The sequence below is a fragment of the Citrobacter sp. B72 genome, assembly GCF_016894305.1.
GTDB lineage: Bacteria > Pseudomonadota > Gammaproteobacteria > Enterobacterales > Enterobacteriaceae > Citrobacter > Citrobacter portucalensis.
Window position 1 is genome coordinate 4,141,030 of record NZ_CP069801.1, and the last position, 115,343, is coordinate 4,256,372.

Annotated in this window: 110 protein-coding genes, 3 tRNA genes and 2 pseudogenes (2 of these 115 only partly in view); 66 read left to right on the top strand and 49 right to left on the bottom strand. The window is 52.7% G+C overall.

Features of this window, described 5'->3' with window-relative positions:
- From JQN59_RS19775 to holD, 8 genes are all read right to left on the bottom strand, one after another.
- Nucleotides 1–721 carry the 5' portion of a metal-dependent hydrolase gene (locus JQN59_RS19775; RefSeq protein ID WP_048214992.1) on the bottom strand. 56 nt of this gene lie to the left of the window's left edge, so only the first 721 of its 777 coding nucleotides appear in the window; its start codon is at nt 719–721; its stop codon lies off the left edge, out of view.
- The gene (locus JQN59_RS19780; RefSeq protein WP_048214993.1) at nt 718–1,791 is read right to left on the bottom strand and encodes a patatin-like phospholipase family protein; all 1,074 of its coding nucleotides are present in this window, start codon (nt 1,789–1,791) and stop codon (nt 718–720) included. The genes JQN59_RS19775 and JQN59_RS19780 overlap by 4 nt, the downstream gene beginning before the upstream one ends.
- Nucleotides 1,792–1,911: 120 nt before the next feature.
- Nucleotides 1,912–2,073, bottom strand: coding sequence for a DUF1328 domain-containing protein (locus JQN59_RS19785; RefSeq protein ID WP_003019081.1), 162 nt, complete (start codon nt 2,071–2,073; stop codon nt 1,912–1,914).
- 127 nt (nt 2,074–2,200) lie between these two features.
- Entirely contained in the window at nt 2,201–2,818 is a 618-nt protein-coding gene (gene osmY, locus JQN59_RS19790; RefSeq protein WP_048214994.1) for a molecular chaperone OsmY, read from the bottom strand.
- Between the two features lie 308 nt (nt 2,819–3,126).
- Nucleotides 3,127–4,716 carry a peptide chain release factor 3 gene (gene prfC, locus JQN59_RS19795; protein ID WP_003829982.1) on the bottom strand — a complete coding sequence of 530 codons (1,590 nt, stop codon included), beginning with the start codon at nt 4,714–4,716 and terminating at the stop codon, nt 3,127–3,129.
- Between the two features lie 92 nt (nt 4,717–4,808).
- Nucleotides 4,809–5,489, bottom strand: a complete 681-nt coding sequence (gene yjjG, locus JQN59_RS19800; RefSeq protein ID WP_204528219.1) for a pyrimidine 5'-nucleotidase — start codon at nt 5,487–5,489, stop codon at nt 4,809–4,811.
- A 14-nt stretch (nt 5,490–5,503) separates the two neighbouring features.
- Entirely contained in the window at nt 5,504–5,950 is a 447-nt protein-coding gene (gene rimI, locus JQN59_RS19805; RefSeq protein ID WP_003829985.1) for a ribosomal protein S18-alanine N-acetyltransferase, read from the bottom strand.
- Nucleotides 5,919–6,332, bottom strand: a complete 414-nt coding sequence (gene holD / locus JQN59_RS19810) for a DNA polymerase III subunit psi (protein ID WP_003829988.1) — start codon at nt 6,330–6,332, stop codon at nt 5,919–5,921. The genes rimI and holD overlap by 32 nt, the downstream gene beginning before the upstream one ends.
- 103 nt (nt 6,333–6,435) lie before the next feature.
- On the opposite strand from holD, the gene rsmC reads away from it, so the two are divergent.
- The 4 genes from rsmC (at nt 6,436) to JQN59_RS19830 (ending at nt 8,008) form a co-directional block, all read left to right on the top strand.
- Nucleotides 6,436–7,467: a 16S rRNA (guanine(1207)-N(2))-methyltransferase RsmC gene (gene rsmC / locus JQN59_RS19815; RefSeq protein ID WP_149607593.1), complete on the top strand. Its 1,032-nt coding sequence runs from the start codon at nt 6,436–6,438 to the stop codon at nt 7,465–7,467.
- A 222-nt stretch (nt 7,468–7,689) separates the two neighbouring features.
- Nucleotides 7,690–7,776, top strand: a tRNA-Leu gene (locus JQN59_RS19820).
- Nucleotides 7,777–7,804: 28 nt separating this feature from the next.
- Nucleotides 7,805–7,890 (top strand) — tRNA-Leu (locus JQN59_RS19825).
- A gap of 32 nt (nt 7,891–7,922) precedes the next feature.
- Nucleotides 7,923–8,008: transfer RNA gene (locus tag JQN59_RS19830), tRNA-Leu, on the top strand.
- Between the two features lie 39 nt (nt 8,009–8,047).
- Here JQN59_RS19830 and JQN59_RS19835 read toward each other — a convergent pair.
- Nucleotides 8,048–8,284 (bottom strand): DUF1435 domain-containing protein, encoded by a 237-nt coding sequence (locus JQN59_RS19835; protein WP_003019100.1) that lies wholly within the window; start codon nt 8,282–8,284, stop codon nt 8,048–8,050.
- 255 nt (nt 8,285–8,539) lie between these two features.
- Here JQN59_RS19835 and JQN59_RS19840 point away from each other — a divergent pair, with 255 nt between their 5' ends.
- Both JQN59_RS19840 and fhuF read left to right on the top strand, forming a co-directional pair.
- Nucleotides 8,540–9,616, top strand: coding sequence for a diguanylate cyclase (locus JQN59_RS19840; RefSeq protein ID WP_048214997.1), 1,077 nt, complete (start codon nt 8,540–8,542; stop codon nt 9,614–9,616).
- A gap of 108 nt (nt 9,617–9,724) precedes the next feature.
- Entirely contained in the window at nt 9,725–10,513 is a 789-nt protein-coding gene (gene fhuF / locus JQN59_RS19845; RefSeq protein ID WP_032942310.1) for a siderophore-iron reductase FhuF, read from the top strand.
- Nucleotides 10,514–10,542: 29 nt separating this feature from the next.
- On the opposite strand, the gene JQN59_RS19850 is transcribed toward fhuF, so the two are convergent.
- A complete protein-coding gene (locus JQN59_RS19850) occupies nt 10,543–11,886 on the bottom strand; it encodes a PTS sugar transporter subunit IIC (RefSeq protein WP_149607592.1) in 1,344 nt (447 codons plus the stop codon).
- Nucleotides 11,887–12,251: 365 nt separating this feature from the next.
- Between JQN59_RS19850 and JQN59_RS19855 the strand changes: the two genes are divergently transcribed.
- On the top strand, nt 12,252–12,710 hold the full coding sequence (locus JQN59_RS19855) for a YbaK/EbsC family protein (protein WP_003830001.1): 459 nt from the start codon (nt 12,252–12,254) through the stop codon (nt 12,708–12,710).
- Nucleotides 12,711–12,767: 57 nt separating this feature from the next.
- On the opposite strand, the gene bglJ is transcribed toward JQN59_RS19855, so the two are convergent.
- Together bglJ and JQN59_RS19865 are read right to left on the bottom strand one after the other, a co-directional pair.
- A complete protein-coding gene (gene bglJ, locus JQN59_RS19860; protein ID WP_103014420.1) occupies nt 12,768–13,445 on the bottom strand; it encodes a DNA-binding transcriptional activator BglJ in 678 nt (225 codons plus the stop codon).
- Nucleotides 13,406–14,131: a helix-turn-helix transcriptional regulator gene (locus JQN59_RS19865; protein ID WP_103014421.1), complete on the bottom strand. Its 726-nt coding sequence runs from the start codon at nt 14,129–14,131 to the stop codon at nt 13,406–13,408. The genes bglJ and JQN59_RS19865 overlap by 40 nt, the downstream gene beginning before the upstream one ends.
- Nucleotides 14,132–14,589: 458 nt before the next feature.
- Here JQN59_RS19865 and JQN59_RS19870 point away from each other — a divergent pair, with 458 nt between their 5' ends.
- The 6 genes from JQN59_RS19870 (at nt 14,590) to opgB (ending at nt 20,319) form a co-directional block, all read left to right on the top strand.
- Complete coding sequence (locus tag JQN59_RS19870; RefSeq protein ID WP_003830006.1) at nt 14,590–15,366, top strand: threonine/serine ThrE exporter family protein; 777 nt, start codon at nt 14,590–14,592, stop codon at nt 15,364–15,366.
- Nucleotides 15,357–15,830, top strand: a complete 474-nt coding sequence (locus tag JQN59_RS19875) for a threonine/serine exporter (RefSeq protein ID WP_048215002.1) — start codon at nt 15,357–15,359, stop codon at nt 15,828–15,830. Before JQN59_RS19870 ends, JQN59_RS19875 begins: the two co-directional genes overlap by 10 nt.
- Nucleotides 15,831–15,955: 125 nt before the next feature.
- The gene (dnaT, locus tag JQN59_RS19880) at nt 15,956–16,495 is read left to right on the top strand and encodes a primosomal protein DnaT (RefSeq protein ID WP_008786116.1); all 540 of its coding nucleotides are present in this window, start codon (nt 15,956–15,958) and stop codon (nt 16,493–16,495) included.
- Nucleotides 16,496–16,497: 2 nt separating this feature from the next.
- The gene (gene dnaC, locus JQN59_RS19885; protein WP_003019133.1) at nt 16,498–17,235 is read left to right on the top strand and encodes a DNA replication protein DnaC; all 738 of its coding nucleotides are present in this window, start codon (nt 16,498–16,500) and stop codon (nt 17,233–17,235) included.
- Between the two features lie 70 nt (nt 17,236–17,305).
- The gene (locus JQN59_RS19890; RefSeq protein WP_008786115.1) at nt 17,306–17,797 is read left to right on the top strand and encodes a DUF2501 domain-containing protein; all 492 of its coding nucleotides are present in this window, start codon (nt 17,306–17,308) and stop codon (nt 17,795–17,797) included.
- Between the two features lie 230 nt (nt 17,798–18,027).
- Nucleotides 18,028–20,319: a phosphatidylglycerol--membrane-oligosaccharide glycerophosphotransferase gene (opgB, locus tag JQN59_RS19895; protein ID WP_008786114.1), complete on the top strand. Its 2,292-nt coding sequence runs from the start codon at nt 18,028–18,030 to the stop codon at nt 20,317–20,319.
- A gap of 105 nt (nt 20,320–20,424) precedes the next feature.
- Here the strand turns inward: opgB and JQN59_RS19900 are convergent, their stop codons facing one another.
- On the bottom strand, nt 20,425–21,870 hold the full coding sequence (locus tag JQN59_RS19900) for a tagaturonate reductase (RefSeq protein ID WP_149607591.1): 1,446 nt from the start codon (nt 21,868–21,870) through the stop codon (nt 20,425–20,427).
- A gap of 13 nt (nt 21,871–21,883) precedes the next feature.
- Nucleotides 21,884–22,906, bottom strand: coding sequence for a zinc-binding alcohol dehydrogenase family protein (locus tag JQN59_RS19905; RefSeq protein ID WP_048215005.1), 1,023 nt, complete (start codon nt 22,904–22,906; stop codon nt 21,884–21,886).
- 137 nt (nt 22,907–23,043) lie between these two features.
- Here JQN59_RS19905 and JQN59_RS19910 point away from each other — a divergent pair, with 137 nt between their 5' ends.
- The 3 genes from JQN59_RS19910 to JQN59_RS19920 all read left to right on the top strand — a co-directional run bounded on the left by JQN59_RS19910 (nt 23,044) and on the right by JQN59_RS19920 (nt 26,101).
- Nucleotides 23,044–23,958: a GntR family transcriptional regulator gene (locus tag JQN59_RS19910; RefSeq protein ID WP_149607590.1), complete on the top strand. Its 915-nt coding sequence runs from the start codon at nt 23,044–23,046 to the stop codon at nt 23,956–23,958.
- 213 nt (nt 23,959–24,171) lie between these two features.
- A complete protein-coding gene (locus JQN59_RS19915; RefSeq protein ID WP_204528147.1) occupies nt 24,172–25,533 on the top strand; it encodes an MFS transporter in 1,362 nt (453 codons plus the stop codon).
- Between the two features lie 52 nt (nt 25,534–25,585).
- On the top strand, nt 25,586–26,101 hold the full coding sequence (locus JQN59_RS19920) for a GNAT family N-acetyltransferase (protein ID WP_048227143.1): 516 nt from the start codon (nt 25,586–25,588) through the stop codon (nt 26,099–26,101).
- A gap of 105 nt (nt 26,102–26,206) precedes the next feature.
- Here the strand turns inward: JQN59_RS19920 and tsr are convergent, their stop codons facing one another.
- Nucleotides 26,207–27,868, bottom strand: coding sequence for a methyl-accepting chemotaxis protein (gene tsr / locus JQN59_RS19925; RefSeq protein ID WP_048227144.1), 1,662 nt, complete (start codon nt 27,866–27,868; stop codon nt 26,207–26,209).
- Nucleotides 27,869–28,232: 364 nt separating this feature from the next.
- Between tsr and btsT the strand changes: the two genes are divergently transcribed.
- From btsT to symE (JQN59_RS19965), 8 genes are all read left to right on the top strand, one after another.
- Nucleotides 28,233–30,383, top strand: a complete 2,151-nt coding sequence (gene btsT, locus JQN59_RS19930) for a pyruvate/proton symporter BtsT (RefSeq protein WP_003830033.1) — start codon at nt 28,233–28,235, stop codon at nt 30,381–30,383.
- 202 nt (nt 30,384–30,585) lie between these two features.
- Complete coding sequence (locus tag JQN59_RS19935) at nt 30,586–30,780, top strand: YbdD/YjiX family protein (RefSeq protein WP_003830038.1); 195 nt, start codon at nt 30,586–30,588, stop codon at nt 30,778–30,780.
- Nucleotides 30,781–30,792: 12 nt separating this feature from the next.
- Nucleotides 30,793–31,749 (top strand): GTPase, encoded by a 957-nt coding sequence (yjiA, locus tag JQN59_RS19940; protein WP_149607589.1) that lies wholly within the window; start codon nt 30,793–30,795, stop codon nt 31,747–31,749.
- Nucleotides 31,750–31,932: 183 nt separating this feature from the next.
- Nucleotides 31,933–33,099 carry a restriction endonuclease gene (locus JQN59_RS19945; protein WP_149607588.1) on the top strand — a complete coding sequence of 389 codons (1,167 nt, stop codon included), beginning with the start codon at nt 31,933–31,935 and terminating at the stop codon, nt 33,097–33,099.
- 63 nt (nt 33,100–33,162) lie between these two features.
- Complete coding sequence (locus tag JQN59_RS19950) at nt 33,163–34,782, top strand: type I restriction-modification system subunit M (RefSeq protein ID WP_149607587.1); 1,620 nt, start codon at nt 33,163–33,165, stop codon at nt 34,780–34,782.
- Nucleotides 34,772–36,190, top strand: coding sequence for a restriction endonuclease subunit S (locus JQN59_RS19955; RefSeq protein WP_149607586.1), 1,419 nt, complete (start codon nt 34,772–34,774; stop codon nt 36,188–36,190). Before JQN59_RS19950 ends, JQN59_RS19955 begins: the two co-directional genes overlap by 11 nt.
- Before the next feature lie 94 nt (nt 36,191–36,284).
- The gene (locus JQN59_RS19960; protein ID WP_149607585.1) at nt 36,285–39,551 is read left to right on the top strand and encodes a type I restriction endonuclease subunit R; all 3,267 of its coding nucleotides are present in this window, start codon (nt 36,285–36,287) and stop codon (nt 39,549–39,551) included.
- Between the two features lie 222 nt (nt 39,552–39,773).
- The gene (symE, locus tag JQN59_RS19965) at nt 39,774–40,118 is read left to right on the top strand and encodes an endoribonuclease SymE (protein ID WP_125363504.1); all 345 of its coding nucleotides are present in this window, start codon (nt 39,774–39,776) and stop codon (nt 40,116–40,118) included.
- A gap of 94 nt (nt 40,119–40,212) precedes the next feature.
- Here the strand turns inward: symE (JQN59_RS19965) and tssD are convergent, their stop codons facing one another.
- The 7 genes from tssD to JQN59_RS20000 form a co-directional block, all read right to left on the bottom strand.
- Nucleotides 40,213–40,704 (bottom strand): type VI secretion system tube protein TssD, encoded by a 492-nt coding sequence (gene tssD, locus JQN59_RS19970; RefSeq protein ID WP_125363505.1) that lies wholly within the window; start codon nt 40,702–40,704, stop codon nt 40,213–40,215.
- Nucleotides 40,705–41,211 carry a hypothetical protein gene (locus JQN59_RS19975; RefSeq protein WP_149607584.1) on the bottom strand — a complete coding sequence of 169 codons (507 nt, stop codon included), beginning with the start codon at nt 41,209–41,211 and terminating at the stop codon, nt 40,705–40,707. It lies immediately after the preceding gene.
- The gene (locus JQN59_RS19980) at nt 41,211–41,573 is read right to left on the bottom strand and encodes a tlde1 domain-containing protein (protein WP_087857426.1); all 363 of its coding nucleotides are present in this window, start codon (nt 41,571–41,573) and stop codon (nt 41,211–41,213) included. Before JQN59_RS19980 ends, JQN59_RS19975 begins: the two co-directional genes overlap by 1 nt.
- 275 nt (nt 41,574–41,848) lie before the next feature.
- On the bottom strand, nt 41,849–42,913 hold the full coding sequence (locus tag JQN59_RS19985; protein WP_003830044.1) for a DUF2955 domain-containing protein: 1,065 nt from the start codon (nt 42,911–42,913) through the stop codon (nt 41,849–41,851).
- Entirely contained in the window at nt 42,903–43,970 is a 1,068-nt protein-coding gene (locus tag JQN59_RS19990; protein ID WP_149607583.1) for an HlyD family secretion protein, read from the bottom strand. Before JQN59_RS19990 ends, JQN59_RS19985 begins: the two co-directional genes overlap by 11 nt.
- Before the next feature lie 6 nt (nt 43,971–43,976).
- Nucleotides 43,977–44,441 carry a MarR family winged helix-turn-helix transcriptional regulator gene (locus JQN59_RS19995; protein ID WP_048215013.1) on the bottom strand — a complete coding sequence of 155 codons (465 nt, stop codon included), beginning with the start codon at nt 44,439–44,441 and terminating at the stop codon, nt 43,977–43,979.
- Between the two features lie 147 nt (nt 44,442–44,588).
- Nucleotides 44,589–44,753, bottom strand: a complete 165-nt coding sequence (locus JQN59_RS20000) for a DUF1127 domain-containing protein (RefSeq protein WP_003019180.1) — start codon at nt 44,751–44,753, stop codon at nt 44,589–44,591.
- A gap of 177 nt (nt 44,754–44,930) precedes the next feature.
- Between JQN59_RS20000 and JQN59_RS20005 the strand changes: the two genes are divergently transcribed.
- On the top strand, nt 44,931–46,343 hold the full coding sequence (locus tag JQN59_RS20005; protein ID WP_149607582.1) for an aminotransferase-like domain-containing protein: 1,413 nt from the start codon (nt 44,931–44,933) through the stop codon (nt 46,341–46,343).
- Nucleotides 46,344–46,394: 51 nt separating this feature from the next.
- On the opposite strand, the gene JQN59_RS20010 is transcribed toward JQN59_RS20005, so the two are convergent.
- Nucleotides 46,395–47,345: an Rpn family recombination-promoting nuclease/putative transposase gene (locus tag JQN59_RS20010; RefSeq protein ID WP_048215015.1), complete on the bottom strand. Its 951-nt coding sequence runs from the start codon at nt 47,343–47,345 to the stop codon at nt 46,395–46,397.
- 230 nt (nt 47,346–47,575) lie between these two features.
- Here JQN59_RS20010 and JQN59_RS20015 point away from each other — a divergent pair, with 230 nt between their 5' ends.
- The 3 genes from JQN59_RS20015 (at nt 47,576) to mdtM (ending at nt 50,657) form a co-directional block, all read left to right on the top strand.
- The gene (locus JQN59_RS20015) at nt 47,576–48,391 is read left to right on the top strand and encodes a helix-turn-helix transcriptional regulator (RefSeq protein ID WP_149607581.1); all 816 of its coding nucleotides are present in this window, start codon (nt 47,576–47,578) and stop codon (nt 48,389–48,391) included.
- A gap of 48 nt (nt 48,392–48,439) precedes the next feature.
- A complete protein-coding gene (locus JQN59_RS20020; RefSeq protein WP_125363519.1) occupies nt 48,440–49,090 on the top strand; it encodes a LysE family translocator in 651 nt (216 codons plus the stop codon).
- Nucleotides 49,091–49,415: 325 nt separating this feature from the next.
- A complete protein-coding gene (mdtM, locus tag JQN59_RS20025; protein WP_149607580.1) occupies nt 49,416–50,657 on the top strand; it encodes a multidrug efflux MFS transporter MdtM in 1,242 nt (413 codons plus the stop codon).
- Nucleotides 50,658–50,741: 84 nt separating this feature from the next.
- Here the strand turns inward: mdtM and JQN59_RS20030 are convergent, their stop codons facing one another.
- The 3 genes from JQN59_RS20030 to JQN59_RS20040 all read right to left on the bottom strand — a co-directional run bounded on the left by JQN59_RS20030 (nt 50,742) and on the right by JQN59_RS20040 (nt 53,994).
- Nucleotides 50,742–51,302: a YagU family protein gene (locus JQN59_RS20030; RefSeq protein ID WP_079934429.1), complete on the bottom strand. Its 561-nt coding sequence runs from the start codon at nt 51,300–51,302 to the stop codon at nt 50,742–50,744.
- 238 nt (nt 51,303–51,540) lie between these two features.
- Nucleotides 51,541–52,731 carry a cystathionine beta-lyase gene (metC, locus tag JQN59_RS20035; protein WP_103014436.1) on the bottom strand — a complete coding sequence of 397 codons (1,191 nt, stop codon included), beginning with the start codon at nt 52,729–52,731 and terminating at the stop codon, nt 51,541–51,543.
- Between the two features lie 30 nt (nt 52,732–52,761).
- Entirely contained in the window at nt 52,762–53,994 is a 1,233-nt protein-coding gene (locus tag JQN59_RS20040) for a dicarboxylate/amino acid:cation symporter (RefSeq protein WP_048215020.1), read from the bottom strand.
- A gap of 219 nt (nt 53,995–54,213) precedes the next feature.
- On the opposite strand from JQN59_RS20040, the gene JQN59_RS20045 reads away from it, so the two are divergent.
- The 8 genes from JQN59_RS20045 (at nt 54,214) to JQN59_RS20080 (ending at nt 61,121) form a co-directional block, all read left to right on the top strand.
- Nucleotides 54,214–55,140 (top strand): LysR family transcriptional regulator, encoded by a 927-nt coding sequence (locus JQN59_RS20045; protein ID WP_003845596.1) that lies wholly within the window; start codon nt 54,214–54,216, stop codon nt 55,138–55,140.
- Nucleotides 55,141–55,215: 75 nt separating this feature from the next.
- The gene (locus JQN59_RS20050; RefSeq protein ID WP_003830070.1) at nt 55,216–56,496 is read left to right on the top strand and encodes a DUF445 domain-containing protein; all 1,281 of its coding nucleotides are present in this window, start codon (nt 55,216–55,218) and stop codon (nt 56,494–56,496) included.
- Nucleotides 56,497–56,509: 13 nt separating this feature from the next.
- Nucleotides 56,510–56,974 (top strand): GNAT family N-acetyltransferase, encoded by a 465-nt coding sequence (locus JQN59_RS20055; protein WP_032942291.1) that lies wholly within the window; start codon nt 56,510–56,512, stop codon nt 56,972–56,974.
- A gap of 95 nt (nt 56,975–57,069) precedes the next feature.
- The gene (locus JQN59_RS20060) at nt 57,070–58,221 is read left to right on the top strand and encodes a double-cubane-cluster-containing anaerobic reductase (protein ID WP_057067056.1); all 1,152 of its coding nucleotides are present in this window, start codon (nt 57,070–57,072) and stop codon (nt 58,219–58,221) included.
- 9 nt (nt 58,222–58,230) lie between these two features.
- Nucleotides 58,231–58,998, top strand: a complete 768-nt coding sequence (yjiL, locus tag JQN59_RS20065) for a putative 2-hydroxyacyl-CoA dehydratase activator YjiL (protein ID WP_008786095.1) — start codon at nt 58,231–58,233, stop codon at nt 58,996–58,998.
- Nucleotides 58,995–59,246 carry a DUF3343 domain-containing protein gene (locus JQN59_RS20070; RefSeq protein ID WP_048236199.1) on the top strand — a complete coding sequence of 84 codons (252 nt, stop codon included), beginning with the start codon at nt 58,995–58,997 and terminating at the stop codon, nt 59,244–59,246. The genes yjiL and JQN59_RS20070 overlap by 4 nt, the downstream gene beginning before the upstream one ends.
- Nucleotides 59,247–59,340: 94 nt before the next feature.
- Nucleotides 59,341–60,528: an MFS transporter gene (locus tag JQN59_RS20075; RefSeq protein WP_048215022.1), complete on the top strand. Its 1,188-nt coding sequence runs from the start codon at nt 59,341–59,343 to the stop codon at nt 60,526–60,528.
- 191 nt (nt 60,529–60,719) lie between these two features.
- The gene (locus JQN59_RS20080) at nt 60,720–61,121 is read left to right on the top strand and encodes a hypothetical protein (RefSeq protein WP_149607579.1); all 402 of its coding nucleotides are present in this window, start codon (nt 60,720–60,722) and stop codon (nt 61,119–61,121) included.
- Nucleotides 61,122–61,183: 62 nt separating this feature from the next.
- Here the strand turns inward: JQN59_RS20080 and JQN59_RS20085 are convergent, their stop codons facing one another.
- The 5 genes from JQN59_RS20085 to uxuA form a co-directional block, all read right to left on the bottom strand.
- Nucleotides 61,184–62,227, bottom strand: coding sequence for a porin (locus tag JQN59_RS20085; RefSeq protein WP_149607578.1), 1,044 nt, complete (start codon nt 62,225–62,227; stop codon nt 61,184–61,186).
- A gap of 193 nt (nt 62,228–62,420) precedes the next feature.
- A complete protein-coding gene (locus JQN59_RS20090) occupies nt 62,421–62,639 on the bottom strand; it encodes a hypothetical protein (RefSeq protein ID WP_374759128.1) in 219 nt (72 codons plus the stop codon).
- A 625-nt stretch (nt 62,640–63,264) separates the two neighbouring features.
- A complete protein-coding gene (gene uxuR / locus JQN59_RS20095; protein WP_008786090.1) occupies nt 63,265–64,038 on the bottom strand; it encodes a Uxu operon transcriptional regulator in 774 nt (257 codons plus the stop codon).
- 175 nt (nt 64,039–64,213) lie between these two features.
- Nucleotides 64,214–65,689: a fructuronate reductase gene (locus tag JQN59_RS20100; protein ID WP_149607577.1), complete on the bottom strand. Its 1,476-nt coding sequence runs from the start codon at nt 65,687–65,689 to the stop codon at nt 64,214–64,216.
- 80 nt (nt 65,690–65,769) lie between these two features.
- Nucleotides 65,770–66,954 (bottom strand): mannonate dehydratase, encoded by a 1,185-nt coding sequence (gene uxuA, locus JQN59_RS20105; protein ID WP_032942283.1) that lies wholly within the window; start codon nt 66,952–66,954, stop codon nt 65,770–65,772.
- A gap of 261 nt (nt 66,955–67,215) precedes the next feature.
- Here uxuA and gntP point away from each other — a divergent pair, with 261 nt between their 5' ends.
- Nucleotides 67,216–68,559 (top strand): gluconate permease GntP, encoded by a 1,344-nt coding sequence (gene gntP / locus JQN59_RS20110; RefSeq protein WP_003033260.1) that lies wholly within the window; start codon nt 67,216–67,218, stop codon nt 68,557–68,559.
- Nucleotides 68,560–68,608: 49 nt separating this feature from the next.
- Here gntP and JQN59_RS20115 read toward each other — a convergent pair whose 3' ends face one another.
- The 3 genes from JQN59_RS20115 to JQN59_RS20125 are packed head-to-tail and all read right to left on the bottom strand — an operon-like array spanning nt 68,609 to nt 71,454.
- The gene (locus JQN59_RS20115; protein WP_000370411.1) at nt 68,609–69,304 is read right to left on the bottom strand and encodes a LutC/YkgG family protein; all 696 of its coding nucleotides are present in this window, start codon (nt 69,302–69,304) and stop codon (nt 68,609–68,611) included.
- The gene (locus JQN59_RS20120) at nt 69,297–70,724 is read right to left on the bottom strand and encodes a LutB/LldF family L-lactate oxidation iron-sulfur protein (protein ID WP_000023896.1); all 1,428 of its coding nucleotides are present in this window, start codon (nt 70,722–70,724) and stop codon (nt 69,297–69,299) included. Before JQN59_RS20120 ends, JQN59_RS20115 begins: the two co-directional genes overlap by 8 nt.
- Before the next feature lie 10 nt (nt 70,725–70,734).
- Nucleotides 70,735–71,454 carry a (Fe-S)-binding protein gene (locus JQN59_RS20125; RefSeq protein ID WP_001102107.1) on the bottom strand — a complete coding sequence of 240 codons (720 nt, stop codon included), beginning with the start codon at nt 71,452–71,454 and terminating at the stop codon, nt 70,735–70,737.
- A gap of 581 nt (nt 71,455–72,035) precedes the next feature.
- Between JQN59_RS20125 and JQN59_RS20130 the strand changes: the two genes are divergently transcribed.
- Nucleotides 72,036–73,589: an L-lactate permease gene (locus JQN59_RS20130; protein WP_008786084.1), complete on the top strand. Its 1,554-nt coding sequence runs from the start codon at nt 72,036–72,038 to the stop codon at nt 73,587–73,589.
- 500 nt (nt 73,590–74,089) lie between these two features.
- Here the strand turns inward: JQN59_RS20130 and pdxY are convergent, their stop codons facing one another.
- The 3 genes from pdxY to JQN59_RS20145 all read right to left on the bottom strand — a co-directional run bounded on the left by pdxY (nt 74,090) and on the right by JQN59_RS20145 (nt 77,784).
- Complete coding sequence (pdxY, locus tag JQN59_RS20135; protein ID WP_048215029.1) at nt 74,090–74,947, bottom strand: pyridoxal kinase PdxY; 858 nt, start codon at nt 74,945–74,947, stop codon at nt 74,090–74,092.
- 11 nt (nt 74,948–74,958) lie between these two features.
- Nucleotides 74,959–76,224 (bottom strand): aromatic amino acid transporter, encoded by a 1,266-nt coding sequence (locus tag JQN59_RS20140; protein WP_003830097.1) that lies wholly within the window; start codon nt 76,222–76,224, stop codon nt 74,959–74,961.
- Between the two features lie 189 nt (nt 76,225–76,413).
- On the bottom strand, nt 76,414–77,784 hold the full coding sequence (locus tag JQN59_RS20145; RefSeq protein ID WP_048215031.1) for a tyrosine phenol-lyase: 1,371 nt from the start codon (nt 77,782–77,784) through the stop codon (nt 76,414–76,416).
- Between the two features lie 779 nt (nt 77,785–78,563).
- On the opposite strand from JQN59_RS20145, the gene symE (JQN59_RS20150) reads away from it, so the two are divergent.
- Nucleotides 78,564–78,926 carry an endoribonuclease SymE gene (gene symE / locus JQN59_RS20150; RefSeq protein ID WP_149607576.1) on the top strand — a complete coding sequence of 121 codons (363 nt, stop codon included), beginning with the start codon at nt 78,564–78,566 and terminating at the stop codon, nt 78,924–78,926.
- A 128-nt stretch (nt 78,927–79,054) separates the two neighbouring features.
- Here symE (JQN59_RS20150) and JQN59_RS20155 read toward each other — a convergent pair whose 3' ends face one another.
- The 7 genes from JQN59_RS20155 to JQN59_RS20185 all read right to left on the bottom strand — a co-directional run bounded on the left by JQN59_RS20155 (nt 79,055) and on the right by JQN59_RS20185 (nt 85,923).
- Complete coding sequence (locus tag JQN59_RS20155; protein ID WP_149607575.1) at nt 79,055–79,381, bottom strand: DUF1493 family protein; 327 nt, start codon at nt 79,379–79,381, stop codon at nt 79,055–79,057.
- Between the two features lie 135 nt (nt 79,382–79,516).
- Nucleotides 79,517–80,527, bottom strand: a complete 1,011-nt coding sequence (locus JQN59_RS20160) for an Ldh family oxidoreductase (RefSeq protein WP_149607574.1) — start codon at nt 80,525–80,527, stop codon at nt 79,517–79,519.
- A gap of 11 nt (nt 80,528–80,538) precedes the next feature.
- Nucleotides 80,539–82,140, bottom strand: coding sequence for an APC family permease (locus JQN59_RS20165; RefSeq protein WP_149607573.1), 1,602 nt, complete (start codon nt 82,138–82,140; stop codon nt 80,539–80,541).
- Between the two features lie 11 nt (nt 82,141–82,151).
- The gene (locus JQN59_RS20170; RefSeq protein ID WP_149607572.1) at nt 82,152–83,759 is read right to left on the bottom strand and encodes an aldehyde dehydrogenase (NADP(+)); all 1,608 of its coding nucleotides are present in this window, start codon (nt 83,757–83,759) and stop codon (nt 82,152–82,154) included.
- Between the two features lie 14 nt (nt 83,760–83,773).
- The gene (locus JQN59_RS20175) at nt 83,774–84,694 is read right to left on the bottom strand and encodes a dihydrodipicolinate synthase family protein (protein WP_003830108.1); all 921 of its coding nucleotides are present in this window, start codon (nt 84,692–84,694) and stop codon (nt 83,774–83,776) included.
- Nucleotides 84,695–84,832: 138 nt separating this feature from the next.
- Complete coding sequence (locus JQN59_RS20180) at nt 84,833–85,648, bottom strand: AraC family transcriptional regulator (protein ID WP_008786078.1); 816 nt, start codon at nt 85,646–85,648, stop codon at nt 84,833–84,835.
- A gap of 92 nt (nt 85,649–85,740) precedes the next feature.
- Nucleotides 85,741–85,923 carry a hypothetical protein gene (locus JQN59_RS20185; protein WP_048215035.1) on the bottom strand — a complete coding sequence of 61 codons (183 nt, stop codon included), beginning with the start codon at nt 85,921–85,923 and terminating at the stop codon, nt 85,741–85,743.
- 33 nt (nt 85,924–85,956) lie between these two features.
- Here JQN59_RS20185 and JQN59_RS20190 point away from each other — a divergent pair, with 33 nt between their 5' ends.
- From JQN59_RS20190 to JQN59_RS20230, 10 genes and pseudogenes are all read left to right on the top strand, one after another.
- Nucleotides 85,957–86,898, top strand: a complete 942-nt coding sequence (locus tag JQN59_RS20190; RefSeq protein WP_003830113.1) for a 4-hydroxyproline epimerase — start codon at nt 85,957–85,959, stop codon at nt 86,896–86,898.
- The gene (locus tag JQN59_RS20195) at nt 86,895–87,998 is read left to right on the top strand and encodes an NAD(P)/FAD-dependent oxidoreductase (protein WP_149607571.1); all 1,104 of its coding nucleotides are present in this window, start codon (nt 86,895–86,897) and stop codon (nt 87,996–87,998) included. Before JQN59_RS20190 ends, JQN59_RS20195 begins: the two co-directional genes overlap by 4 nt.
- Nucleotides 87,995–88,249: a (2Fe-2S)-binding protein gene (locus JQN59_RS20200; protein ID WP_048215038.1), complete on the top strand. Its 255-nt coding sequence runs from the start codon at nt 87,995–87,997 to the stop codon at nt 88,247–88,249. Before JQN59_RS20195 ends, JQN59_RS20200 begins: the two co-directional genes overlap by 4 nt.
- On the top strand, nt 88,236–89,492 hold the full coding sequence (locus tag JQN59_RS20205; protein WP_149607570.1) for an NAD(P)/FAD-dependent oxidoreductase: 1,257 nt from the start codon (nt 88,236–88,238) through the stop codon (nt 89,490–89,492). Before JQN59_RS20200 ends, JQN59_RS20205 begins: the two co-directional genes overlap by 14 nt.
- Nucleotides 89,493–89,987: 495 nt before the next feature.
- Complete coding sequence (locus JQN59_RS20210; protein ID WP_149607569.1) at nt 89,988–90,860, top strand: phosphorothioated DNA-binding restriction endonuclease; 873 nt, start codon at nt 89,988–89,990, stop codon at nt 90,858–90,860.
- 337 nt (nt 90,861–91,197) lie between these two features.
- Complete coding sequence (locus tag JQN59_RS20215) at nt 91,198–91,452, top strand: helix-turn-helix domain-containing protein (protein ID WP_394810789.1); 255 nt, start codon at nt 91,198–91,200, stop codon at nt 91,450–91,452.
- Nucleotides 91,453–91,455: 3 nt separating this feature from the next.
- A complete protein-coding gene (locus JQN59_RS20220; protein ID WP_149607568.1) occupies nt 91,456–92,757 on the top strand; it encodes a type II toxin-antitoxin system HipA family toxin in 1,302 nt (433 codons plus the stop codon).
- A gap of 84 nt (nt 92,758–92,841) precedes the next feature.
- Nucleotides 92,842–92,943: pseudogene (locus tag JQN59_RS27190) on the top strand (tyrosine-type recombinase/integrase); the annotation flags it as partial.
- Nucleotides 92,944–93,013: 70 nt separating this feature from the next.
- Complete coding sequence (locus tag JQN59_RS20225; protein ID WP_149607567.1) at nt 93,014–93,508, top strand: antitoxin PaaA2 family protein; 495 nt, start codon at nt 93,014–93,016, stop codon at nt 93,506–93,508.
- Nucleotides 93,509–93,514: 6 nt separating this feature from the next.
- Nucleotides 93,515–93,790, top strand: a complete 276-nt coding sequence (locus JQN59_RS20230; protein ID WP_149607566.1) for a type II toxin-antitoxin system RelE/ParE family toxin — start codon at nt 93,515–93,517, stop codon at nt 93,788–93,790.
- Between the two features lie 72 nt (nt 93,791–93,862).
- On the opposite strand, the gene JQN59_RS20235 is transcribed toward JQN59_RS20230, so the two are convergent.
- A complete protein-coding gene (locus JQN59_RS20235) occupies nt 93,863–94,285 on the bottom strand; it encodes a FosA7 family fosfomycin resistance glutathione transferase (RefSeq protein WP_149607565.1) in 423 nt (140 codons plus the stop codon).
- Nucleotides 94,286–94,359: 74 nt separating this feature from the next.
- Here JQN59_RS20235 and JQN59_RS20240 point away from each other — a divergent pair.
- A pseudogene (locus JQN59_RS20240) lies at nt 94,360–95,657 on the top strand (Fic family protein).
- Nucleotides 95,658–95,780: 123 nt separating this feature from the next.
- Entirely contained in the window at nt 95,781–96,980 is a 1,200-nt protein-coding gene (locus tag JQN59_RS20245; RefSeq protein ID WP_149607564.1) for a type II restriction endonuclease, read from the top strand.
- Between the two features lie 50 nt (nt 96,981–97,030).
- Here the strand turns inward: JQN59_RS20245 and JQN59_RS20250 are convergent, their stop codons facing one another.
- From JQN59_RS20250 to JQN59_RS20265, 4 genes are all read right to left on the bottom strand, one after another.
- Nucleotides 97,031–98,455 (bottom strand): DNA cytosine methyltransferase, encoded by a 1,425-nt coding sequence (locus JQN59_RS20250; protein ID WP_149607563.1) that lies wholly within the window; start codon nt 98,453–98,455, stop codon nt 97,031–97,033.
- 293 nt (nt 98,456–98,748) lie between these two features.
- Entirely contained in the window at nt 98,749–102,264 is a 3,516-nt protein-coding gene (locus JQN59_RS20255) for an AAA domain-containing protein (protein ID WP_149607562.1), read from the bottom strand.
- Nucleotides 102,265–102,575: 311 nt separating this feature from the next.
- Nucleotides 102,576–102,953 (bottom strand): hypothetical protein, encoded by a 378-nt coding sequence (locus JQN59_RS20260; protein ID WP_149607561.1) that lies wholly within the window; start codon nt 102,951–102,953, stop codon nt 102,576–102,578.
- Nucleotides 102,954–103,021: 68 nt separating this feature from the next.
- Nucleotides 103,022–103,801 carry an HNH endonuclease gene (locus JQN59_RS20265; protein ID WP_149607560.1) on the bottom strand — a complete coding sequence of 260 codons (780 nt, stop codon included), beginning with the start codon at nt 103,799–103,801 and terminating at the stop codon, nt 103,022–103,024.
- A 160-nt stretch (nt 103,802–103,961) separates the two neighbouring features.
- On the opposite strand from JQN59_RS20265, the gene JQN59_RS20270 reads away from it, so the two are divergent.
- From JQN59_RS20270 to traD, 15 genes are all read left to right on the top strand, one after another.
- On the top strand, nt 103,962–104,852 hold the full coding sequence (locus JQN59_RS20270) for a hypothetical protein (RefSeq protein WP_149607559.1): 891 nt from the start codon (nt 103,962–103,964) through the stop codon (nt 104,850–104,852).
- A 138-nt stretch (nt 104,853–104,990) separates the two neighbouring features.
- Nucleotides 104,991–105,185: a helix-turn-helix transcriptional regulator gene (locus tag JQN59_RS20275; RefSeq protein WP_001561320.1), complete on the top strand. Its 195-nt coding sequence runs from the start codon at nt 104,991–104,993 to the stop codon at nt 105,183–105,185.
- 16 nt (nt 105,186–105,201) lie between these two features.
- Complete coding sequence (locus tag JQN59_RS20280) at nt 105,202–106,485, top strand: ParB family protein (RefSeq protein WP_149607558.1); 1,284 nt, start codon at nt 105,202–105,204, stop codon at nt 106,483–106,485.
- Nucleotides 106,469–107,026: a DUF2857 domain-containing protein gene (locus JQN59_RS20285; RefSeq protein ID WP_149607557.1), complete on the top strand. Its 558-nt coding sequence runs from the start codon at nt 106,469–106,471 to the stop codon at nt 107,024–107,026. The genes JQN59_RS20280 and JQN59_RS20285 overlap by 17 nt, the downstream gene beginning before the upstream one ends.
- Entirely contained in the window at nt 107,016–107,888 is an 873-nt protein-coding gene (locus JQN59_RS20290) for an STY4528 family pathogenicity island replication protein (protein WP_149607556.1), read from the top strand. The genes JQN59_RS20285 and JQN59_RS20290 overlap by 11 nt, the downstream gene beginning before the upstream one ends.
- Before the next feature lie 30 nt (nt 107,889–107,918).
- The gene (locus JQN59_RS20295) at nt 107,919–108,659 is read left to right on the top strand and encodes a PFL_4669 family integrating conjugative element protein (protein WP_239484199.1); all 741 of its coding nucleotides are present in this window, start codon (nt 107,919–107,921) and stop codon (nt 108,657–108,659) included.
- A complete protein-coding gene (locus JQN59_RS20300) occupies nt 108,649–109,074 on the top strand; it encodes a DUF3158 family protein (RefSeq protein ID WP_149607555.1) in 426 nt (141 codons plus the stop codon). Before JQN59_RS20295 ends, JQN59_RS20300 begins: the two co-directional genes overlap by 11 nt.
- Nucleotides 109,075–109,265: 191 nt before the next feature.
- A complete protein-coding gene (locus JQN59_RS20305; RefSeq protein ID WP_149607554.1) occupies nt 109,266–111,071 on the top strand; it encodes a DNA topoisomerase III in 1,806 nt (601 codons plus the stop codon).
- Nucleotides 111,072–111,178: 107 nt separating this feature from the next.
- Nucleotides 111,179–111,361 (top strand): hypothetical protein, encoded by a 183-nt coding sequence (locus JQN59_RS20310; RefSeq protein ID WP_001561310.1) that lies wholly within the window; start codon nt 111,179–111,181, stop codon nt 111,359–111,361.
- Nucleotides 111,362–111,645: 284 nt separating this feature from the next.
- Nucleotides 111,646–112,089 (top strand): STY4534 family ICE replication protein, encoded by a 444-nt coding sequence (locus JQN59_RS20315; protein ID WP_149607553.1) that lies wholly within the window; start codon nt 111,646–111,648, stop codon nt 112,087–112,089.
- A gap of 70 nt (nt 112,090–112,159) precedes the next feature.
- Nucleotides 112,160–112,546, top strand: coding sequence for a hypothetical protein (locus JQN59_RS20320; RefSeq protein ID WP_149607552.1), 387 nt, complete (start codon nt 112,160–112,162; stop codon nt 112,544–112,546).
- Nucleotides 112,547–112,645: 99 nt separating this feature from the next.
- Nucleotides 112,646–113,317: a PFGI-1 class ICE element type IV pilus protein PilL2 gene (gene pilL2 / locus JQN59_RS20325; protein ID WP_239484200.1), complete on the top strand. Its 672-nt coding sequence runs from the start codon at nt 112,646–112,648 to the stop codon at nt 113,315–113,317.
- A gap of 3 nt (nt 113,318–113,320) precedes the next feature.
- Entirely contained in the window at nt 113,321–113,995 is a 675-nt protein-coding gene (locus tag JQN59_RS20330; protein ID WP_149607550.1) for a TIGR03759 family integrating conjugative element protein, read from the top strand.
- Nucleotides 113,974–114,492 (top strand): transglycosylase SLT domain-containing protein, encoded by a 519-nt coding sequence (locus JQN59_RS20335; protein WP_149607549.1) that lies wholly within the window; start codon nt 113,974–113,976, stop codon nt 114,490–114,492. Before JQN59_RS20330 ends, JQN59_RS20335 begins: the two co-directional genes overlap by 22 nt.
- Nucleotides 114,489–115,343, top strand: the start of a protein-coding gene (gene traD / locus JQN59_RS20340; protein WP_149607548.1) for a type IV conjugative transfer system coupling protein TraD. It continues 1,164 nt past the right edge of the window; 855 of the gene's 2,019 nt are visible here — the first part of the coding sequence; its start codon is at nt 114,489–114,491; its stop codon lies beyond the right edge, outside the window. Before JQN59_RS20335 ends, traD begins: the two co-directional genes overlap by 4 nt.

Consider the following 115,343-nt stretch of genomic DNA (forward strand, 5'->3'; position numbering starts at 1 on the left):
CAGGTTCCGGGCGCAGTTCGCATAAGACGTCAAAGACTCTGACTACCTGCTCCGGGCGATTGGGCTGCCCCTGAAAGCCGTTGAGCGGCATATCCGGCGCGTCGGTTTCCAGCAACAGCGATTCCAGCGGCAGTTGCGCTATTACCTCGCGGGTTTTACTGGCGCGCGGATAGGTAATGGTGCCTCCCACGCCAATTTTGTATCCCAGTTGCACAAAGCGCTCTGCCTGCTGCACGCTCCCGGAAAAACCATGCACCACGCCAGTTCGTGGCAAAGTATGACGTTTCAGGTGCATCGCCAGCTTGTCATGGGTACGCCGCGAATGCAGGATCACCGGCAATTCATACCGCTTCGCCAGCTTTAGCTGCGCTTCCAGCACCCGCTCTTGCTTATCGAATTGCGGATCGTCCCGATACAGATCCAATCCAATCTCGCCTAGCGCCACCAGCTTTTGTGGGCGCTTATCCAGCTCCTGTTGCAACTGGTCCAGGCAGTCATCGCTATGTTGTTCAATAACAATGGGATGCAGACCAAGCGCGGCAAACAATGGAGGATAATTTTCCGCTAACGCCAGTACGCGGGGAAAATTCGCCGCCTGGGTGGCCGGAACGATAATGCTCTGTACACCAACCTCCACCGCGCGCTGAATGCTGGCAGATTCATCTCCGGTAAACGGCGGGAAATCAAAGTGACAATGCGTATCGATAAAACGATAACTCACGCCAAATCCTCATTATCAAACGTCGTGTCGTTCGCCTGAGGCGCATTGGTCACCACTGGCACATGGGCATCGTTGGCCACCGGCGCGGGAGGAACTACCACCGGCCCCGGCACCACAATCTTCGGCGTCTGACGAGGCAGCGGCGCATTTTTCGCCAGCAGTTTGCCGACTGTCGCCAGAAAGTAACGGCCGCACAGGCGTCCGGTTTTGTAATCTTCCCGCAGCGCCGGAATACGGCTGCCCAACGCCATGCTATGGAGTGGTTTTGGCGGATAGATCTCAAAAATACGCAGCTTGCCCGGCGGCTTCTCAATAAAACTCTGGATAGCACGATAGCTGGTCTCATGATGCTGCACCAGATTCAGAAACGGTTGCAGGCTACTTTCACCCAACCAGCGCTCCATACGTTTGAACCACTGCGGGGTGTAGTACATTTGCGAAGGCACAGTGCGAATCACTACCAACGTTTTTGCCCCCTGCTTCGCTGCCTCCTGCACAGGTATGGCATCACTAACTCCTCCATCCAGATAGTTCACGCCGTCCAATACAACCCCTGTGCGGTAGAACCCGGGAATCGCGCTGGAGGCTCGAATGAGGTCGAGCCAGTTTTGCCGGTTCGGCGAAAAATAGCCGGGCGTGTAATCATCGCCCCGACAGGCGCACATATAAAACGCTTTCCCTGCGGCAAACAAACGCTCGGCGTTATCCATCGCCAGCGGCATCTGGGATGCGGTCGAATCCACGAGCCAGTCGAGATCGATTAAGTTTCCCCCGCGCACAAAGCGTACCGGGTCAAAAAACTCACGGCGGGTGGTGTAACGCATAATGACTTTACGGCCATAACCAGGCTGGTTACACAGATAGGCTGAAAGGTTTTGCGCACCGGCGGACGTCCCATAGTAGAGATCAAAGGGATTGAACTGCGCACGCATGAATTCATCGAGTACGCCAGCGGTGAAAATGCCTCTTTGTCCCCCGCCCTCGCACACCAGCGCCACACTGCCTGGTTGAAATGGACGTAACGATAACGGCGCAATATTACCGAGCGTGACGGGTATTCTCTGCCCCACCTCTGCCTTCCTGTTGTTTTGTAATAGAACAACAAAGTAACGCAAATTGCCTGACGCTAAAACCGTAAAAGCCAGTCCACTGGACTGGCTTGGTAGCAAGTTATCTTTACGGTTTACTTACTAGGGTCGTTTACGCCCTGTAAACAGGCTGACCAGAAACAGAATGATCCCCACCACGAAAACAATTTTCGCTGCGCCTGCAGCGGTACCAGCCAGTCCACCAAAACCCAGTGCGGCGGCAATTAACGCGATAACCAGAAATATGATGCCCCATCGAAACATGCGCTTCTCCTTTACCATAGTTAATGTCACCGCTTGTTATGAGCGCTCAGGCTGCTCATCGGCGATATTTTTAGTGTGGTGCACAACACGCCTCCCGACAAACGTCAGGAGGACGAATTAAGTCTAATTACTGAGTTTTGAGATCGTTTTTGACGCTTTTCACGCCATCAATCGCTTTGGCGATGCTCTCAGCACGATCGCTTTGAGCCTGTGAATCGACGGTGCCTGAAAGTTGCACTACGCCCTCGGTGGTCTCAACTTTCACCTTGCGGGAAGGGACGATATCATCGGCCAGCAGCTTGGCTTTTACCTCACTGGTGATTGCCGTATCGCCCGCATAGCCTTTAACAGAGGTTTCTTTACTATCACGCACATGCAGTTTGTCGCTAACGGAGGTCACACCCTCAACGCCTTTCGCCACTTTCACCGCTTCTTCGGCCTGCGCCTGACTTTCAACAAACCCGCTTAGTGTCACCACCTTTTGATCTGTTTTGACGGAAATATCGGTGCTCTTAATGCTTTCGTGGTCCACCAGCGCGGCTTTTACTTTCGCGGTGATGGTGCTGTCATCCATGAAATTACCGACTTTGTTCATAGAGCTATCGACTTTCTGCCCCGCACTTTCGACGCCGGATTGCGCTTTATCCATCGTGGCGTTTTCTGCATAAGCAGAACCCGTTGCAACAGCGGAGGTCAGCATCACGGCCAGCAGCGTTTTAGAAATCTTAAGTCCTGTCATTGTCATCGATGTATTCCTGTATGTTTTGCCAAACGCTATGCTCTGCCGTTAAACGGCTTGAGCCAGCAACTAATCTTGTAAGTGGAATAAATATCAGCAATAGACGCTGCAACAGGCAGCCTAAAAAGCATTAAACGCCGATATTTATGTCATCACATTGTTAAATATAGTTCACGATTTCGTGATCGCAGTCAGAATTGATTAAAAAACAGGCAAACAAAAGAAAAACGCGAGGTTTTAAGAACATTCCGCAAGGGATTTAAAAGACAGGAAAAGTTGCAGGACACGGCGGATACCGTGCCCTGGAAGGTCGATTAGTGTTCGCGTGTTTTACGGAACTGAACGTCCGGGTAACGTTCCTGAGTGAGATTCAGGTTAACCATGGTTGGTGCGATATAGGTGAGGTTATCGCCGCCATCCAGCGCTAGCTGAATTTCGTTCTTACGCTTAAATTCTTCGAATTTCTTCACGTCAGAACATTCTACCCAGCGCGCAGTCGCCACGTTGACAGATTCATAAATCGCTTCAACGTTGTACTCGCTCTTCAGACGTGAAACCACCACGTCAAACTGCAGCACACCGACAGCGCCCACGATCAAATCGTTATTGGCGATCGGACGGAATACCTGCACTGCGCCCTCTTCTGACAGCTGAACCAGCCCTTTCAGCAGCTGTTTCTGCTTCAATGGATCCTTCAGGCGAATACGACGGAACAGCTCCGGTGCGAAGTTCGGAATACCGGTGAACTTCATCATTTCGCCCTGGGTAAAGGTATCGCCGATCTGGATAGTGCCGTGGTTATGCAGACCGAGAATATCGCCCGGATACGCTTCTTCCACATGAGAACGGTCACCGGCCATAAAGGTGAGTGCGTCGGAGATCACCACGTCTTTACCAATGCGCACCTGGCGCATTTTCATGCCTTTCTCATACTTGCCGGATACCACACGCATGAACGCCACGCGGTCACGGTGTTTCGGGTCCATGTTGGCCTGAATTTTAAACACGAAACCGGTGAACTTCTCTTCTGAGGCTTCGACGACGCGGGTGTCGGTTTTACGCGGCATCGGCGCAGGCGCCCACTCCACTAAGCCGTCCAGCATATGGTCAACGCCGAAGTTACCCAGCGCGGTACCGAAGAAGACCGGTGTGATTTCGCCCGCGAGGAACAGCTCATGGTCGAACTCGTTGGACGCACCCTGCACCAGCTCCAGCTCGTCGCGCAGCTGCTGCGCCAGGTCTTCACCCACGGCAGCATCAAGTTCCGGGTTGTTCAGACCTTTAACAACACGCACTTCCTGAATGGTGTGGCCTTTACCGGTCTGATACAGGTAAGTTTCATCTTTATAAAGGTGATAGACACCTTTGAACAACTTACCGCAGCCAATCGGCCAGGTGATTGGCGCACAGCCGATTTTCAGTTCGTTCTCGACTTCATCCAGCAGCTCCATCGGATCGCGGATGTCACGGTCGAGTTTGTTCATAAAGGTCAGGATCGGCGTATCGCGCAGACGGGTAACTTCCATCAGCTTACGGGTACGATCTTCGACGCCTTTTGCAGCATCGATAACCATCAGGCAGCAGTCCACCGCCGTCAGAGTACGATAGGTATCTTCGGAGAAGTCTTCGTGCCCCGGGGTGTCCAGCAGGTTCACCAGGCAGTCATGATACGGAAACTGCATCACAGAGGTGGTAATGGAGATACCACGCTGCTTTTCCATTTCCATCCAGTCAGATTTTGCATGCTGGCTGGAGCCACGGCCTTTTACCGTACCGGCGGTCTGAATGGCCTGTCCGAATAACAGTACCTTTTCAGTAATTGTCGTTTTACCGGCATCCGGGTGAGAAATAATGGCAAAAGTGCGGCGTTTGGCCACCTCTTGCAAATAAGGAGACAACGTCATAGTCAAATCTTCTTAGGTAAGCACGGCAACGGGCCGGGCAAGTTGAATACGAAAAATTGCGGCTATTTTACCCATCAACGGGGGGGAGGCAATCAGTGTTTACACAGGAGCTGCTCCAGTTCGCTTAATGACGCTACGGTCCAGGTCGGCTGAATGCTCGCTGGCTGCTCGCGGTGGTGCGTATTTAGCCAGCAGGTGGATAGCCCGGCGTTAATACCGCCAAGAATATCGGACTCTGCGGTGTCACCCACCATCAGCACGCGAGAACGGTCCGGATTACCCGCCTGCTCCAGCGCATGGTCAAAAATACGGGGGTCGGGTTTTGCCACCCCAACCTGCTCAGAAATCACCAGCAGGTCGAAATAGTCGCGCAGCCCCGTCCGCTCAAGTCGGATTTGCTGCAACGCGGTAAAACCGTTAGTAATGATACCGATTTTCGTTTTATCACGAATCGCATTGAGCAGAGAAACTGCCCCCGGCAACGGTGAGCAGATCTCCGCCATCGCATTGATGAATGCGTCATTAAGCTGGCCCGGTTCAACCTTCAGGCGTTCGGCCCAGCTCTGAAAACGGGCATGCTGCAGTTGTAATGAGGTAATCGCGCCGTTTTGGTAATCCACCCACAGCGGTTTATTCACGGCCTGGTAGTCCTGAAAATCTTCAGCGGTAAAGGTAATGCTATAGTCGAGAAACATCCGCTGTAAGCCGGTAAACGAGTCAAACGTAAACAGCGTTTCGTCGGCATCAAAGAAAATCCAGTCCCACTTCTTCATCATTACACCTTATCTTACATGCTGATTGGCAACGCCATGATGATGGCGTCTTCATGACCATCGGCCGTTGGATAGTAGTTGCGACGGATCGTCGCCTCGTTAAAGCCTAAGCTTTCGTACAGCGCGATAGCGGCCGCATTCGAGGCGCGCACTTCAAGCCACAGGGTCAAAATGCCACGCTTTTCCAGCTCATCGATCAGATGCTCCAGCAGCTCACGTCCCAGGCCCCGGCGCTGAAAGTCAGGATCGACGGCGATATTGAACAACGTCGCTTCATCCAGTACGACCTGCGTAATTGCAAAGGCGGCCATCACGTCGTCAACCCTCAACTGAAAATTGAGGTAGCGATCGCCCTGGTTGCTGGCAAATGTTTTTTCACTCCACGGAAAAGCGTGGGCGCGTTTTTCAATCTGAAATGCTGCGGGTAAATCAGTCGGCTCGAGGGAAGAAATCGTGTTCATATGCGCAGATTTGTTGCCATAACGCGGCGCGTGCCGCTGGGTTTTCCCGTAATTCATTAAACGCAGGACTCTCGACCTGAGCGCCCTCCAGCAGCAGCGGCTCTTCGGTTCCCAGCCGCCAGCTATTACAGCGACTGCCTTGCGGCAGCATGGCGACACGGTCAGGCGTCAGTTGTAAAACCTGATCCGGGCTAACGGTTAATGCGCGTAAAATATCGCTGATCAACGGTTCAGTTAGCGCGGGTAACTGTGCAGCAACCATCACCAAACGGACATGCGCAGGAATGGAAATCGCGATCTCGCCCTGCAGTGCGCCAGGACGACGCAACGACCACTGCGTAATGCCCAGTTGCTGTAACTGCCAGTCTCGTCGGGATGTCATAGCGAAACACTCCTGTCTATCAGGGGCGCAAATATAGCAAATTTGTCGAATCCGTGCCATCAAACAACTATAATCCCCCGCTGTACAATTTAAGGAGCATTCCATGTCTGCTTTTACCCCGGCAAGTGAAGTCTTGCTGCGCCACAGTGATGATTTCGAACAAAGCCGTATTCTGTTTGCCGGTGATTTGCAGGATGACCTGCCTGCCCATTTTGAAAGCGCCGCCAGCCGTGCGCACACCCAGCAGCTTCACCACTGGCAGGTGCTTAACCGCCAGATGGGCGACAACGTCCGCTTCAGCCTCGTCGCGCAGGCCGATGACGTTGCCGATAGCGATACGCTGATCTACTACTGGCCGAAGAATAAGCCGGAAGCCCAGTTCCAGTTGATGAACATTCTGTCGCTGTTACCGGTGGGCACCGATATTTTTGTTGTCGGTGAGAATCGCAGCGGCGTACGTAGCGCAGAGCAGATGCTGGCCGAATTCGCACCGTTAAACAAAGTCGACAGCGCACGTCGCTGTGGCCTGTACCACGGTCGTCTGGAAAAACAGCCGGTCTTTGATGCAGAAAAATACTGGGATGAATACCAGACAGAAAATCTCACCATCAAAACGCTGCCGGGCGTCTTCAGCCGTGACGGTCTGGATGTTGGCAGCCAACTGCTGCTCTCCACGCTGACGCCGCACACCAAAGGCAAAGTGCTGGATGTCGGCTGTGGCGCAGGCGTTCTCTCCGTCGCCTTAGCCAGCCACTCGCCGAAAGTGCGCTTAACCCTGTGCGATGTTAGCGCAGCCGCCGTTGAAGCCAGCCGCGCAACGCTTGCAGCCAACGGCATTGAAGGTGACGTCATCGCCAGTAACGTCTTTTCTGACGTGACGGGTCGTTTTGATATGATCATCTCCAACCCGCCGTTCCACGACGGTATGCAGACCAGCCTTGATGCCGCACAAACGCTGATTCGTGGCGCAGTGCGTCATCTCAACAGCGGTGGTGAACTGCGTATCGTGGCAAACGCCTTCCTGCCTTATCCGAAGGTTCTGGATGAAGTGTTTGGCTTCCACGAAGTTATCGCGCAGACCGGACGCTTCAAGGTCTATCGCACCGTGATGACGCGCCAGGCGAAGAAAGCTTAACTGCTCCAGGCCAGATAAGGCGTTTACGCCGCCATCCGGCGTGACACCGAGCAACGCCGGATAGCGCTATCGCTTATCCGGCCTACATAAAACGCCAAAAACCGAAGAAACGCCTTTTTTTTCGGCAATCACGTTAAGTTCGAAAATTAACTGTTGACGCCCTGCATAAAATCTCTAGAATTCGCCCCCGTGGTAACGATACTTTTTGAGTGTCGATGGTATGCGAAGGTGGCGGAATTGGTAGACGCGCTAGCTTCAGGTGTTAGTGTCCTTTCGGACGTGGGGGTTCAAGTCCCCCCCCTCGCACCATAATCCACGTTGATATTGCTCGCACTGGGCGAAGGTGGCGGAATTGGTAGACGCGCTAGCTTCAGGTGTTAGTGTCCTTAGGATGTGGGGGTTCGAGTCCCCCCCCTCGCACCAACGAGGCGATATCAAAAAAATAAGATGACTGTGCGAAGGTGGCGGAATTGGTAGACGCGCTAGCTTCAGGTGTTAGTGTCCTTAGGATGTGGGGGTTCGAGTCCCCCCCCTCGCACCAATTATCTTATTTCCCTCTCGATTTCCTTCTCTGTTTTGTTCATCCCTGATTCCAGTTCATCATTACCAAAACAATGCCACCAATCAGTGCCGCGCATGAAGGTAACAAAACAAAGTGCCGTAAACGTTTGTGGTACAGCATGAGCGAAGTCAGCAGTAATCCTAATACAATCATCACCTTCCATACGTAGACCGACAGGTCGCTATATGCCATCCCGGCAATCAGCATTCCCGGCAGCAGAACACCCCATCCACTGCCCAGCGTACGTTGCAACATGATTTCACCTATGAAATTGATAATGATAACCAATATCATATGATAAAATTTCTCATTTGTCAGCCGTGAAGCACTATCAATTATATGAGTTTTACTTAACGATTGATGACATGAATAATCCAAGGTGATAAATTGCTCACCGGTTAGCTCTTCAACTAAAAACAATAAAAACCTCTGCGAATGATACCCCGTTCGTTATTTGTTTTATTTACCAACACACCTTCGTACATTGCAGATAACTAACAATATTTACCTATGACAGTACAATCCTGGCGAACTCTGCGCACAAAAAAATACCAACTCTCTTTACGACTGTTTCTGCTGCTCAACGCAGTCTCCGCGCTGTTTACGCTTTTTTTCCCACTGTTTACGGTCAAAGCCTTATCAGTACCTACGTTGCTGATGCTGGTGATGAGTACACTGCTGCTGGTATGGCATGGGAAATACGCGGATAAAAGAATTAATCTCCCTTTTATTTCAATCGTTTTTGGCTTGTTATGGGCGTTACATATATTCTTGAAATATAATGCTCTAGGTCAGAATGATTATTATTTCCTGTTAATAGCGCTGCTCAGCGTACTGTTTATTGGCTCTATCGCTTTTGCCAATAATATCATCGCGTTTACGCTCCACTCACTCCCCTCCGTCGCCGTTTGTTTATGGCTTAACGGCAGCGAACATGGTTTGCGGATTTTCTATTTTATGGCGCTGCCTATGGCCGGTATCGCCATCCAGCATGTGATACAAAAGCGCTACGATGGATTCGCTCAGCAACTGATGTACAAACTGCTGGAGGAAAGGGAAACCCTGAACGGGCTCAGCATGCTCGACCCGCTAACCGGTTTGTATAATCGCCGGGGGCTGCAACACCGGCTCGATACGCTGTTGGCTCTGAGTAATTCGAGGCACTTCGTTCTGCTGCTGGATATCGACCATTTCAAATCCTATAACGATCATTACGGACATATGATGGGCGACCAGGCGTTGATCCGTGTTTCTGCCGCCATCCGAGACTCCGTACGCTCCCGGGATGTGGTGGCGCGTTTTGGCGGTGAAGAATTTATGATTTTGCTGACAGCGGTCGATCCACAGCAGGCCCAGGCTGCCGCCGAACGTATCCGCCAAAAAGTGTACGACCTTAAAATCCCTCACATGTTTAATGAGAGCGTGGCAACCAACGTAACCGTCAGTATCGGCATTGCACCTCTGGTAGAACAGGATATTGATGCTGCTATCGCCAAAGCGGATAAAGCCCTTTACGAGGCCAAGAATCTTGGGCGTAACAATACCCTGGTCAGCGATGAGCTGCGGGTAAACTGCCCTTCTACCTGAGCTTTCTGTGCGCTGCCGCTCGGGATGGCGACAAAGATCTTGCCATCGCTCAATGTCAATTATAGGATTAGCAATCATTATCATTAAGATTAACATCCTTATATCGACATGGCTTATCGTTCCGCACCGATCGTTGAAGATGTCATCTGGCGTAGCCATCTCCCCTCAGAGATGCCCTCGCTGGCTGCTGCCGTACGCGCAACGATAGCCAAAACTCGCGAGCACCTGCTGGACTTCATTCGTCTTGACGAAACGCCTGTGCCAGGTGCAATGACGCTGCATGAATGGACGCAACCGGCGACGCTTAGCTCGCTGCTGGCCGTTTATTCAGACCATATCTATCGCAACCAGCCTACGCTACCCCGCGAAAATAAGCCCCTGATTTCTCTTTGGGCGCAATGGTATATCGGCCTGATGATGCCTCCGTTAATGGTGGCCCTACTGACGCAAAAAGAGGCTATCGACGTCTCTCCTGAACATATGCGCGTAGAGTTTCACGAAACGGGCCGTGCGGCCTGCTTCTGGATCGACGTCCATCAGGATCACCAGGCAACAGCTCTGTCCCCTCAACAACGCATGGAAACGCTGATTCTCTCAGCGCTGACGCCGGTTGTGCAGGCGCTGGAAGCGACGGGCGAGATCAACGCGAAGCTTATCTGGAGCAACACCGGATATTTAATTCACTGGTATTTAACGGAAATGAAGCCGTTGCTAGGTGAGGAACTGCTGACCACGCTGCGCCAGACCTGCTTTTTTGAGAAACAACTCTCCTGCGGTCAGGATAACCCTCTGTGGCGAACCGTTGTTCCGCGCGAGGGGCTGTTAGTACGCAGAACCTGCTGCCAACGCTATCGCCTGCCTGACGTTCAGCAATGCGGAGACTGCACGCTGAAGTAAGCGAGGAGCCGTAGCCCCTCGCCAGATATTTATGCAACCTGCTGGTTTTCCTCTTCCATACGCTGCGCTTCTTCTTTTTCCTGCGCCAATAGCTGCTTTTCGTAGACCTTAAAGAATGGGAAGTAGATAACGGCCGACACCAGCGCCAACAGCACCACCAGAATAGCCGCACGATAATCCCAGCCTAATGCCCATGCCGCGCCAACCGGTGCCGGTGCTGTCCAGGGAACCACTGAAATGACCCGCCCAATTAAATCCAGTTTCATCGCCGCCCAGGCCAGTACCGCATTCACCATTGGGGCCATCAGGAAGGGGATAAAAAACACCGGGTTCATGACAATCGGCGTACCAAAAATCACCGGTTCGTTAATATTAAAAATGCTGGGGACTACGCTCAGACGCCCAATCGAGCGTAGATGAGCCGAACGACTACGCAGATAGCAAATCACCAACCCCATCGTTGCACCTGACCCTCCGACCACAATAAAGAACGTCCAGAACGCTTCCATAAAGATATGCGGTAACGGCGCGCCCTGCGCCAGCGCCGACTGGTTCATCCCAAGATTAGTTAGCCAGAACATTTGCAGCATTCCCGACACAATTGCCGCGCCGTGAATACCCGCAAACCACAATAGATGTCCAATCAATACCGCCAGAAGTATCGCCGGGAGAGAATCTGCAGCCGACACCAGTGGTTTAAAGATGGCCATAATGGCCTGAGGGATCAGCATGTCAAACTGCGACTGTATCACCAGACTCAGCGGGTACAGCGTCAGTACTACCACCAGCACCGGGATCAGCAGATCGAAAGAGTTTTTGATCATCGGCGGCACCTGATCGGGTAAACGGATGCCGATGTTGTGCGCCTTCAGGAAGCGCATCATTTCAACACAGTAAATGGCCACCAGGATGGCGGTGAAAATCCCCGTTCCTCCCAGGCTATCAACCGGCATTGTGCCTTTGGTTTTTGGCGCGGCAATCAGCAAAAAAGCCATGATTGATAGCATCGCACACATAAACGGATCTAACTGATGGGACTTCACATAGTGCTTGCCCAGGTTATAAGCAATAGCCGCACATATGTAGACCGACATAATCCCCATCGTCATATCAAACGGTGTGAGGATTTGGCCTTCAAACTGTTTTGCCAGATCCAGCCACGCGCGAGCAAATCCCCAGGTGGTATCCGGAGAAAAAGGCGGATAGGCAAAAACCAGCAGAAAAGAGCCTACAATCATAAAAGGCATCGCCGAAATAAAACCGTCGCGAATGGCCATTACATGTCGTTGTGAAGAGATGCGCCCGGCAACAGGGCTGACGTAATTTTCAACAAAGCGGAAAATCACGTTAAACACAGCATGGTTAGTAGACATAGCCGTTCTCCCGTTGTGCAAAACCCTGCAACCGTGCTGGAATCAACACCACCACGTAAAGCCCATTACTACTTTTCGCAACCGTGCCGGGAGGAACAACAGCACTACCGCTTTTCGAGTTAAGTTTCATAGATGGCTCTTATTATGTGATACAGAGGAAGTGACAACTTCAGTATTAATCGTCATTTCAGCATTCTGCAACCGGTTACTGTAACCGGTTTCTTTGATTGTGAAGACGATCGAAAAACTGCCAATGTTGCTATGTTGTTACAATAAAATATTTACAGTGTGGTTGCCCCTATGACAAATTACATCCTGAAGTTTTCTGCTGTGCAGGGCTATCTGTAAGCGATAGGGAGAGAAGAATGAGTTTGCAATCAGTACGCCAATTCCTGGCGCAACATGCACCAGATATCGAGATCATCGAATTAAACCAGAGCACAGCAACCGTTGATCTGGCAGCAAAAGCCCATAACGTTGAACCTGGCCAAATAGCGAAAACACTTTCGCTAAAGGTGAAGAACGATATCATCCTGGTCGTGGCAAAAGGCGATGCCCGACTGGATAATAAAAAGCTAAAGAGTACGTTCGGTGCCAAAGCCCGAATGTTAAGTAGTGATGAGGTCGTGAACGCGACGGGGCACCCCGTTGGCGGCGTTTGCCCCTTCGGATTAGAAACACCGATATCAGTGTACTGTGATGTTTCTCTGAAGCACTACGCTGAAGTGCTGCCTGCCGCAGGTGCCATCCACAGCGCAGTTCGCATCACGCCTGAAAGGATGGCTGAACTGACTTCTGCCACCTGGGTTGACGTGTGTCAGTAATGTTTCACGCGCTAAACCTGCGACCAAGCCCGGCAAGAAACACGTCAATGTTGTCCGTCATGAAACCGCCTGCATAAAAGGCGCTGGCTCGCCAGCACGCAGATACAACAGGATGTCAGCGGCATCCAATAACCCGGCATCCGAGCTGACCCCCAGTTTGGACATCACATTAAATTTGTGTGCCCGAATGGTTTTGATGTTCCGTTCAAGCTGAACAGCAATCTGTGGCATCGAATAGCCATTCGACATAAAGCGCAGTATTTCTCGTTCTGTCGGACTGAGCATACGGCTTTGATTAATATACCAATGGTTTTTCGTGCCTTCGGTTCCCCGACCAGGGCTGCTTAACGCCGTAAATAACGCGTCCTGCAACACCGTTAACGAAGAAGCTTTACTCACAACGCCATCTAACGGCAAGGGGGACAGGGAACCAATTAAACGCGCTTCAGCATCATCATCGGCAATCACCACACGGCGAATCCGCGGATAATTTATCGCCAGCTCCGTTAAATAGGCCAACCCTGCCCTACGATCGGTTCTGATTGCAGAGAGGGAAAAAATAACTGCCGAAAACGACATCTTTAACATTGCCTGGCTAAAAGCGGGCTGGTTTGAAAAGAGATGAAGTTTATATTGGTCATCCGGCATGGTATTAAATAAACTCTTAATACCCACGCTGCTCATCGTGCACTTTTCTACCAGTGCAACGTTTCTTTTGGTGATTCTGCTTTCCATTCCGTGGTTTCTCCATAAACTGAAGGTAAATTAAGTTCTCGCGATCCTTGAGAACTATTTATCCAGGCATACATTTCTGCATTGCTATTTATCGACAAGCGACGCATAGCGCTATTCTTTTGGGCGCTGATTGTTTTATTACTTTTCTTCAGCAACGCCGCAATCTGGTTAATCCCCCAGCCTTTCCCAAGGAGGCGCAATACTTTTCTTTCAGAGAGAGTGAGAACGATAGATCGTGCGCTATGGTCTAACAATTGCGGCATAGCAGGCGGAAAGAGCAGCGCCTTGCTTATTCTCTCTGCTCGTGTATTTCCTGCGTGAATGACATTCACTAAACTTTCAATCGGCTCGGCGTCAGAGAGCAGCGAACTGACAGGACACATCAGTAGTTCAACAGCCAGAGGATAAAAAATACGAGATACGAGAAATACCCAATGAATATCACGGTATTGAGATAATAAAGAATAATATTGTTCGCAAACTGAACGTGGATGATTGCAGTCTCCGGTTAAATCAGCAATTACCAAATCAGCACACCGTAGCTGTAATAACGTCAGTTCTTCAACAGAACGACAGTAGGTAAGTTCGTAATCGGCGAACTGCGCTTGCATTACGCCTTTAAGCCCAGTTTGTATAATCGGTGATTTACTAATAATAATTGCGTTTTTGCAGCGTCCTGGCAACATATCCCCTCCACACTCACCAGTCCGCAATCGTACTTAATTAAATTCTCCCGGATAGATTAATAATCTTAACTCACAGGAGAATACTCCGAACAATAAGCGGGGTGAATTGTTATCCTTGGTATTTATTTCAAAAAGTATTGACGGCACCATCCAAATAGCGCCAAATTTTAAGCTATTATTGCACAATTACGTATAAATACATTATCTGTACAATTATAATAACTACAATAGATCGTTAGCATGGCTTACGTATTTGCCATCCGGGAAAATAACGCTACATTTCAATCATGTCTCCCCCTCGTACCTTAGCGAACGGGAGCGTTAAGATGCCACAACCGTATTACCTGTGTCTTTTTTCGACACAAAGATTGATCTTAGCCAGAGCCAGCGGGCTCATGCTTCATGATAAAAAGAAGACATTCGTCACTCAAAGAGATCCTTTTCAGTCAGAGCGAGCCATGCAAACAGAGCAGTCGTCACAGCGAACGGTTACACGGTTATGTATTCAATGCGGACTTTTTTTACTTCAGCATGGGGCAGAAAGCGCTCTGGTTGACGAGTTATCCACCCGCCTCGGGCTGGCACTTGGCATGGATAGCGTAGAAAGCGCCATCTCCTCTAACGCTATCGTCCTGACCACCATTAAAGACGGGCAATGCCTGACATCAACGCGAAAAAATCAGGATCGCGGCATTAATATGCACGTCGTGACGGAAGTGCAGCACATTGTCATTTTGGCGGAACATAAACTGCTGGATATTAAAGGGGTAGAGAAACGCTTTAGCCAGATTAAGCCGCTACGCTATCCAAGATGGCTGGTCGCCTTCATGGTCGGCTTGTCCTGCGCCTGCTTTTGTAAGCTCAATAACGGCGGATGGGATGGTGCGGTGATCACTTTTTTCGCCAGCATGGTGGCAATGTATATCCGTCAGATTCTGGCATCCCGGCATTTGCACCCACAAATCAACTTTTGCATCACCGCGTTTGTGGCGACAACGATTTCTGGTCTGCTGCTAACGCTACCGACATTTAACCACACCCCAACCATCGCCATGGCTGCCAGCGTGCTGCTGCTGGTTCCGGGCTTTCCGCTGATCAACTCCGTCGCGGATATGTTTAAGGGACACATTAATACCGGGCTCGCCCGCTGGGCAATTGCCAGTTTGCTGACATTGGCAACCTGCATTGGCGTAGTCATGTCGATGACCTTATGGGGGCTGCGCGGATGGGCGTGATCGATTTCATATTGGCGTTAATGCAGGACATGATCCTGTCGGCAATCCCGGCGGTAGGCTTTGCCATGGTATTTAATGTCCCTCATCGGGCGCTCCCCTGGTGTGCGGTACTCGGCGCGCTCGGCCACGGTTCGCGAATGGTAATGATGAGCGCAGGATTTAATATCGAATGGTCAACCTTTATGGCGTCGCTGCTGGTCGGCTGCATTGGGATCCAGTGGTCGCGTTGGTATCTGGCGCATCCGAAAGTCTTTACCGTTGCGGCAGTGATCCCGATGTTCCCTGGGATCTCCGCCTACACCGCCATGATCTCGGCGGTAAAAATCGGTCATTTTGGCTACAGCGAAGCGCTGATGATCACCCTGCTGACCAATTTCCTGAAAGCCTCATCGATTGTCGGTGCGCTCTCCATCGGGCTATCCGTGCCAGGATTATGGCTGTATCGCAAACGCCCACGCGTTTGACGGTGCACTTTCTTTAATACCATGCAGAGAGGGGAATCTCCCCCCTCATCTGCTGCTCTCCTTCTTCTCTGTGTTACTATAAAAGCAGTCCCCTTCTCGGTTGTTGTTCAGTATTGAGAAACATTATGCCCTGCAAAATTTTGACGCCAGACGTCACTAGCATTGACGCCTTACTACACGATCACCACGCCGTGCTGGCCAAGTCTGCGGGTGGCGCCGTAGCCGTATTCGCTAACAATGCACCAGCATTTTACGCGGTGACGCCTGCGAGACTGGCTGAGCTGTTGGCGCTTGAGGAGAAACTGTCACGCCCGGGAAGCGATGTGACATTAGATGATCAATTTTATGAAGAGCCGCAAGCCGCTCCCGTTGCCGTACCAATGGGGAAATTTGCGATGTACGCTGCCTGGCAGCCTGATGCCGACTTTCAGCGTCAGGCTGCTTTATGGGGTGTAGCGTTGAGAGAGCCGGTTACTGCTGAAGAGCTGGCCTCATTTGTTGCCTACTGGCAGGCTGAAGGAAAAGTCTTTCACCATATTCAGTGGCAGCAAAAACTGGCGCGCAGCATTCAGATTGGACGGGCCAGCAATGGCGGAATGCCAAAGCGCGATGTGAACAGCGTCAGTGAACCTGACAGCCACATTCCACCGGGTTTTAGAGGATAACGATGAAAAACGTTGGCGACCTGATGAAACGTCTGCAAAAAATGATGCCACCTAATGTCGAGCCCGCATTTAAAACGGGCGAAGAACTGCTGGCATGGCAAAAAGAGCAAGGTGAAATTCGTGCCGCAGCGCTGGCCCGCGAAAACCGGGCTATGAAAATGCAGCGCACATTCAACCGTTCCGGTATCCGTCCGCTGCATCAGAACTGTTCGTTCGAAAACTATCGGGTAGAGTGCGAAGGTCAGATGAACGCCCTGAGCAAAGCCCGCCAGTATGTTGAAGAGTTTGACGGCAACATCGCCAGCTTTATCTTCTCCGGCAAACCCGGCACCGGCAAAAACCATTTAGCCGCCGCCATCTGCAACGAACTGCTACTGCGCGGCAAGTCGGTATTGATCATTACCGTGGCCGATATCATGTCGGCGATGAAAGAAACGTTCAGTAATCGTGAAACCAGCGAAGAACAGTTGCTCAACGATCTGAGCAATGTGGATCTGCTGGTGATCGATGAGATCGGCATGCAGACCGAATCGCGCTATGAAAAAGTGATTATCAATCAGATCGTCGATCGCCGTTCATCCTCAAAACGTCCGACCGGCATGTTAACTAACAGCAATATGGATGAAATGAACAAGCTGCTGGGTGAGCGCGTGATGGATCGTATGCGCCTTGGCAACAGTCTGTGGGTCATTTTTAACTGGGAAAGCTACCGTAGTCGGGTAACCGGGAAAGAGTATTAAGGTATTAGGACCACTCCTAAGACTGCCAGCGCTATACTGCGCTGAAAAGGCATAACACGAGTTGCATATAATGATGAAAACTACCAAACGTCTGCTGTGCTGTGCGCTTGCCGCCAGCACGCTCATCTCCACCAGCGTTTTCGCCGCCTCCTGGCAGGATTCGCTCTCCAGCGCGGCCAGTGAGCTGAGCAAACAAAGCTCCGGCTCGCAAAGCAGCTCGTCGCTCTCTTCCCTGACCAGCCTGCTGAATGGCAGCAATCAGTCACTGACCTCAAGCAGCATGAATAACGCAGCCGGGATCCTTGAATATTGCGCGAAACAGAAGCTGGCTTCGGTCACCGACGCGCAAAACGTCAAAAACCAGGTACTGGATAAACTGGGACTCAGCGCACCTGAGCAGAAGCAAGACACCAACTATATGGACGGTATTCAGGGGCTGCTCAACGCCAAAGATGGTCAACAGCTGGACCTGAACACAATTGGCAATAGCTCGCTGGCGAAGCAGGTAAAAACCAAGGCCTGCGATCTGGTGTTAAAACAGGGCATGAACTTCATTTCCTGACGCACGACATGCCGCGTATAACCTGCGCGGCATCTATTTGTTTTCGACAATACATTCACATTCCAAATAAACAGTCTTTCCCCACAAAAACGCGCATATCTAAACCAATTCTGAATAACAACGTAATTTAATGTCACTACAATTGCAGCAATGTAACAACGCTATTACATTGTTCTCTCACCAAATGATTAGCCTGCCAGGCAATTGCCCGGTTTACTGAGGATCGACCGTTGTCAGAATTAATCTCCATCACTCTGTTTCTCGCTTCAGTGCTGATTTATGCCTGGAAAGCGGGTCGCAACACCTGGTGGTTTGCCGCCACGTTAACGGTGCTGGGGATTTTTATTGTCTTGAATATCACGCTTTATGCCAGTGACTATTTCACCGGCGACGGGATCAATGACGCGGTTCTCTATACGCTGACCAACAGCCTGACCGGCGCGGGTATCGGCAAATATATTCTGCCGGGCGTTGGGATCGCGCTGGCGCTGACGACCGTTTTTGTCGCTCTCGGCTGGATCCTACGCCGCCGTCGCCATCATCCACATCATGTGGGTTACAGTCTGCTGGCCCTGCTGCTGGCGCTGGCCTCCGTTGACGCCAGCCCGGCATTTCATCAGATAACCGAACTCGTGAAGTCGCAGTCACGCGATGGCGATCCGGATTTCCCGACGTATTATAAAGAGCCATCGAAAACCATTCCCAATCCGAAGCTGAACCTGGTGTATATCTACGGTGAGAGCCTCGAACGCACCTATTTTAATAACGACGCATTCCCGGATCTGACCCCGGAACTCGGCGCGTTGAAAAACGAAGGTCTGGATTTCAGCAACACCATGCAGCTGCCGGGTACGGATTACACCATCGCGGGCATGGTCGCCTCCCAGTGCGGAATTCCGCTGTTTGCGCCGTTTGAAGGCAACGCCTCTGCGTCGGTTTCAAGTTTCTTCCCTAACAATATTTGTCTGGGCGATATCCTGAAAAACTCCGGCTATCAGAACTACTTTGTGCAGGGTGCCAACCTGCGCTTTGCTGGCAAAGACGTGTTCCTGAAATCTCACGGCTTTGACCATCTGTATGGTGCGGAAGAGTTAAAAAGCGTGGTGGCGGACCCGACCTATCGTAACGACTGGGGCTTCTACGACGATACCGTGCTGGACGAAGCGTGGAAAAAATTCGAAGAGCTTTCGCGCTCGGGCCAGCGTTTTTCACTGTTTACCCTGACCGTGGATACCCATCATCCGGATGGATTTATCTCCCGTAGCTGCAACCGTAAACGTTATGACATCGACGGGAAGGCCAACCAATCGTTCAGCGCGGTCAGCTGCAGCCAGGAAAACATTGCCGAATTTATCAATAAAATCAAAGCATCGCCGTGGTTTAAAGATACCGTTATCGTGGTGTCTTCCGATCATCTGGCGATGAACAACACCGCATGGAAGTATCTGAACAAGCAGGACCGCAACAACCTGTTCTTCGTACTGCGCGGCGATCAACCTCAACAGGACACGCTGGCGGTAAAGCGTAACACGATGGATAACGGCGCAACGGTACTGGATATTCTCGGCGGCGATAACTTTATCGGCCTTGGCCGCAGCAGCTTGTCGAGCGAATCCGTCTCGGAAGTGTTCCTGAACATCAAAGAAAAAATGCTGGCGTGGAAGCCCGATATCATTCGCCTGTGGAATTTCCCGAAAGAGATGAAAGAGTTCACCGTCGACCAGGACAAAAATATGATCTCTTTCTCCGGCAGTCATTTCCGCCTGCCCCTGCTGCTGCGCGTATCGGACAAACGCGTCGAGCCGCTGCCGGAAAGCGAATACTCGGCCCCGCTGCGCTTCCAACTGGCAGATTTCGCCCCACGCGATAACTTCGTCTGGGTCGATCGCTGCTACAAAATGGCACAACTGTGGGCGCCGGAGCTGGCACTCTCTACCGATTGGTGCGTATCACAGGGGCAACTGGGCGGACAGCAAATCGTACAGCACGTCGATAAAGCCAAGTGGAAAAGTAAAACCGTATTTAAAGACACGGTAATCGACATGGAGCGCTATAAAGGTAACGTCGATACGCTGAAAATTGTCGATAACGACATTCGCTACAAAGCAGATAGCTTCGTTTTCAACGTGGCGGGCGCGCCGGAAGAGGTCAAACAGTTTAGCGGCATTTCACGCCCCGAATCCTGGGGACGCTGGTCCAATGCGCAGCTCAGCGAAGAAGTAACGATTGAGTACAAAGCCCCGCTACCGAAGAAATTTGATCTGGTCATTACCGCGAAAGCCTTCGGTGACAATGCCAATCGTCCGATCCCCGTGCGCGTTGGCAACGAGGAGCAGACGCTGGTGTTAGGCCATGACGTCAGCACCACCACCTTACATTTTGATAACCCGGCGGATGCCGATACGCTGGTAATTGTTCCACCCGATCCGGTCGCCACCAACGAGGGCAATATTCTCGGTCACTCACCGCGTAAGCTGGGGATCGGGATGGTTGAAATCAAAGTAGTGGCTCAGGGTTCGTAACATGAAAGGCCTGATAGCGCTTTGCTTATCAGGCCTATCGTGAACCGAATGTATTGTCTGAAAAAAAACAGCGCCCAACACCACACCGGGCGCTGCATGGCAACCTTATTCCAGACCGTTCACCGTCTGGCGCATACCCTGTACCAGAATCATCTCCAGATTGGCCGTCACCTGCCCGGCAAGGCCAGGTAGCAACGTCAAATCCTCTCCCCAGTGCGTCGCATCGCCAAGCACGGCATCCACCAGTTCACGCAGCGTTAAATCATTGCCTACTCGCGGCCACAGGCTGGCATACAGGCTTACCCACTGTTCATCATCCTGTATCGGATAGCGTTCCCCGTCGCGCTCTGCACGATAAAACGCCATCAGCGCAGCGAGGGCAAACGTTAACCGCACGGGCCAGCGCCCATTGTGCTGACCCGCCAGCAGCTGCGGCAAAATTCGGGTGCGGAATTTGGTCATCCCATTAAGCGCAATGGAAAGCAACTGGTGGCGAATGTAGGGGTTCTGAAAACGCCCGCTCACCGCGTCGGCAAATTCACGCAATTCGTCCGCCGGGAGATCCAACACCGGAATAATCTCCTCACTAATCGCCCGCTCGACAAAGCGGCGGACATCAGCATCCCGCATCGCCTCGCCAACGGTCTCCAGCCCGCACAGCCACGCGACCGGCACCAGAGCCGTATGCGCACCATTGAGGATAGCGACCTTGCGCTCTTTGTACGGTTTGATATCACTCACCACACGGATATTCAGCGGACACTGCGCCAGCTTCAGCTCCTCTGCCAGCCACTGCGGTCCCTGGATCACAAACAGGTAAAAATGCTCCGCGGTATCGAGAAACGCATCGTGATAGCCTAGCGTAGCCTCCAGCGCAGCGGCTTCTTCGCGCGGATAGCCGGTGACAATACGGTCGACCAGCGTGGAACAGAACGTGTTTGCCGTCTCCACCCAGTCGGCAAATGCCGGAGGAAGTTGCCACTCCTGCGCATACCGCAGCACCAGGGTTTTGAGCGCCTCACCGTTATAGTCGATAAGCTCGCACGGGATAATTACCCAGCCCTTATCCACCGCGCCCGCAAAGTGGTTAAAGCGCTCCAGCAGCAGGCGTGTCAGCTTGGCCGGAAAACTCACCGGCGGCGCGTCATCCACACGGTCCGCTGCGTGATAGCTAATTCCGGCTTCGGTGGTATTCGAAAACACAAAACGGATGTCCGCATTGTGCGCCAGCGCCAGATACGCCGCGAAATCCTGATACGGGTTGATTTCGTTATTCACCGAACGGATAAGCCGTGCCTCACTCACTGCCTCACCCTGCTCGTTAAGCCCGCGTATCAGCGTGGTATACAGCCCGTCCTGGGTATTCAGCGACGGCGGAAAATCGGTATTGATCGGGCGAACGATGGTCACGCCAGCGTTCAGATCGGTTTGCTCGTTGAGGATATCCAGTTGCCAGTCAACAAACGCCCGCAGGAAGTTACCTTCACCAAACTGGATCACGCGCGTTGGGTAGCTGGCCCCCGGAAAATCACGTCGATTCAATGTCTTCATCGCATTTCCCCTCTCAGAACGTGATCACGCCTTTAATCAGCTCACGGTTGTTAATCACATCCCGTTCGTAGATTTCTGCCAGTGTGGCAAACGCGTAACGGTGCGTGAGCATCATGTCGGCGGTAAGTTTGCCTTCCGACATTAAACGGCCCACTTTGGCGAAATCTTCCGGCGTGGCGTTGCGACTGCCCATCATGGTGGTCTCTTTCTTGTGGAACTCAGGATCAGAGAACTGCAAATCGCCTTTGAACAGCCCAACGAAAACGATGCTGCCGCCATGGCGAATCAAATTCACCGTGTTGTTCATCGCATGCTGATTCCCCGTGGCATCAATAACCTTTTGCGCCAACGAACCGCCAAACTGGTCACGCAACTGCGTATCAAAATCTTCAGCGGATGGGTCGATAACCGGGAGTCCCAACCGGGAAGACACGTGCTCCCGGCGTGCTGGACTGGTATCGGCGACCACCACCTGTGCGCCATCGGCTTTGGCAATCGCTGCCGCCCCCAGACCAATCGGACCCGCGCCGACCACCAGCACCTGCTCACCCGGAGCCACCGCCGCCCGGCGTACCGCATGAGCGCTGATAGCGTAAGGCTCAATCAGCGCCGCCGCCTGCGGGTCAATCCCCTGCGCATCCAGCAGGTTGGTCACCGGAACGGACAGATATTCACTGAAACCGCCATCCTGGTGCACGCCAATCACTGAAATCTTCTCGCAGCAGTTGGTGCGCCCGCTCAGGCATGCCGGACACTGCTGGCAGGCCACGTAAGGAATAACCGCCACCTGCTGACCATTTTTCAGATTCTGTATATTCTTACCCAGACCGACAATTTCCCCACATATTTCATGCCCTAATACACGCGGGTAGCTGAAAAAAGGTTGATTGCCACCCCAGGCATGAATATCGGTACCACAAATTCCTACCGACTTAATTTTAATTAATGCTTCACCCTCACCCGGAATAGGTATTTCACGCTCTTTCCAGACTAATTTTTTAGGTTCCTGGCAAATCAACGTATTCATCGTAGACATGATTCTGCTCTCCTGTTTTTTTGTTGCCTCAGATATCAACGAAAATAAAAATGACGGAGAAAGCAGAAACACAATCTGTGAATTCCAGCGCATAAAAATGTTTTAAATCGGGTTTTAATAGATAAAAAGGAGAAGCCATGAGCCGTTCGCAGAACTTACGCCACAATGTGATTAACCAGATAATCGATGATATGGCGCGTGGTCATATCCCTTCCCCACTCCCCTCACAAAGCGCACTGGCGGAGATGTACAACATCAGCCGCACCACCGTGCGCCATATGCTGAGCCACTTAAGCGAGTGCGGCGTTCTGACCCAAGTCGGCAGCCACTATGTCATCGTGCGAAAACCCGATCATGACGATGGTTTTGCCTGCACCAACGCCTCCATGACCGAGCAAAACCGGATTTTTGAACAGGCGTTTTTCACCATGATCAACCAGCGACAGCTGCGTGCAGGCGAGAGCTTCTCCGAACTGCAGCTTGCCAGAGCCGCAGGCGTCAGCCCGGTGGTAGTGCGGGAATATCTTTTAAAATTCGAACGTTACAACCTGATTAAAAACGAAAAACGCGGTCAGTGGAGCATGAAGCAGTTCGATCAGGCCTATGCGGAACAGCTGTTTGAACTCAGAGAGATGCTGGAAACGCATTCTCTGCAGCATTTTCTCAATCTGCCGGACGATGACCCGCGTTGGTTGCAGGCTAAAACGCTGCTGGAGCGCCATCGGATCCTGCGCGACAGCATTGGCAGCAGCTTTCGCATGTTCTCGCAGTTAGATCGTGAGTTCCATGCTTTGCTACTCTCTGCTGCCGATAATGTATTTTTTAATCAATCACTTGAAATCATCTCCGTGATTTTCCACTTCCACTATCAGTGGGATGAGAGCGACCTCAAGCAGCGTAACATCATTGCCATTGATGAGCACATGACCATCCTCAGCGCGCTGATATGTCGCAGCGACCTGGATGCCACCCTGGCGCTCTGTAACCATTTGAATTCAGCCAAACAATCGATGATTCGCTCCATCAACCAGGGTTGTAACGTCGCTCATTAAGTACCGATAAAAAACAGCAAATCATTACCGGGAGCACGATTTTATAAAAATAAAAACGCCTGAAAAATACCTCTTGCCTATGCTCACGCTAAGTCGACTGCATTAAAAATTTTTGTGAGCGGTGATGAGCAAATTGATTCATCACTGGTATTTTTTCAATACTGCACAGTCCTGCTGTGTGAAAAATAAATTATTGAGGTTCAGGAGTCCGGCGTGGAAAAAAATAATATTACCCTCGACCCAAGTTCTTCGTTTGGCACGTCGTCATCTGCGGATATTAATGTTCCGCCTGAGGGCATGGTGCAACGCAGTAGCCGAATTAAACGTATCCAGACCACAGCAATGATTTTATTATTTTTTGCTGCGGTGATTAATTACCTCGACCGCAGCTCACTGTCTGTCGCCAACTTAACGATTCGTGAAGAACTGGGGCTGAGCGCCACGCAAATCGGCGTGCTGCTGTCGGTATTCTCTCTCGCTTACGGTATTGCGCAACTGCCCTGCGGTCCGCTGCTGGATCGCAAAGGTCCGCGCATTATGCTGGGATTGGGGATGTTCTTCTGGTCGCTGTTTCAGGCGCTGTCCGGCATGGTGCACAGCTTCACCCAGTTTGTGTTGGTGCGTATCGGGATGGGGATCGGCGAAGCGCCAATGAACCCGTGCGGCGTAAAGGTCATCAACGACTGGTTTAACATCAAAGAGCGCGGCCGCCCGATGGGATTATTCAACGCCGCCTCCACCATCGGGGTTGTCATTAGCCCGCCGATTCTGGCTGCCATGATGCTGGTAATGGGCTGGCGCTGGATGTTCATCACCATTGGCGTGCTGGGTATTTTCCTCGCCATCGGCTGGTACATGCTGTATCGCAACCGCGAGCAAATTGAGCTGAGCGCCACGGAACAAGCGTACCTGAACGCCGGTAGCGTCAATGCCCGCCGCGATCCGCTGAGCTTTGCCGAATGGCGCAGCCTGTTCCGCAACCGTACCATGTGGGGCATGATGCTGGGCTTTAGCGGCATCAACTATACCGCATGGCTATACCTGGCCTGGCTGCCGGGCTACCTGCAAACCTCCTACAACCTGGATTTAAAAAGCACCGGATTAATGGCGGCGATCCCGTTCCTGTTTGGCGCAGCCGGCATGCTGATTAACGGTTTTGTCACCGACTGGCTGGTGAAAGGCGGTATGGCACCGATTAAGAGCCGTAAGATTTGTATTATCGCCGGGATGTTCTGCTCCGCAGCCTTCACCTTCGTCGTGCCGCAGGCCACAACGTCAATGACCGCCGTGTTACTGATCGGTATGGCGCTGTTCTGTATCCACTTCGCAGGTACCTCGTGCTGGGGTCTGATCCACGTCGCCGTCGCCTCACGTATGACCGCTTCCGTGGGTAGTATCCAGAACTTTGCCAGCTTTATCTGCGCGTCGTTCGCACCGATCGTCACCGGTTTTATTGTTGATACCACCAACTCTTTCCGCCTGGCGCTGATCATCTGCGGCTGCGTCACCATGGTGGGTGCCCTCGCCTACATCTTCCTGGTTCGCCAACCCATCAGCGATCCGCGTAAAGATTAATCCTCCAGATGCCCGATAACACCGCGTTTATCGGGCATGTTATGCTCCTCGTATGAACATCACCTTGCGCGCTACTACTCTGGCAGACACTGCCGCTCTTCCCGCCATCGAACGATCTGCGGGGCAACGTTTTTTACGCATCCCCGAACTGGCGTGGATTGCTGAAGACCAGATTTTATCGGCTGCTCAGCATCAGGCTTTTGCCGCCGCAGGCATGAGCTGGCTGGCGCAGGTCGATGCGCTTCCGGTCGGTTTTTTGGTTGCCGAAACGCTGGGGTCATCGCTGTTTATTGCTGAACTGTCGCTGCATCTGGAGTGGCAGGGAAAAGGAATTGGCCGCAGATTGATTGAGTATGTTGCCGAACAGGCGCGCGCGAAAGGTTACACGTCGCTCACGCTGACCACCTTCCGCAATGTGCCGTGGAATGCGCCATGGTACGCGCGACTGGGATTTGAAATGCTGGCTGACGAGACTCTACCTGCAAAGTTGCGCCAGAAAAGAGAAGAGGAAGCGGCGCATGGACTGGCATTTGAATCGCGCTGCGCCATGCACCTGATGTTGCGCTAATTGCCCGATGGCGGCTACGCCTTATCGGGCCTACGTAACATTTCCGGCAACCACGTAACTTTCCCGTAGGCCGGATAAGCGATAGCGCCATCCGGCATCACAGGCTTAGAACGTTTCCCAGTTATCCCCGGCATCCGTTACCGCGGCTTTGCGCGGCTGGACCGTTGAAACCGGTTTAGCGGCCGCAACGTCACGCGCGCGCTGTTGGTCATGCTGAATACGGAACACGGCAACGGCCTGAGTAAGGCGGCTAGCCTGCTCTTCCAGCGCCGCAGCGGCGGCGGCGGATTCTTCCACCAGCGAGGCGTTCTGCTGCGTCACGCGATCCATCTCGGCAACGGCCAGACCCACCTGGTCAATACCGCGGCTCTGTTCATCAGAAGCAGAGGCGATTTCACCCATGATATCGGTCACGCGGGTTACCGCATTGACGATCTCATCCATGGTTTCACCGGCGCTTTCTACCAGGGTTGAACCTACATCCACGCGGCTGACCGAGTCTTCAATCAGGCTCTTGATCTCGCGCGCGGCCTGCGCACTACGCTGGGCCAGGTTACGCACTTCACCCGCAACCACCGCAAATCCACGGCCCTGCTCGCCAGCACGTGCTGCTTCTACCGCGGCGTTGAGCGCCAGAATGTTAGTCTGGAAGGCAATGCCGTCGATGACGCTGATAATGTCGGCGATTTTCTGCGAACTGGACGCGATGTCACGCATGGTTTGCACCACGTTATCCACCACTTTGCCGCCTTTCTGCGCGGTTTCAGAAGCACTCAGCGCCAAATGGCTGGCCTGACGCGCGTTTTCGGCGTTCTGCTTCACGGTCGCCGTCAGCTGTTCCATGCTGGCTGCGGTTTCTTCCAGAGATGCAGCCTGCTGCTCGGTACGGGAGGAGAGATCGTTATTGCCCATCGCAATCTCGCTGGCCCCACTGTAAATCGCGTTGGCACCGTTACGCACGTCACCCACGGTATTCATCAGCTCACCCTGCATGTGACGCAGGCTTTCCGCCAGTTGCCCAATCTCGTTGGACCCTTCCACTTCAATACGTTTCACCAGGTCACCGCTGGCGATATGACGAATGCTGTCGATCAGACGGTTCATAGGAGAGATAAGGGTCAGCTTGATACCAAACCAGACCGCAATAATCGCCGCCAGTACGGTAATCAGCACGCAGATCAGCACCCACATCGCCTGGCTGTAAGAGCTGTTGTTATCTTCCACCGCGATGTCATACAAGCGATCATTCTGCTGCATGTAACTCATGTACTGCTTCTCAAAGCCATCCTGATAGCTCTGCGTCGGTTGATCAAAGAATGCGTTGATCTTCCCGTCACCCAGTAACTGGATCAGCTCCGCCAGCGCGCCGTGGTAGATGTCATAGGTGCGATTGATCTCCTGGAACGCGGCTTCGCTTTGACGCGGATCGCGTGGGAGCGACTCGTAAATCGCCCAGTTTTTTTCCGTCAGCTTCAGCGCCGTACTCGCCACCTGCATCAGCTCGGCAACGGTCGCGCCGCTGCCGATATTGCTCTGATCCATCATGTAGCGAATGCCTGCCCGGTTCAGGGTGTTACGCGTTTGCAGCAGCTCAACCCAGGTGGCGTTCAGCGCAGACTGTTGCTGGCGAATGGTTTGCAGAACGGTAAAGTTCTCTTTGTCATTCTTAAGTGAGTTAAAAAACAAGCCGCCAGAGGCGAGCTGTAAAAGGCCAAATAGCGCCAATACCAGCAGTAAGCTGGTAACAATCTTCATTCGTTTTAACATGTTTTCTCTTTCCGCTAGACAGATGTCAGAATTTTCGGCCTGGAAAGGGAAAACTTTATGAAATTTGTGCTAGTTGAATCGATCTCAGCATCGACGATTCGTCGATCCACGCCGTCTGCCAAAGCGCTAAGCGGGTTTATTAGTGATCTCAATCACATAAATTTCCCCGTTCCCCCCGCAGTTTACCGCTCACTGACACTTGGGACCGCTTAAGCTGACATACAACCGCTCACTTATTTACCTTACTTTACGCGCGTAATTCTCTGGCAAGATCCCCCCAACATAGCAGTCAAATAACCTCCTCAAACACAAGATCAAACCCACGCGGCTTCGGCCAATTATTAATTAGATACCAGGTTTTACTATGGATACGAAAAAGATATTCAAGCACATACCCTGGGTGATTCTCGGAATCATCGGTGCATTCTGCCTCTCGGTAGTGGCATTACGTCGGGGTGAACACATTAGTGCCCTGTGGATCGTGGTCGCCTCAGTTTCTGTTTATCTGGTGGCCTATCGTTACTACAGCCTTTACATCGCCCAAAAGGTGATGAAACTTGACCCAACGCGTGCCACGCCGGCGGTCATCAATAATGACGGTCTGAACTACGTTCCAACCAACCGTAACGTATTGTTTGGTCACCACTTTGCCGCTATCGCAGGTGCAGGTCCGCTGGTTGGGCCGGTATTGGCTGCGCAGATGGGCTACCTGCCTGGTACGCTGTGGCTGCTGGCAGGCGTCGTGCTGGCCGGTGCGGTGCAGGACTTCATGGTGCTGTTTATCTCTTCCCGCCGTAACGGTGCATCTCTGGGTGAGATGATCAAAGAAGAGATGGGCCCGATACCGGGAACCATTGCGCTGTTCGGCTGCTTCTTAATCATGATCATCATCCTCGCAGTACTGGCGTTGATCGTAGTGAAAGCACTGGCAGAAAGCCCGTGGGGTGTGTTCACCGTCTGCTCAACCGTACCTATCGCGTTGTTCATGGGGATCTACATGCGATTCCTGCGACCGGGACGCGTGGGCGAAGTGTCGGTGATTGGTATTGTGCTGCTGGTTGCCTCTATCTACTTCGGCGGCGTGATTGCGCACGACCCGTACTGGGGCCCGGCGCTGACCTTTAAAGACACCACCATTACCTTTACCCTGATCGGCTACGCATTTATCTCTGCGCTGCTGCCGGTATGGCTGATCCTCGCCCCGCGCGACTATCTGGCTACCTTCCTGAAAATCGGCGTTATCGTCGGTCTGGCGGTGGGGATTGTTATCCTCAACCCGGAACTGAAAATGCCGGCAATGACGCAGTACGTTGATGGTACTGGCCCGCTGTGGAAAGGCGCTCTGTTCCCGTTCCTGTTCATCACCATCGCCTGTGGTGCGGTATCTGGCTTCCACGCGCTGATTGCTTCCGGTACCACACCGAAGCTGCTGGCCTGTGAAACCGACGCGCGCTTTATCGGTTACGGCGCGATGCTGATGGAATCCTTTGTCGCAATTATGGCGCTGGTTGCCGCGTCTATCATCGAACCAGGTCTGTACTTCGCGATGAACACCCCGCCTGCGGGCCTTGGCATCACCATGCCGAACCTGCATGAAATGAGCGGCGAAAACGCACCGCTGATTATGGCGCAGTTGAAAGACGTCACCGCACATGCGGCAGCGACCGTCAGCTCCTGGGGCTTCGTCATTTCGCCTGAGCAGATCCTGCAAACCGCGAAAGACATCGGTGAACCGTCCGTTCTGAACCGCGCAGGTGGCGCACCAACACTCGCTGTTGGTATCGCTCACGTGTTCCACAAAGTGCTGCCGATGGCTGATATGGGCTTCTGGTACCACTTCGGTATTCTGTTCGAAGCGCTGTTCATCCTGACCGCACTGGATGCCGGTACCCGTTCTGGCCGCTTTATGCTGCAGGATTTACTGGGTAACTTCGTGCCGTTCCTGAAGAAAACCGACTCCCTGGTTGCGGGTATCATCGGTACTGCGGGCTGCGTAGGCCTGTGGGGTTACCTGCTGTATCAGGGCGTTGTTGACCCGCTGGGCGGCGTTAAGAGCCTGTGGCCGCTGTTCGGTATCTCTAACCAGATGCTGGCTGCCGTGGCACTGGTTCTGGGCACCGTGGTGCTGGTTAAAATGCAGCGCACCAAATACATCTGGGTTACCGTTGTTCCGGCTGTATGGCTGCTTATCTGCACCACCTGGGCGCTGGGTCTGAAACTGTTCAGCACCAACCCGCAGATGGAAGGCTTCTTCTTCATGGCGAATCAGTACAAAGAGAAGATTGCTAACGGCGGCGAACTGACCGCTCAGCAGATTGCCAACATGAACCACATCGTCGTCAACAACTACACCAACGCAGGTCTGAGTATTCTGTTCCTGGTGGTGGTGTACAGCATCATTTTCTACGGGTTCCGTACCTGGCAGAAAGCCCGCGCCATCAACGGTCGCTCTGATAAAGAGACACCGTATGTACCGGTGCCGGAAGGCGGCGTGAAGACCTCTTCACACCACTAACCTGAAGCCGGGTGGCGCACAGCGCTCCCGGCCTCAATCACTTAGTGCCGCAGGCGTAATTGGCGCAGTCAGTTTGGCCGCGGACAGCGCGCAGCAACCGGAGCGTACACACAGTACGTGAGGATTGCGAGCACTGCCCGCGGTCAAAATGGCAAGTGAAATAGCCTGCATCCACGAGCTCAACATATATCCGGGGCGTTCCATGTTTGGTACTTTAGGTCAGGCAAAGAAGTATCTCGGTCAGGCGGCAAAGATGCTGATTGGCATTCCGGACTACGACAACTACGTCGAGCACATGAAGACCAACCATCCCGATAAGCCGTACATGACTTACGAAGAATTCTTCCGCGAGCGCCAGGAAGCCCGCTACGGTAGCGGCGGAAGCAGTTGCTGTTAGAAGGAGAAGTGAATGACCCCGATTGCAGTTACCCTACTCACCGGTTTTCTTGGCGCGGGTAAAACCACCCTGCTGCGCCATATTCTCAACGAGCAGCACGGTTACAAGATTGCCGTTATCGAAAACGAATTCGGCGAAGTCTCGGTGGACGATCAGCTGATTGGCGATCGCGCTACGCAGATCAAAACTCTGACCAACGGCTGCATTTGCTGTACCCGCTCCAGTGAGCTGGAAGACGCACTGTTAGACCTGCTCGACAACCTCGACAAAGGCACCATCAATTTCGACCGTCTGGTGATCGAGTGCACCGGCATGGCCGACCCCGGCCCGATTATTCAGACCTTTTTCTCCCATGAAGTGATTTGCGAACGCTACCTGCTGGACGGCGTGATTGCGCTGGTTGACGCGGTACATGCCGACGAGCAGATGAACCAGTTCACCATCGCCCAGTCGCAGGTAGGCTACGCAGACCGGATCCTGCTGACCAAAACCGACGTCGCAGGTGAAAGTGAAAAACTGCGTGAGCGCCTGGCGCGCATCAACGCCCGTGCACCGATTTACACCGTGACGCATGGTGATATCGACCTCTCCCTGCTGTTCGATACCAACGGTTTTATGCTGGAAGAGAACGTAGTCAGCGCCAAACCGCGCTTCCACTTTATCGCCGACAAGCAAAACGATATCTCCTCGATCGTCGTCGAGCTGGATTACCCGGTAAACATCAGCGACGTGTCGCGAGTGATGGAAAACCTGCTGCTGGAATCCGCCGAGAAGCTGCTGCGCTACAAAGGTATGCTGTGGATTGAAGGCGAGCCAAACCGCCTGCTGTTCCAGGGCGTCCAGCGCCTGTACAGCGCCGACTGGGACCGCCCGTGGGGCGACGAAACACCGCACAGCCTGCTGGTGTTTATCGGCATTAACCTGCCGGAAGACGAGATCAGAGCTGCGTTTGCGGGATTGAAGAAGTAATCCCCTGCTGAATTGCCCGGTGGCGCTACGCTTACCGGGCCTGGAAATCCTGCTCCTTGTAGGCCGGATAAGGCGCAGCCGCCATCCGGCATGGGCAGTTTTCATTCCGATAAGTGATTCATCCCATGGAATTTTTCATCTGGTATGGCAAGCTATTGCCATTGCACTCGTTAAGGGACCAACGTGAAAAATTACAAAGTGATTACCCCGCTTTTTCCAACCTACGCCCAGGTAAAAGCGATGATGAAAGCCGTTTCAGGCTATTCCCTGAAAGCCGTGCGGGATATGATTACCGCCATTCACGAGCAAACAGGAACCCCGCAACAACCCGTTGACTGGTCCGAACCGGATCTGTGGATCAGCGAGCGCTTGTCAGGTGAAGATGCCGAAATCGCCCGCCGTATCTGGGATACCGATAACCATATTCTGAACCCACGCCACAGCTACGGCTGCTATTTGTTCCTCAACTACCCTCAGTTTGACCTGATGAAAAGCACGCCAGATGATGTCTGGCAACCGACTCCTCGTGGGCAACAATTTCTGCACGATGACGAAAAGACATTGCGTTCGTTAGACGATCAGGAAGGCATCTTGCAGCTTCTGGAGCTACTGGCAGGCCGGGAAATGTCGCGTCGCGCGGATTTACTTCCCGAATGGCAGGCCTTTTTGCACCAGCACTCCAAATTCGCTTCAGTCAGTTCCGTTAAGAGCACGCTCTACTCTCGCCTCAATAACCTGATCGATCGCGAAATGGTGAACCGCGAAGGCATGAGCTATCGCATCACTGATGCCGGGCGAGCCTGGCTCGGAAAAGCGCTGCCAGCGCGAAAAAGCGATCCGCGTAAAGAGCTTTTGGACGCCGTGAAGCGCTATAACGAACAGCAAAAAGAACTGCTGCGCGAGCAAATCAGCACCATGAATCCGTACAAGTTTGAGCATCTGGTCGGGCAATTACTGGAAGCGATGGGCTACGAACAGGTTGAAGTGACCAAAGCCTCCGGCGATAAAGGCGTGGATGTGATTGGTCAGGTGCAGGTGGGCATCACCACCATCACCGAAGTCGTACAGGTGAAGCGGATGCAAAATACCATTACCCGTCCGTATATCGATCAGCTGCGCGGCGCTCTGCCCTATCACAAAGCCATTCGCGGCACGCTGATCACTACCGGGAAATTTGCTGCCAAATGCGCGGAAGCAGCGTTGTTTCCGGGTGCCGCGCCGATTACGTTAATCGACGGCGATCGCCTGCTGGAGCTGTTGATTGAAAATAACGTCGGCATTCGACGCAGCAATGCGGTTGAGCTGCTGGATGTGGATTTGCAGTTGTTCGACGAACTGGAAATCGACTAAAGGGCGAACTTCACCGCTTTTACCGTTACAATAGCCCACAAATTTTTCCTGATTGAGTTCATCATGGCCAAAGCACCAACGAAAAAAGCCAAAGCAAAGAAAGGCTTTGAAGACACATTATGGGATACCGCGAACCAGCTTCGCGGCAGCGTAGAGTCCTCCGAGTACAAGCACGTGGTGCTGAGCCTCGTGTTCCTCAAATTTATCAGCGATAAGTTTGAAGCCCGTCGTAAACAGATGGAAGACGAAGGCCAGGGCGATTTCCTCGAAATGGAAGTCTTCTATCAGCAGGACAACATCTTCTATCTGCCGGAAGAGGCACGCTGGTCGTTCATTAAACAGCACGCCAAGCAGGATGATATTGCCGTACGCATTGATACCGCGCTCTCCACCATTGAGAAGCGCAACCCGTCGCTGAAAGGCGCGTTGCCGGACAACTACTTCAGCCGTCAGAATCTGGAAACCAAGAAGCTGGCATCACTGATCGACACCATCGATAACATCGAAACGCTGGCCCACGAAACCGACGTGGAAGCGCTGTCGAAGGAAGACCTGGTCGGCCGCGTGTACGAATACTTCCTCGGCAAGTTTGCCGCCACCGAGGGCAAAGGCGGCGGCGAGTTCTATACGCCAAAATGCGTGGTGACACTGCTGACCGAAATGCTTGAACCGTTCCAGGGCAAAATTTATGACCCGTGCTGCGGCTCGGCGGGGATGTTTGTCCAGTCGGTGAAATTTGTTGAAAGCCATCAGGGGAAAAGCCGCGATATCGCCCTGTACGGCCAGGAGCTGACGGCCACCACCTACAAGCTGGCGAAGATGAACCTTGCCATTCGCGGGCTTTCCGCCAACCTTGGCGAGCGCCCGGCGGACACCTTCTTCAGCGACCAGCACCCGGACCTGAAAGCCGACTATATTCTGGCTAACCCGCCGTTTAACCTGAAAGACTGGCGCAACGACGCCGAGCTGACCAAAGACCCGCGCTTTGCGGGCTACCGCACGCCGCCGACCGGTAATGCCAACTACGGCTGGATTTTGCATATACTCTCCAAGCTGTCGGCCAACGGCACCGCCGGTTTTGTGCTGGCGAACGGCTCGATGAGTTCCAACACCAGCGGCGAAGGCGAAATTCGCGCGCAGATGATCGAAAACGATCTGATCGACTGCATGATTGCCCTGCCCGGCCAGCTGTTCTTCACCACCCAGATCCCGGTGTGCCTGTGGTTTATGACCAAATCGAAGGCAGCCGATCCGGCCAAGGGCTATCGCAACCGTCAGGGCGAAACGCTGTTTATCGATGCGCGTAATCTCGGCAGCATGATTGATCGCACGACTAAAGAGCTGACGGCGGACGATATCGCCACCATCGCCGACACCTACCACGCCTGGCGCAGCACGCCGGAAGAGCTGGCCGAGCGTATTAAGCGCGGCGACAGTAAGCTGGCGCAATACGACGATCAGGCCGGGTTCTGCAAAGTCGCAACTATTGAAGAGATAAAGGCTAACGACTATGTGCTGACCCCGGGCCGCTACGTCGGTGCCGCCGAGCAGGAAGACGACGGCGTGGCGTTTGAAACTAAAATGCGCGAGTTGTCGCAGACGTTGTTTGCGCAGATGAAGCAGGCAGAAGAACTGGATAATGCAATTCGTCAGAACCTGGAGGCACTGGGTTATGGGGAGTAAATGGAAACAAACAACCTTAGGTGATCTGGCACTGGGTTTTGATGGCGCAGTAGATGGACCTTTTGGCTCAAATTTACCAGCTGCGGCTTATACAGACAGTGGGTATCCAATTATTCGAGGAAGTAACTTATCCATCGGATTAGATGATTTCAAAGATAGTGACTTTGTATTTGTACCGGAACACATATTCCAAAAACTTTCACGTAGTGAGTGTAGGGCTGGAGACATTATATTCACAAAAAAAGGAACGTTAGGGCAAACGGGGCTTATTAGTACTAAGCATCGTTTCAAAAAATATTTACTATCATCAAATCAAATGCGTCTCCGTGTAGATCCTGACAAGGCATTGCCTGAATATGTTTATTATTTTGTATCTTCGCAAAAAGCAATTAATAAACTAATTCAAGATTCAGAGTGCACCGGCGTCCCTAAAATAAATCTTGCTTACTTAAAAAGCTTCCCTATTTCATTGCCTAGTTTAAGCGAACAGAAAGATATAATTGATATTTTAGGGAGCCTTAATACAAAAATAACACTCAATCGCCAAATCAACCAAACCCTGGAACAAATGTCCCAAACCCTGTTCAAATCCTGGTTTGTGGATTTCGACCCGGTGATTGATAACGCGCTGGATGCGGGAAACCCAATCCCGGAAGCGCTGCAATCTCGCACTGAACTGCGTCAAAAAGTACGCAACAGTGCAGATTTCAAACCACTTCCGGCGAATATTCGTGCACTGTTCCCGGCTGAGTTTGAAGAAACAGAGCTGGGCTGGGTACCAAAAGGTTGGAAAATATCCACTGCTGGCGACGAATTAGTTGTGAAAGGTGGTTCAACGCCAAGCACTTCAAATGCAGATTTTTGGGAAAATGGCGCTATTCATTGGACATCACCTAAAGACTTAACAGGTAATGATAGTAAGGTATTACTGGATACCAGCAAAAAAATTACAGAGTTAGGTTTGAAAAAAATCTCATCTGGTTTATTACCAACTGATACAGTTTTGATGTCATCACGAGCACCAATAGGATATTTAGCACTGGCTAAAACGCCTATGGCTATAAACCAAGGATATATAGCCATCCCTTCATCTAAAAATTTATCGTCAGAATATATTATCTACTGGCTTGAAAATATTATGGATGATATTAAGGGAATGGCTGGAGGAACGACATTTGCAGAAATTAGCAAAAGTGCCTTTAAAACTATTAATTTAGTTATACCGTCTAAAAATATAGTAGATGAATTTACACGGTTAGCTCACCAACATTTTGAAAAAGTAGTAAGCAATACACGGCAAATAGCTGCTTTAACAAACCTCCGTGACACCCTGCTCCCCAAACTCATCTCCGGCGAGCTCTCCCTGGAGGATCTACCAAACTTAGCCAACCAAACCGAACCCGCATAACGCATTTTGCCCCTGAAAAATCAGGGGCTTTCTGTTAAGGTTTTCTCTGTTACAGGAACCCTTACCAGAAAATCAGCCAGGGCCGGAGCGAGATATGCCTCTCTCATTCAGTGAAGCGAAGTTAGAACAGGCGATAATTGAACTGTTACAGGATCAGGGCTATCAGCACCTGATCGGCGATAATGTGCCGCGTTCCAGCCTAGATCAGGTGATTATCGAAGACGATCTTCGTCATTACCTCGCCGCGCGCTATCAGGCCGACGGCATCACCGAAGAAGAGATCCAGCGGCTGATCAAACAATTCACCACACTGCCCGCCTCCGATCTCTATGAAAGCAATAAAACCTTCTGCGCCTGGCTGGCCAACGGTTTCCTGTTTAAACGCGACGATCGCCAGCAGAAAGATCTCTATATCGAATTGCTCGACACCCGGCACCTGCCCGCCGCGCTGCGTGAACTGTTCGATACCGAAGAGGTTCCGCTGCAACAGGCCGCAGAAACGCCGGCAAGTTACCATCTTACCCAGCCGCTGAACCGGGTAAAAATCGTCAATCAACTGACCATCACCGGCAAAGAAAACCAGCCGCGCATTCCGGATGCCATCCTGTATATCAACGGCCTGCCGTTAGTAGTGTTTGAATTTAAAAGCGCGGTGCGCGAGCAGGAAGCCAATATTGGCGATGCGTATAAACAGCTCTGCACCCGCTATCGCCGCGATATTCCGCAGCTGTTTGTCTATAACGCGCTGTGCATTATCAGCGACGGCGTCAATAACCGCATGGGCAACCTGTTTGCGCCGTACGAGTATTTCTACTCGTGGCGCAAAGTCACCGGCAATGAAAACCGCGAGCAGGACGGCATCCCTTCCCTGCACTCGATGATTCAGGGGCTGTTTCACCCGGTCCGCCTGCTGGACGTGATCAAAAACTTTATCTGCTTCCCGGATAAAGCCAAACATGAAGTGAAAATCTGCTGCCGCTACCCGCAGTACTATGCGGCGCGCAAGCTGTACTACAGCATCGAACGGGCGCGTAAACCTTTCGGCGACGGCAAGGGCGGCACCTACTTTGGCGCGACCGGCTGCGGCAAGAGCTACACCATGCAGTTCTTAACCCGCCTGCTGATGAAAAGCGTCGAGTTCGCCAGCCCGACCATCGTGCTAATCACCGACCGCACCGATCTCGACGATCAGCTCTCGGCGCAAATGTGCAATACCAAAAACTATATCGGCGACGACACCGTGGTGCCCGTCACCAGCCGCGAGGATCTGCGGGAAAAACTGGCCGGTCGCAACAGCGGCGGCGTCTTCCTGACCACTATCCATAAATTTACCGAAGATACCGAGCTGCTCTCCGGGCGCAGCAATATCATCTGTATTTCCGACGAAGCGCACCGCAGCCAGGTCAACCTCGATCAGAAAGTGATCGTCGATAAAGAGAGCGGCAGGGTGCGCAAAACCTACGGTTTCGCCAAATATCTGCACGACTCACTGCCGCAGGCCACCTACGTTGGTTTTACCGGCACGCCTATCGACGCCACGATGGAAGTCTTTGGCAGCATTATCGACAGCTACACCATGACCGAATCCGTGCAGGATGAGATCACCGTGCGCATCGTCTACGAAGGCCGCGCCGCAAAAGTGATTCTTGATGCTCGCAAGCTGGAAGAGGTGGAAAAGTACTACGCAGAGTGCGCCGACGCCGGTACCAACGAGTGGCAAATCGACGAGAGCAAAAAAGCCAGCGCCACCATGAACGCCATTCTTGGCGATGAAGACCGCCTGAAAGCGCTGGCGGAAGACTTTGCGCAGCACTATGAAAAACGTGTCGCCGAAGGCTCAACGGTGAAAGGCAAAGCGATGTTTGTCTGCGCCAGCCGCGAGATTGCCTGGGATTTCTATCGTCAGTTGAAAGACTTTCGTCCCGCGTGGTTTGAAGTTAAGCAGGCCCCGGAGGGGGTTGAGCTGACCGGGCAGGAGGAGAAAGAACTGCCGCCGTCCGAAATGGTCAAGATGGTGATGACACGCGGTAAAGACGATGACGCGAAACTGTACGATTTGCTGGGCAGTAAAGAGTACCGCAAAGAGCTGGATAAACAGTTCAAAAACGCGAAGTCGAATTTCAAAATCGCCATCGTGGTGGACATGTGGCTGACCGGTTTTGACGTGCCGGAGCTGGACACCATTTATATCGATAAGCCGCTGCAAAAGCATAACCTGATCCAGACCATCTCCCGCGTTAACCGCAAGCTGGAAGGCAAAAGCAAAGGGCTGGTCGTCGACTATATCGGCATTAAGCGCCAGATGAACCAGGCGCTGGCGATGTATTCGCGCATTGACGCCACCAACTTTGAAGATATTCAGCAGTCAGTCATTGAGGTGAAAAATCATCTCGATCTGCTGGCGCAGGTGTTCCATGAATTCGACAGCCGCCCTTATTTCAGCGGCGAGCCGCAGGCGCAGCTTGCCTGCCTGAACTTCGCGGCAGAATTTGTCATGCGCACCCAGAAGCAGGAACGCCGCTTTATGGGGCTGGTGAAGCGGCTGAAAGCGGCCTATGACGTCTGCTGCGGCAGCGAGGCGCTGTCGCAGGCCGAGCGCGACCATATCCATTTTTACATTGCCGTACGCTCTATTGTCTTCAAGCTGACCAAAGGCGACGCGCCGGACGTTACGCAGATGAACGCCCGCGTGCGCGAAATGATCGCCGAAGCGCTGAAAGCCGACGGCGTGGAAGAGCTATTTTTCCTGGGCGACAAGAAAGCGGAGTCGATCGATATTTTCGACGACGATTATCTGGCGCGCATTAATAAGATCAAACTGCCAGCAACAAAGATCCAACTGCTGCAAAAGCTGCTGGAAAAAGCCATCAGCGACTTTAAACAGATCAACCAGCTTCAGGGGATCAACTTCACCCGTCGTTTCCAGTCCATTATGGATAAATATAACGAGCGCCGGGAAGATGACGTCCTCAACGGTGAAGAGTTTGATACCTTCAGCCAGGAGATGACCGATATTATCTACGATATTAAAACCGAGATGGGCACCTATGCCGAGATGGGGATTGATATCGAGGAGAAAGCCTTTTACGACATTCTGGCGCATATGCGCGATAAGTATCAGTTCACCTATGAGGACGACAAGATGCTGGCGCTGGCGAAAGAGATGAAGGCGGTGGTCGATAACACCTCGAAGTATCCGGACTGGAGCAAGCGTGATGATATTAAGGCGAAACTGAAGGTAGAGCTGATCCTGCTGCTGCACAAGCACAAGTTCCCGCCGGTGGCGAATGATGATGTGTATATGGGTGTGCTGTCGCAGGCGGAGAATTTTAAGCAGTACCATATGACTACGCTGCACTAATTTTATTGCCGGATGGCGCTTTGCTTATCCGGCTACTTTATATTTCCCCTCAATTTAATTCCCACATTTATAATTCCAGTTACGCGTTTATTATTGTCTATTTTTAGCTGGCTTTATTTTTATTTACTGGGTAAATTTACAGGTGTTATTTATCGCAAGACGCCCGTGCTGCAACACGAGCGCCTCGCTAATCACAATCACTATTCTCGGAGAATAGCCATCATGACTACCAAGCATTCTATTGCAGAATTCACCGATCCAGAAGTCTCCCCGGCAAATAATCGTCTGGGCACCGTCACTTATGCGAGTCGTTATCCGGATTACACGCATGTTCCGGCAATTATTATGAAAGGCCAGTGGCTGGAAGCCGCCGGTTTCGCCACCGGCTGCAAATTCGATGTCAGAGTGATGCCAGGCTGTATTGTGCTAACGACAAAACTGCCGGAGCCGGAAGAACCGGCGTTATTGCAGTCGCTGCGTCGAGTATGCAAGCTGTCCGCGCGTAAGCAACAGCAGGTGCAGGAGTTTATCAACGTGATTTCGGCGAAGCCGCGCAAGCAGGGATAAATTCTCAGATGCCAGACGGCGCTCAGGAGTATAAGCGCCGTGTATTGATTGCATTACGGCTCAGGGTGACATCATTTTATCCAGAGCCATTTACTCAAGACCCTAAGCGATAATCCCAATCATCAGAGTGGACTATATTCCCATCATGATAGTGCCAGGTAATCTTCTTGTAGCGGAACTGAGCAAGTTCAAGATGGGTCTGTTTTTCGTAATAAGGATCTTTAACATCGTGCATCAGTGAAAAAATCGTAACGACTTTCACATCTTCCAGGGTTATCGTGAAATAGACCTCTTCCTGACCAGCATCATTTATTCGATAGAGATCAATAGCCGCTTTCCTTAATGTTTCTCCGGTACTTAATGCTTTATACAAAAGCACACTAGAAGCATCAATTTCCTTTTCAATTAAAAATGGACGATGTTGACGTTTACTCAATACCCTTCCATTATGCAAGTCAGAGTTGTAACTCACATTATGATACAAACCTAAAACCTCGATCTGATTTTCACGGTCTTTTACTATCACACTACCTTTGATAACATTACCAGCATCATCGATTATTGACATATATCCAGGGATAGCCATTTATAAATCCTTATTAAAGGGAACAGAATTTTCGACAGTATTTATCATGACCGCAATACACCGTTTCCCTTCTGCCGTTTTGATCTTATACATTTCCCTGATGGAGTTAACAAATAGCTTATCCATTTCTTCTTCTGACTCAGGGAAAGAGGCAAATGCACATATCTGCTCAATAGTCAGCAATGGTCTGTTATCGTTGAGAATAGCCAGAACACCGGCAGGGTTATGTGGAATAGCTTCAGATACCGCCCCCTGCAAATCTTCCGCCGTGCTGGCATCAACTCCGGGTTCAAGAGCACTAGCCACCGTTAACCAGTCATTATTACCTTTGCTAATTTCAGGAATAATATGGTTCCACCATTCTGATTCATTGTCATGATAAAGTGTGTGTACAACAGCATTTGCTCCTTTTTCATTTATCATCTGCAGAAGCTGAGGTGCAGTATGCTCTGCAGCGCAGGAGGCACCCGAAAGCATAAATAGAAAGAAGATAATAATAAATTTCATTATCTTACCACCAAAATTGTATCACCCGAATCGTAAATGGTTTGGCGCTTATCTTGTCCATTCATAATGATACACCCTGCAGATGCCGTTCCCGGTGGCTGCCCTTTTTTATCGCCATGAATTTCGAAATGATCTCTGCCAAAAGTATTGGTCCCTGCAATAGGTTCAAGGATGATAGCGGAGGGGCTTTTGTGATTATTCCATCCTGCAATAAAATAAATACCTCGAGGAATGGGGCCCTTGTTACGTATGTGTTCACAGTTCGGTTTATCCTTTGATTCACCGGCACCACTGTAGCAATAAGCAATTAACTCACCGTTATGGCTCAGTATACCTGTCGATACTTTATATTCCCATGTCATATGGATTTATACCCTTTAAAATATAATAATCACACCCATCATATTTAATCGTAAAAATAAATTTGTTTATAAGGTCACAATTATTAAAATTCAGAATATTTATAATTTATATATTTTTATTTCTCGAACAAATAAATCGTATTCTGAATAATTTGAGAACGGTGAAATAGCAGGCAATTTGAAAACGCCCGGTGGTGCTACGCTTACCGGGCCTGGAAATAGCACTTCCCCGTAGGCCGGATAAGGCACAGCCGCCATCCGGCACTTGCCCCCATTCACTCGGTAATCACAAACCGCGTCGCGGCAAAGCAGTTCAAAACCCGGTGCACCAGAAATACCATGGTGAGCGTTGCCACCAGCGCGACGGTGACGGAAGTGATGCGGTACAGATCGCTGAATACCAGGTCCTGATCCGGGTGCAGGTTCTGGCCAAACATAATGCCGATGGTAGTGATACTGGCAAAACCCACGCCTGCCCCGACTTTTTCCATTACGTGCAGACGGGCACTGAACGCCAGCCCGAGGCCAATCAGCGGCATCATCAGCAGCATATGGTTGCTGAAATCATAGATAAGCAGCTGTACCAGCAGAATATACAGGCAGGCCAGCACCACGCCGACCACGCGCCAAATCGAGCTGATCACCGCGCCGCGGTAGTGCATCGGAAACAGGATCAAAATGCCTGCCATCAGCGCCGACAGCGAATCACTCAAATCGCAGATCTGGAAGACCACAAAAATCATCGTCGCCACCGTGCCGGAAAGCAGCGATTCATGGCGCACCCGGGCGGCATCTTTCTCAATGCGCGGCGGTGGCTGGCGGGGTTCCACGTCCGGGATCAGATAATGCAGCAGCGCGCTCAGCGCCACCGCCATGACGCAGGCTTCCATATTGGAGAACATCAGCGTATGCCAGTTGGTGGTGGGATAGCTCATAAAGTTGAGCATCGTACTCTGGCACACCACGCCCATCGAACCGAGCAGAAACAGCGGTCCTTTGCTCATAAAACGAAAACGCATCACATACAGGCCGAACACCACCAGTGTCATAACCAGCGGCCACTGTGAAAGATAACCGACGATCAGCACCATTTCAACGCAGTTCACTGCCGCGCTGAACACGAACTGTGTTGCCACATGGCGGTTGAATACCGGTACCAGCGACAGCAGCATCAGCGGATAAACCACAAAGAACACGCCGTACTGCACGTTGTAGAAGGTCGAAATACTCAGCGCGATTGTCCCGGCAACGGAGATACGCAGGGTCTGGCGAAAATCATTGGCGGTGTAGACAATATTCCCGTGCGGCGTAAAGACGTGGGCCAGTGTGTTAATAGACATAATGCAGCCAGCTAACGAGGTGGATCTGCGCCCCGGCAAAGGTGCGGGCGAACACGCCCTCGCTGTTATACAGCTGTACCGTGGCGCGCGCCCCGGTCGGTAACGGCGTGTCAAGCGGTTCGTTCAGCGCGACGTGAATGCGCATACGCTGGGCATCGCGCACCCAGCGGGTGGACTGTTCCGGTTGCGACAACTGGCCATTAACCTGTTCCTGGCCCGCCAGAATACCGGCATCGCTGCTGGTGACGCGGGCAGAGAAAACCTTGCCCGGCATGGCGTCGAACACCACGGCGGCATCGGTATCCACTTTAGTGTGGCGCAGACTTTTCTCGCGAAAGTCGGCCACGATATCGGTCTGATGGCTGACCAGCGCCAGTAGCGGCGTAGCGGCAGTGGCGTAAAGTCCGGGGCTAAGCTGGAGGTTACTCACCGTGCCGTCGGTCTGGGCATATACTTTGCTCCAGCCGAGGTTCAGCTTCGCCTCTTCCAGCGTGTTACGGTATTTTTGCAGCGTCACGTTACGTTTGTCATCGCGCTCTCCGCGCTGGATCAGCAGGTTCTGAATACTGGCATTGAGCGCCGCCACCGACTGCTCGCTGGTTTGCCAGGCGGTACGCACCTTGTCGAGATCAGATTGCGACACGTTCTGCATGGCGCTCAGGCGCTGATAGCGGTCTAAGGTGGTCTTATCGTTGCGGGCGTTGAATTGCGCGGTGCGCAGGTTGGCACGGGCAGAGGCGATCTGCGCATCCAGCTGTTGGTTACTCAGCTTCGCCTGCTCAAGGGCAATTTGCGCAGCCTCGACCTTATTGATAAATGGCGTCGGATCCAGTTCGTACAGCAAATCGCCCTTCTTCACCTGGCTATTGTTATGCACATGCACCTGCGAGACGTAGCCGGAAACGCGTGAGGAAACGGGCGTTACCACACGCATCACCGTGGAGTCCGGCGTCAGCGGGATCCAGATATCGGCAACGATAAACCAGGCGAATATTACCAGGAAAGCGGCAATACTCACCCTTACCCAACGGGCAAATTTTTGTTCTGGGGTCATCATAGTTTTTTAGTGTTGATTGTCTTCTTCGCGGATTGTCCGCAAATTGCAGGCGAGTTGATTTAACGTCGTGCTAAAGGCGGCAAGCTCTGCTTCAGGAATGGTACAGGTGACGCGATGTTGGTATGTCTCAATCACCCGGTTAAGTTCTTCAAGCCTTGAGCGGCCTTGCGCGGTCAGCGTTAACAGTCGGATGCGTTTGTCATAAGGCGATGTGGAACGCAGCAGGTAGCCCTGCTTTTCCAGTAGTGTGAGGGTGCGCATCAGCGGCGGCAGTTCAATGCCCTGCACCTCCGCCAGTTCACTGACCGAGACGTTGTCTCCCAGTTGATACAGCTGCATCAATACCGTCCAGCTTGATTGCGTCAGGCCAGTATCGGTGATGGCAGCATCAATAATGGCCCGCCACTGGCGTACCACCATTGCCATGCGCATCCCCATCGGGCGGCGGGCAAACAGTTCATCTTCAGTCATCTTACTTTCCTCTCATCGCTAAAGAGAAAATAATACTTATCAGGGTAAGTATCAAGAAACGGACTAACCAGAAGCATGAATTGATAAATATCGTGAATGTAAAAGAGGCCGGGGCGATAACCCCCAGCCTCTGTCGATGAAAGAAAATCACTCCACCTGATCGCGTCGCAGCCCGACGTCCCGCAACCGCTCATCGCTCATCTGTTGCAATAGGCGCCGCGTTTGCGCTCGCAGCCGCCACGCCTTGTATGCCCGCCAGATCAGTACAAACCCAATAAACGGCTGTTTTGCTTTATTCTCGTGAAATTCCATACCTTGCCTCCCCACCTTGCCAGAGGCTTTATCTTCACGGATCTGGCCTAAAACAATACAGACTCACAAAGTACTTTTATTTAACATACAGATTGGTTAAAAAGAGTTCTGCATCGCTTTTTTCACGCCAATCTGTACTGATTTTTTAATCTGTATGGTACCCATGAGGGATACAGCATGACGCGTTACCAACATCTGGCCAATCTGCTGGCCGAACGCATTGAGCAAGGGCTGTATCGCCATGGCGAAAAACTGCCCTCGGTTCGCAGCCTGAGCCAGGAGCATGGGGTCAGCATCAGCACCGTCCAGCAGGCGTATCAGACGCTGGAACAGCGCCAGCTGATCACGCCCCAGCCACGTTCCGGTTATTTTGTCGCGCCACAAAAAGCGCAGCCGCCGGTGCCGCCAATGTCGCGCCCGGTACAGCGTCCGGTCGAGATAACCCAGTGGGATCAGGTGCTGGACATGCTGGCAGGTCATGCGGACAAATCGATAATCCCGTTTAGCAGCGGCGTGCCCGATATTAATCAACCCAGCCTGAAGCCGCTGTGGCGCGAGCTAAGCCGCGTGGCACAGCATAATCTCAAGGCGGTGCTGGGTTACGATGAATTACCTGGCTGCCTGGAATTGCGTCAACAGATTGCACGGCTGATGCTGGACGGCGGTTCGGTGGTTAATGCAGATGATATTGTGATCACCAGCGGCAGTCAGAGCGGAATGTCGCTGGCGCTGCTGACGGTCTGTCAGCCCGGAGATATTGTCGCCGTTGAATCACCGGCCTACTACGGCACGATGCAGCTACTGCGCGGCCTAGGGATCAAGGTGATTGAGATCCCAACCGATCCGGATACCGGGATCAGCATTGAAGCGCTGGAGCTGGCGCTGGATCAGTGGCCGATCAAAGGTGTGCTGCTGGTTCCCAACTGCAACAACCCGCTCGGATTCATTATGCCGGATGCGCGTAAACGGGCGGTGCTCGCCCTCGCCCAGCGTCACGACATCGTCATTTTTGAAGACGATGTGTATGGCGAGCTGGCCACAGAGTACCCGCGCCCGCGCACGATCCACTCCTGGGACAGCGATGGTCGGGTAATACTCTGCAGTTCGTTTACCAAATCCGTCGCCCCCGGACTGCGAGTGGGCTGGGTGGTGCCCGGTCGCTATTACAACAAGCTGCTGCACATGAAGTACGCCGTCATCGGCACTAACGTTCCCGCTACGCAACTGGCGGCGGCGACCTTTGTGCGCGAAGGTCATTATCATCGGCATATCCGGCGTATGCGCCAGATTTATCAGCGCAATATGGAGATCTACACCTGCTGGGTACGGGAATACTTCCCCTGCGGGATCTGCGTCACCCGACCGAAAGGCGGCTTTATGCTGTGGGTCGAGCTGCCGCTCCAGGTCGATATGGTCTGTGTCGCTAAGCAGCTCTGTCGCCTCAAAATCCAGGTTGCACCGGGTTCTCTGTTCTCCGCATCGGGGAAGTATCGCAACTGTGTGCGCATCAACTGCGCATTGCCGCCAAACGACAAGCATCGGGAAGTAATGCAGAAGCTCGGAGAGGCGGTAAAAACGGCAATAGAGTAGATCGAGCTGCCCGGCGCTTCCGGGCAGGCAATTAGGCAGTTTAAGCTATATCTAATGGCTTAAACCCTGAATCTCTTCAGCGGAAAGTCGGGTGATTTTTTGTACCGTGCTGATATCGATGCCATCTGCCAGCATGGTGCGGGCAATACGCAGTGCCTCATCACGTCGCCCCTTTATCAGTCCTTCCTGTTTGCCTTCCTGTTTACCTTCCAGCTTGCCTTCAAGCCATCCTTTTTGAAATCCTGCCTCATGCAACCTGTCCGCAATCGTCATCAAATGTTCCTTATGCTGCGGTGAACGTTCGGCAACCCCACGAATAAACTCACTGAATCGAGGTGCATCGCCAGTTCGTAAAATATAATTAAACAGCGTCTTTATCTGGCTGTCATTAGTCAGTCCGGTAAGTAGCAGGGAAACAATTTGCTCGACCAATCCCATAAGATCGCGTTGACGGATATGTTTTTGAATTAACTCCAGCAGCGCCATACGTCGATGCTGCACAATTTCGTCATCCGGAATAACCGTAATATCCACCAGCGGAAACGCCGCAGCATACAGCTGACGAGCCAGCTTCGGGTTGGCAAACTCATCCAGCCAGCACAGCGAATAAGGGTACGGGCTTTTAGCGCCGTGATAAAACAGCATCGGCACCACCAGCGGCAACTGCTGATGCCCGGCATCTAAATGTTTCTGCATAGCCGCTACCGCATAGCGCATCAGTCTGAATGCCATATGCGCATCCGGTGTGCTTTGGTGTTCAATCACCACATAAATATATCCATCCCCATCCGTCGTTTTCACCGACCACAGCACATCGGAATAGTACGCACGTAAATTCTCTTCGATAAAACTGTCTGACTCGAGTTTAAGCGTCTGAAGATCGCAAAGCTCGCGCAGCGAAGCGGGAAGATGTATTTGCAGAAAATCCCGTGCAGTCTCAGGGTGACGTAAAAATGTTTTAAAAACCGCGTCATGCGGTGTTGAAGCGGAAGCTTTGTTCATGGCGATCCTTCACCTGAAAATAAGATGCCATGACTGTAGCGCCGGAAAACCACATCCTCACCTGCAACTTTCTCTCTTTGCGAGACGATTTCCGGGATAACAACGCCCTTATGTAACGTCTGCATTTGTCTGGAACACGTCACGCAGAATCACCATCTCAATGCGCATTCCCACTTTTTCACCACTCGGCCTGTGCTATAACAAATCATCACTTTCAGGGAGGACACGATGTGACGCATACCCGAGATATTCCACAATCGTTCTGGCGTGATGAGCAGTTGCCGTGGCTGGAACTGCGCAGCACCTGGCAAAGCCAGCAGGCCTACAAGCGGCATCACCACTCTCAGCTCTCGATTGGGGCAATTCTCGAGGGGGAAACGTGCTGTCTGTGCGATGGCGAGGAATACCATCTGCAGGTGGGCGATCTGATTGTGATACCGCCGCTGGCACCTCACAGCTGTAATCCTGTTAACGGACAGTTTCGCAGCTATCATATGCTTTATCTTGATGCCAAGTGGTGTCTTGCTAATCTGCCTGCACAGAACACCAATCAGCGGCTTTGCACGCCTGCTCCCGTTATCCGCGATGCGCAATTATTCCAGCGTTATATGCACCTTGTGACGCTCATGCCGCAACGCCAAACCGCACAAATAACGGATGCCGCGCAAACATTGCTTCACTCGCTGCCGTTACAGTCGGTCACACCAGAAAACCTAAGCGCAACCAGCCAGTATCTGCGCGAACGGTTGCAGTCCAGCCTGCTCGCGCCGCCCTCGCTCGATGAGCTGACACATGAATGTCACATGCGTAAAGAGACGCTGATCCGTACCTTTAAGCAGGACACCGGGCTGACGCCAGGAAGTTATCTGAACATCATACGGATTGACTATGCTCGCCAGCGGCTGCGGGCCGGAGACGAAATTGCCGATGTCGGCTACCAGAGCGGGTTTGCCGACCAGAGCCATTTCCATCGCACCTTTGTTCGCTACACCGCCGCCACACCGCGCCAGTACGCGTTGGGACGATCAATATCAGACAATAATTAGCGCTGCGTCAGGCGTACGGTGATCTCAGATTCATTCTCTGAGGTCGCTATGTCGCTGCTTTCTGTACTTTTTCCTTCTGCTTTTCCCGCGCTGGCACTGGCGCATTTCGTCGCATTGCTTAGCCCCGGGCCGGACTTCTTTTTACTGGTCGGTTACGCCGCACGATACCGGATGCGCGGCAGCGCCGGGTTGTGCGTGGGGATCGCTTTCGGCAACGGGCTGTATGTTCTGCTGGCAATTATCGGTTGGGGGATCCTGCGCCAGCTTCCCCTGTTGTTTACGGTTATTGAGCTGCTGGGCGCGCTCTATTTATTGTGGATTGGCAGCCTGCTGGTACGCAGCCGCCCGCAAACGCTGACCGGAACAGACGCCCAGTCTACCTGTCCAGGATTTGGCAAACAGCTACTACTGGGATTGGGTTCGTCACTGCTCAACCCAAAAAATGCGCTGTTCTATCTGGCGCTAATGACCGCCCTGCTCGGCCCATCGGTGACGCTGCTGCAACAAACCATGAGCGGGATCTGGATGACCAGCATAGTGCTGTGCTGGGATCTGCTGATCGTGATGTTCATTGGTTTACCGCAGATCCAGCGACGGTTATCCAGAGGGATATTATGGGTAGAACGTATCGCTGGCGGTGTATTGATTATCTTCGGTTGTGCCATCGCTCTGCGGTTTTTGCAGAGCATCGTAGTCTGATTTGCAGGGCGATTTTCTGCACATAAACCGGATAAACTCGTTTAATTAATATCCAATCCGCATTACACTGCGGATGGTTATTACCCGTTCAACTTACTCTTCCTGAGGTGCGATGTGCTGATTGTTACCTGTAATCGTTACGTTTTCTGACCCCGCGTCAGTGAGCGTATCTTCTGTTTGCGCTTCGCGCAGACAGCGTTTTTGATTACATGAAATTCAGTACATTTGCAGTCTGCTTTTTTTCTGTCATCGGTCTGACGTCTCAAAGACGGTATTGAATTTCGCTATTCCCGTTGAGGGTTTTCTCCCGACAAGGAGCTGTTTTATGCAACGGATTCTCGCGTTTTTCTCCCAACGTGCTACGACGCTATTTTTTCCTATTGCCTTGATTTTGTATGATTTCGCCGCCTATCTGTCGACGGACTTGATTCAGCCCGGCATCATTAATGTCGTACGCGATTTCAACGCCGACGTCAGCCTGGCGCCCGCGGCGGTCAGCCTCTATCTGGCTGGTGGTATGGCGCTGCAATGGTTGTTAGGACCGCTTTCCGATCGGATTGGCCGCCGTCCGGTACTGATTGCAGGAGCGCTAATTTTTACGCTCGCCTGCGCTGCCACATTGTTCACCACCTCGATGACGCAATTTCTGGCCGCCCGTTTTGTGCAAGGCACCAGCATCTGTTTTATCGCCACCGTCGGCTATGTCACGGTGCAGGAGGCATTTGGGCAAACAAAGGCCATCAAGCTAATGGCGGTAATCACCTCTATTGTGCTGGTGGCACCGGTTATCGGCCCGCTCTCCGGAGCGGCGCTAATGCACTTTGTACACTGGAAGATCTTGTTTGCCATTATCGCCGTCATGGGGCTTATCGCACTCATTGGACTCACATTAGCAATGCCAGAAACCGTCCAGCGTGGCGCGGTGCCGTTCAGTGCGCGCAGCGTAGTGCGTGATTTTCGCGACGTTTTCCGCAACCGGGTGTTCCTGTTTGGCGCAGCCACGCTGTCGTTAAGCTATATCCCGATGATGAGCTGGGTGGCGGTCTCACCGGTTATTCTGATCGATGCTGGCGGCATGACCACATCGGAGTTTGCCTGGGCACAGGCCCCGGTATTTGGCGCGGTGATCGTCGCCAATATGGTGGTCGTCCGCTTCGTGAAGGATCCGACCCGGCCACGCTTTATCTGGCGAGCGGTTCCCATTCAGTTGAGCGGGCTGGCGGTATTGATTGCTGGCAATTTACTGTGGCCGCACGTGTGGTTGTGGTCAGTGCTGGGGACCAGCCTGTATGCGTTTGGCATTGGAATGATCTTCCCAACGTTATTCCGCTTTACACTATTTTCCAACAACTTACCGAAGGGTACGGTTTCGGCGTCGTTGAATATGGTGATCCTGACGGTGATGGCGGTTTCTGTCGAAATTGGGCGTTGGTTATGGTTCAACGGCGGCAGGATTTCGTTTCATCTGCTGGCGGTGGTGGCTGGTATTGCCGTCGTGTTCACGCTGGCAGGCTTACTAAAGCGCGTACGTCAGCATGAGGCCACCGCATTAGTCACAGAGAGTTAACCTCCTATGAACCGCCCCCATTCGCGAACAGTGGTTTTGTGTTTAGCGGTCGGGGGCAATCCATCATAGTGCATCAACTTTTAATCATCTGACGAGAGATAACGGAACTTCCGCATCGGGTTCATGCGTGATCCGATTACGCAGGTCACGACGAATCATTTCAATGACCCAAAACCAGAAAATATGTCCAATAATTTCCGACACATATTCATCAAATGGTAGCTGAGACAAGGGCGGCGAAAGATGAAGGGCGGGAATGAAGATGCCATGAACTGCCACCGTCACGATTAAACCTGCCAGTACCCCCTGCCAAAGTTTAACTTTTGGAAAAATTTCAGCGGCAACGCAATATCCGACTGCAAACACTAATGAAAATATGATGTGCGTGACCATAACCGGATTAATCACATGTTCAGAAAAGGTATAGACCGTTTGCGTGGGGTCAATCCCTAAATAGTCTCGGAGAAAAAGGTACGGAGGATTAAACTCATTTCTTCCCAAAGAAAATGTCCTGGGTGGAAGCGGAACTTCGGCTCCCCACTTAACAAATGCAGAAAGTACGCCAGAAACGATACCGACTAACACGGCAACGCCATAATGGCGGCGTTCCGTCGGTGTCCTTGAGAATAAATCTTTCAGCTTCATAACTCATCATCCCTTATATGCCATAACACTTAAAACCAGTGGCTATGCTACCCAGGAGGGATGCTGAAAATTGTGACAAAGATTACCTTTGATAAAAAATGATCTTAAATGACTACTTGTGAGTTAATTTGATTGTGAATATAGCGTCATCGCGAATGTCGTACAGGCGTTTTATCCGGCCTACTGGGTTACGTAGGCCGGATAAGCATCAGCGCCATCCGGCTACGCTCACCTCACCTTACGCAATGCGTGCAAATCCCGCTTCCAGATCGGCAATCAGGTCGTCGATATCCTCAAGGCCAATATGCACCCTGACCAGCGTGCCGCTGAAATCTACCTCTCCAGCCGGGCGAATGCTGTTCAGCTCTTCCGGCTGGTTCGCCAGAATGAGCGACTCAAATCCGCCCCACGAATAGGCCATATGGAACAGCGAGAAGTTATCGAGGAAATTCGCCATCTGTTCGTCGGTCAGTCTCTTTTTCAGCACAAACGAGAACAGGCCTGAGCTTCCGATAAAATCACGCTGAAAATACTCATGGCCCGGACATTCCGGTAATGCCGGATGATTCACCCGTGCCACTTCCGGCCTTGCCGACAGCCAGCGGGCAATATGGATACTGCTCTCCTGATGCTGCTTAAGGCGTACCGCCAGGGTGCGCAATCCGCGGCTGCCGTTGTAGGCCGTATCGGCGTCCAGCGTTTGCCCCATCAGATAGGAGTTCTCGCGCAGGCGATCCCAACAACGGGCGTTCGACACCGCCGTGCCCAGCATGGCGTCCGAATGGCCGATGGTGTACTTCGTTCCCGCCTGAATGGAAATATCCACGCCATAATCCAGCGCTTTGAACAGCACGCCCGCCGCCCAGGTGTTGTCGATCATAATGACAATCTCCGGATTCACCGCGCGGATAGCCTTCACCATCCCCGGCACGTCCTGGACTTCCATGGTGATAGAACTTGGTGACTCAAGGAATACTACCTTTGTTTCCGGACGCAGAAGATCGACAATGCCAGCGCCAATCAGCGGATCGTAATATGTTGTTTCCACGTTGAATTTGCTCAGGATCTTATTGCAGAAATCCTGGGTTGGTTCATAGGCCGCCCCCGTCATCAGAATATGATCGCCACCCTGAACAAACGCCAGAATCGCATTGGTCACCGCCGCAGCACCACATGGGTACAGCGCACAGCCAACGCCGCTTTCCAGTTCGCTCATTGCCTTCTGGAAGGCAAAGTGGGTATAGGTTCCGCGACGACCATAAAACAGCTCGCCGTTCGCGCGATTGGCGGTGGCAAATTTCTTGTCCTTCACGGTATCAAATACCAGTGAAGAGGCGCGTTGGATAACCGGATTCACCGCTCCCTGGGTATAGCGTTTGTCGCGACCAGCAACAACCAGGTGCGTTTCAAGCTTCATTGCGTCTTTCATAACATCTCCTGTTCTTAATCCGTGTGAAACCTATACCACCGCAGCAGTAGAGTTTATTTCAGCGTTGGTCTGCTTTTTTCCAGCGAACCGTTCAACAATCTGCGCCGCATTCAAATCATGGATAACGTTAATCAGTGTGGCCGGCGCATCGGTAATGGTGCCCAGCACCACCAGCATCGGGATTGCTTCCATCGGCAGGCCCAGCGTGGTGACGATAAAGATTTCACCGAGGAACGCCCCGCCCGGCACGCCACCAACGATAATGGCGGAGAGCACCGCAATCAGCATCGTCAGGAAGAAGGTTTCGGTGGTGAATTCCATGCCCAGCACGGAATAGATAAAGACAATTTTTAGCGCGGCAATCATCGCCACGCCGCCCTTGTTGAGGTTAACCAGCAGCGGAATGGAGACATCAACGATTTCCGGGTTAATCCCCATCGCCTTACCGGCACGCAGCGTCACCGGGAGCGTCCCCAGTGAAGAGCAGGTACCCAGCGCGGTCGCAGACGGTTCAATCGCGTTACGCCAGAAGGCTTTGACCGCCGGAATACCGCCGCCAATATACGAATAGAGAATCGAGCCAAAGACAAAGTAGACCAGCGTGGCAACCATAAACAGGCCGATGGCGCGGGCAAAGGTTAACAGTAGTGCAGAGTCCTGACTGGCCATGGTGGCGGCGAAGTAGCAGCCCAGACCAATCGGCGCGACCTTCATAATGATCGAGACGATCTTCATGATCACGGTATTGGCGTCTTCCAGCAGCGACGCAATACGTTTACCGGCCTGATCCGACTGGCCAATTGCGACACCGGCGATGATTGCCATTACGATCAGCGCCAGAATATTGGACTTAGAAAACAGTCCGATAAAGTCGCTGGTGGTGATCATACTGACAAAATCCATCTTACCGCTGCCCGCCTGAACCGACTGCGAGAGATCGATAGTGACGCCCTGCGCCGGGTTATACCAGAGCGCCAGCGCGACGATCCCGGCGGCTGGAATAAAGGCCATGGCGATCGAAACAATAAAGATAATCGCCATAATGCGCCCCAGCCTTTTTAGGTCGGTCATACTGGCGATCGAAGACATAACGCTGATACCCACCAGCGGCACAATAATCATAAATAACAGGTTTAAGAATATCTGGCCTATTGGCTGGAGTTTACTTGCAAACGATGGGGCATAAATACCTAATAAGCCGCCAATCACCAGAGCAACTAATAAAATAATCGACGATTTGTAGGGTTCGAGTCGTGACCACATAATCGGTACCTTTAGAATAATAATTAATGAGATTAAATTCACAATGTGATGAGTTTCCGTTTCGCCTCCTTTTATTTTGTGACGTAACTCACCTAAGTTGTTATTTTTTCATTTTGCCAGCAAGTTGTTTCCTGTGATTCAATAGTTGCATGTTTAAAACGCGAATGTAACGGCCTATTCGTACCGTTTTTGCAAATCACTTGTGAATTAAAGGAAACTATGAGTACGCCGATTTCACTCAAGCATCTGGAGTTTTTTACTAAAATCGTCGACTGCGGAGGATTGTCAGAAGCCGCGGCGCAGCTCAACGTATCGCCGTCTGCGGTCAGCAAAAGTCTGGCTGCGATGGAAGACACGCTGGGCACGACATTAATTAAACGCACCACACGCAGTATTACCCTGACCGACGCCGGGCAATATCTCTTCAACCGCGCTAATAAGCTTTTGAAAGAATTCGATGAAACGCTGAATACCACTTCCGGTTATTACCACAGCCCGCAGGGTGAATTACGCATAACCTGCTCAATTGCGTTTGGTTATTCCCGGCTGGTGAACCTGGTGGATAAATATCGCTCCCAGTTCCCGGATGTGAATCTGTATATCGATCTCAACGATAACTTTGTGAATCTGAACGAAACAGATTTCGACATCGCCCTGCGCATCTCCACCGCACCGCCGCAAAACTATGCGATGCGCAAGCTGGTGCCTGTTCGCTGGGCGTACTGTGCCTCACCCGGCTACCTCGCCAAAAAAGGCATGCCCCAGCGTCGAAGCGATCTGGTGGATCATGATTGTCTGGTTTATCCCGGCCTCACACCGGTGCTCAAGGTGGCGGATGAACAGGATCGTCTGCATCAGTTGAAACTGCATATGCCGATCCAGGCCAACAGCAGTCTGGTATTGCTGAAGTCAGTGTTAGAAGATCAGGGAGTGGCGTATTTGCCCACCTATCTGATTGGCGATCATATTCAAAAAGAAGAGATAACGCCGCTGATGCTCGACGGCACTATCACCTGTGAAACTCACGCCCTGTATGCGCTGTACTTTCCCAGCAAGTACAGCAATCCGAAGGTGCGATCGTTTATCGATTTTCTGGTGGCGGAACTCGGCCCCTTGCCCGCCTGGGACAACTGGATCCCGGAGTAAGCCCAGCCCACCTGAAAATGGGAGGCGCTCCACATTTTTTGCACGATCCCCCCGTCTGGCTCTATCCTTAAGCCTATGAATAAAATTGCTGAACTCAAACGCGCCAAGCGACTGGCGCTCTCATTGCTGCTGATTGCCGCTGCCACCTTCGTCATCACGCTTTTTCTGCCGCCTAATTTCTGGGTACTGGGGATCAAAGCGATCGCCGAAGCGGCGATGGTGGGCGCGCTGGCGGACTGGTTTGCCGTGGTGGCGCTTTTTCGCCGGGTGCCGATCCCGTTTATCTCGCAGCACACGGCGATTATCCCGCGCAATAAGGATCGGATCGGCGAAAATCTCGGGCAATTTGTGCAGGAAAAATTTCTCGATACCCAGTCGCTGGTCGCGCTGATCCGCCGCCATGAACCGGCGCTGTTGATCGGCAACTGGTTCAGCCAGCCGGAAAACGCCCAGCGCATCGGCCAGCATCTGCTGCAAATTATGAGCGGTTTTCTCGAACTGACCGACGACTCGCGCATTCAACGGCTGATCAAGCGGGCGGTGCACAAGGCCATCGACAAGGTCGATCTCTCCGGTACCAGCGCGCTAATGCTGGAAAGCATGACCAAAAACAATCGCCATCAGGTGCTGCTCGACACGCTGATCGCCCAACTGATCGCCCTGCTCCAGCGCGACAGCTCGCGAGCGTTTATCGCCAGACAGGTCGTGCACTGGCTGGAAACCGAACATCCGCTGAAAGCGAAGATCCTGCCAACCGAATGGCTGGGCGAGCACAGCGCCGAGCTGGTGTCTGATGCCGTTAACTCCTTGCTGGATGACATCAGCCACGATCGCGCACATCAGATCCGCCATGCCTTCGATCGCGCCACGTTTAAGCTCATCGATAAGCTCAAACACGATCCGGAGATGGCCGTGCGGGCCGAAAGCCTGAAAAGCTATCTGAAGGAAGATGAAGCCTTCAACCGTTATCTTGGCGAGCTGTGGGCAGACCTGCGTCAGTGGGTGAAAACCGACATTAACGCCGATGATTCCCGCGTGAAGCAGCGCATCGCCAGCGCCGGGCAGTGGTTCGGCGAAACGCTGGTAGCCGACAGCGCCCTGCGCGCCTCACTGAATGGGCATCTGGAGCAGGCCGCACATAAAGTAGCGCCAGAGTTCGCCACCTTCCTGACGCGCCACATTAGCGACACGGTGAAAAGCTGGGATGCACGCGATATGTCGCAGCAAATCGAGCTGAACATCGGTAAAGATTTGCAGTTTATCCGCGTCAACGGCACGCTGGTTGGCGGTTCTATTGGGCTGGTGTTATATCTGTTGTCGCAAATTCCTTCCCTGCTGACGCTGGCGAATTTTTAAGGAGAAAAATTCAATGACGATGAACATCCGCATTTTTTCCCTGCGCGAAACACCGGAAAAACTGCACGAGGTCACCGCTTACTTTCAGCAACAATGGGCCTCAGAAGATTCCATGAGAGTTTACGAGGATGCACTGCATCGTTGTATTGGCGCAAAGAACCCGCTACCGCAGTGGTACTGGCTGCAGGACGGCGACAGCATTGTTGGCTGCGCCGGATTGATCACCAATGATTTTATCAGTCGCGGCGAACTGTGGCCGTGGCTATGCGCACTCTATATCGATCCTCGCTATCGTGGTCACGGTCTGGCGTTTCGCCTGATTGAACATATTGCGCAGCAGGCCAGACAGTTAGGCTTTATGCGGCTTCATTTGTGTACTGACCTGGAAGGCTTATACGAGAAAGCGGGATTTTACTTTGACGGGGCGGGCTATCATCCGTGGGGGGAAGTCTCACGGGTCTACAGTCGTAATCTGTAAGCGCGCAATTGTTGTACATCAATAAAGCCAGATAAATTGCAGGGTTATAATGCGACGTCTTTTTACTGTCTCCCGTGTTACGGGGAAGGAAAATCATGTCGCTAATCACCGATTTACCCGCCATTTTTAATCAATTCTCCGACGCCCGTCAGAAAGGTTTTCTCACCGTAATGGATCTTAAAGAGCAGGGTATCCCGCTCGTTGGAACCTATTGCACCTTTATGCCACAGGAGATAGCGATGGCGGCAGGTGCGGTCGTCGTTTCGCTATGCTCAACCTCTGATGAAACCATTGAAGAGGCCGAAAAAGATCTGCCACGTAACCTGTGTCCGCTGATCAAAAGCAGCTACGGGTTTGGTAAAACGGATAAATGTCCGTACTTCTACTTCTCTGACCTGGTGGTGGGCGAAACGACCTGCGATGGTAAAAAGAAGATGTACGAGTACATGGCTGAATTTAAAGCGGTACATGTGATGCAACTGCCCAACAGCACCAGTGATGCGGCTTCACGGGCGCTGTGGAAAGCCGAGATCCTGCGTTTGCAGCAGGTTATCGAAGCCCGTTTTGGCACCCCGATTACCGAAACTGCGCTACGTGAAGCTGTTATTCTAAAAAACCAGGAACGTCGTGCACTGGCAAACTTCTACCGCGTTGGTCAGCTCAACCCACCCGCACTCAGCGGCAGTGACATTCTGAAAGTCGTCTACGGTGCAACCTTCCGCTTTGATAAAGCAGCACTGATCGACGAGCTTAATAGCATGGCCGAGCGGGTACATCAGGAATGGCAGGCCGGGAAACGTCTGGCGTCGCGTCCACGCATACTGATAACCGGCTGCCCCATCGGCGGCGCGGCAGAAAAAGTGGTTCGTGCCATTGAAGAAAACGGCGGTTGGGTGGTGGGCTATGAAAACTGCACCGGGGCGAAAGCCACTGAACAGTGCGTGGAGGAAACTGGCGACGTCTACGACGCGCTGACCGATAAATACCTCGCCATCGGCTGCTCATGTATTTCCCCTAACGATCAACGTCTGAAAATGCTCAGCCAAATGGTTGAAGAGTACCAGGCTGACGGCGTCGTCGATGTCATTTTACAGGCTTGCCACACTTACGCCGTTGAATCACTCGCCATCAAACGCCACGTCCGCCAACAGCACAACATTCCCTACATCGCCATTGAAACTGACTACTCCAGCGCGGATATCGGCCAGCTTAGCACTCGTGTCGCCGCGTTCATTGAAATGTTGTGAGGAACAGGGATGACATACTCAATAGGGATAGATTCCGGCTCCACAGCGACTAAAGGTATTTTGCTGGAAAGTAACGTCATCAGACGTCGCTTTCTCTGCCCAACACCTTTTCGCCCTGCCGAAGCAATCGCGCAGGCATGGGAAACACTGCAGGCGGGGCTGGACGTTAGACCATTTTTAACCCTCACTGGCTACGGACGGCAGCTCGTGGATTATGCTGACAAACAGGTCACTGAAATTTCCTGCCACGGACTGGGGGCACGCTTGCTGGCTCCCGGTACCCGCACAGTGATTGATATCGGCGGTCAGGACAGTAAAGTCATCCAGCTAGATGATGATGGTAACCTCAGCGATTTCTTGATGAACGACAAATGTGCGGCTGGGACCGGACGATTTCTGGAAGTCATCTCACGCACGCTCGGCGCCAGCGTAGAGCAGTTAGATGCGATTACCGCTGGCGTCGAACCACATGCCATCACCAGCATGTGCACGGTTTTTGCCGAGTCAGAGGTTATCAGCCTGCGCTCTGCGGGTGTCGCGCCGGAGACCATTTTAGCGGGTGTGATCAACGCGATGGCCCGACGCAGCGCGAATTTCATCGGACGGCTTTCAGGGCAGGCTCCACTGTTATTTACCGGGGGAGTAAGCCACTGTCACGCCTTTGCTCGTATGCTTGAAGGCCACATTGGCATTCCCGTACACACGCATCCCGACGCGCAGTTTGCTGGGGCGATTGGGGCCGCGTTAATTGGTCAGCGTCAGGGGAAACGTGAGTGAAGGAAACACTGTTCTTGTTTCATACTACCCTCGGCGTCATCAAAACGCGTAAAGCGCTACAGGCTGCGGGTATGTGCTTTCGGGTGGCAGATATTCCCCGCGAGCTACGCGGTGGCTGCGGGCTGTGCATTTACATCGACTGTGTTGCTGGCAAGGAGGATGAGTGGATAATTCCGGGTCATACCAAATCTATCTACCATCTTGAAAACGGAGACTGGCGCTGCCTTGCCACTTTTCCTCCTTCCTGAACGTGCCAGGGGACTTATTTTTATTTTACTTTTCATTATCATTTACACATGTAATATAACAATTATCAGCTAACAGCGCGAAATGAGAGTCCGTATGTCCCAGGGAAGCCCAGATTCAAATCGTCATGCCATCAGCGTCGCGCTTTTTGGCATGCTGGTCTTAACACTGGGTATGGGAATTGGGCGCTTTCTGTATACACCAATGCTGCCGGTACTGCTGTCGGAAGGTCAATTTACATTTGACCAACTCTCCTGGATTGCCAGCGCCAACTACGCCGGGTATCTGGCGGGAAGCCTGCTCTTCTCCTTCGGGCTCTTCCATCTTCCCTCACGCTTACGCCCGATGCTGCTAACGTCCGCGCTCGCTACCGCAGGGCTGATTCTGGCGATGGCAAGCTTAACGCAGCCCGCGCTGGTGATGCTGATCCGCTTTCTGGCGGGCGTCGCCAGTGCAGGTATGATGATCTTTGGCTCAATGATCGTTCTGCATCATACCCGGCATCCCTTCGTGATCGCGGCATTGTTCTCCGGCGTTGGCGCAGGCATTTTGCTGGGCAATGAATATGTTATTAGCGGTCTGCATTTTGCGCTTTCATCGCACACGCTCTGGCTGGGCGCAGCGGCAGCCTCGGCTCTGTTCTTTGTGCTACTGGTTATACTCCTGCCATCTCGCAACCACGTGCTCCCCGCTGCGGCCCCGGTAAAAACAGAGCATCAGCCTATGTCCTGGTGGCTGCTGGCTCTACTGTACGGGCTGGCCGGATTTGGCTACATCATTGTCGCCACCTACCTGCCGCTGATGGCGAAAAGTGCCGGTTCGCCGCTGTTGACTGCCCATCTCTGGTCGCTGGTCGGCATATCGATAATTCCGGGGTGTTTCGCCTGGCTGTGGGCCGCCCGACGCTGGGGAGTATTGCAATGCCTGACGGCGAATTTGCTGATTCAAAGCGCCTGCGTGGTCATGACGCTCGCCAGCGGCTCCTTGCCGCTGCTGGTGATAAGCAGCATGGGGTTTGGCGCAACGTTTATGGGAACTACTTCACTGGTGATGCCGCTTGCCCGTCAACTAAGCGTGCCGCGCAATATTAATCTGCTGGGCCTGGTCACTCTAACTTACGGCATTGGACAAATACTTGGTCCGCTATTAACCAGCCTGCTGGGAAGCGGCGCACAGGCGATCGTTAACGCCACGGTGTGCGGCGCGGTCGCGTTGTTTATTGCGGCGCTTATCAGCCTCACGCAATTATACAAACAGCGTTTCGCCTCGCCCAAAAGAGTATAAACGGCAAACATCTAAAGAAGTTATATTCGGATTAGTCCGCAATTAAATGTCAGCATTTAATAAACCGCAAATAATCGGCAATTACCCGTCAGACAATTTATAATTCCCGGCTGTTCATTTATATACTCAATTTAAAATGCGTAAAAATGGACATATTAATTCAACATCAACACCATCTTCGGGAAAGGCACATGTCGTGGTTTAAAAAAATACTACTGGGGTTAATTATTTTGGCAGGTTTAATTGGTACGCTAAAGGATTATAAAGACTTTGGCCTGTTTGGCGCACTGGGATTGTTTATTATCTTCCTGTTATCAACAACATTCTTATGGCAATGGGCCTCTGGCAAGTTACCGGAGATAACAAAGTTACATGCCATACTTATTTTACTGGCCAGCGCGGTAGCCTCTATTTTTGTTATCAATATGGCAATTGCCGGAAATTTGCGTGTGGATTTAATGGAAGTCATGCGCGTTACCATTACCCATAATCCGCTTTTTTATCTGATCCTCTGCGTGGTCGCATGGGTAAAAGTGGGCATCTGGCAATGGCTGTTTAGCGGTGTACAGATGAAAGAAAGCCAGCCGGTTTAAACTCCAACAGATGTAAAAAAGGCGTCTTAACCAAGACGCCTTTTTCGTACTAGTATAACTACTTAGAACTGATAGGTCAGACCCGCAACAACCTGATTGTCGCCGTCTTTGCCATCGAGCAGGTTAATTTTGTAACCCACATCAGCAACCATGTTTTTGTTGAAGTAGTAGTCTGTGCCCAGCGCAACGTATTCGGTCAGATCATTATTGTTGTTGTCACGCGTATGGACGTAGCCCACGTTCGGACGCAGACCAAAATCAAACACATAGGCCGCCATCGCTTCAAAGTGTTGCGCTTTGTCCGCATCCTGAGGGACACCCTGAGAATTTTTTTCGTGCGTATTCAGGAGCAGGTTGTGAGACTCACCGTACATGGTCGCAATGTAGATAGCGTTTGCATCATATTTCAGGCCAGCACCCCAGAATTCTGCGTTTTCGCCATCCCAACCATTTTGTTTCTGCTGAGCAGTCACAGAACTGTTGGTGTAGGCTGCAATGGCAGATACACCGGAATCCGCGATATTGTCGTAGCCCAGGGAGAAGCCGTAGCCATTGCCGTGCTGTTTCGTAGGATCCTTATCGGAATCATCCTGACCCTGATATTGCGCGCCCAGGCTCAAGCCATCAACGGCACCAAACAGATTTTTGGTGCGGAGTGTTGCAACGCCAGAAGTGCGTGTAGTAAGGAAGCGGTCAGTATTTTCATAGGAGTCACCGCCGAACTCTGAAAGAGTGTCAGTGTAAGCTCCCACGTCGTAAGCGATACCGTAGTTACGACCGTAGTCAAAGCTAACGTCATGGCCATAATCCAGACCAGCAAACGCCAGACGTGTATTAACACCATTCTGAGAACCTTCTGCTTTAGCGGCATCAAACTGACTTTCAAACTGACCATAGCCAGTCAGTTGATCGTTGATTTGAGTCTCACCGCGAAAACCCAGACGTGCGTAGGTGCCGTCAGCATCGGTGCCGTCAGTCCAGGAGTGGACCGCTTTGACTTTGCCGTACAGATCCAGTTTGTTGCCATCTTTATTATAAATTTCCGCTGCATGAACGGAGGTTACCCCTAATGCCATTACAGCTAATGCCACTACTGACTTTTTCATGTTATTACTCACTTTTAATTGTGAATTTTGCTATCAACTTTGTTATGAAGGCGGAATGCCCACATAAAAAAGTCCCCTCCAGATAAGGGGAAACACCAATAACACACCGAAAAAATATACCAATAAAGGCAATAATGAAGTGGCAAGACCTATTTCAATTTTGGGTTTTAAAGAAAACCCGAACAGAGAGTAATTACTTAGATTCTTCGCTTGTGCTCTCATTAATAGAGCGATGCAACATTAATGCCTCGGCAATAATGTCTTGTTTACTTTTACGGGTTTCAAATGCCAGCGTCCGAACATATTCCCATAGAGAAGTATCGACACGGGCACTTAATAGAACCATATCTTTTGATCGGGTTCCCCTGGCTTTTCGGATATCAGGGTAATCTCGAGAGGGCATCGTCATCATCTCCTGAACGCAATAAGACGCTTATGGCGATGAAATATGCAGTCAGTGTAAAAACATGTCAACGGTAAAAAACATTCACAATCGTAATAAAACTGTTAATAAACAGCAGAAAAATGGAACGATATTTCAAGTGAAAGATAACTTGTTTATAGAATAATGTGTAATTTTAACTTTACATACATTCGTTTTTATTCATTTGATTAAAAAAGCATGAATCATTCACATGAATAATGATATACAGTCAAAACATCATTGCAGCCAATAGGTTACATGTCGTTATTAATGTCTACTTTTACGCAAACCACGTGTTTTTATGCGCTGTTATGCCAGGCGGCCCTGCCCTAACCACAGCGGAAATTACTTTGATTCTCACTTAATACAGACCAGTTTTGTCTAAAAATACGCACGAAAAGGTAAAAATAAGGTAAATAGCGCATTTTTTCGCAAGCAAAAATAAGTTGTTTTTAATTGATGAAAATCAATTTACATCACACAGGAGCAGCGAAAAAAATGATCATTGAAGACTATGGAAACCATTTTTTACATGAGGTTTAAGACGTGAAAAGAAAGGTTGCTATGCAATGCCGAGCGGGCCGGAACAGCCCGCCTGGGAGAGGTGGTAAAATCAGGCGTTAACTTTATCGAGCGGCCAGGAGTCAAACAGATAGCCATCGAAGTCGATGTCATCAACATTTGAAAACTCCAGCAGGCGCTGTTTGACGTTTTCCAGATGCTGCCACATCGCCAGCTTGGCCGCGCGGGCATCCTTTTTGATTAACGCCGCCAGGATCTGTTTGTGGTCACCCATCCACTCTTTACGATAGTGGGTATCATCGAGATGGCTATGAAGCTGGATCCACATAGGGTTGTTCTCGCGCCACTGCCATGACTGGCGGAACAGCTCCACCAGCATGCTGTTATGCGTGGCCTCGGCGATAGCGAGATGGAACTGCATATCACCGCTTTCAGAACCGTTCGGTTCGCTGGAGGCCAGCTCCCGCTCTTCCAGTTGCAACGCCTGGCGCATTTTGACGATATCTTCGCGGGTGGCCTGCAGCGCGGCAAATTCGGCGATGTTGCTTTCCAGCAGCTGTCGCGCCTGGAGCAGCTCAAACGGGCCTGCATCATTGCAATGATTCACATCCGAACTGTCGATGGTCTGCGCTTCTGCATTGTCGAGCACGTAGATCCCGGCGCCACGACGCACGTCCACCAGACCTTTAATTTCCAGCATGATTAACGCTTCGCGCACCACCGTGCGAGTGACATTGAGTCTCTCGGCGATTTCACGCTCCGGCGGCAAGCGCTCACCAGGCTGGTACGGCGTCTGGACAATCAGATCGCGGATCATTGCACCCACTTCCTGGTAGGGTCTTTGCTGAGAAGTGTTCGATTTCATCGTGTTATGTCCGTCAGATGCGTCAATTCAGAATCCGGAGGCTGGATGACTGCGCACACCTTATCCGGCCTACCAATAACGTTTTTTCGCCTGAACTATAGCATTTGCGGGAAGCCAAAAACAGAAAACGGGTCAACCAAATTAGTATTTTGATTGACCCGTCATACCTGGGTGGTTATGCGTCAGCGCTTAACGCTGCAACGCACTCGCGTGCGCCGTGTTCACACAACTGTTGATACGCCGCGGTAACCGTCGCAACAAAGTCGGTGTTTTCCGCCAGATCATGACCAAAAATGCCGCTCAACCCCAGCAGCGCCGTCACGCGTTCGGCTCCCTGGAACTGTTGGTTAATGCGCTGGAATTCGGCCTGCATTGGGTCGACAACATCAATGACCTGCCCCTGTTCATCCACACCGTGGGTGTAGCGCATCCAGCCCGCGATGCCCAGTGCCAGATGACGCCAGCCGCTGCCGTTTTGCAGATGCAGACGCACCGGATCCAGCAGGCGCTGTGGCAGTTTCTGGCTGCCGTCCATCGCAATCTGCCAAGTACGGTGGCGCAGAGACGGGTTGCTGAAACGCTCGATCAGCAGCGTCGCGTAGGCGTTGAGATCGGTACCTTCCGGCATCGACAGCGTTGGCGCTTGCTCCTGCATCATCAGCGCAAACGCCGCTTTGCGGTATGCTGGATTGGTCATAGTGTCAGCGATGGTTTCATAACCGCCGAGATAGCCCAGATAAGCGAGGAAAGAGTGGCTGCCGTTGAGCATGCGCAGTTTCATCATTTCAAACGGTACTACGTCGGCAACAAACTGTGCGCCGACTTTGTCCCAGTCAGGGCGACCGTTAACAAAGTTGTCTTCAATCACCCACTGGCGGAACGGTTCGCAGGCGATAGCGCACGGATCGTAAACGCCCAACTGGTCGGCAATCTCCTGCAACGTTTCCGGCGTTGCCGCCGGAACAATGCGGTCTACCATGGTACACGGGAAAGTGGCGTTCGCTTCAATCCACTGCGCCAGCTGCGGGTCACGCGCCTGCGCCAGGCCCAGCACCGCGACTTTCGCCACATGCCCATTTTCACGCACGTTATCGCAGGACATCACGGTAAAGGCCGCCAGCCCCTGCTCACGACGCAGATGCAGCGCCTGTACAATGTAACCAATCGCCGATTTCGGCGCGGCCGGATTTGCCAGATCGTGTTTAATCAGTGGGTTATTGAGATCTAACTGGCCGCTGGCAGCATCGGTGCAGTAGCCTTTTTCCGTGACCGTCAGCGAGACAATTGCCGTCTGCGGGCGTGCCATGGCCTGTAAAATACCATCACAGCCGTCAAGCTCCGGGTGCAGGGCTTCTTTCATTGAGCCGATCACTTTCAGCACGGTGTTGTCCGCGCCTTTTTCCGCCACGGTATACAGCAATTGTTGCTTGCGCAGGTTTTCAATCAGTATGCAGTCATTACCCGGCATCAGGTTAACTTCACAGATACCCCAGTCGCTGTCGGTGGTTTCCAGCAGATGGTGGGTGTACAGCGCCTGATGCGCGCGGTGAAAAGCGCCGCATCCCAGGTGAACAATGCGGGATTGCAGACGAGAGCTGTCCCATGCGGGGCGCGCAACCGGCAGGTTGCTATTGGCAATTGTCGTTGTCATCGTGAACTCCAGATCCCGTCGGAAAGACCAACGGTGAGAAAAGAAAAAAGCCGGCCAGACAGGCGACCGGCAACACTGCTTTAGCGGCTAAAGAATGCGCGCTGGATAGCCATCTCAACGCCACGCACTTCCGCCAGGCCTTTCAGGCGACCAATCGCGGAGTAACCTGGGTTGGTTTTCTTTTTCAGGTCGTCAAGCATCTGGTGACCGTGGTCCGGGCGCATAGGGATCAGATCCTCTTTGCCCTCGGCTTTACGGCGCTGTTCTTCCTCAACGATCGCTTTCACCACTTCGTACATGTCAACGTCGCCATTTAGATGCGCCGCTTCATGGAAGGTTTTCGGGTTATCTTCACGCAGCGTGGAGCGCAAATGGGTGAAGTAAATGCGCGGGCCAAACTGTTTGATCATGTCGACCAGGTCGTTATCCGCACGAACGCCGTAGGAGCCGGTACACATGGTGAAACCGTTCGCCATGCTGTTGACCGTATCGACCATCCACTGCATATCTTCCACGGTGGAAACAATGCGTGGCAGGCCAAGGATTGGGCGCGGCGGATCGTCCGGGTGTACCGCCATGCGCACACCGACCTCTTCTGCTACAGGAATAATCGCCTTCAGGAAGACGGCAAAATTCTCACGCAGCGCAGCTTTATCGATATCCTTATAGCGTTCAAGATGCTGGCGGAACTGGTCGAGCGTGTAGCCCTCTTCCGCGCCCGGCAAACCGGCGATGATATTGCGGGTCAGACGTGCTTTGTCTTCTTCGCTCATGGTGGTAAAGCGTTCATTCGCCTGCGCAATCTCTTCGGCGGTGTAGTCCGCTTCCGCGCCCGGTCGTTTGAGGATATGCAGCTCAAAGGCGGCAAATTCAATTTGATCGAAACGCAGCGCTTTGGAGCCGTCCGGCAGGACGTATTCCAGGTCGGTACGGGTCCAGTCGAGAACCGGCATAAAGTTGTAGCACACGGTACGAATGCCGCACTCGGCCAGGTTACGCAGGCTTTGCTGGTAGTTGGCAATCCACTGCTGATAGTTGCCGGAACGGGTTTTAATGTCTTCGTGGATCGGTACGCTTTCGACGACCGACCATACCAGGCCCGCCTGCTCAATAATGGCTTTGCGTTTCAGGATCTCATCAACCGTCCACACTTCCCCGTTCGGGATATGGTGCAAGGCAGTGACAACGCCCGTTGCACCCGCCTGACGCACATCCGCTAAGGTGACCGGATCGTTAGGACCATACCAGCGCCATGTCTGTTCCATGTTTTATTCCTCGTTTACGTTATGGACTCGACGATATGGCACATAAATTCCTCCTTTTGGTATTACATGTCAACCTGAAGCGATAAATTGGTTAACCAAATCACGATATCTGCTGACCATACCGCTAATTAACGGCCATACAACCCAGTATTAATGTAAACATGTAACGCAATGTGACATCCATCGCATCATAGGTTGACCAATATATGTAACATCTCAACCAAAATCATAATAGTTCAACCAAAGTAAGGTAGACGTTATATGCACGTTCTCAATATTCTGTGGGTTGTATTCGGCATCGGCCTGATGCTGGTGCTCAATTTAAGATTCAAGATAAACTCGATGGTCGCTCTGCTGTTGGCGGCACTCTCGGTCGGTATGCTGGCGGGAATGGATTTAATGGAACTGCTGCATACCATGAAATCCGGTTTTGGCAGCACGCTGGGTGAGCTGGCGATTATCGTGGTATTCGGGGCCGTCATCGGTAAGCTGATGGTTGATTCCGGGGCAGCGCATCAGATTGCCCATACGCTGCTGGCGCGACTCGGTCTACGTTACGTGCAGCTGTCGGTGATCATTATTGGTCTGATCTTCGGCCTGGCGATGTTCTATGAAGTGGCGTTTATTATGCTGGCACCGCTGGTGATCGTCATTGCCGCGGAAGCGAAGATCCCGTTCCTCAAGCTGGCGATTCCTGCGGTTGCCGCCGCCACCACCGCTCACTCACTGTTCCCACCGCAGCCGGGTCCGGTCGCGCTGGTTAACGCCTACGGCGCTGACATGGGCATGGTTTACATCTACGGTATCCTGGTGACCATTCCGAGCGTGATCTGCGCCGGACTTATCCTGCCGAAATTCCTCGGCAACCTCGATCGTCCAACGCCGTCATTCATGAAGGCCGACGTACCGGTTGACCAGAACAACCTGCCGTCCTTCGGCGTGTCTATTCTGGTGCCGCTGATCCCGGCGATCATCATGATCTCCACCACCATCGCCAACATCTGGCTGGTGAAAGGGACGCAGGCGTGGGAAGTGGTCAACTTCTTAGGCTCCTCGCCGATTGCGATGTTTATCGCCATGGTTGTCGCCTTCGTGCTGTTTGGTACCGCGCGCGGTCATGACATGCAGTGGGTAATGAACGCCTTTGAAAACGCGGTGAAAAGCATCGCCATGGTGATCCTGATCATCGGCGCGGGCGGCGTACTGAAGCAAACCATTATCGATACCGGCATCGGCGATACCATCGGCATGCTGATGTCACACGGCAATATTTCTCCGTACATCATGGCGTGGTTGATAACCGTGCTGATTCGTCTGGCAACGGGTCAGGGCGTGGTCTCAGCCATGACGGCGGCGGGGATTATTAGCGCAGCAATCCTCGACCCGGCAACCGGTCAACTGGTGGGCGTAGACCCGGCGTTGCTGGTGCTGGCAACAGCGGCGGGTTCCAACACCCTGACCCATATCAACGATGCTTCGTTCTGGCTGTTCAAAGGCTACTTTGACCTGTCGGTGAAGGATACGCTGAAAACCTGGGGTCTGCTGGAGCTGGTAAACTCCGTGGTTGGCCTGATAATCGTGTTGATCATCAGCATGATTGCATAACGTCGATACCGCTCTGGCCCACAGCGCCAGAGCGGTTTTCCATCCTGCCTCAACAATCCTCAATAATCAGATATACCGCCTTCACCGGACCATGCACCCCAACCACCTTGATAAGCTCAATATCCGCCGTCGAGCTGGGTCCACTGATGATATTAATGCACGATGGCATACGCTCACCGGCCTGTGCTTTCTGATGCAGTTTTTCTGCCAGCTGCGCCACGCGCGGCAGGATGGTGCTTTTACGCAGCACGAAAATCGAGGACTCCGGCAACAGGCTCAGGGAGCGCCCGCGCTCCGGTGCGGAAAACAGCACCACGCCGCCGGACTCGGTCAGGCCATATTCGGCATACACTACGCCGACTTTCGCCTGCTCGGCCTGGGTAATATTTTCGCTACCACGCGCCGGATCCCAGACCACGGCGTTGCATTCCTGCTGCAAGCGTTCGGTGATGCCCAGCTCCACCAGCCGGCTGTCGCCGCTCAGCACCACCGGCTGCTGACCCAATTCTTCGCACAGGCGCAGTGCCGCGTCTGCGGCCTGGTCCTCGCTGGTCAGTTCGCAGCGGGCCAGCATCACTTCGCTGGCAAACTGGATAAACGCAGAGCAGCGCTGCTCGGGGCTAAGCTCGGTCAGGCGCTCGTTGGCATAGTTGTTAACCGGCGCGGCATCTGCTTGCGGCTCGAAGCGCAGCGGGCGACCCAGCGCCTGGGCGATGGTGTTTAAAAACGCGGTACGGTTATCCATTCTTTTTCTCCTGCGCCTGATGTTTCTTAAACCAGCTACGGAAGCTCTCGCCGTCAGCATCAGGCAGATCGCGCGCCTCCATCCAGTCACCAATCGCGCCAACCTTGAGCGGGGTTTTGCCGCCATTGATAAACCAGCTCGCCGCATGCGCGCCCGCCATCATCCCGACTTTCCACAGCCCCGGATGGCTATTGGCATAGGCGAACATCTTGATCGCCCGTCGCTCGGCTTTCGGCGTAATGCCCTCCTCGGCCATCACCCGGCGATGACGCAGGATCAGTTTTGACAACGGAATACGCACCGGGCAGACGCTGTCACAGGCCGTGCATAAAGAACAGGCGTACGGCAGGTCTTTAAAATCTTTATAGCCACCGAGCAGCGGAGAAATCACCGCGCCGATAGGTCCAGGATAGATAGAGCCATAGCCGTGTCCGCCGATGTGGCGGTACGCCGGACAGGTGTTCATACAGGCTCCGCAGCGGATGCAGCGCAGCACATCGCGAAACTCTGAGCCCAGCACCTGCGAGCGACCGTTATCGACAATCACCAGATGGAACTCTTCCGGTCCGTCAACGTTGTCCGCCTCACGCGGGCCGGTCAGCCAGGTGTTGTAGCCCGTCAGACGTGCGCCCACGGCGCTGCGCGCCAGCATGGTAATCAGCACATCCACCTCGGCAAAGGTCGGCGCGATACGCTCCATGCCCATCACCGCAATGTGCGTTTTCGGTAGCGTAGTGCACATGCGCGCGTTGCCTTCGTTGGTCACCAGACACACCGAGCCGGTTTCCGCCACGGCAAAGTTACAGCCAGTAATACCGATTTCAGCACTGAGGAAATCCTCGCGGATCTTCTGACGAATGAACAAGGTCATGGCTTCCGGGGTTTCCGGGCCGTCATACCCCAGACGTTCGTTCAGCACGCGGCGGATCTGGTAGCGATCTTTATGAATCGCCGGAACCACGACGTGCGAAGGCGGATCCTGATCCAACTGCAGGATATATTCCCCGAGATCGGTTTCGATCACCTGGATTCCGGCATCCTGCAACACATGGTTGACGCCGATTTCTTCGGTCACCATCGACTTGGACTTCACCACCTTCTGCGCATTTTTACTCTGCGCGACCTGCAAAATGTAGCGAGTGGCATCTTCTTTGGTTTTGGCGAAATAGACGTGTCCGCCGTTTTCCGTCACTTTCTCGGAGAGTTGGTACAGGTAAGCGTCGAGGTTGCTCAGAACGTGATCGCGGATCTGGCTGGCACGATCGCGCCATTCTTCCCAGTGGCCTAACTCATCGACCATTTTTTGCCGATTCGCGCCGATACGCTCCTGCGCATTAGCCACGGCTTTGCGCATAATCGGATCTTCTATCTGCTGACGAATACGCAGTTTAAATTCTACATCGCTGGTTTTTATCGACATCTCTTTCCCCTCAGCGGCTCATCAGCACTTCAGCAATATGCATCACTTTGACCGGCTGGCCTTCCCGTTGCAGTCGACCGCCAATGTTCAGCAGGCAGCTAACGTCTGCGCCAATCAAATATTCCGGCTTTGCATCCATCAGATGTAAGACTTTCTCTTTCACCATCTCACCGGATATCTCGGCCATCTTGACCGAGAACGTCCCGCCAAAGCCGCAACAGGTATCCTGATCGGCAAACGTCAACAGCTCCAGTCCGCGCACGTTTTTCAGCAGCGTAAGCGGCTCTTCCTTCACCCCCAGTTTGCGGGTTAGGCTACAGGAAGGATGATACACAGCGCGACCCTGCAGGCTGGCACCAACGTCCACCACGCCCAGTTTGTTGACGATAAAGGAGGTGAGATCCTGCATACGCGCGGAAACTTTTTCAGCACGCAGCGCCCATTCCGGTTCATCGGCCAGATACGTCGGGTAGCTTTTTACCGCGTAGGTGCAGGAGCCCGCAGGGGAGATAATCGGATCGTCGTTGTCTTCCAGCGCGGCGATCAGGTTTTTCATCCCAGGGATCGCCTCTTTGATGTAACCGCTGTTGATGGCTGGCTGACCGCAACACCCTTGCTTCTCGGGGAAATTCACGCGACAACCCAGTTTTTCCAGCAGCAATACGGAGTCTCGTGCCATCCGTGATTTCAGTGCGTCACCAATGCAGGTAACAAAGAAATTTACATTCACAATAACTACTCCATTGCTTCATTTCTGTTTATTGCGCTTGATATCGCGATATCAAGCAAATGTTCATTCGTATTTCATGCCCAGTTTTTATGTTTGCTGGTTTTACTAATGTCTGGGTTCATTATGATGCACGGATCGTTTTCCTTTGATAGCGACTCTCCTCTTCTTATATCAGGACAATCGCAAATGTCTGTATTTTCATTTGTATGACAAAACCAAATAATCTCCTAATCAACATGCATATGCAATACCCATGTTTATTTATTTCGGACTTGCTCACATTTTTATATTGAAAACAACAGTGTTATTAACACCTTATAAAATAGTTTCAAATGATTACTACTTTCGTCACTATCATTATTAAAAATGTTATTAAATAACCACTTATGGGTATTTACCTTGCTCTTAAGTATATTTACATGGCATTGAATTTTAATTAAAAGATTACAATAGTTACAAAACCACAAATCATAATTACTTTATTCACTGAAGCGATTCAGTTTACATATTTTATTTACACGGCAATGTAGCCTTCCCGCCATAAATATAAATCAGGTTTAATGAACCAATCAGGAATAGCAATGAACGAATATTTTATGTTTGCCCTGGCACTCTCTCCTTTACTACTTATGGTATTTTTAATACTGAAATTAAAAATGCCCATCCATTATTCCGTACTGATTTCTTTGGTATTCACCGCTGCACTATCGGCAATATTCTGGGAAATGCCCGTACAAAATCTGAAAGCCGCGATAGGCTATGGTGCACTGAAGGGGTTATGGCCGATTGTGATTGTGATCCTAGGCGCTATTTTCAGTTATAACGTCATGCAGGCGACCAAAGCGCTGGATATTTTGCGCGATATTCTCGCCAGCATTAGCGAAGATAAGCGTATTCAGGTGCTGCTGATTTCATGGTGTTTTGGTGGATTTCTTGAAGCCGCAGCGGGCTATGGCACGGCGGTCGCTATTCCGATCGGCATTCTTATTGCGCTGGGATTCAACCCGCTGAAGGCTGCTATTGCTTCTCTGGTGGCGAATACCGTTCCCACCGCATTCGGCGCGGTCGGGATCCCGGTTTCTATTCTGGCAGAGCAGGTTAATCTGCCGGTTTATACCTTAGGCGGAACCATTATTTTGCAGCTCGCGCTGTTTAATATCCTGCTGCCGTTTGTGATTGTCTGCATTATTGGCGGCGGCCTGAAAGCCATTCGTGGCGTATTTCTGATCACGTTGATTTGCGGCATCACCACGCTGGTTCCGCAATATTTTGTCGCCATCCATCTTGGCGCGGAATTACCCGCTTTTGCCGGTAGCCTGGTCAGCCTGTTTGCCGTGGCGATGGTCAGTCGCCTGCGCAAAGGGAAAACCGATCCCGAGTGGCGCATTGAGGTCAGCCATACCCGCGAAACCACGCCACGCTCGGCAAAAGTGCTGTTCCGCGTGGGCTCTATCTATCTGTTTATTTTTGTATTTATCCTGCTGTGTTCGCCGCTGTTCCCGACAATAAAAGGTGCGGCGTCCCAACTGGCTTCGGTGCTGCATTTCACGTTGGCTGACGGCAAAACGATGGCACTGAAAGTTGAATGGGTGACCACACCAGGGATGCTGATCATCTTTGCGACCATTATCGGCGGTTTTATTCAGGGAGCGTCCGCACGCGGGATGCTGGAAGTATTTATCAAAACGATTTTCCAGCTTAAAAACTCTATCGTCGCAATTATGGCGATCGTCGCGCTGGCCACGGTGATGGATCTCAGCGGGATTATCTCCACGTTGGCGCAGTCGATTGTCGATCTGACCGGCAGCTCGTACGTCTTCCTCGCCCCGGTGATTGGCGCGCTGGGCACGTTCGTTACCGGCAGCGATACCAACTCGAACATTCTGTTCGGCAAGCTGCAAACCATTGCTGCCAGCAAGTTACATATCGATCCCAACTGGCTGGCGGCGGCCAATACCTCTGGCGCTACGGGCGGGAAAATGATTTCGCCGCAAAGCATCGCCATCGCGGTTTCTGCCACCAAAATGGACGGTCAGGCCAACCAGATTATGTCTGGCACCATGAAATACTGCTGCGCCTACATTGTGATCCTCGGCTTAAAGGTTGGTCTCTTTTATTACTGGTTTATGGCGTAAGCCATTGTCAACCCCGTCAAATTCGCGGCAATCGTATTTGACGACACAGTGACCAAAAAGGTTTACACCGCCCCAGGAACGGAACAAGGCGACAGGCTTTACGATTTGTCGGCGCTGACTAAAATAGCGCCGATGTTTCAAATCGAGGATTGTTGTTATGTTGTTCTGGAAAAAGATGGTGAAGAAGTTCGACGCCTTTTCCGCGTTGATTCCACCACGCTACTTCCGCGTGTAATACCTGGCACTTATGCCTGATGGCGCTTCGCTTATCAGGCCTACATTTCACACTCATTTGTAGGCCTGCGTTTCACGCTCATTTGTAGGCCGGATAAGGCGCGAGCCGCATCCGGCAGCGACAGCAGCGAAAAATGTTCACCCCTTCCTCTTACGCAGACCGCATGCTCTTAACACCGCCACCCACAGACGAAGCCACGCGAAACGGTAGACCAGAGGATGCTGAAGTCGCAGCAATGTCAGAAACATAGGGCCTCCTTGCGGCGCTACAGTACCACTGCCCGATAGCGAATTTGCGGATCCATTATCTGGTGACGCGCATCTATCAGTCGCAGTTCATACGAATCATGCTCTTTCGTCAGTCGCATCACCGCATCGACGACACTGGTGGTCCGCTCCAGCGCCTGCTTGTCCTCATAACCATTGAGCAGTGAGGCCAGCATCAAGCTGCAAATCAGATCCCCAACACCCACCGGCATTTTGGCAAAGGTATACAGCGGCCGGGCAATGTGTAACGTCTGTTCCGGCGTCACCAGCAGCATTTCAAACGCCTGTTTGTCCCGTGAGCAGTCGCCGAGATGCTTCACCAGCACCTTCTTCACACCCCACGACACCAGCTGCTGCGCAGCTTCCACCACCTCGTCAAAACTACGCAGTTGTCTGCCCGTCAGCACGCCCAGCTCATAGAGATTCGGTCCCATGATGTCGGCCAGTTGAATGGCATCATCGACAAAAAAGGACTCTACGCCCTGCGCGACAATGCAGCCTTTTTGCGGGTCGCCCATCACCGGATCGCAAAAATAGAGCGCCTGCGGATTACGCTGACGAATGGTGGTGACCGCGTGCTTCACCTCTTCGCAATGACGTTTATCTCCAAGATACCCGGACAGCACAGCGTCGCATTGCGCCAGCTTTTGCAGGTCATCCAGCCCGCTGATAATGGCGCTCAGCTCGCCGTGCGGCATCGCCATGCCCTGCCACATCCCGTACTGGGTGTGGTTGGAAAACTGTACGGTGTAAAACGGCCAGACATCGATCCCCGAAAGCTGCATCGGCAGCACAGCGGCTTTATTTCCGGCATAGCCATAAACGACTGACGACTGAACAGACAACACGTTTTTCATTTTGACTCCGTCTAACGAAACGTTGGCAACAGACCAAATACGTCCAGAACAACCGTCAGATAGACAACCGCTCCACAGACAATCACCAGGTTAAGCACGGTGTTATTACAGGGCGCGGTATAGCTGGCGGTCGGAAAACGTTTCCGCGCGGCTTTCACCAGGAACGGCGGCAGGATCACGCTCCAGATGGTAAAGGCCAGACCGGCGTAGCCAATCGCGTGCACAAAACCGTTCGGGAAGAAGAAGCACACGGCGGCTGGCGGGAAGTAGGTCACCAGCGCGGTTTTCAGGCGGCCCATGCCGTCATCCGGGAAGTGAAACAGGTCGGCGATGTAATCGAACAAGCCAAGCGTCGCCGCCAGCAGAGAACTGGCTACTGCGAAGTTGCCGAAGAAGGTCAGGATCAGATCCATATACCGGCTGGTGAACAGCTCGCTGATGGCCTCAACAAACACGTCGATATTGCCGCCTTTGGCGATAATTGGCGGGAACGCGGAACGGCTGATGTTACCCATCGTGACGCCCAGCCAGAAGATATACAGCAGCAGGGCAAACAGCGTACCGATGATAATCGAACGCGTGATATTCGGGACCCCACTCTTGCCATACAGCTTGACCAGGCTCGGCACGTTACCGTGAAAACCAAACGAGATAATACAGAACGGCAGCGTCATCAGAATGTAAGGCAGGTACTGTGAGTTGGGCAGCGCCACCGCCACGCTGTCGACAAGTTTCGCCACTTCAATATGACCAACCAGCCCAGAGAAAGTAGCAAAGAACGCGATAAACTTACCGATAATCAACACGGTAGTGATGCGTCCGACCAGCAAGGAGCTGTACCAGGCAATCGCGCCGACCAGCATACTGACGATCACCACCGAGATATTCGCCGGAAAGCGCACGCCGCTGTATTTGAACACGGTTTGCGCCATCACCGCTGACGATCCGGAAATATAAGCATAGGTCAGAATATACAACACAAAGCCGAAAGCGATACCGACAACGATATTCCACTTACGGCCTAATAAATCCTGAGTAAAGGTATTAAAACTGGCACCAGCACCATAATGCAGGTTGACTTCAACCAGCATCAGACCGGTTAATAACATCATGATGGCGATAAACAGAAGAATAACAGACGCACCGGGGAACCATACGCCGGCCATCGCAATCGGCAGGGAGAACATCCCGCCACCCACTACGGTCGCGATAACCAACATGGTTCCGCTAATCAGTCCGGGGGTACTACTCTGTCGCTCAATGGCATTAATATCCATGATAAATGTTCCTGTAGACTATTCGTTATAATTACAGCTGTCATTTGTACATCATGCGGATAATAAAAATGTCGGAGTCAGGGTTTACTTTTTTTAGTTATGTCACGGTAACGGGCACCGCAAAGGCTTCCTGTTCATGGAAAAGGAATACAAAAAAGCCCCATCACGTGATGGGGCCATAACTATTTTTTAGATGTAATCAAAGCGTGCAGTAAAGAAACGCAACTGCTTCGGCTCGTAAATAAACTTCAGCCCGCGAATATCTTCTTTGTGCTGGTAAAGTTTAATAATACCGTCAGCCACGACATCCATATGTGCATAGGTATAAACACGGCGTGGAATAGTCAGACGCACGGTTTCCAGTTTCGGTCTGTGGTGTTCACCGGTCACGTTATTACGGCCCGCAGAGATAATTCCGCGCTCCATACTGCGCACGCCGGTTTCCACATAGATGCTGGCGGCCAGACTTTGTGCCGGGAACTCGTCCTGCGTCAGATGCTCGCAGAAGCGACGCGCATCGAGGAATACCGCGTGACCACCTACCGGTTCAACAATCGGTACACCAGCAGCTTTCAGCTTATCACCCAGGTAGCGAACCTGCTTCACGCGGTGCTCGATGTACTCATACTGCATGGCTTCGCGCAGGCCAATCGCCATGGCTTCCATGTCGCGTCCGGCCAGGCCGCCGTAAGATGGCATACCTTCGTAGACCACGACCAACTCTTTGGCAGAAGAGAACATTTCGTCATCGTTCATGCACAGGAAGCCGCCGATGTTCACCAGACAGTCTTTTTTACCACTCATGGTACAACCGTCGGCGTAGCTGAACATCTCATGCACGATCTCGGCGATGCTCTTGTTCTCAAAGCCCTGCTCTTGCTCTTTGATAAAGTAGGCGTTTTCTACGCAGCGGGTAGCGTCGTAGAACACTTTAATGCCGTGCGCTTGTGTCAGTTCACGCACCGCACGCATGTTCGCCATCGAGACCGGCTGCCCGCCCGCGAGGTTAACCGTCACCGCCAGGCAGATATAGGCAATATTCTCGGCGCCTTTTTCATCAATCAGTTTTTGTAATTTTTTAAGATCGATATCACCTTTAAAAGCAATATTCAGACCGGCATCGTGCGCTTCGTCACGAACAATATCGACAAACACCGCACCATTTTTTTCCTGGTGATAACGGGTGGTAGTGAAATACATATTCCCGGCAACATATTGCCCTGGTTTAATAGCCAGCTGCGATAACAGGTTTTCTGCGCCACGCCCCTGGTGAGTCGGAACAATATGTTTAAAGCCGAACAGTTCCTGCACGGTTCTTTCCAGATGATAGAAGTTTTCGCTGCCCGCGTAAGCTTCATCACCCATCATCATTCCGGCCCACTGCTTGTCGCTCATTGCGTTGGTGCCACTGTCGGTCAGCAGGTCAATATAAATATCTTTCGAATTTAACAGGAAAGTATTGTAACCCGCTTCCTGCATTTTCTTAAGGCGCTCATCACGCGGGATCATAGATACAGTTTCAACGCTTTTAATACGGAAGGGTTCTGCCGGATAATTCATTTTGTTTCTCCAGTAACAGTGGTCATGTACGTATTAATGTGAAGTAAAGCATACCTGGTTCATCAATAAAGTCTGATGAAATATAACTATTCGCCTCCTGAGCTAGGGGGAGAAATAATGTGGAGGCACTATGCAAGATTTGATTGATTATGGAAATAGCCCGGTCAACATTAATCACTGGCAATAATTTAAAAAGCTGTAAATGTGAGTGATACAAATCACACGTCTTTTTTTTACCCGTTAATATTCAACAAGTTTTTTTTTGCGTTTCGATTTGCCATTCATCGTAGTGTGTCTGCGGAGAGTGGAAATACTGAAAACTTAACTTTCCAGGCTGTGCTCGTAATGTATTGCTGAATGAGTACACCTCATTTTGTGAGAGTCGGATCACTTCACAGAGTGATATTTGTGATTTACATCACTAAAAGTGTAAAGTAAAGTGTACAAAACGGTGTTGTTTCAGAGTTTGCTATTTGCTTCAGTGAGTTAGATCGCATTTTTGTCCAGATGCCGACGGGCACTGTTTTCTGGAATGTGGGAATATTCAGGCGTGCAAAAGGCAATGAATAAATACGGTGAATAATACTGGATTTGTTGGGATGAAGGCGTTTTCTATTTATTCCGAAAGCGTGCTATTCGCGCTTATTTCATCTTATTTACATCTGGACTTCGCCCAAGATACTGGGGTAATTTACAGGGGTTTTATTAGCGCGATGCGAAGGTGCTACCAACACCCCCGCATCGCTGATCACAGTCACTATTTACAAGGAATAGTCACCATGACTGATACGCATTGTATTGCAGTTTCGTTTGATTCAGAAGTGCACGCCGCAGATAACCGTCGCCTGAAGGTGGGATATGCGAGCCGTTATCCCGATTACAGCCGTCTGCCGGTGAAGTACGTCCAGTTTCCGTCCATCGTGATGAAGGGGATGTGGCTGAAAGCCGCCGGATTCGACACCGGCACCCGCGTCGATGTGCGCGTAATGCAAGGCTGCATCGTGCTCACCGCCCTTGCCGTTGAACCCGAAGAGTCAGAACTGATGCAATCGCTGCGCAAAGTAGAAAAGCTCTCCACGCGCAAGCAAAAGCAGGTGCTGGAGTTTATCGCGGTGATTACGGGGAAAGAGTCGAAGAGGTAACGGTCTTGCTAAAGGCGCCTGTAGGCGCCTTTTTAGAGTGGACTGCAACATCATTCCATTGTGCCGTGGCGCGTTCGTTCCAGGCGTCGGTTATTGAGCAGGTACTGCCATTTTAAAACTCCTTGTAATCAATCGTATAACCAGCAACCTGCTCTGGCTGACTCTGCAAACATACGTACAGTAAGCGGCTTTGACACTTGCTTGATGGGTTCTTTGGTAAACCACTTTCGATAGACCGACTCTCTTTCCCACGGGTAATAGGCCTCGAAATCAATGACTGAAACATCAACGTTATATTTCTCTCCAAAATCTTCAATGGCATACGGCAATTCATCCCATTCAGCGTAACCTTGCAGCGGCGTATCAAGTTCAATCGGGATAGGCTTGAAAGTAAACGTTACCGCGAGAGATAACTCCCCCCGAAAAAATTCCAATACCTCGTTATCTGTCACCATACGCGATTTCCCTCTCTGCATAGATCCTGGCAAGGAGACATTACGCGCAAAACACAGGATGAAAAAGAAACACGTGACAAAAAACGTATAACAGGAGGGACATCATCCCGCCTGTTATCGCGATAATGCCAATAATTATTTCACTAACGCGGATATATCCTTGAACAGAGAATGGGCTATTTCCACACCGTCGCAAGTTGTACGCGTACGGGAAAGATAGCGACGCTCGCCCGGCAAACGCGCCCCTTGCCGCTGCATATCGGCAAAGAGTCTCTCGGCACGAGCCAGATGCTGCGGAGCCTCCAGTCCCAGAAAGCGGGCCGGGTCCAGGGCCAGAATCAGCTCGCCACCATAGGGCAACCCGCCAGCCCCCTTATCCCACGCCAGCGATTCCGCGCTGGTCATATCGCCGATGAGCGGTCCGGCAAGCAGTTCCACCATTGCCGCCAGTGCCGACCCTTTATGCCCGCCAAACGTCAACATCGCACCGTCGAGGATCGCCTGCGCGTCGGTGGTGGCCTGACCGTCACCGTCAATCCCCCACCCTTCCGGCACCGCTTTTCCCGCCCGTTGATGGAGTTGGATCTCTCCCCGTGCCGCCGCACTGGTGGCCATGTCGAAGATAAACGGGAGTTTTTCTTCACGCGGCCAGCCAAATGCTATCGGGTTAGTGCCAAAAAGCGGCTGCGTCCCGCCTGCGGGAGCAACCCACGCATGGCTGGGCGTCGTCGCCAGCGCCACCAGCCCTGCCTCGGTGAGCGGCTCAACGTCGGCAAACAGCGCCGAAAAGTGCACACAGCGGTTAATCGCCAGGGCTGCAATACCACTGTGGCGCGCCTTTTCTATCAGCAGCGGAAGCGCGCGCTCGAATGCCAGCAGGGAAAATGCCCCACCGGCGTCCACCTTCACAATGGCCGGCGCGGTATCGGTGATAACCGGTTCAGCGTCAGGTGACACCTTTCCTTTACGTCGCGTCTCCACAATCCCCAGCAACCGCCACAAACCATGCGAGGCACAGCCATCACGCTCACCGTGGGTCACGTTTGTCGCGATCGCCACGGCATGCGCTTCACTGAATCCGTTCCCGCGCAGCACCTTATATGCCAGCGCATAAGCCTCTGTTAACGAGAGGTTTACCATCTCCATGACCGACTCCTTTAATCTTCTTCATCACCGGTAAAGTTAGCCCGCGGCAGACAGGTTCGCTCACCCCAGTAGTAAATTCCCAGCGACATCACCGCCACCACCACCGTATCCCACGGATGACCAATCACCCCTGTGCCCCCAAAACTACCCAGCCAGGAGAAGAGCATAATCAGCGCGTAGAAGGCGATAAGCCACAGAGACGATTTCACCTGCTGCGCCAGACTCACGGTGTGTACCGGCACTTTTGATTTGCAAAGCACATAGACGACAAACATCACAATCTGCAGTCCCAGCAGCCATGACAGCGTGCCCCAGCCAGACCAGAATACAATCAGCGCCGAAATCACAAACGACACCGGACCGATAATCCCGAAGGCACGCACGCGGAATGGGCGCGGCAAATCCGGTGCATTACGACGCAGCCCCGCCGCCGTGACCGGGGCAATGGCGTAGCTCAGTACCAGCGCCGCCGACACCACGCTTATCAGCTGTTCCCATGACGGGAACGGCAATGTCCAGAAGATAGACAATGCAAAGGTCAGCCACAGCGCCGGACGCGGAATGCCAGACTCTTTATCGATGTGGGTAAACGTCTTAAAGAAGGTGCCAGCTTTCGCCCAACCATAAATCACGCGCGGCGTGGCGTTCATGTAGATATTGCCGGTACCACTTGGGGAGACAATCGCGTCACACACCACCATAAACGCCAGCCAGCCCATACCGAGCGTAATGGCGATATCCCGGTACGGCAGCGAGAATTGCTTGCTGATCTCTGCCCAGCCGCCACCCAGCATATCGGTCGGAATACTGCCAAGAAATGCCAACTGCAACAGCACGTAAATAATCGTCGACAGCACCACGGATAAAATCAGCGCCACCGGAATGGTACGCTGCGGATTCTTTACTTCACTCGCCACCGAAATAATTGGCGTCAACCCCAGGTAGGCGAAGATGATCCCACCGGCGCTAATCGCAGCCTCAACGCCCGACATACCAAAGGGTGCAATCCCCTGAACGTGCAGGTTCTCAGGTTTGAAAAAGGTAAATAGCGTCACAACGACCGCTAGCGGTACCAAAAATTTCAGAATACTGATGATGTTATTGGAACGGGCAAACGTTTTTACGCTGTAGTAATTCAGCCCGAAGAACAAACACAGCAGCAAAAACTGCACCACCCATCCCAGCAGCGTTGGGTCGCTTGAGCCAGTTTGAGTCAGCATCGGGAACCATGCTGCCGCATACTGCCGCGCAGCAACAATCTCTATGGAGATGAGGCTTGAAAACGCAATCAGCGTAATAAATCCAAGCAGATACCCCATCAACTCACCGTGGGAAAAGACCGGATAACGGATAATCCCCCCGGCACGAGGCAGTGCCGCGCCCAGCTCACAATAGACAATCCCTAACAGCAGAACGGCAATCCCGCCGATGACCCACGAGGCAATGCCCGCAGGTCCGGCAATCGATGCCACATGGCTTGCGGCAAACAGCCAGCCGGAACCGAAGATAGCCCCAAGCCCAATAAACGTCAGGTCGGTTAGCGTTAGCTGCTTTTTAAATTTACCCACCTCAGCAACGCGGGCCTGTGTTTGGTGCGTAGAGTGAATCGTCATGGTCATGCCCTTCAGTCAACAGAGGGGGAAATGGCTTCCCGGGTCCACTGCCCGTTAATCAGGCGCAGCAGGTTCAGAGGGTTGTCATCCTGGACAGCAGGCGGAAGCAGCGCGGCAGGCACATTTTGCAGGCATACCGGGCGTAAAAAACGGTCGATGGAATGCGTCCCTACCGAGGTACCGCGAGCATCGGTGGTGGCAGGCCACGGACCACCGTGCACCATGGCATCACAAACCTCGACACCGGTCGGATAACCGTTAAACAAAACGCGTCCCGCTTTTTCGGTGAGGGCTGGCAGCAGGCGCTGCGCCAGCGGCCCATCATCAGATTCGGCGTGCACAGTAGCCGTCAGTTGGCCCGGAATCACGCGCAAAATGGACTGCAACTCCGCCTCATCGGCCACCTCGACCAACACCGCCAGCGGGCCAAACACCTCCTGCTGTAGCAGTAGATCCTGTGCCAGCAGCAGCGAAGCCGGAGCCTGATACAACCGGGCCTGCGCGCGGCCGATAACCGATTCATCAGACCCTGCCAAACGCTGAATATGCGGATGTGCCTCAAGCGCGCTGACACCCTCTTCATAATGGGCAAGCGTCGGGGCATTCAGCATGATCTGTGCCGGTGCCTGGTCAACCGCGACCTTCAGCGCCTGCGTGAAGCGGGACATACCCTCGCCGCGTAAGACAAGGATCAGCCCCGGCTTGGTACAAAACTGCCCACATCCCAAAGTGAAAGAGGACACCAGCTCATTGGCCAGCGTTTCTGCCCGCGTGGCGACAGCCTGCGGCAGAATAATCAGCGGGTTAATGGCCGACATTTCCGCAAAGACGGGGATCGGCTGCGGACGCTGCTGCGCCAGCTGCCAGAGCGCCTTACCGCCGCGCAGCGAACCGGTAAAACCCACCGCCTGAATCGCCGGATGGCGAACCAGATCCGCGCCAATATCGGTGCCGAAAATCATGTTAAAAACGCCCGCAGGCAGGCCAGATGCCGTGACCGCACGCACAATCGCCTGGGCAGTCAATTCCGCCGTCGCCATATGTCCGGGGTGCGCTTTCACCACCACCGGACAACCCGCCGCCAGCGCGGATGCGGTATCGCCTCCTGCCGTAGAAAAGGCCAGCGGAAAATTGCTGGCCCCGAACACCGCCACCGGGCCAAGCGCGGTCAGATACTGACGCAGGTCCGGGCGTGGCAGCGGCTGGCGGTCAGGGAGTGCGGTATCAATACGTACGCCAAAGGCATCGCCCCGACGTAGCACCCCGGCAAACATGCGCAGCTGATTACTGGTACGGGTGCGCTCTCCCTGTAACCGCGCCAGCGGCAGTGCCGTTTCCTGGTGGGCTATGGCGAAAAAATCCTCGCCGAGCAAATCCAGCTCGTCAGCAAGGGAGTCGAGAAAGCGGGCACGCACGTCTGGCGCTGTCTGTGAATAGACAGGAAACGCCTGGTCAGCCGCCGCCGCGGCGGCGGCGGCCTCCCCACGAGAGGCCGGGTAAAAATGGTATCCGGTCAGCTTGCCGTCAGCGGCACGCAGGCTTGGCAGCGTCGCCTCACCACTTGCCACGCGACGTCCGGCGATAAACTGCTGACCCGAAACAGAGAGAGGTAGCGTCATCATCACTCCTTTACTTAAAGGCCGACATCCGGCAGCTGTGGACGGGTCGCCAGCGCCTTCTCAACAATCGCCACCACTTGCGCACGGGTATCCCCTTCCAGCGCCAGACGCGGTGGACGGGTAATGGCGCTGCCACGCCCCAGCAATTCTTCACAGAGCTTGATGCACTGCACCAGATCCGGGCGCGCATCCAGATGCAGCAACGGCATAAACCAGCGGTAAAGCGCCATCGCTTCCTCATAACGCTGTTGTTTCGCCAGGCGGAACAACGTCTCCCCTTCACGCGGGAAGGCGTTCGACATTCCGGAGATCCAGCCTTCCGCCCCAACGGCAATGCTCTCGACCACCACATCATCCAGCCCAGCGAACAGCACAAAGCGGTCGCCAACAGAGTTACGCAGGTCGATAAAACGGCGGGTATCGCCGGAGGAGTCTTTGAAACAGACGATGTTGTCGCAGTCGGCAAGCGTCGCCAGGATATCCGGCGTCACGTCGTTTTTGTAAATCGGCGGGTTGTTGTACACCATGATGGGCAGGTCGGTAGCCGTAGCCACACTGCGGAAGTGGGCCGCTGTTTCATGCGGTTTTGAGGAATACACCAGCGCAGGCATCACCATAATACCGTCGACGCCCACACGCTCTGCCTCTTTCGCCATCTTCTGTGCAAACGCAGTGGTGAATTCAGCCACCCCCGCAATGACCGGGATCTGACCGCCCGCAGCATCTTTCGCTACTTCGATGATCTGCAGCTTTTCCTGCGTTGTCAGAGAGGTGTTCTCCCCCACGCTGCCGCACACCACCAGGCCAGAAACACCATCCTTGACCAGGTTTTTCATCACCGTATGGGTGGCATCCAGATCCAGGGAATAATCGCTACGAAACTGGGTGCTGACTGCCGGGAATACACCGCTCCAGTGAATGGCTTTCTTGCTCATGTTCGGTTCCTTGTCGTCAATTTGTTAATTTAAAGTGAATGAATGGTGAATATTCACTGACAGATTGACGTTTCAGGCGACCGACTGCTTGGTGGTTTTCTTCCTCTTTGATGACGAAATTAGCACAGTGAGTGTGTCTTACCCGGCAAGCGTAATGCGAAAATCACGCGGCGTAGAGCCCGTCATCGCCTTAAACTGGCGGCTAAACGCGCTGTGATCGGTATAACCGCACTGCAACGCAATATCGGTAATCGGCGTATCGCCCGCCAGCAGTTCGGTGGCTTTTTCCAGCCGAACTTTGTGGATCATCTGGCGCGGCGTGAGATGAAAAATACGCTTACAGTAGCGCTCAATTTGCGCCACCGACATGCCGCTCAGGGCAGTTAGCTCTTCCATCGCGATGGGACGGTGATAATGGTTGCGGATATGATCGTCGACGATCGCCAGCCGCTGCCACGCCGGGTGACGCGCTTGCGCTTCCTGCAGATCGTGTGAAATCCCCGCCATACCGATGACCTGGCCCTGCGCATCCCGCAGCGCCAGCTTCTGGGTCAAACACCAGCCGCGTTCACGACCGTTGTAGAGATGCATTTCCAGCTGATCGCGCAGCGTTACCCCTTCGCGCAGCACCCGCATATCCTGCTCGGTATAGCCCAGCCCAAGCGCTGAAGGGAAAACATCAGCAGAGGTTTTACCCAACAGAGAAACCACCGTCTTAAACCCGCAGCGTCGTGCCAGGGTCATATTGACCATTAAATAGCGGGCCTGCACATCTTTGATAAAAAAAACCACATTCGGAATGGCATTGAGCAGCGGCGCAATCAATGCCATCGCATGGAGCAACGTCTGGATATTGTCCGGACGCTGACGCGCCAACCCCTCACATATCTGGCTAAGTTCAGCCACTTCAGGCACCGGCGACGGGGCCCGCACATCATTAATCACACAGGACATCACGCTTCCTCCCGATTAGTGATCTGAATATCTATTAACTTTTTGTTAACCTAGCAAGCATCCTTACTGCGTTTTGCGATCCTGCCGTAGATTTATAATTTCCCCTTTTCCAGCCACTGGCGCAGTTGCCTATTTTGGTTTACCACGTCACTAACAAAATGATTAATAACAAATAAATATGATAATGCCTTAACGATGACAGCGGTCATTATGCTGATTTCGTCATTTGCGGTGACGAAAGCGATCAAGCCGGGACGCAAGGCTTGCGTCAGCATTTAGCAACAAAACATTAACTTCCCGGAGATCCTATGACAGCACAGTACAGTGAACTGAGAGTGATTGATTCTCACACCGGCGGTGAACCCACTCGCCTGGTCATCGACGGCTTTCCGGATCTGGGAACGGGGAACATGAGCGAGCGTCGGGAGCGTTTTTCCCGCGACTACGACGACTGGCGTAAAGCCATTATTCTTGAGCCGCGCGGTAACGACGTTCTGGTCGGTGCATTGCTCTGTGAGCCAGTTTCGCCACAGGCCACGGCGGGAGTCATCTTCTTTAACAACTGCGGCTTTCTGAACATGTGCGGTCACGGCACCATCGGGCTGATTGCCTCGCTGGCATGGCTTGGGCGCATTCAACCCGGTAAACATCTGATTGAAACGCCGGTGGGCGATGTGACCGCCACGCTGCACGAAGACGGCAGCGTCTCGGTCGAAAACGTACCGGCCTACCGCTGGCGTAAGCAGGTACAGGTTGAAACCGTCCACGGTACGGTAACGGGTGATATCGCCTGGGGCGGCAACTGGTTCTTCCTCGTCAACGATCACCCGTTCGCGGTCTCGCCGGAAAAGATCCCTGAATTGACGGAGTACGCATGGGCAATCCGTGAAGGGTTAGATCGTGCAGGCATTCGTGGCGAACATGACGGCATTATCGATCACATAGAACTGTTTGCAGAAGATGATCGCGCGGACAGCCGCAGCTTTGTACTCTGCCCCGGTAAAGCCTGGGATCGATCGCCCTGCGGCACCGGCACCAGCGCCAAACTGGCCTGTCTGGCAGAGGACGGAAAACTCAAATCCGGAGAATCATGGCGGCAGGCGAGCATCATCGGCAGCGAATTTACGGCGCATTTCGTGCCGCATGGCGACAAGATAGTCCCGACGATCCGCGGGGAGGCATGGGTCTGTGGTGATAACAAGCTGATCCTCAATCCTGAAGATCCGTTCTGCTGGGGGATCTCGCTGTGATCGAAAGTGACGTCATCGTCATCGGTGCCGGGATTATCGGGGCCGCCTGCGCCTGGCAACTGGCCGCTCGCGGGCAGCGAGTCACGCTGGTCGATGACGACAATGCGGGCGCGACGGCGGCAGGTATGGGTCACCTGGTGTGCATGGATGACGATCCTGCGGAGCTCGCACTCTCCGCCTGGTCTCTGGCAAGCTGGCGCAAACTGACGCCCCGGATGCCGGAAAGCTGTGCCTGGCGCGGATGCGGCACGCTGTGGCTGGCGGAAACGCCGCAAGAGCTTGCGCTGGCAGAAGAAAAAAAACAACGAATGGCACAATACCAGGTTGTCAGTGAAATGCAGACCCGCGATCGGCTTGCCGCACGCGAACCGCTGCTCACCGCCGGACTCGCTGGCGGGCTGTGGGTCCCCGGCGACGGGATAGTTTACGCCCCAAACGTCGCCCGCTGGTTTATTAACGATGCCGATTTAACGCACCTTCGGGATAGCGCCCTCTCTGTTGATGCCCCTTACGTCACCCTACACAGCGGCAAACGACTGCGCGCGCGCGCCATCGTCATCGCCAGCGGTCTGGGTGCCAACACGCTGCTGGGTGAAAACTGGCTCAGACCCAAAAAAGGTCAGTTGGCGATCACCGACCGCTACGGCCCCTTGCTCAGCCACCAGCTGGTAGAGTTGGGATACGGTGCCAGCGCCCATGCAGGCGGCACCTCAGTGGCATTTAACATTCAGCCACGCCCCACCGGACAGTTGCTGATTGGCTCCTCCCGCCAGTTTGATAACACCGACCGCGAGGTTGATCTCCCCCTGTTGGCACAGATGCTGGCGCGCGCGCGCCATTTTTTACCCTCTCTGGAGACGCTAAATATCATCCGTTGCTGGAGCGGTTTTCGCGCGGCATCGGCTGACGGTAACCCGCTGATTGGCCCACACCCTGCGCGTCCGGGTATCTGGCTGGCACTGGGACATGAAGGACTCGGCGTCACAACCGCGCCAGCAACCGCCGAGTTACTTTGCGCCCAGATCCTTGGCGAGCGCCCGGCGGTGTCCCCGGATGCCTGGCTCCCCGCTCGCCTGCACAAGCAGGAGGCCATCGCATGACGACCCTGAACGTAATTATCGACGGCCAGACCTGTGAGGTTCCCGTCGGAATGAGTATTGCAGCAGCACTGGCCCTGGTGGGCAACAGCGTGACCCGTCGTTCGGTGAGTGGTCAACTGCGCGCGCCCTTCTGCGGAATGGGAGTTTGTCAGGAGTGCCGCGTCACGGTGAACGGGCACCGGGTGCTGGCCTGCCAGACGGAATGCCAGCCCGAAATGGTGATTGAAAGGAGCCATCATGCAAAGCGTTGACTGTGAGATCCTGATCCTTGGCGCAGGGCCAGCCGGATTGTCGGCGGCACTGGCTGCCGCACGCTGTGGAAAATTGGTGATAATCCTTGATGACAACCCGCGCCCCGGCGGGCAAATCTGGCGCGACGGGCCGCAGGTTTCGCTCCCCCGGCACGCCAGACGGCTTCGTCAGGCGGTAACTGAACATCCCAACATCACACTGCTGAGCGGTGCCCGGCTAATTGCCCGCCCCGACCCACATTCCGTAGTCTTCGAAACCGCAGACGACTGCGGCGAAATCCGTTGGCAGCGGCTGATTTTATGCTGCGGCGCCAGAGAACTCTCGCTGCCTTTTCCCGGCTGGACGCTACCCAATGTGACGGGGGCTGGAGGCCTGCAGGCGCAGATAAAACATGGCCTGCAACTCAAGGGGGAACGCGTGGTCATTGCAGGCAGCGGTCCTCTTCTGCTGGCGGTCGCCAGTACGGTGAAACGCGCTGGCGGGAATATTGTCGCCATCATCGAACAGGCCCCGATGAGCGCACTGGCCCGTTTCGCAACCGGGCTATGGCGCTGGCCTGAAAAATTGCGTCAGTTCGGCGAGCTCTTTCCAGCCCGATATCATCCGGCAAGCCAGGTCATCCAAGCGCAGGGTGATACCTGTTTGCAGTCAGTGACCGTGCGCCACCAGGGACAAACCCGAGAGATCGCCTGCGACAGGCTGGCCATTGGCTATGGGCTGGTACCGAATATAGAACCTGGCGCAATCTTTGGCTGCAAAACAGAAAATCAGGCTATTTGGGTCGACGCGGAGCAACGCACCAGCGTGCAGGATATCTATGCGGCAGGAGAATGCACCGGCTTTGGCGGCAGCGAGCTGGCGTTAGCCGAGGGAGAAATTGCCGGCTACGCCGCCGCAAATTGTCCGCAAAAGGCCCAAAGCGCCATCTCCGCGCGCGCCCGCTGGCAGCGTTTTGCCCAGGCGTTGCATACGACGTTTGCGCTGCCGGAGTCGCTAAAAGCCGCGACCACCGCGGATACGCTGCTCTGCCGTTGTGAGGATATTCGTTGTGGCGACGTGCAAAACGCCGAAAGCTGGCAGGCGGCAAAGCTCGCCTCACGCTGTGGAATGGGGGCCTGTCAGGGGAAAGTCTGCGCCACCAGCGCCCGCTGGCTGTACGGCTGGCCGCTGCCGCAGCCGCGCGAACCGCTTTCCCCCGCGCGTGTCGACACGCTTATCCATCTCGCAAAACCTGGGGGCTGATGGTCAGGTTTAAAGGCGCCCACTGGCGCCTTTTTTGATGTGGTGTATCCGTAGACCTTTTCGTCAAAGGGAATAATTTTTATCTTCACCCATATCTATTTCGCTCTGTGTATTGGGAACCGAGCGTCCTATTTCTGCCAAACATTCAAATATATAAAGGGAATGTAATGCATGTTTAAAATATGATAAACCCAACACTTCAAATTACCGATATTGCTTTTATTAACAAGCAGAAACCAGCATAACACCCCAGGAAATAACCTTTTCTTTTCGTATAGTTAGACAAATAACAATTACTAAAGCAAGGTTTTTTATCCCCCCCATATGAATGAGCATGAATAACTTAAAAATAATATGGCGAAAAAAGTGTTTTATTTAACCTGCGAATTCGATAATGAATATTGTTTTTAGTGTTGGCCGAAATAGACACAGCAACGCTTGATTAAGTGATATTTTGCGAGCATCATCGCAATTATTTACCCGAAAATGAAATCAATGACTTCCAGTAAATCCCTGCAACAGGCAATTGCTGACATCACCATCTGGCGTAAAGGCGAACAACGCGCGCCGCACAAGCCCCTACTGCTGCTTCACGTGCTGGCGGGGTATCAGCAGGGTCACGGTCGCCTGTTTGATTACGGTTCAGAAGTTCGCGACCACTTGCATAGCCTGCTGGAGCGATTTGGACCGCAACGCGCGCAGTATCGCCCGGATATGCCCTTCTGGCGCTTACAGGGAGATGGGTTCTGGGAGCTACAAAACGCCGAGCATTGTTCAACATCCGGCAGCAGCAAACAGCCCCCTGCCGGAGAACTGGTGGCGTATAACGTTGCCGGAGGCTTTGATGAACAACATTTTGCCCTGCTGAAAAAGAGCAACAACCTCATTAACGCCCTAGCCCAGCAGATCCTCGAGGCGCACTTCACCGAAAGCATTCAGGAAGAGATCGCGGATGAACTGGGATTTGATATCCTGCAAATCCGCAAACAGCGGGACCCATTGTTCCGCCAGCAGGTTCTGCGTGCCTATAACTATGAATGCGCCATTTGTGGCTTCAATATGCGCCACGACAGCACTTCGGTTGCCCTGGAAGCCGCCCATATCAAATGGAAACAGCACGGCGGTCCGTGCGAGATTTCGAACGGCCTGGCGCTGTGTGCAATTCATCATAAAGCCTTTGATAAAGGTTCGATTGGGCTGGATGAGAGTATGCGAGTTCAAGTGTCGCCCGCAGTGAATGGCAGCGGTATGGTGGGCAGACTATTCTGGGATTTCGACGGTAAATCGATAGCGCTGCCGATGATGCGCGAGAATTATCCAAAAGAAGGATTTGTGGAATGGCACAGGAAGGAGGTGTTTAGAAGGTGAGTGCGAAGGCCGGACTCGCCTTTTCTTTTAATTTATTGAAAATTAACAAATCATAAAATCCACAAAATAAAACTTGCCCCCAAAACCGACCTCAATGCAGGCTGATTGAGCGACTTCACACAAATTTTTCTGACTAATGCCTGAAAGTAGAGACCCGTCACAGTCCGCAAAAATCGTAAATACTGGCCATGATTCTCTCGCGTAAACAACCAATATCAATCATTTACACAGGCATCTTTACCCTCTTTAGAGGATAAATTGCATTTAACCCCCATAGGGGTTAATCTTGTTTTACCCCCTATAGGGGTTTTTATTTAAATATCCGCTAAAGGGGATAATGATGAAGGTAACATCTCCGACCTCACTGGCTTATGCGGTCAAAGACCAACGCAAAATCAAAAAGTTGACCCAGACAAAAACGGCTGAACTTATCGGGATCAAACAAACAACTGTCTCTGATTTCGAAAACAGGCCTGAATCCACCAAACTGGAGACATTGTTCAAAATCCTCTCAGCCCTGGATCTTGAACTTCATGTGGTGAAAAAAGGCTCAACGCTGGATGAGAAAAAAGTCTGGACGAAGGAGTGGTAAAACATGAGAACACAAACGCTGACAGTCGCAATGAATGGCGACGTGGTGGGCACCCTGTACCGGGATGGCAGCGGTGCGATGTCATTTCAGTACGCCCCTGAATGGCTGTCTGTACCCGGTTCACGCGCCATCTCATTATCACTTCCTCTCCAGCACAGCAGAATAAAGGGAAAAGAGGTCTTCAACTTCTTCAGCAACCTGCTGCCAGATTCCGAGGCGATTATTGCCAGGATGCAGACCCGCTTCCATGTAGAAACAGCACACCCTTTCGATTTATTAGCGAGTGTCGGACGTGACTGCGTGGGTGCCATTCAGCTTTACCCGCCAGGAAGTGAAATCCCCTCAGTGATGGAAACGCAGGCTGAGCCGCTTGACGAATCTCAGATCGAAGCGCTACTTGATGGTTACCAGATGGCCCCCCTGGGAATGGAAGAAGGTGCTGATTTCCGTATCTCATTAGCCGGAGCCCAGGAAAAAACAGCATTGCTCTGGTATCAGGATCGCTGGCAAAGGCCGCAGGGCAGCACACCGACCAGCCATATTTTCAAACTTCCGATTGGCAGAATAGAGCAAAACAACATTGATCTGAGTGAAAGCTGCGAAAATGAATGGCTGTGTCTGCGTATTGCCAGGGAATTTGGCTTCCCGGTTGCTAATGCGGATCTGGCCGTATTTGGTCAAAAAAAAGTGCTGATTGTCGAGCGTTTTGACCGGAGATGGTCCCGCGATGGCTGGCTGATGCGACTCCCGCAGGAGGACTTTTGCCAGGCTCTGGGAGTTGCTCCGGCGCTGAAATATGAATCACACGGTGGTCCCGGGATCGCGGATGCCATGAAATTGCTGTTAGGCTCAAACCTTGCTACCCAGGATCGCGAAATGTTCTTTAAATCGCAGATCCTCTTCTGGATGCTGGCCGCTATAGACGGTCACGGGAAGAATTTTAGCCTGTTCATCGAGCCGGAATCATCGTTTCGTATGACCCCTTTATATGATGTCATGTCCGCATTCCCAATCTTTGAAACAGGTGGTATCCCCTTAAAAAAAGCAAAGATGGCCATGGCATTACAAGGAAAGAATCGACAGTATCATTTCGCAATGATCCAGCCTCGGCACTTCGTCAGCACCGCCGCGCATGCCGGATTCTCTGAAGACACAGCATACACAATGATGCAGGAAATGGCCGCCCGTACAGAAGAAGTCATTGCGACGGTTGCAGCGGAGCTGCCAGCAGACTTCCCTGAGCAAATCAGCAACGCCATTTTCAATGGATTATCCAGCCAGGCGGCGCGAATTATCAGAGGGTAATCGTTGAGTTTGCCCCCCAGACATCAGGTTGTACTCCGACCTGATGTCTGGGCCTTGATTGTTATTGATGCAGTACTAATCTGCGAGCAAATCCTCGCCTCGCGCAAGGTACTGAGCCACTTTATCAAGCCTGAGAATACCCGGCGAGGCTACCGTTCGCCTTTGTATCCGGACCGGTTCTGGCTGGACTTTTGTGCATTTAATAATAAACTGCATATGTAGCTTATTATTAAATGCCTGCTACGAGGAGACAATTATGACGACTGAAACTATTGATCACAGCACGTTACGCGAGCTGGCCGACGCTGGCGGCATTGATGAGACTCATGTCAAAAATACTGGCAAGGGTTGGGTCGTTATCATCCGTTCAGGCCATCGCACCCGCCAGTTGACCACAAACCGCAGCCGTCAGGCCAGAGTCTTTAAGCGCCTTGAGACATTAACCGGCTACCTGGTCGAAACCGGTATTAAAAAATTCGACGTGGATGCTCAGGCGTTTGTTGCCGGAGCGACCAGTTCCGCACGGCCCGACCTCTCGCGAGCACTGAAGGCCAGGCATGAGGCAGCGGCTTACGACATCTGGTTTCGTCAACAGGTTCAGGAAGCGATTGACGACCCGTCCCCGGCTATCCCACATGCTGAAGTAAAAGCGCGTTTCGATCGTAAAAAGGCAGATTTGATTGCCAGTATGAGTTCGGAAGAACAAAGCCAGCTTGCAGCATTACGAATCTCCCGTAGAAAAAGGGGATGAGTACGGATGCTACCCATCGAATGGAAAAAACAAGCGCAGAACGATCGTGAAAAGATATTTAATTTTGTTGCGAAGGAAAGTGCTATTTCGGCCATTCTGCTTGATGATGAAATTGAGGAGGCTCCAGAACACGCCCAGACTCATCCCAGGATGCATCGCGCTGGACGCAAGCAAGGTACTCGTGAAATCGTAGTACGAGAATCCTGGATAATTGTATATCGCATAGAACCGAAGAAGCTCGTTATTTTGCGCGTATTAAGTTCACGAAAAAAATACCCTTAGTCACAGCTTTATATGTCACATGAGAGATTGCGCTTTCGCATCGTAGTACAATGCATGACTTTGGTTGCGTGATTATTTTCCAGGACTGAAACACATTTCAGAGTAAGGCTTCTCCCTGCATTGCGCCAGCCGAGATACTAAATCTCCCACATGCAGCTCCAGCTTGTGGCCATCCGGGTCAAGAAAATAGAAAGATTGCCCTTCGCTTTTATTGTCTTTCCAGACCGTCACTCCCGCCTGTTTCAGCTTATACGAGAACGGCTCAAAATCCTCTGGCGCGATGCTGAATGCATAGTGGGTGTAGTCGCTTTCCTGAGGGGCTACGTAATGACGGGATACGTCATAAGAAAGACAGATCCAAAGGTCACCACAGGTAAGATAAGCACCAGTATCCCACTCAGCATGAAGCTGCAACCCCAGCAAATCGCGCCAGAAGGTCAGGCTACTTTGCAAATTACTGACGGCGAGCGTTAAGTGGTTCAGAGATTGAAGCATAGGAATACCCATAAATTATCATGTCTTAACAGGAAGCAATCTATCTCAAATTCATCAAATTTTGAGATAGTGACATGCCAATCAAAAGATCACCGGTACTTATTCCATTTTCCCAACTCACCGGAGCGGATCTGGAAACCCACCAACACTACAGCCGCGTGACAGACGATAAAGGTCGCTATCTTCCGTTTGACGAATTCTGCCGCCGCACGTCCAGTGGGGAGAATATTTCTATCGCCTGGACGCTTACGCGGCGCGCGCGTGACTCAGCCATGCAACGGCTCCATTATCGCAACGAAGCAGGCGATCAGGCTGGCTTTGTCCTTACACCTGACATCATGTCAGTGTGTGAACTGGTGGACAAGCACGCCACAAGGCTGGCGCTCAAAGAACTTACCGCCACACTCAGGGGGCGGGTAAAGAGTTAACAGCACTAAGCATGGAAGAGCCCATCACCTCATCACAGCTGGAAGGCGCTAACACAACTACGCTTGTCGCGCGGGACATGCTGGAAAGTGGCAGAGCCCCACGAACCGAAGATGAACATATGATCGCTGGCAATGCGCGGTTGATGGCCGAAATACCGGAACTTATCCAGGAACCATTAACACCAGATTTAATCCGCCGTTTCCATGCCATTGGCATGGGTGGAATTAATGATGAAAAACACCGTCCTGGAGAATTCCGCGATACCGATGATGTGGTGATTGCAGATTATGACGGTAACATTGTTCATCAACCGCCAGCCGCCACCGACCTGCAGGCACGTCTGCAAATGGTGTGTGACTTCGTAAACGACACAGAATCCTACGTTCACCCCTTGGTAAAAGCCTGTGTTCTTCATTTCATGATCGCTCACGAGCATCTTTTCAGAGACGGTAACGGGCGCACCAGTCGTGGGCTATTTTACTGGTACATGCTGAAATCAGAGTATGACGTGTTTAAATACGTCTCTATCAGCCAGCTACTGCATGCCGCCCCCGCTAAATATGCTCACAGTTACCAATACACTGAAACCGATGGCATGGATCTGACGTACTACCTTGAATATCAGGCCAGTATTATCCATCGGGCTATGACAAGGCTCTTACAGCATGTCGACGATCTGGTTGCCCGCGCTGCCCAAATTGATCATTTTTTGTATAAATCAGGGAGCTTATCGCGGCTGAGCGGACGGCAAGTCACACTGCTCAATATCATTCTGGCTGAGCCTGGTAGAAAATATTCCGCTGCAGTCGTAGCGGAGGCGCTGGGCGTATCGGATAACACTGCGCGTAATGACCTGCGTACCTTAGCGCGTGAAAATCTCTTAACCGAGATATCAGAAAACGACCAGAAAACGGTTTATAAAATATCGCGGGAACTGAGCTGAATCTGGGAGAACAAGGAAAATAACGACATCACATAAAACGGCATCGCGAGTATTCACAAAGGCAGAGCTGTGGCAGGATAACTCTCTATAAATCAGCGATATTTTTACAGCGAGGAAGTGATGATGTCAGGGCTACATTCATGGCTGTTAGATAAGTCAACCAGTGACACCTATATGTTCATCAAGCGCTTATCAGCCAACGATACCGGTGCGACAGGCGGACATCAGGTTGGCATTTACATACCTTCTGGCATTGTTGAACATCTTTTCCCTTCAATTAATCATACAAGTGATCTTAACCCGTCCGTGATGCTGAATGCGCATACCTCCTCGCACAGTTGCCCGGACAGCGAGGCCAGGGCCGTTTATTACAATGGTCGTTTCTTTGGTAAGACCCGAAATGAAAAGCGTATCACCCGATGGGGGGGAGGAAAGAATCCTCTGCAAGACCCGGAGAATACGGGGGCGCTGGCGTTATTGGCGTTTGATCACCATCAGGGATCTGATAGCCAATTTGTTGATATTTGGGTGTGTCATGAAGCAGAAGAAGAAGATATCGTTGAGTCATCGCTCGGGGAAATTGTTCCTGGATCGTTGGTCTATGGCCCCGCCAATGAGATTCTGGGCGGTCTGGCTTTAAAAGAACCAGTTTCCAATGGGTATCGTCTTCCGGAAGAGTGGAGAACGCATTTCCCTTCTGGGAAGGAGATTATCGAGTATGCAGCAGCTCACTATTCTCCAAATGTTGTTGGCCCGGATAAGCAACTGATTGAACGTCGTCGTGTTGAGTATGAAATTTTCCTGCTGGTGGAGGAAATGCATGTTCTGGGTATGGTTCAGTCTGGGTTTGATTCAGTAAATGAATTTATTGCACTGGCGAATTCCGTGAGCAACAGACGAAAATCACGAGCCGGGAAATCACTGGAGCTGCATCTTGAACAGCTTTTTAATGAGCACGGACTGACAGCTTTTGAGACTCAGGCCGTGACGGAAGGAAATAAGAAACCAGATTTTTTATTCCCCTCTGCGCAAGCTTATCACGATGAAGCTTTTCCAGAGCAGAAGTTGCGTATGTTAGCGGTAAAAACAACCTGTAAAGATCGCTGGCGGCAGATATTAAATGAGGCAGACAGAATTCAGGACATTTACCTCTTTACCCTCCAGGAAGGTGTTTCTGTTGCCCAATTTCAGGAGATGCAGCAGGAAAATGTCAGGTTGGTTGTGCCCAGTAGCCTTCATGATAAGTACCCGAAAACTGTCCGGGAATATCTTATTTCGTTAGAAACATTTATTGATGAAACTAAATCATTATATGTCGATTAAATAATTTTATTTTGTTTCCCCCCGGATAAGTTCCGGGGGAACTGTTTATATTATTTTTTGGTCGCCTTGCTTGCAGCGACTTTCATAATATAAGGCTGAAGCAGTTTCGCCACGGCTTCAAAAACGGGAACGACCACTGAGTTCCCAAACTGGCGATAGGCCTGGGTATCGGAAACGGGGATCCGGAATGGCTTGCCACCGGGTTGCTCAAAACCCATCAATCTGGCGCATTCATGAGGCGTCAGTCTTCTTGGTCTTTGTTCCTGATTCTCTGGATTAGAGAAATCGATTTCGCCGAGTTCTTTATCCCATCCTCTGTCGATGAGAATTTCAGAACCATCTTTATGGTAACGAGCGGATAATGTTCTCGCGACGCTATTTACATTATTCGGATCAACCAGACCAAAACCGAATCCATTACCTTTGGCAGCATGCTTTTTAGCATAGTTATAGAGATACTCCCATAACTTAGGGCTCAGGATATATTTACTGTCAACAGCAGGGTCCAGAAGCTGACCAAATGTTGGTCTTTTCTCAGGGTAGAATTTATGAATATGCTTTAAAGTGAATCCCTGATGGATATTAAGGTCACGGCGGAATCCGACCAGAACAATACGCTCACGATGTTGTGGCAGGAAATTTTTACCATCAATAATTTTAGGATCATCTTTCCCTGTAATATTGGCATCAGCGACTTCATAGCCTAATTCATCAAGGGTATCCATAATGACTTTAAAAGTTTTGCCTTTGTCATGGCTCTTAAGGTTTTTCACGTTTTCCAGCACAAAAATGGCTGGTTGCTTAGCCTTGATTATGCGGGCAACATCGAAAAACAGAGTGCCCTGCGCTTCACATTCGAATCCATGTGCACGTCCGAGAGAGTTTTTCTTACTTACACCCGCCAGACTAAATGGCTGGCAGGGAAAACCGGCCAGCAGGACGTCATGATCCGGGATGTATTGATCGATATGGGCGTAGGCTTTCTCTTCTGAGATGCCTTCTTCTCCGCTTAGCGTGACTTCGCGGATATCCAGATTGAATGTGTGTGCGTCTTCATCGTTGTACCAGTTTGCTTTGTAGGTACGTACCGCTTCTTTATTCCATTCGCTGGTAAAAACGCATTGCCCGCCGATGGCCTCGAATCCTTTACGTATACCACCAATACCAGCAAACAGGTCAATAAAGCGGAAATCATAGTCAGGATGATGAGCGGGTTGCTCCGGCAGCATTTTCCGTAACAGCGCTTCTTCAGCCATGGTGAGCGATTTTGGCTCACACTTGCCATTTACCCAGCGGTTAAGCGTTTCGCGGCTCCACTCATTTTTACCTATTTTTCTTAGTAGTTCTGCGACATACTTCTGGTCGTAAATTTCAAGTACCCGATCAATCAGCTTCCTGTCGCGCTCTTGTTGTTGTTTTTCTTCAGCTTCTGCTTTTTCGAGCAGTTCCTGCGCAAATAAATCGAATTCAGACATAACGCCTCCTCGGGGTTTATGGGTGAAAATATATCACTCATTTGACCCAGATGAAAAGATTTATTCTGGATATTTGATCAGTATATGGATTCAACGGAGCGTACTAATTATGAGAGCTAGCCAAAAGTGTTGCCAATTGTTGTGGGGGGCGTACATACAAGCTGCGCAATGAGTCTTACAGTATCGGCATACATAATTCTTTGCTAAATCATATGGTTCCTGTATCAGGACCGGTAATTTAGCCATCTTATCCTAAAGAAATAGCGATAAGATGGCTAATCAAAATTCCTGACCTAAACCTGACGCCTCTCAAGGCTATTATAAATTGCCTCAATCTCGCCCTTCAGGTTATCACCGCAATAAACCATCGATGTATCGTATCGTTCATATCGCGCTTCACGTGTCGCACTAAACCAGTTGAACGATCCCACGCACAGCAAACCATCATCCCCAATAACAATTTTGCTATGAACACGATTGACCAGTTTTGTCGCAATACCAAGGGCGTTCAGTTTCTCCAGCGCCGCTTTAAGGTTCTGCTGCTTCTCTTTTCGCTTCTCAAAATCATTATGTTCAGTGTTGTAGCTTCTGTCAGTGACAATCGTGACGTTAATACCACGTGAACACGCCGCAATCATAGAATCAAGAAAACCGGTTTGCTCCAGTTTTTGCCAGGTCAGCCATGGAGAAACTATCGTGATGTGTTTACCGGTATTTTCAAACGTCTGATTCAGGAAATTATCATGCTGCTCCACACCATGGAGTGTGTAGATTTTGGTCTCGGAAGTTTTTAAATCCTTACGCTCTTTATAATCAAAAGTGAGCGCATTCTTCTCTGACTCAAAGAGATATTTTGCCAGTAATCCCCGCGGAGATGAGGATGGCTGGATCTCAAACAGGTCCATATCGCCGAAGACCAGGAAACTGTCCTTCGCACGGGAGACAGCAACGTTCAGCATGCTGTTATCGCTATCAATAAACCCGCCATCCTCATGCTTTGAATAGACTGGCGAGAATATAACAATCGCTCTTTCCGCCCCCTGAAGAGAATGCACGGTGCCCACCGTGAGCGACGTTTCATTCGCGCCTGTACTGATGCCTTGTTTACCCAGCGCCTGTTTGATGGTCGATACCTGAGCGCTAAAAGGCGTCACGATACCGACAACCTCATGAAGCGATTTGCCGTAATGCGCTTCAATATCTTGCTGGTTATCTGTCAGCCAGGCCGCTATCGTTTCAGCCTCAAGCAAATTATATCGACTTCCGCTACTTGCCAGCTCTCCTTTACCATCAATATGGAGATAACCCATTGCGGGTATTAAATTGCTCTCTTCCCCCCCTCTTTTAGGCAACAACTTACCGTGATAGCAGAGCGCATTACAGTATCCAATAATATTATCGAAACACCGGCGGTGTTCATATAAGTACATTCCACGAGCCAGTTCGGGATCATATTGATAGCGTGAGGCACACTGCGCTATTTTCATGACGCTGCCAGATGCAGCGCTTTTACCAAGCTCTGCGATTGCCGTATATTTCTCAGTAATCTCTTCTTGCGTACTACCTGACAGAATTTTTTCCGCCAGCATGTTACCTATATCAATAGCGGGAGCAATACTCCATATTGGCGGGATCTGTTCCGTATCACCAATCACTAATGCCTTTTTAGCTAAGGCAAACGAGGCAGCAGCCACTTCAGGAAGCACCTGCCCGGCTTCATCGACAATGAGTAAATCGGCGAAGTCATATAAATAGCTTTTCTCGAATTTACGTTGGCCTTTGTGTTCACTTATCTGCATATTGCCGGGCAGCATATAGCAGGTCATGACCACACATGGAGTGAGTTTCATTCGGCGTTGCCAGCGGGCGGTTACCCCTTTAGCTCCTTTCTTGCCCTTCTCTTTTTGCAGATCATCGATCTTAGCCATATCCATTAGCCAACGACCTTCCCAGTAGTGTGTGGTCAGTAAGAATGCAGGGAAGCGAATCTGCGTATCAGCCAGTTCATCTGCCTGTGAGAAGCTCAGCTCCTCATCGTCATCATGCCCTAAATCAAGTGCCAGCCTCTGCCATTCCTGAGCCGCCAGCTGTTCTTTAAGAACAATTTCATGGGCGGAGTCAATCTGCTGCCGGTATGTTGTTTGCTCGCGCTCAGCGGAGTTGAGCAGTCCATCTATATTACGTTCGATGGTTTCAGGATCCGACCACTGATTTCCCGCAATCAGCGCACCTAATTTATCTTCGAGAAACAGTTGTATTTGGTAATGCCGCTTACTACGAACCGCCGGGAGCCATGAAAATAATGAATAGATCAGTGATTCACCGGCGCGATATTTTTTCCATTCTGCTTTAGCACTCTTCAGTTGAGTAACTTTTTGTTCTTGCCCGGAGAGTAATTTATTTAAATTAGCGAGATATTGCTCAATGTCGTTAGCAATAAGCTCACGCGCTGCCCGAACCTGGCTTAACGTTTGCCATGTTGCGTTCAGCCTTACCAGTTGTTCGGATTTTGCTGCCAACTGACCATGCAGGAGTTCAATGACTTTTTCAGGGGATGAACACTCTTTTTCAGGAAATGCGGCCTTAGCTTTCTCCAGATAAAACAGCAGTGCATCCTCTACATACTCTTTCGACTCAAGCTGGTTGAAGAAATCTTCAGTTTGGTATTTTTTGGCTGCCTCGGCTTTACGAGTGCTTGAAGGGAAATAAGCGCCGAAGCTTTTCAACTCAGGCAACCAGCGTCCGGCCATTGCACCAGTGCCCTGGGAAAAATCTTTCCCGAACGCCTCGATAATGTTGGTTACAGCCTGGTTATTTGTTGAAGTCGCGATAATAACCGGAGGTTCCGCTTTTTCAAGAGCCGCTCTGGCCCACTGCGTGGCGATGATAGAAAGCACCAGCGTGGTTTTCCCGGTTCCCGGAGGGCCGTTAACGGCAAGGATATCGCCATGCCTGGCATCAAGAAAATGGCTTAAGGCATCGCGCTGAGCCTTTGCCAGCGGAAACTTATCCCCGGAGTGTCCAAGTCTGTCGCTGAATTTTGCTTCCGGAGGAAGTAATGACTCTGCAGCATGAACCTCTCGCGAGGCGAAGCGATTGAAGAGCGGCACATCCTTTTTGCAAACAAGCAGGTGATCATAAAGCGAAAGGATATGGAAACTGGCACCGCCAGATTGCGCCGTTTTCACAATATAACCATGTTCAGCGAGTTCATATTGCTCGGGATTTTTAATCCAGTCGCCGACAACGTTCTTCAGTAGCTTCTCTGAATCATCCAGATATTGCTGCCACTCTTGCTGTAAGGCTGCATATCGTGCTTCTCGCTCTTCATCCGTTTCGGCAGTCTTATCAACGCTGTCATCAAAGTTGATAGAGAAGGAGGTATGTGTCGTTTTGTATTTGTCGTACTGCTCAATCTCACCAATCGAAAATGCTCCTTTTGGCAAAGGTTCAAGCAGATCTCTGGGAATGGAGGTCGCTGGCGTCGGATATAAAAAACCTTCACGGCTCAACAGGGCTGGCGTCACTATCGGGGTAACAATATCAGGCGCACCAGCGGAACGGTCCTTTCCATGCTGCAGTAACCGGAAATAAACCTTTGGCCGCAAGATGACATCGACTGTTTTGACGTCGTCTTTTTCTCCCTCAAAAAATTTATCGACGATCGCTTCGTCAAGACATCCCGCCGTTATCCCATGCCAGTGAGTGAAATTTTTGGCGTCTTTCCGTTCAAAACTGCCCTTTCCTGACTCAGCATCTGCAAGCGAGTTGCGCCAGTATGAGGCAAACCCTAAAGCATTTTCATCCATTACCAGTCCTATGAATCAATGGAATCCATTGATTTATCGAATATAAAATCACCGTATGGATAACTATTGTCCACGTTGAAAGGCTGGCTGCAATGTTTTGTTCACGCTTCGATACAAATACTCAGGTTATACGGAGTTCAGGAGGCAACCATATCCTGCTGCATGGCACATAAAAGCTTTATAACCGAAGCAGCAGAGGATTACCGGTTGCACAGCACGCTCCAGAAGCCCGTGAGCCCTACTGGCAGCGTTCAATGCAATATTGGAACCTGTAGCGCTGTCGAAGATAGTTCTGTATGTAGGCTATCCAGCTATTGTTTTGTCCGATGCTTGCGAATAAAAGCATTCAAAATGTCGCCTTCACCATGCATGACAGAAAAAGAATATTCACATTCTTTCTTTATCAAGATTCCACATAATTCCTTGTGCAAATCAACATTAACTCCCTTTCCCTTCTGCGCTTTCTTCACACCGAGCTCACATGAACTGATTAATTCAACGTTACAGGGTTTCTTCAAATAATTCACACCATCAATTAAACCCTGGAGAATGCATCTATTTGCGGTCGTATCACTGTAGGAGAAAGTCAGATATTTTATTTTCCCTTCACATTCCAGCACAACTTCCGCCGAACCTTCACGTGTTGCAGCATCACAACTTCCTGTTGAATATATTTTTACCATCTTCATTTTGTACCTTGCCCCTTACCAAACGAATCACGATATCCTATATCAAAGGCATTCTCGTCAAAACTTAATTATCTCAGTAAGTTCTCTCGATGCCATTCCAGATAACAATACGATTCAACAGAAAACGCCTTTATTTTCTCCGGCAAAAAACACTGATCTTTAACACTAATATCCAGCTCCTTACTAATTAATAAACGCCCATCGTTCTCAAACGAAATCCATCCCTGATCGAATAGAATATCAATATGCGCGGCCAGTATAATTCCATTATAAGGATCAAGACGCTCATTCCCATTCTCGCAGGCAGCCCACGGCTTTATATGGCTGGCACGGAGTAACGGCGCAAACGTCGTTCCCGTAACAGGGCATGCCGGATACAGCATGAGACAATTTTTCCGAAAGGTACCCTGCCCCAGCCGTGCCGCAATCAGCTGCTCGCGTACGGTATCTTCAATACTTTTATCCTGCTGAATAATAAGACAGTCACGTTGCGCCTGTTCATCTCCATCAGAAGATATTAACGAAAGAACGCGCTGCTCAATCACACTCTCTGAAAGCACACTCAATCGCTGATGCACACGCTGCTCTGAATGAGAAAGTTCCGCAGGAGCACCCTGCTTGTCCCGCCAGCCGACACGCGCATCAGTAAGCCATGAATCAAAACGATCACGCCTATTTCTCAAACTATTGCGAAACTCGCTGGCGGTTTTACCCGCTTCAAAACGAGGATAAAACAAGGCAAAAGCCTCTTTCCATTTCTGAACCCCCAGTCCCACAGGTGGTTGAGATTTACCGTACTTCGACAAATACCACGCCACTTCAAGCAAATCGTCTTCCGAGCTATTCAATGTTACGTCCTGTTTTTCCAGCGTAATTCATCACCAGATTATGTCTGAAAAGATCGTTAACTAAACTGATCAGGTTAGTTGTTTTAGCAAAAACATCTCACACCGGTTTTCACCATCAACAAGCACGACACGCAACCAACAACACAAAAAGGAACGCCCCATGCCCCCACACAAAATCCGCCAGGAGTGGCTGACGCTGGATGAGGCCGCAGAAGTCATCCGGCAGCACAACATCACGTTGCTGCCCGCTGACCTGATCCGCCATGCCCTGCATGGCGATCTGCCACTCTCGGTCTACTTTCCTTCACCCGTACTTCTGAGACCACTCAATCCCCCTTGCCGCTTTGCCTGCCGATTCAGCAAGCCTCCTTTTCCACCTTCGCAGTGCAACAAACCCGGCAACCGCAAAGTGATGGCGAACTCGCCGCCGTGCAGACGCGACCCGACTCTGCAACTGACCACCAGCCATCTGTGGAATTTGCCGTTAATCGGCCTTGAACGTCTGTTGCTCCACCAGCAACTGGCGAAAACGTTGAATCGCCCTTGCCCCAATGATACCCATTGCTGCAATCAGATTGGCATTGTGGTCTGCGATGAGAACGACAGGTACTACCAGCTCTGTCGTCGCAAATCACTGAGGAAACTATTGATCGAACTTCTCGCCACGCAGAACAGCCTCCAGGAAGAACTGCACCAGTTGGTCGGCCAATTGTATGGCAATGGCCGCGATAACCTTAAATCCCGACTCACCCTTTCAGTCTGCTACTTGCAGGACACGCTGCCTCCTGACGCTCTGTTCGTCATCCGCCGCACTCATCTCGAAGCTTTCCTGACCCGTCATCAGCCGGAATCAAAGGAGCGGATCACCTCCGCGCTTTCCCGCTTGCTGTGGCTGGCCTGCAAGCACAACCCACAGTTGGAGGATGAAATGCTGGAGCATCCCTACAAACTGCTGAACATTTTCGAATGCTGGGCGCGTGAGGAAGGAATGCACCTGCCGCTGAGCCCTGAGACGTTGAAAACTGCCCTCCAGCGCGGCGCACCGCCGTAACGCGATCAACTAACCCTTTCAACTAACAACTCTCACTAACCCAGATAAGGATTTTTACTGCCTGGCAGGGACGCTGCTGCTTTTATAACCACGCCCATCGTGCTGATGTGAACGAATCTGGACACAGGAGGAATGGTTATGAATAGCGACCGGTTTTTACGCTTACGCCAGGTGGAAGACAAAATCGGCTTCGGTAAATCGTGGATTTACCGGCAAATCCAGCTGCAACAGTTTCCGCCGTCCATCCGACTCAATAGCCGCCACGTCGCCTGGCTGGAAAGCGAGGTGGACGCGTGGATCCACCAACGCATCCGACTTACCCGCGATGTCTGAATGCCGGAGGAAGATTATGTGCGCTTCACACCTGCTCAACCGCTGGCTTCACGGTGCCAGCAATATCGGAGAACAGGAGATGGTCCAGGTCAGTCTGGAGCAAATCCAGCCGTTCTCTCTCAATCCCCGTGTCACCCGCAACCCCGGCTATGACGTACTGAAAGCGTCAATTCTCGCCCGCGGGCTGGATAACCCGCCGGTGTTGACCCGTCGCCCCGGTGATGAAAAATATATGCTCGCCAGCGGCGGGAATACGCGCCTCGCCATCCTTAATGAACTGTGGCAGGAGACACAGGATGAGCGTTACCACCGCGTCTGCTGGCCGTTCAGACCGTGGCCGGAAACACTGTCACCTCAGCAGGGCGAAGTACAGTGCCTGATCGGCCATCTGGCCGAAAGCGACCTGCATAACGGATTGATGTTTATCGAACGGGCGGAAGGAGTCCTGCACCTGCGCGATCTTTACCTCGAGGCAGGCATTGAATGCCCGACGCAGCTGGCGCTGGCGGAGCAACTGACCCGCGACGGCTATCCCGTCAGCCAGTCGCAAATCAGCCGGATGTTACAGACCGTCGACTGGCTGCTGCCCTGCATCCCTAACGCGCTATACGGCGGCCTCACCCGTAAGGTTATCGATCGCCTGCTGGCGCTACGCAGCGCGGCGGAACAGGTCTGGGCAAAGCTGATGCCGCTGGAACGCCAGCCAGAATTTGCCGACCTGTTCAGCACCGCCCTCGCCACCTTCAACGGCGAGCCGGAAGCCGTGGTACCGCAACTGGTGCAGGACGAACTGCTCGGCGAGATGAGCTGTCGCAGCGGCATGAGCTGGAATACGTTGCTGGCGAAACTGACCGATGGACAGAGCAAGCGGCAGGCGCTGCTGGGGCCCCCGGTCGAAAAGGTCCTCTGGCCGCCACCGCCGGAAGCGGAAAAAGCACCACTACCAGAGCCTGAGCCACCGACTGAACCCGCCGCGCCCGATGAGCCAAAGCCCTCACCGCTGGTGCATACGGCACAGTCACTGTTTGCCTGCTGGGGACTGGACGCCTGTATCCAACCGGACGACAGCGCTCCGGCCGGTTTCACCCTCGCGCCTTGCCACGATTTTCCCCACCCGGCGGCACAGCGCTGCTATCAGGTGCTGGCGGCCCTGAATGGCGACACCAGTACGCCGATGCCCGCCCTCGAATTGCTGTTGTCGCCGGACTACAACAACGCTCAGATCCAGCAACTGATGCAGCTTATCAGCCTGTGCCGCCAGCGACGGCTGCGGGAGGTTCGCCATGACGCCCTCAGTTAACCAGGCAGTCCTCACCCACATCGTCCAGGCGCTGAAGGAGGGGCAGATCCGCTACTGCGAATCGCTCGGCTTCAGCCCGCAGGAGCTGTACGAGCTGACGCGCCTTACCGCCGACGACATCCTGTTTCTCAGCAACAGCGCGGTGCAGTTCATCACCACCCACATTGACCACGAGATGCTGGGCCGGATGCTGGCGAGGATGGAGCAGGAGCGGCTGTTCCAGCAGCGTCTGGAGGAAGCGCTGTCGCTCGGCGCGTCCATCGAATTCATCAATCACTATTTTGGCCTTTCCACGCCGGAAGTCTGCGCCCGGCGACGGCTGATTGGCCTGTTTGTCCGGCAAGGGCGCAACAATGCTCCGGATGAGCAGGTGGAGACGCTGGTGTGGAACGAGTGGCAGAAGACGGGCGTGAAAAAGCTCGACTCACCCGAAGCGCTGACCGCCATGATGGCAATGGCCCGCGAACACGATCTGTCGCTGACGGTCATCTGGAACCTGCTGCGCCAGTGGACTCAGGAGAAGCTGCTGCATGAAGAGTGACGATCGGCTGCTGTTTCTCGGCAACCCGCAGCAGAGCGTGCCGAAGCGCCTGCTGCTGGCGCGCAACCTCTCCCCGCGCGACAAGTTCACGTGGCAACTGCTGCGCCTGCACGCCCGCGACGACGGCAGCGGCGTCTTCCCCTCCTACAACGAACTACAGGGCTGGCTCTCTGACCAGCCTGAAGGCGAGAAGGCCTCGCGCAGCACCGTCAGCAACGCGCTGATGATGCTGCGGATCACCCGCTGGCTGAGTCTGTGCCAGCGACTGCGCGACGAGCAAAGCGGCAGGATCACCGGCAACCTCTACGCCTTGCATGATGCACCACTGACTCATGCTGATGCCTGCCGGATGGACAGCGAATATCTGGCGCTGCTTACGGCCAGTTCCCGCCACCGCAACCGGCGTATCCGCAACATCGCCATCGGGCTGCTGCTCACCCTGCAACAACCTGTGAACAGTGGACGAACCTGCACTGAGTCTCCATTGAAGACCGCCCCTGGTCTTAATCGAGGACTCAGTAAAAAATGCCCGAGTCTTCAATTAAGACTCAGTGATGTGGCGGGGGCTGGCGGGCAGCCGGAGCCACATTGCGTACATACTGGTACAGATTTAAACAATAAACATCAAAAGCGTACGCAACTGCTGCACTGGCCTGTGGATAATCCCTTCAGCGCCAGCGAGCGCCGCGCCGCCGAACGCGCGATGCGCAATCTGGATCCCGCTCTCTGCCAGCAGGTGCTGGACGACTGCCTGTGGCGGATCGCCGCCCACGATATCCACCGCCCCCTCGCCTACCTGCTGGCAACGCTGGAGAAAGCCAGACGGGGCGAGTTCAATCAGCTTCGGCGCAGGCGCAGATAGCCCTGATTTTATGCGCACCGCATAAATCCGGTGTACCAACTATCAATCAAACCTCATTCATCGGCGAAATTAACTTTCTGTGAACCAGATGGATTTCCTGTCGCCTGGCTCATTGCGCGGACCGACACTGCGGGCATCAGAAACCATGGAGAATTTCCGATGCCTGGCACAACCCTGTTCAGCGATATCCGCATCACCCTGCACACCCGCGTCGCCGCCCGGCTGTGGCAGGCGCATCCCACTGGCATGCTGCTCTGTCTGGCGTTACTCAGACGTCTGCTGCGCGCCGAAGAGGCCGACGATCCGTGGGCCGCCCACTGGCTGAAGCAACTGCGCATCCGCCTGAACCTGATTGCACACCTGCTGAAGCAAAAAAACCGTCGTTTGGACCAAGCCTTCGCCAGCCTGCCGGGCGCTATCCACACCACGCAGGTCAGTAACCCGTCCCCAACCGAATTCATCCTGCCGCTGGCGCTGTTCTCACCGCCCGGTTCGCGCCTGCTGCAACAGTTGATTGATTACGATCTGCTGGTCCGCCGCACTCTGCTTGCCTGGCACCTCGGTCTTATCACCCAGGCGGAGAAGCGCGATTTCATTGCCACCATCCCACGCCTGGTGCTCCAGGTGTTCAGCTTCGTGAACCGCTTTCGCACCACTGGCGTGACCCGCGCCGACGTGCGGGCGAACAGTCCGCTGGCGCAGACGATGGCGCATAAGCTCGGAAATTTGCCCAAAAAGATACTTGCGGATATACAGCGCGATGTTCAATGACGATGATGATGAATGCTCCGCCCGCAAAAGCTCGCTAAAGGGCCTTTTAAAGGCCTTTAAGGGTAAGGGAGAGCTGCGAGCGCTGGTGCAGGAATTACAGACGCTGCGCGCACAACTGCAACAATGCCAGCCGGTGCTAAAACAGGCGGTATATGAACTGCCGGGGCGTAATGTACCGCTGATCCTGTGCAGTAACCCGGCACGCTCCGGCGTCAGCTATCTGCGCTGGCGTAATCTGGACAACAACCGTTCGGGAGGCGTGGCGTTGCAGGAAGCCATTCAACAGCCGGACGCGAGCGATGAACTGCGCAACGCGCTGATGACGCTCGAATGGCAGCGGCAGGTGCTGAATACGCAGCTTTCGGTGGTGATGTTTATGCTGCGGCGGATACAGCCGTTAACCACGCAGGTTTAAAATTTTGCGCAAAGTTAAACCCTGAGTGTCACTTTAGCGAAAATTTTAAACTCACCTCATGCACCTAAAAACAGGCACTATCCGCTTAATGCACGTTTTAAGGTGCAATTTTTACCTTCGCCCTCCAGTTCCCCCTGTCGCCTTATCCCTCCGGCACACCATGCTGAACTCCCTTTCACCGGAGACAGCCCATGCAACTTTACCTGTGCGAAAAACCCTCTCAGGCGCGCGATATCGCCCGCGTTCTTGACGCCCGTAACCGCAGCGACGGCTACCTGCATAACGCCACCGTGACCATCACCTGGTGCTTCGGCCATCTGCTGAGCATGGCCGCGCCGGAGGATTACGATCCAGCGCTGAAACACTGGCGGGCAGAGCATCTGCCGTTGATTCCCCCGGCGTGGCGGCTGGTGATCCGCCCGGAGGTACGCAAGCAGTTCCGTATCATCGAAAAGCTACTGAAACAGGCGGATGCAGTGGTGATTGCCACCGACGCCGACCGCGAAGGCGAAACCATCGCCCGCGAAATTCTGGAACAATGCCGCTGGCGCGGTCCGGTCCAGCGGCTATGGCTGTCAGCGCTGGATGAGGCCAGTATCCACAAGGCGCTTGCAGAGCTGCGACCCGGCGACAGCACGTTTCCGCTGTACCAGGCCGGACTGGCGCGCGCCCGCGCCGACTGGCTGGTCGGCATCAACATGACCCGCGCCTGCACGCTAATGAACCGGCGGCACAAGGGCGTGCTCTCCGTGGGCCGGGTGCAGACGCCAACCCTGCGCCTGGTGGTGGAACGCGACCGGGAGATCGCCCGCTTCACGCCCCGCCCCTGGTGGCGGGTAGATGCCCGACTGCATGCTGAAGGAGCATCTTTCCTTGCACAGTGGCAGCCGGATAGTGCGTACTGTGACGACGAAGGCCGCTGTATCCGCGAATCCGCCGCCCGTGAGGCCACGGCACGCCTGCAACAGGCCGGAACCGCGTTGGTACTGGACGTGACAACCCGGCGGGAGAAAACACCGCCACCGCTGGCCTTCACCCTCAGCGCCCTGCAACAGGTCTGCTCAAAACAGTGGGGCATGGGCGCACAGGAGGTACTGGATATCGCCCAGCGCCTGTATGAGACCCATAAGGCCACCACCTACCCGCGCACTGACTGCGGATATCTGCCACTCTCCATGCACGCTGAAGCGCCGCAGGTGCTGGCCGCGCTGGTTGCCAGCGACACCTCACTCCAGCCCCTCGCCACGCAGCTAAATTTGCAGCAGCGCTCCCGTCTGTGGGACGACAGCAAAATCACCGCCCACCACGGCATCATCCCGACCCGTAAAACGGTAGATCTGACGCAGCTAAACGACAGCGAGCGCAAGGTCTACGGCCTGGTACGTAGCCATTTTCTGGCGCAGTTTCTGCCGGACCATGAGGTGGATAAAACCGACCTGCGCCTGAACTGCGCCGGGGAAACGCTGGCTGCCCGTGGCTCAGTAGTGATTGTCAGCGGCTGGCGACAACTGTTTTTGCGCGAGATGGCAACCCAATCGCCGGAAGAAACGCAGGCACTTCCCGCCCTGCCACAGGGACAAACCTGCCAGGTGGAACAGGTGGACGTTCGCGCCCGCCAGACCCAACCGCCGGAGCACTACACGGAAGGGACGCTGATTGCAGCGATGAAAAATGCCGCCCGTTTTGTCAGCAATGAGCGCCTGAAGCAGCGGCTGAAAGAGAACGCCGGTATTGGCACCGAAGCCACCCGCGCCGGGATTATCCAGACACTGCTTAAGCGCGGTTATCTGATTAAGCAGCGCCGCTTTCTGCTGGCAACGGATACCGCCAGCACACTGATTGACGCCCTGCCGGAAACGCTGAAAGATCCCGGCACCACTGCGCTGTGGGAGCAGATGCTGGATGACATCGCGACGGGGAAAATGGGGCTGGAGGCGTTTCTGGCGCAACAAGAGCAAAACGTCACGGACCTGATTAAATCATTACGAAACGGATAAATAGCCTGTCTCCTACATCACACTTTTACTTTTCCCTGATTGCTCGTTCAAATTAGCAGTCTGATGATCCTCCCTGAGGAATATTCCTCATTTTTCGGAGTGTTAAGATGGCCAAGAATACCGGAGACGGTTATCGCAAGGGCTCTGTTACAGACCGCACACAGGTTCAGAATCCGCAGAATGGCAACTACACCAAACGCGATACAACGACAGGTCGCTTTATCGACCAGAAGCAGGACGGCACTCCCTTTAAAGGTGTCGCCAAAGAAGTCGATGACCGCCGGAAATAATATTTAGCTACCTTTTAGGGCCTTAGTTATTAAGGCCTTTTTGCATTCTGTACTACCAACTTTCACGCCTTAAAAACAATTCCCCCTTTCGCTTCCCCCAGCCAAAGATTCAACTAAACAGGTCAACCCCAAAACCCGCCATGCATTCCTGAAACGCGGAGGCGCACAGCGCGGAATGCCCGTACTGCCAGTAACTCTGAGGCCTTACAGCCAATGAGCCAAACCCGAAGCGGGGCGTTCCCGCGCATGGGGCGACTCCGCATCTTCAACACGGAGACACCACCATGAACGATACCCACTACTTCAACCTGTACACCAGCGGTCTGGGCTACCTCAACCGGATCCGGGAAGTGACCCCGAAAAAAGGCGAACCGTTCCTGTGCTGCGACATTGCCGCACTGCGGGGCGAAGCCAGCAACGCGGAGCACACCTGGTTCGACTGCCGCGTCAGCGGCAAGGAAGCGCAGAAACTGGTGCGCCGCTGTATCGACGCCTGCGAGCAGAAACGCAAGGTGCTGATCCAGTTCCGCCTCGGTGATTTATATGCCGACACCTTTGTCTACAGCAAAGGCGACCATAAAGGCGAAACAGGCGTCAGCCTGAAGGCCCATCTGCTGCACATCGGGCTCATCAAAATTGACGGTGAAGAGGTTTACCGGGCAGAACGCGAAGCGGAATCCCAGCCAGCGCCAGCCACACCGCCAGCAGAGTCTGTACCGCAGTTCTGACACACAGCATTCACCCTGCCGGGGAAATTCCCCGTCGGGGCGTTTCCCTGGCCTTTTACCGGAGAGACGCATGATGAATACCGTATTGAACTCACGCGAAGAAGCCCTTAACCGGGGCAAACTGATTAACCTTGATGACGAGGCGCTGGACGCCGGCTTGCCGCTGGATCTGGCCATTACCCTTCCGGCCCACAAGCACTGTCTGGAAGGCCGGGATGAAAACGCCAGAAAGGAGTTACTGAAAGGCGTTGAAATGGCGGTGATAGTGACGTTTATCGCCCGAATGCCGCCACAACGCACGATCCGTATCGATTACCGCTCGGTGTTGGCGCAGAAAACCAACGGCAGCACGCAGCAGCAGCAGACCGCCAGGCTGACGTTACGCGTTCATTTTTCTGAGCAAGGCATCCCCATCGCCGCCACGCTGGGGCTGATGGGGGAAAGATTCCCTTACTGATCTGATTTCGCGCCCGGAACCGGGCGCTATTTTTTGACGCCACAAACAGTTGTCAGTAGTCCCTTCCCCTCTCATCCTGCACGCTCCTGTCAAAGCCCTGTGGAGGATACTATGAAACGACTGCTGATAGCCCTGCTCCTGTTTATTTTCAACGGCGTGGCCACCGCCTCCCCAACCACGCCAGAAGTCGTCCGCTACGACCGCTACCTGCTGGTCAGCACGTCACCGCAACAGCCGCCACTCGAACAGCTTACCGCCCTGTCCGTTCCGCCCGGTTTTCACCCGACGATCGGGGAAGCGCTGCAGTACCTGCTGCGCGACAGCGGCTGGTCTTTGTGTCTCGCCGATGCGCGCCGGGCGCAGCTTTATGGGCTCCCGTTACCATTAAGCCAGTACAACACCGGCCCGCTGCGCCTGAAGAGCGCCCTGCAACTGTTGGCTGGCCCGGCATGGCAGATGACCGCTGACGAAAACCGCCGCGAAGTCTGTTTCACCAGCGACCATTCCCTCCCCCCGACGGTGGCTTACCGTCATCCCGTGCCCCTCCGCCCTTTGGGGCCGTTAACGGCCCCGTTTTTTCTCGCCGGGATCCTGCAGCGTGGTGATATCCACCTGGCCGCAATTGTGCCGCCGGAGGCCATTTACCTCCATCAGGTGGTGTGGCTGCGCAAGGGAGAACGGTGGCATGGCTGGCGGCTGGTGCGGTTTGATGAGCATCGGGCGGTATTCCGCCACGGTAAACGCCAGCTGACGCTGAAAGTACCGGAGTAAGCGATGAAACGCCTGGTTCCTCTGTTACTCTTCACCGCCAGCGCGTGGGCGCAACCGCTTCAAGTGCAGACCAGCCAGAATACGGACTCTGCACTCAGACCGCTGACCACACAACAGCAGGCCACCGTCTGGGGCGTCACGCAGGAAGAGTGGCAGCGCTATCTCACGCTGAAACAGCAGGCGCGCGGCGTCTGGTCGCCGGGGCTCGATCCGCTAACCACGCTGGGTGTGGAGGCCGAAAGCGACCATGAGCGCCAGCGCTTCGCCGAACTGCTGGTCAGGCAGGAGTACCGGCGGCTGGAGAAGGAACTTGCCTTCCAGCGCGCCTATGACGCCGCCTGGCAACGCCTCTATCCGGGCCTGACGCCGCTGAAAACCACCTCCACCAGCACTTCCCGCGTTTCGCTGTTTGTCCAGGATGACTGCCCGCCCTGCGACAGCCTGCTACGTACCCTGCTGGCGCAGCAGCGTCCGCTGGATATCTGGCTGGTCGGAAGCGTTGGCGATGATAACCTGGTGCGACGCTGGGCGAGGGCGCATGGTATTGACGCAAAGCTGGTGAGTGAACACAGCATCACGCTTAACCACGACGCGGGCCGCTGGCTGCTTTTAGGGCAGAGCAAAATCCCGGTAGCGCTGGAACGTAAGGGGGAGCAATGGCGCGAGGTCCTGCCCTGATCCTGCTACTGCCCTGTCTGGCGCTGGCGCAGCCTCTGCCGCAAGCGTACCTGCGCGCCGCAGAGCATTTCCGCGTGCCGCCGGAACTACTGTGGGCCGTAACACAGACCGAAAGCGGGGCAAACCTGAGCGGCAAACATCGCCCGTGGCCGTGGACGCTCAATATCAAAGGCACCGGCTACCGCTACGCCAGCCGGGAGCAGGCCTGTCAGGCGCTGCTGGCCGCGATCCGCCGTACCAGCCCGAAGCGCATTGATGTGGGGCTCGGGCAAATCAATATCGGCTGGCACCGGGCGTATTTTGACTCTCCCTGCGACGCCTTGCATCCCCTGCAGAACCTGTCGCTCACCGCGCAGTTGCTGCGTCAGCGCTACGATGAACGTCCCGGAAGCTGGCTCAATGCCGCCGCCCGCTATCACCATCCTGCTGGCGGCGCGCCCGCCGCACGCTACCGCAAGCTGGTCAGCCGCCATCTGCAACAGGCCGCACCGCCATGAGCCGTTACGCGCTGGAAGCGCTGCTGCGCCCGCCTGTGGAGTTTTACAGCACCGTCACCACCAGCTGTGGCGCGTTAATCTGCCTGACGCAGGCCCCGCTGCTGATGCTGACACCGTGGCAAGCCCACCTGCTGGCATGTGCCCTGTTGCTGCTGGCCCTGCGACGTGGCTGGCAGGGCTGGCACATCGTGCGCTACCACCGTAACCTCCTGCGCCTGCCGCGCTACGCGCTCACCAGCCGGAAAGTCCCGGTCAGCCACCAGCGGCTGTTTCTCGGTAAAGGCTTTCGCTGGCTACCCATTCACACCCAACGTCTGTACGACTGCCTGCAACCGGAGGCCGCACGCTGGCTGCGCCCGGGATGGTGTTACCGTCTGGCAAGACACATCGAAAAACGCAGCGAGCATACCCAGCCCGGGCTTGCCCGCCTGCTCAGCGCCGATCGCTGGCTGAACCCGGTGCGTCCGCTGCCGCCCGTCGGCGGCAATCCGTGGTTGCACGGCGTGGAGCTGAAAGAGTGCGACATCACCCTGCCGCTCAGTGAACGCCCCGGCCACACACTGGTGCTCGGCACCACCCGCGTCGGCAAAACCCGGCTGGCGGAACTGCTCGCCACTCAGGACATCCGACGCGGTGAAGTGGTGATCGTTTTCGATCCGAAAGGCGACGCGGATCTGCTGAAGCGTCTGTGGACAGAGGCGCAGCACGCCGGACGCGGAGACCGCTTTATCCTGTTCCATCTTGCGTATCCGGAGATCTCCGCCCGCTACAACGCCATCGGGCGCTTTGGCCGCATCTCGGAAGTGGCATCGCGCCTCACCGGACAGCTTTCCGGCGAAGGCAACTCGGCG

Coding starts and splice junctions, on each gene's coding strand:
- JQN59_RS19990 (WP_149607583.1), bottom strand. CDS start 43,970: ATGATGACCCCAGAACAAAAATTTGCCCGTTGGGTAAGGGTGAGTATT.
- JQN59_RS19920 (WP_048227143.1), top strand. CDS start 25,586: ATGAACATCACCTTGCGCGCTACTACTCTGGCAGACACTGCCGCTCTT.
- yjiA (WP_149607589.1), top strand. CDS start 30,793: ATGACCCCGATTGCAGTTACCCTACTCACCGGTTTTCTTGGCGCGGGT.
- tssD (WP_125363505.1), bottom strand. CDS start 40,704: ATGGCTATCCCTGGATATATGTCAATAATCGATGATGCTGGTAATGTT.
- JQN59_RS20250 (WP_149607563.1), bottom strand. CDS start 98,455: ATGTCTGAATTCGATTTATTTGCGCAGGAACTGCTCGAAAAAGCAGAA.
- JQN59_RS19875 (WP_048215002.1), top strand. CDS start 15,357: ATGGGCGTGATCGATTTCATATTGGCGTTAATGCAGGACATGATCCTG.
- JQN59_RS20175 (WP_003830108.1), bottom strand. CDS start 84,694: ATGAGCAAGAAAGCCATTCACTGGAGCGGTGTATTCCCGGCAGTCAGC.
- btsT (WP_003830033.1), top strand. CDS start 28,233: ATGGATACGAAAAAGATATTCAAGCACATACCCTGGGTGATTCTCGGA.
- JQN59_RS20170 (WP_149607572.1), bottom strand. CDS start 83,759: ATGACGCTACCTCTCTCTGTTTCGGGTCAGCAGTTTATCGCCGGACGT.
- JQN59_RS19975 (WP_149607584.1), bottom strand. CDS start 41,211: ATGAAATTTATTATTATCTTCTTTCTATTTATGCTTTCGGGTGCCTCC.
- JQN59_RS20145 (WP_048215031.1), bottom strand. CDS start 77,784: ATGAATTATCCGGCAGAACCCTTCCGTATTAAAAGCGTTGAAACTGTA.
- uxuR (WP_008786090.1), bottom strand. CDS start 64,038: ATGAAATCGAACACTTCTCAGCAAAGACCCTACCAGGAAGTGGGTGCA.
- JQN59_RS19890 (WP_008786115.1), top strand. CDS start 17,306: ATGATGAAAACTACCAAACGTCTGCTGTGCTGTGCGCTTGCCGCCAGC.
- JQN59_RS20210 (WP_149607569.1), top strand. CDS start 89,988: ATGACTTCCAGTAAATCCCTGCAACAGGCAATTGCTGACATCACCATC.
- JQN59_RS20290 (WP_149607556.1), top strand. CDS start 107,016: ATGAAGAGTGACGATCGGCTGCTGTTTCTCGGCAACCCGCAGCAGAGC.
- rsmC (WP_149607593.1), top strand. CDS start 6,436: ATGTCTGCTTTTACCCCGGCAAGTGAAGTCTTGCTGCGCCACAGTGAT.
- JQN59_RS20155 (WP_149607575.1), bottom strand. CDS start 79,381: ATGGTGACAGATAACGAGGTATTGGAATTTTTTCGGGGGGAGTTATCT.
- JQN59_RS20050 (WP_003830070.1), top strand. CDS start 55,216: ATGAATAAAATTGCTGAACTCAAACGCGCCAAGCGACTGGCGCTCTCA.
- JQN59_RS20080 (WP_149607579.1), top strand. CDS start 60,720: ATGTCGTGGTTTAAAAAAATACTACTGGGGTTAATTATTTTGGCAGGT.
- bglJ (WP_103014420.1), bottom strand. CDS start 13,445: ATGGAAAGCAGAATCACCAAAAGAAACGTTGCACTGGTAGAAAAGTGC.
- JQN59_RS20165 (WP_149607573.1), bottom strand. CDS start 82,140: ATGACGATTCACTCTACGCACCAAACACAGGCCCGCGTTGCTGAGGTG.
- JQN59_RS20255 (WP_149607562.1), bottom strand. CDS start 102,264: ATGGATGAAAATGCTTTAGGGTTTGCCTCATACTGGCGCAACTCGCTT.
- JQN59_RS20055 (WP_032942291.1), top strand. CDS start 56,510: ATGACGATGAACATCCGCATTTTTTCCCTGCGCGAAACACCGGAAAAA.
- prfC (WP_003829982.1), bottom strand. CDS start 4,716: ATGACGTTGTCTCCTTATTTGCAAGAGGTGGCCAAACGCCGCACTTTT.
- JQN59_RS20285 (WP_149607557.1), top strand. CDS start 106,469: ATGACGCCCTCAGTTAACCAGGCAGTCCTCACCCACATCGTCCAGGCG.
- JQN59_RS20185 (WP_048215035.1), bottom strand. CDS start 85,923: ATGCTGACGCAAGCCTTGCGTCCCGGCTTGATCGCTTTCGTCACCGCA.
- dnaC (WP_003019133.1), top strand. CDS start 16,498: ATGAAAAACGTTGGCGACCTGATGAAACGTCTGCAAAAAATGATGCCA.
- JQN59_RS20030 (WP_079934429.1), bottom strand. CDS start 51,302: ATGAAGCTGAAAGATTTATTCTCAAGGACACCGACGGAACGCCGCCAT.
- JQN59_RS20335 (WP_149607549.1), top strand. CDS start 113,974: ATGGCGCGAGGTCCTGCCCTGATCCTGCTACTGCCCTGTCTGGCGCTG.
- JQN59_RS20180 (WP_008786078.1), bottom strand. CDS start 85,648: ATGTCCTGTGTGATTAATGATGTGCGGGCCCCGTCGCCGGTGCCTGAA.
- JQN59_RS20010 (WP_048215015.1), bottom strand. CDS start 47,345: ATGAACAAAGCTTCCGCTTCAACACCGCATGACGCGGTTTTTAAAACA.
- JQN59_RS19785 (WP_003019081.1), bottom strand. CDS start 2,073: ATGTTTCGATGGGGCATCATATTTCTGGTTATCGCGTTAATTGCCGCC.
- JQN59_RS20020 (WP_125363519.1), top strand. CDS start 48,440: ATGTCGCTGCTTTCTGTACTTTTTCCTTCTGCTTTTCCCGCGCTGGCA.
- osmY (WP_048214994.1), bottom strand. CDS start 2,818: ATGACAATGACAGGACTTAAGATTTCTAAAACGCTGCTGGCCGTGATG.
- JQN59_RS19985 (WP_003830044.1), bottom strand. CDS start 42,913: ATGTCTATTAACACACTGGCCCACGTCTTTACGCCGCACGGGAATATT.
- JQN59_RS19855 (WP_003830001.1), top strand. CDS start 12,252: ATGAGTTTGCAATCAGTACGCCAATTCCTGGCGCAACATGCACCAGAT.
- JQN59_RS20005 (WP_149607582.1), top strand. CDS start 44,931: ATGACGCGTTACCAACATCTGGCCAATCTGCTGGCCGAACGCATTGAG.
- JQN59_RS19960 (WP_149607585.1), top strand. CDS start 36,285: ATGCCTCTCTCATTCAGTGAAGCGAAGTTAGAACAGGCGATAATTGAA.
- JQN59_RS19835 (WP_003019100.1), bottom strand. CDS start 8,284: ATGTTGCAACGTACGCTGGGCAGTGGATGGGGTGTTCTGCTGCCGGGA.
- holD (WP_003829988.1), bottom strand. CDS start 6,332: ATGACATCCCGACGAGACTGGCAGTTACAGCAACTGGGCATTACGCAG.
- JQN59_RS20000 (WP_003019180.1), bottom strand. CDS start 44,753: ATGGAATTTCACGAGAATAAAGCAAAACAGCCGTTTATTGGGTTTGTA.
- rimI (WP_003829985.1), bottom strand. CDS start 5,950: ATGAACACGATTTCTTCCCTCGAGCCGACTGATTTACCCGCAGCATTT.
- JQN59_RS20090 (WP_374759128.1), bottom strand. CDS start 62,639: ATGATGACGATGCCCTCTCGAGATTACCCTGATATCCGAAAAGCCAGG.
- JQN59_RS19955 (WP_149607586.1), top strand. CDS start 34,772: ATGGGGAGTAAATGGAAACAAACAACCTTAGGTGATCTGGCACTGGGT.
- tsr (WP_048227144.1), bottom strand. CDS start 27,868: ATGTTAAAACGAATGAAGATTGTTACCAGCTTACTGCTGGTATTGGCG.
- JQN59_RS20160 (WP_149607574.1), bottom strand. CDS start 80,527: ATGGAGATGGTAAACCTCTCGTTAACAGAGGCTTATGCGCTGGCATAT.
- JQN59_RS19870 (WP_003830006.1), top strand. CDS start 14,590: ATGCAAACAGAGCAGTCGTCACAGCGAACGGTTACACGGTTATGTATT.
- JQN59_RS20200 (WP_048215038.1), top strand. CDS start 87,995: ATGACGACCCTGAACGTAATTATCGACGGCCAGACCTGTGAGGTTCCC.
- JQN59_RS20330 (WP_149607550.1), top strand. CDS start 113,321: ATGAAACGCCTGGTTCCTCTGTTACTCTTCACCGCCAGCGCGTGGGCG.
- fhuF (WP_032942310.1), top strand. CDS start 9,725: ATGGCTTATCGTTCCGCACCGATCGTTGAAGATGTCATCTGGCGTAGC.
- pdxY (WP_048215029.1), bottom strand. CDS start 74,947: ATGAAAAACGTGTTGTCTGTTCAGTCGTCAGTCGTTTATGGCTATGCC.
- JQN59_RS19910 (WP_149607590.1), top strand. CDS start 23,044: ATGAGCCGTTCGCAGAACTTACGCCACAATGTGATTAACCAGATAATC.
- JQN59_RS19865 (WP_103014421.1), bottom strand. CDS start 14,131: ATGTTGCCAGGACGCTGCAAAAACGCAATTATTATTAGTAAATCACCG.
- JQN59_RS19980 (WP_087857426.1), bottom strand. CDS start 41,573: ATGACATGGGAATATAAAGTATCGACAGGTATACTGAGCCATAACGGT.
- JQN59_RS20045 (WP_003845596.1), top strand. CDS start 54,214: ATGAGTACGCCGATTTCACTCAAGCATCTGGAGTTTTTTACTAAAATC.
- gntP (WP_003033260.1), top strand. CDS start 67,216: ATGCACGTTCTCAATATTCTGTGGGTTGTATTCGGCATCGGCCTGATG.
- yjiL (WP_008786095.1), top strand. CDS start 58,231: ATGACATACTCAATAGGGATAGATTCCGGCTCCACAGCGACTAAAGGT.
- symE (WP_125363504.1), top strand. CDS start 39,774: ATGACTACCAAGCATTCTATTGCAGAATTCACCGATCCAGAAGTCTCC.
- JQN59_RS19840 (WP_048214997.1), top strand. CDS start 8,540: ATGACAGTACAATCCTGGCGAACTCTGCGCACAAAAAAATACCAACTC.
- dnaT (WP_008786116.1), top strand. CDS start 15,956: ATGCCCTGCAAAATTTTGACGCCAGACGTCACTAGCATTGACGCCTTA.
- JQN59_RS19950 (WP_149607587.1), top strand. CDS start 33,163: ATGGCCAAAGCACCAACGAAAAAAGCCAAAGCAAAGAAAGGCTTTGAA.
- JQN59_RS20060 (WP_057067056.1), top strand. CDS start 57,070: ATGTCGCTAATCACCGATTTACCCGCCATTTTTAATCAATTCTCCGAC.
- JQN59_RS20075 (WP_048215022.1), top strand. CDS start 59,341: ATGTCCCAGGGAAGCCCAGATTCAAATCGTCATGCCATCAGCGTCGCG.
- JQN59_RS20120 (WP_000023896.1), bottom strand. CDS start 70,724: ATGTCGATAAAAACCAGCGATGTAGAATTTAAACTGCGTATTCGTCAG.
- JQN59_RS19995 (WP_048215013.1), bottom strand. CDS start 44,441: ATGACTGAAGATGAACTGTTTGCCCGCCGCCCGATGGGGATGCGCATG.
- JQN59_RS20245 (WP_149607564.1), top strand. CDS start 95,781: ATGTCAGGGCTACATTCATGGCTGTTAGATAAGTCAACCAGTGACACC.
- JQN59_RS20310 (WP_001561310.1), top strand. CDS start 111,179: ATGGCCAAGAATACCGGAGACGGTTATCGCAAGGGCTCTGTTACAGAC.
- JQN59_RS20275 (WP_001561320.1), top strand. CDS start 104,991: ATGAATAGCGACCGGTTTTTACGCTTACGCCAGGTGGAAGACAAAATC.
- JQN59_RS20300 (WP_149607555.1), top strand. CDS start 108,649: ATGTTCAATGACGATGATGATGAATGCTCCGCCCGCAAAAGCTCGCTA.
- yjjG (WP_204528219.1), bottom strand. CDS start 5,489: ATGAAGAAGTGGGACTGGATTTTCTTTGATGCCGACGAAACGCTGTTT.
- JQN59_RS19900 (WP_149607591.1), bottom strand. CDS start 21,870: ATGAAGACATTGAATCGACGTGATTTTCCGGGGGCCAGCTACCCAACG.
- JQN59_RS20280 (WP_149607558.1), top strand. CDS start 105,202: ATGTGCGCTTCACACCTGCTCAACCGCTGGCTTCACGGTGCCAGCAAT.
- JQN59_RS20230 (WP_149607566.1), top strand. CDS start 93,515: ATGCTACCCATCGAATGGAAAAAACAAGCGCAGAACGATCGTGAAAAG.
- JQN59_RS20260 (WP_149607561.1), bottom strand. CDS start 102,953: ATGAAGATGGTAAAAATATATTCAACAGGAAGTTGTGATGCTGCAACA.
- JQN59_RS20320 (WP_149607552.1), top strand. CDS start 112,160: ATGATGAATACCGTATTGAACTCACGCGAAGAAGCCCTTAACCGGGGC.
- JQN59_RS19905 (WP_048215005.1), bottom strand. CDS start 22,906: ATGTCTACGATGAATACGTTGATTTGCCAGGAACCTAAAAAATTAGTC.
- JQN59_RS20305 (WP_149607554.1), top strand. CDS start 109,266: ATGCAACTTTACCTGTGCGAAAAACCCTCTCAGGCGCGCGATATCGCC.
- JQN59_RS19935 (WP_003830038.1), top strand. CDS start 30,586: ATGTTTGGTACTTTAGGTCAGGCAAAGAAGTATCTCGGTCAGGCGGCA.
- JQN59_RS20040 (WP_048215020.1), bottom strand. CDS start 53,994: ATGTGGTCACGACTCGAACCCTACAAATCGTCGATTATTTTATTAGTT.
- JQN59_RS20085 (WP_149607578.1), bottom strand. CDS start 62,227: ATGAAAAAGTCAGTAGTGGCATTAGCTGTAATGGCATTAGGGGTAACC.
- JQN59_RS19850 (WP_149607592.1), bottom strand. CDS start 11,886: ATGTCTACTAACCATGCTGTGTTTAACGTGATTTTCCGCTTTGTTGAA.
- JQN59_RS20215 (WP_394810789.1), top strand. CDS start 91,198: ATGATGAAGGTAACATCTCCGACCTCACTGGCTTATGCGGTCAAAGAC.
- mdtM (WP_149607580.1), top strand. CDS start 49,416: ATGCAACGGATTCTCGCGTTTTTCTCCCAACGTGCTACGACGCTATTT.
- JQN59_RS20140 (WP_003830097.1), bottom strand. CDS start 76,224: ATGGATATTAATGCCATTGAGCGACAGAGTAGTACCCCCGGACTGATT.
- JQN59_RS20315 (WP_149607553.1), top strand. CDS start 111,646: ATGAACGATACCCACTACTTCAACCTGTACACCAGCGGTCTGGGCTAC.
- symE (WP_149607576.1), top strand. CDS start 78,564: ATGACTGATACGCATTGTATTGCAGTTTCGTTTGATTCAGAAGTGCAC.
- JQN59_RS20100 (WP_149607577.1), bottom strand. CDS start 65,689: ATGACAACGACAATTGCCAATAGCAACCTGCCGGTTGCGCGCCCCGCA.
- JQN59_RS20115 (WP_000370411.1), bottom strand. CDS start 69,304: ATGGATAACCGTACCGCGTTTTTAAACACCATCGCCCAGGCGCTGGGT.
- JQN59_RS20235 (WP_149607565.1), bottom strand. CDS start 94,285: ATGCTTCAATCTCTGAACCACTTAACGCTCGCCGTCAGTAATTTGCAA.
- metC (WP_103014436.1), bottom strand. CDS start 52,731: ATGAAAGACGCAATGAAGCTTGAAACGCACCTGGTTGTTGCTGGTCGC.
- JQN59_RS20270 (WP_149607559.1), top strand. CDS start 103,962: ATGCCCCCACACAAAATCCGCCAGGAGTGGCTGACGCTGGATGAGGCC.
- JQN59_RS20220 (WP_149607568.1), top strand. CDS start 91,456: ATGAGAACACAAACGCTGACAGTCGCAATGAATGGCGACGTGGTGGGC.
- JQN59_RS20130 (WP_008786084.1), top strand. CDS start 72,036: ATGAACGAATATTTTATGTTTGCCCTGGCACTCTCTCCTTTACTACTT.
- JQN59_RS20225 (WP_149607567.1), top strand. CDS start 93,014: ATGACGACTGAAACTATTGATCACAGCACGTTACGCGAGCTGGCCGAC.
- uxuA (WP_032942283.1), bottom strand. CDS start 66,954: ATGGAACAGACATGGCGCTGGTATGGTCCTAACGATCCGGTCACCTTA.
- JQN59_RS20190 (WP_003830113.1), top strand. CDS start 85,957: ATGACAGCACAGTACAGTGAACTGAGAGTGATTGATTCTCACACCGGC.
- JQN59_RS20205 (WP_149607570.1), top strand. CDS start 88,236: ATGCAAAGCGTTGACTGTGAGATCCTGATCCTTGGCGCAGGGCCAGCC.